The 112760-nt window shown below is 71.7% G+C and carries 118 protein-coding genes and 1 pseudogene (1 of these 119 running past the window's edge); 74 read left to right on the top strand and 45 right to left on the bottom strand.

Going from position 1 to position 112760, the window contains the following annotated elements; genetic code table 11:
• Together pafA and ABD211_RS07380 are read left to right on the top strand one after the other, a co-directional pair.
• Positions 1-217 carry the final stretch of a Pup--protein ligase gene (gene pafA / locus ABD211_RS07385; protein WP_344127613.1) on the top strand. Its footprint begins 1142 nt before the window's first position, so the window shows 217 of its 1359 coding nt (coding positions 1143-1359); the start codon falls outside the window, past its left edge; it ends in the stop codon at positions 215-217.
• A gap of 10 nt (positions 218-227) precedes the next feature.
• Complete coding sequence (locus tag ABD211_RS07380) at positions 228-416, top strand: hypothetical protein (protein ID WP_344127611.1); 189 nt, start codon at positions 228-230, stop codon at positions 414-416.
• A 97-nt stretch (positions 417-513) separates the two neighbouring features.
• On the opposite strand, the gene ABD211_RS07375 is transcribed toward ABD211_RS07380, so the two are convergent.
• Positions 514-1602 carry a DUF3866 family protein gene (locus tag ABD211_RS07375; protein ID WP_344127609.1) on the bottom strand — a complete coding sequence of 363 codons (1089 nt, stop codon included), beginning with the start codon at positions 1600-1602 and terminating at the stop codon, positions 514-516.
• 50 nt (positions 1603-1652) lie between these two features.
• On the opposite strand from ABD211_RS07375, the gene ABD211_RS07370 reads away from it, so the two are divergent.
• From ABD211_RS07370 to ABD211_RS07345, 6 genes are all read left to right on the top strand, one after another.
• Entirely contained in the window at positions 1653-2681 is a 1029-nt protein-coding gene (locus tag ABD211_RS07370) for a helix-turn-helix transcriptional regulator (RefSeq protein ID WP_344127607.1), read from the top strand.
• Positions 2678-3655 (top strand): helix-turn-helix transcriptional regulator, encoded by a 978-nt coding sequence (locus ABD211_RS07365; protein WP_344127605.1) that lies wholly within the window; start codon positions 2678-2680, stop codon positions 3653-3655. The genes ABD211_RS07370 and ABD211_RS07365 overlap by 4 nt, the downstream gene beginning before the upstream one ends.
• A gap of 9 nt (positions 3656-3664) precedes the next feature.
• A complete protein-coding gene (locus ABD211_RS07360; protein WP_344127603.1) occupies positions 3665-3913 on the top strand; it encodes a hypothetical protein in 249 nt (82 codons plus the stop codon).
• Between the two features lie 140 nt (positions 3914-4053).
• Complete coding sequence (gene tatA / locus ABD211_RS07355; RefSeq protein ID WP_344127658.1) at positions 4054-4308, top strand: Sec-independent protein translocase subunit TatA; 255 nt, start codon at positions 4054-4056, stop codon at positions 4306-4308.
• Positions 4309-4323: 15 nt separating this feature from the next.
• On the top strand, positions 4324-5211 hold the full coding sequence (gene tatC / locus ABD211_RS07350; RefSeq protein WP_425560370.1) for a twin-arginine translocase subunit TatC: 888 nt from the start codon (positions 4324-4326) through the stop codon (positions 5209-5211).
• Positions 5186-6115 (top strand): diacylglycerol kinase, encoded by a 930-nt coding sequence (locus ABD211_RS07345; protein WP_425560369.1) that lies wholly within the window; start codon positions 5186-5188, stop codon positions 6113-6115. The genes tatC and ABD211_RS07345 overlap by 26 nt, the downstream gene beginning before the upstream one ends.
• On the opposite strand, the gene ABD211_RS07340 is transcribed toward ABD211_RS07345, so the two are convergent.
• Complete coding sequence (locus ABD211_RS07340) at positions 6112-6855, bottom strand: HAD family hydrolase (RefSeq protein WP_344127599.1); 744 nt, start codon at positions 6853-6855, stop codon at positions 6112-6114. The two genes, ABD211_RS07345 and ABD211_RS07340, sit on opposite strands and share 4 nt — an antisense overlap.
• Positions 6856-6934: 79 nt before the next feature.
• On the opposite strand from ABD211_RS07340, the gene ABD211_RS07335 reads away from it, so the two are divergent.
• A complete protein-coding gene (locus tag ABD211_RS07335; RefSeq protein WP_344127597.1) occupies positions 6935-9679 on the top strand; it encodes a DEAD/DEAH box helicase in 2745 nt (914 codons plus the stop codon).
• A gap of 134 nt (positions 9680-9813) precedes the next feature.
• A complete protein-coding gene (locus tag ABD211_RS07330; protein ID WP_344127594.1) occupies positions 9814-10662 on the top strand; it encodes an MHYT domain-containing protein in 849 nt (282 codons plus the stop codon).
• On the opposite strand, the gene ABD211_RS07325 is transcribed toward ABD211_RS07330, so the two are convergent.
• Positions 10651-11262, bottom strand: a complete 612-nt coding sequence (locus ABD211_RS07325) for a class I SAM-dependent methyltransferase (protein WP_344127592.1) — start codon at positions 11260-11262, stop codon at positions 10651-10653. The genes ABD211_RS07330 and ABD211_RS07325 overlap by 12 nt on opposite strands.
• A gap of 148 nt (positions 11263-11410) precedes the next feature.
• On the opposite strand from ABD211_RS07325, the gene ABD211_RS07320 reads away from it, so the two are divergent.
• A complete protein-coding gene (locus ABD211_RS07320; RefSeq protein WP_344127590.1) occupies positions 11411-12445 on the top strand; it encodes a serine hydrolase in 1035 nt (344 codons plus the stop codon).
• 56 nt (positions 12446-12501) lie between these two features.
• Here the strand turns inward: ABD211_RS07320 and ABD211_RS07315 are convergent, their stop codons facing one another.
• The gene (locus ABD211_RS07315; protein WP_344127588.1) at positions 12502-13416 is read right to left on the bottom strand and encodes a 5'-3' exonuclease; all 915 of its coding nucleotides are present in this window, start codon (positions 13414-13416) and stop codon (positions 12502-12504) included.
• Between the two features lie 61 nt (positions 13417-13477).
• On the opposite strand from ABD211_RS07315, the gene ABD211_RS07310 reads away from it, so the two are divergent.
• The 9 genes from ABD211_RS07310 (at position 13478) to mmsB (ending at position 24236) form a co-directional block, all read left to right on the top strand.
• Entirely contained in the window at positions 13478-14635 is a 1158-nt protein-coding gene (locus ABD211_RS07310) for an acyl-CoA dehydrogenase family protein (protein WP_344127587.1), read from the top strand.
• A gap of 27 nt (positions 14636-14662) precedes the next feature.
• Positions 14663-15109 carry an Lrp/AsnC family transcriptional regulator gene (locus ABD211_RS07305; RefSeq protein WP_344127585.1) on the top strand — a complete coding sequence of 149 codons (447 nt, stop codon included), beginning with the start codon at positions 14663-14665 and terminating at the stop codon, positions 15107-15109.
• A 32-nt stretch (positions 15110-15141) separates the two neighbouring features.
• Positions 15142-16128: a LacI family DNA-binding transcriptional regulator gene (locus ABD211_RS07300; protein ID WP_344127583.1), complete on the top strand. Its 987-nt coding sequence runs from the start codon at positions 15142-15144 to the stop codon at positions 16126-16128.
• Between the two features lie 194 nt (positions 16129-16322).
• Complete coding sequence (gene araB, locus ABD211_RS07295) at positions 16323-17999, top strand: ribulokinase (protein WP_344127581.1); 1677 nt, start codon at positions 16323-16325, stop codon at positions 17997-17999.
• Positions 17996-18682, top strand: a complete 687-nt coding sequence (locus tag ABD211_RS07290; RefSeq protein WP_344127579.1) for an L-ribulose-5-phosphate 4-epimerase — start codon at positions 17996-17998, stop codon at positions 18680-18682. Before araB ends, ABD211_RS07290 begins: the two co-directional genes overlap by 4 nt.
• On the top strand, positions 18679-20196 hold the full coding sequence (gene araA / locus ABD211_RS07285) for an L-arabinose isomerase (RefSeq protein WP_344127577.1): 1518 nt from the start codon (positions 18679-18681) through the stop codon (positions 20194-20196). The genes ABD211_RS07290 and araA overlap by 4 nt, the downstream gene beginning before the upstream one ends.
• Before the next feature lie 45 nt (positions 20197-20241).
• Positions 20242-21366 (top strand): multiple monosaccharide ABC transporter substrate-binding protein, encoded by a 1125-nt coding sequence (gene chvE, locus ABD211_RS07280; protein ID WP_344127575.1) that lies wholly within the window; start codon positions 20242-20244, stop codon positions 21364-21366.
• Between the two features lie 78 nt (positions 21367-21444).
• Entirely contained in the window at positions 21445-22977 is a 1533-nt protein-coding gene (gene mmsA / locus ABD211_RS07275; protein WP_344127573.1) for a multiple monosaccharide ABC transporter ATP-binding protein, read from the top strand.
• Positions 22978-22982: 5 nt separating this feature from the next.
• Positions 22983-24236: a multiple monosaccharide ABC transporter permease gene (gene mmsB / locus ABD211_RS07270; RefSeq protein ID WP_344127571.1), complete on the top strand. Its 1254-nt coding sequence runs from the start codon at positions 22983-22985 to the stop codon at positions 24234-24236.
• Between the two features lie 89 nt (positions 24237-24325).
• On the opposite strand, the gene ABD211_RS07265 is transcribed toward mmsB, so the two are convergent.
• Together ABD211_RS07265 and ABD211_RS07260 are read right to left on the bottom strand one after the other, a co-directional pair.
• A complete protein-coding gene (locus ABD211_RS07265) occupies positions 24326-24895 on the bottom strand; it encodes a histidine phosphatase family protein (protein ID WP_344127569.1) in 570 nt (189 codons plus the stop codon).
• Positions 24864-25982: a DUF4037 domain-containing protein gene (locus ABD211_RS07260; protein WP_344127567.1), complete on the bottom strand. Its 1119-nt coding sequence runs from the start codon at positions 25980-25982 to the stop codon at positions 24864-24866. Before ABD211_RS07260 ends, ABD211_RS07265 begins: the two co-directional genes overlap by 32 nt.
• Before the next feature lie 114 nt (positions 25983-26096).
• Here ABD211_RS07260 and ABD211_RS07255 point away from each other — a divergent pair, with 114 nt between their 5' ends.
• Positions 26097-26957 carry a pentapeptide repeat-containing protein gene (locus tag ABD211_RS07255; RefSeq protein ID WP_344127565.1) on the top strand — a complete coding sequence of 287 codons (861 nt, stop codon included), beginning with the start codon at positions 26097-26099 and terminating at the stop codon, positions 26955-26957.
• Between the two features lie 67 nt (positions 26958-27024).
• Positions 27025-28047 (top strand): zinc metalloprotease, encoded by a 1023-nt coding sequence (locus ABD211_RS07250; protein ID WP_344127563.1) that lies wholly within the window; start codon positions 27025-27027, stop codon positions 28045-28047.
• A 4-nt stretch (positions 28048-28051) separates the two neighbouring features.
• Here the strand turns inward: ABD211_RS07250 and ABD211_RS07245 are convergent, their stop codons facing one another.
• The 7 genes from ABD211_RS07245 to ABD211_RS07215 all read right to left on the bottom strand — a co-directional run bounded on the left by ABD211_RS07245 (position 28052) and on the right by ABD211_RS07215 (position 34240).
• Positions 28052-28855, bottom strand: a complete 804-nt coding sequence (locus tag ABD211_RS07245) for an ABC transporter permease (protein WP_344127561.1) — start codon at positions 28853-28855, stop codon at positions 28052-28054.
• On the bottom strand, positions 28852-29601 hold the full coding sequence (locus ABD211_RS07240; protein ID WP_344127559.1) for an ABC transporter permease: 750 nt from the start codon (positions 29599-29601) through the stop codon (positions 28852-28854). The genes ABD211_RS07245 and ABD211_RS07240 overlap by 4 nt, the downstream gene beginning before the upstream one ends.
• A complete protein-coding gene (locus ABD211_RS07235) occupies positions 29598-30347 on the bottom strand; it encodes an ABC transporter ATP-binding protein (RefSeq protein WP_344127557.1) in 750 nt (249 codons plus the stop codon). Before ABD211_RS07235 ends, ABD211_RS07240 begins: the two co-directional genes overlap by 4 nt.
• Positions 30348-30379: 32 nt before the next feature.
• Positions 30380-31456 (bottom strand): ABC transporter substrate-binding protein, encoded by a 1077-nt coding sequence (locus tag ABD211_RS07230; RefSeq protein ID WP_344127555.1) that lies wholly within the window; start codon positions 31454-31456, stop codon positions 30380-30382.
• Positions 31457-31575: 119 nt separating this feature from the next.
• The gene (locus ABD211_RS07225; protein ID WP_344127553.1) at positions 31576-32250 is read right to left on the bottom strand and encodes a hypothetical protein; all 675 of its coding nucleotides are present in this window, start codon (positions 32248-32250) and stop codon (positions 31576-31578) included.
• A gap of 113 nt (positions 32251-32363) precedes the next feature.
• On the bottom strand, positions 32364-33014 hold the full coding sequence (locus ABD211_RS07220) for a LuxR C-terminal-related transcriptional regulator (protein WP_344127551.1): 651 nt from the start codon (positions 33012-33014) through the stop codon (positions 32364-32366).
• Positions 33008-34240: a sensor histidine kinase gene (locus tag ABD211_RS07215; protein ID WP_344127549.1), complete on the bottom strand. Its 1233-nt coding sequence runs from the start codon at positions 34238-34240 to the stop codon at positions 33008-33010. Before ABD211_RS07215 ends, ABD211_RS07220 begins: the two co-directional genes overlap by 7 nt.
• A 109-nt stretch (positions 34241-34349) precedes the next feature.
• Here ABD211_RS07215 and ABD211_RS07210 point away from each other — a divergent pair, with 109 nt between their 5' ends.
• The 5 genes from ABD211_RS07210 (at position 34350) to ABD211_RS07190 (ending at position 40299) form a co-directional block, all read left to right on the top strand.
• On the top strand, positions 34350-35093 hold the full coding sequence (locus tag ABD211_RS07210) for an ABC transporter ATP-binding protein (protein ID WP_425560368.1): 744 nt from the start codon (positions 34350-34352) through the stop codon (positions 35091-35093).
• Entirely contained in the window at positions 35090-37510 is a 2421-nt protein-coding gene (locus ABD211_RS07205) for an FtsX-like permease family protein (RefSeq protein WP_344127546.1), read from the top strand. Before ABD211_RS07210 ends, ABD211_RS07205 begins: the two co-directional genes overlap by 4 nt.
• 155 nt (positions 37511-37665) lie before the next feature.
• The gene (locus ABD211_RS07200) at positions 37666-38499 is read left to right on the top strand and encodes an SAM-dependent methyltransferase (protein WP_344127652.1); all 834 of its coding nucleotides are present in this window, start codon (positions 37666-37668) and stop codon (positions 38497-38499) included.
• A gap of 451 nt (positions 38500-38950) precedes the next feature.
• On the top strand, positions 38951-39286 hold the full coding sequence (locus ABD211_RS07195; protein ID WP_344127544.1) for a PadR family transcriptional regulator: 336 nt from the start codon (positions 38951-38953) through the stop codon (positions 39284-39286).
• A complete protein-coding gene (locus tag ABD211_RS07190; protein WP_344127542.1) occupies positions 39283-40299 on the top strand; it encodes a permease prefix domain 1-containing protein in 1017 nt (338 codons plus the stop codon). The genes ABD211_RS07195 and ABD211_RS07190 overlap by 4 nt, the downstream gene beginning before the upstream one ends.
• Here the strand turns inward: ABD211_RS07190 and ABD211_RS07185 are convergent.
• The 3 genes from ABD211_RS07185 to ABD211_RS07175 form a co-directional block, all read right to left on the bottom strand.
• Positions 40217-40714: a hypothetical protein gene (locus ABD211_RS07185; protein ID WP_344127540.1), complete on the bottom strand. Its 498-nt coding sequence runs from the start codon at positions 40712-40714 to the stop codon at positions 40217-40219. The genes ABD211_RS07190 and ABD211_RS07185 overlap by 83 nt on opposite strands.
• A 50-nt stretch (positions 40715-40764) precedes the next feature.
• Positions 40765-42756 (bottom strand): hypothetical protein, encoded by a 1992-nt coding sequence (locus tag ABD211_RS07180; RefSeq protein ID WP_344127538.1) that lies wholly within the window; start codon positions 42754-42756, stop codon positions 40765-40767.
• A gap of 103 nt (positions 42757-42859) precedes the next feature.
• Complete coding sequence (locus tag ABD211_RS07175) at positions 42860-44200, bottom strand: KamA family radical SAM protein (RefSeq protein ID WP_344127535.1); 1341 nt, start codon at positions 44198-44200, stop codon at positions 42860-42862.
• A 122-nt stretch (positions 44201-44322) separates the two neighbouring features.
• Between ABD211_RS07175 and kdd the strand changes: the two genes are divergently transcribed.
• The 9 genes from kdd (at position 44323) to ABD211_RS07130 (ending at position 54416) form a co-directional block, all read left to right on the top strand.
• Positions 44323-45384: an L-erythro-3,5-diaminohexanoate dehydrogenase gene (gene kdd, locus ABD211_RS07170; protein WP_344127533.1), complete on the top strand. Its 1062-nt coding sequence runs from the start codon at positions 44323-44325 to the stop codon at positions 45382-45384.
• Positions 45385-45458: 74 nt separating this feature from the next.
• Positions 45459-47024 carry an amidohydrolase gene (locus ABD211_RS07165; protein ID WP_344127531.1) on the top strand — a complete coding sequence of 522 codons (1566 nt, stop codon included), beginning with the start codon at positions 45459-45461 and terminating at the stop codon, positions 47022-47024.
• Between the two features lie 11 nt (positions 47025-47035).
• Positions 47036-48613, top strand: a complete 1578-nt coding sequence (kamD, locus tag ABD211_RS07160; protein ID WP_344127529.1) for a lysine 5,6-aminomutase subunit alpha — start codon at positions 47036-47038, stop codon at positions 48611-48613.
• 73 nt (positions 48614-48686) lie between these two features.
• The gene (gene kamE / locus ABD211_RS07155; protein WP_344127527.1) at positions 48687-49415 is read left to right on the top strand and encodes a lysine 5,6-aminomutase subunit beta; all 729 of its coding nucleotides are present in this window, start codon (positions 48687-48689) and stop codon (positions 49413-49415) included.
• Positions 49412-49786, top strand: a complete 375-nt coding sequence (gene kal, locus ABD211_RS07150; RefSeq protein ID WP_344127525.1) for a 3-aminobutyryl-CoA ammonia lyase — start codon at positions 49412-49414, stop codon at positions 49784-49786. Before kamE ends, kal begins: the two co-directional genes overlap by 4 nt.
• Entirely contained in the window at positions 49783-51060 is a 1278-nt protein-coding gene (locus ABD211_RS07145) for a glutamate mutase L (protein ID WP_344127523.1), read from the top strand. Before kal ends, ABD211_RS07145 begins: the two co-directional genes overlap by 4 nt.
• Before the next feature lie 445 nt (positions 51061-51505).
• A complete protein-coding gene (lnt, locus tag ABD211_RS07140; RefSeq protein WP_344127521.1) occupies positions 51506-53104 on the top strand; it encodes an apolipoprotein N-acyltransferase in 1599 nt (532 codons plus the stop codon).
• Positions 53101-53886 carry a polyprenol monophosphomannose synthase gene (locus tag ABD211_RS07135; protein WP_344127519.1) on the top strand — a complete coding sequence of 262 codons (786 nt, stop codon included), beginning with the start codon at positions 53101-53103 and terminating at the stop codon, positions 53884-53886. Before lnt ends, ABD211_RS07135 begins: the two co-directional genes overlap by 4 nt.
• Before the next feature lie 11 nt (positions 53887-53897).
• A complete protein-coding gene (locus tag ABD211_RS07130) occupies positions 53898-54416 on the top strand; it encodes an FxsA family protein (RefSeq protein ID WP_344127517.1) in 519 nt (172 codons plus the stop codon).
• Between the two features lie 54 nt (positions 54417-54470).
• Here the strand turns inward: ABD211_RS07130 and ABD211_RS07125 are convergent, their stop codons facing one another.
• Positions 54471-54815 carry an RNA polymerase-binding protein RbpA gene (locus ABD211_RS07125; RefSeq protein WP_344127515.1) on the bottom strand — a complete coding sequence of 115 codons (345 nt, stop codon included), beginning with the start codon at positions 54813-54815 and terminating at the stop codon, positions 54471-54473.
• Positions 54816-55050: 235 nt separating this feature from the next.
• On the opposite strand from ABD211_RS07125, the gene ABD211_RS07120 reads away from it, so the two are divergent.
• The 5 genes from ABD211_RS07120 to ABD211_RS07100 all read left to right on the top strand — a co-directional run bounded on the left by ABD211_RS07120 (position 55051) and on the right by ABD211_RS07100 (position 59806).
• On the top strand, positions 55051-55479 hold the full coding sequence (locus ABD211_RS07120) for a GNAT family N-acetyltransferase (protein WP_344127513.1): 429 nt from the start codon (positions 55051-55053) through the stop codon (positions 55477-55479).
• Positions 55480-55629: 150 nt separating this feature from the next.
• The gene (locus ABD211_RS07115; protein ID WP_344127511.1) at positions 55630-57228 is read left to right on the top strand and encodes an ABC-F family ATP-binding cassette domain-containing protein; all 1599 of its coding nucleotides are present in this window, start codon (positions 55630-55632) and stop codon (positions 57226-57228) included.
• Complete coding sequence (pip, locus tag ABD211_RS07110) at positions 57225-58184, top strand: prolyl aminopeptidase (RefSeq protein WP_344127508.1); 960 nt, start codon at positions 57225-57227, stop codon at positions 58182-58184. The genes ABD211_RS07115 and pip overlap by 4 nt, the downstream gene beginning before the upstream one ends.
• A gap of 237 nt (positions 58185-58421) precedes the next feature.
• On the top strand, positions 58422-59114 hold the full coding sequence (locus ABD211_RS07105; protein WP_344127506.1) for a carbon-nitrogen hydrolase family protein: 693 nt from the start codon (positions 58422-58424) through the stop codon (positions 59112-59114).
• Positions 59111-59806 carry an HAD family hydrolase gene (locus ABD211_RS07100; RefSeq protein WP_344127504.1) on the top strand — a complete coding sequence of 232 codons (696 nt, stop codon included), beginning with the start codon at positions 59111-59113 and terminating at the stop codon, positions 59804-59806. The genes ABD211_RS07105 and ABD211_RS07100 overlap by 4 nt, the downstream gene beginning before the upstream one ends.
• On the opposite strand, the gene ABD211_RS07095 is transcribed toward ABD211_RS07100, so the two are convergent.
• From ABD211_RS07095 to ybiA, 3 genes are all read right to left on the bottom strand, one after another.
• The gene (locus ABD211_RS07095; RefSeq protein WP_344127502.1) at positions 59783-60406 is read right to left on the bottom strand and encodes a hypothetical protein; all 624 of its coding nucleotides are present in this window, start codon (positions 60404-60406) and stop codon (positions 59783-59785) included. The genes ABD211_RS07100 and ABD211_RS07095 overlap by 24 nt on opposite strands.
• Before the next feature lie 280 nt (positions 60407-60686).
• Positions 60687-61355 (bottom strand): nucleoside/nucleotide kinase family protein, encoded by a 669-nt coding sequence (locus ABD211_RS07090; RefSeq protein ID WP_344127499.1) that lies wholly within the window; start codon positions 61353-61355, stop codon positions 60687-60689.
• Positions 61352-61918: a riboflavin biosynthesis intermediates N-glycosidase gene (gene ybiA, locus ABD211_RS07085; RefSeq protein WP_344127496.1), complete on the bottom strand. Its 567-nt coding sequence runs from the start codon at positions 61916-61918 to the stop codon at positions 61352-61354. Before ybiA ends, ABD211_RS07090 begins: the two co-directional genes overlap by 4 nt.
• 67 nt (positions 61919-61985) lie before the next feature.
• Between ybiA and ABD211_RS07080 the strand changes: the two genes are divergently transcribed.
• A complete protein-coding gene (locus tag ABD211_RS07080) occupies positions 61986-62627 on the top strand; it encodes an HAD family hydrolase (RefSeq protein WP_344127493.1) in 642 nt (213 codons plus the stop codon).
• Here the strand turns inward: ABD211_RS07080 and ABD211_RS07075 are convergent.
• A complete protein-coding gene (locus ABD211_RS07075) occupies positions 62613-63119 on the bottom strand; it encodes an HAD domain-containing protein (protein ID WP_344127491.1) in 507 nt (168 codons plus the stop codon). The two genes, ABD211_RS07080 and ABD211_RS07075, sit on opposite strands and share 15 nt — an antisense overlap.
• 23 nt (positions 63120-63142) lie before the next feature.
• Here ABD211_RS07075 and ABD211_RS07070 point away from each other — a divergent pair, with 23 nt between their 5' ends.
• Both ABD211_RS07070 and ABD211_RS07065 read left to right on the top strand, forming a co-directional pair.
• A complete protein-coding gene (locus tag ABD211_RS07070) occupies positions 63143-63433 on the top strand; it encodes an AAA family ATPase (protein ID WP_344127488.1) in 291 nt (96 codons plus the stop codon).
• Positions 63417-63515, top strand: a pseudogene (locus ABD211_RS07065) (CehA/McbA family metallohydrolase); the annotation flags it as partial. The gene ABD211_RS07070 and the pseudogene ABD211_RS07065, both read left to right, overlap by 17 nt.
• A gap of 20 nt (positions 63516-63535) precedes the next feature.
• Here the strand turns inward: ABD211_RS07065 and ABD211_RS07060 are convergent.
• Positions 63536-64414 carry a hypothetical protein gene (locus ABD211_RS07060; protein ID WP_344127485.1) on the bottom strand — a complete coding sequence of 293 codons (879 nt, stop codon included), beginning with the start codon at positions 64412-64414 and terminating at the stop codon, positions 63536-63538.
• A gap of 394 nt (positions 64415-64808) precedes the next feature.
• On the opposite strand from ABD211_RS07060, the gene ABD211_RS07055 reads away from it, so the two are divergent.
• On the top strand, positions 64809-65258 hold the full coding sequence (locus ABD211_RS07055) for a DUF6326 family protein (RefSeq protein ID WP_344127483.1): 450 nt from the start codon (positions 64809-64811) through the stop codon (positions 65256-65258).
• An 87-nt stretch (positions 65259-65345) separates the two neighbouring features.
• Here ABD211_RS07055 and ABD211_RS07050 read toward each other — a convergent pair whose 3' ends face one another.
• The 4 genes from ABD211_RS07050 to ABD211_RS07035 form a co-directional block, all read right to left on the bottom strand.
• Positions 65346-67028 carry a glucuronyl esterase domain-containing protein gene (locus tag ABD211_RS07050; RefSeq protein ID WP_344127481.1) on the bottom strand — a complete coding sequence of 561 codons (1683 nt, stop codon included), beginning with the start codon at positions 67026-67028 and terminating at the stop codon, positions 65346-65348.
• Between the two features lie 352 nt (positions 67029-67380).
• Complete coding sequence (locus tag ABD211_RS07045) at positions 67381-68166, bottom strand: class I SAM-dependent methyltransferase (RefSeq protein WP_344127479.1); 786 nt, start codon at positions 68164-68166, stop codon at positions 67381-67383.
• A gap of 97 nt (positions 68167-68263) precedes the next feature.
• A complete protein-coding gene (locus tag ABD211_RS07040) occupies positions 68264-69313 on the bottom strand; it encodes an LD-carboxypeptidase (protein ID WP_344127478.1) in 1050 nt (349 codons plus the stop codon).
• A gap of 36 nt (positions 69314-69349) precedes the next feature.
• The gene (locus ABD211_RS07035; protein WP_344127476.1) at positions 69350-70081 is read right to left on the bottom strand and encodes a class I SAM-dependent methyltransferase; all 732 of its coding nucleotides are present in this window, start codon (positions 70079-70081) and stop codon (positions 69350-69352) included.
• Between the two features lie 191 nt (positions 70082-70272).
• Here ABD211_RS07035 and ABD211_RS07030 point away from each other — a divergent pair, with 191 nt between their 5' ends.
• From ABD211_RS07030 to ABD211_RS07005, 6 genes are read left to right on the top strand one after another with little or no spacing between them, the layout of a single operon-like run.
• Entirely contained in the window at positions 70273-71439 is a 1167-nt protein-coding gene (locus ABD211_RS07030) for a glycosyltransferase (RefSeq protein WP_344127474.1), read from the top strand.
• The gene (locus tag ABD211_RS07025) at positions 71436-72710 is read left to right on the top strand and encodes an aromatic ring-hydroxylating oxygenase subunit alpha (protein WP_344127473.1); all 1275 of its coding nucleotides are present in this window, start codon (positions 71436-71438) and stop codon (positions 72708-72710) included. Before ABD211_RS07030 ends, ABD211_RS07025 begins: the two co-directional genes overlap by 4 nt.
• Complete coding sequence (locus tag ABD211_RS07020; RefSeq protein WP_344127471.1) at positions 72707-73213, top strand: aromatic-ring-hydroxylating dioxygenase subunit beta; 507 nt, start codon at positions 72707-72709, stop codon at positions 73211-73213. Before ABD211_RS07025 ends, ABD211_RS07020 begins: the two co-directional genes overlap by 4 nt.
• Positions 73210-74406, top strand: coding sequence for an MFS transporter (locus ABD211_RS07015; RefSeq protein ID WP_344127469.1), 1197 nt, complete (start codon positions 73210-73212; stop codon positions 74404-74406). Before ABD211_RS07020 ends, ABD211_RS07015 begins: the two co-directional genes overlap by 4 nt.
• Positions 74407-74409: 3 nt before the next feature.
• Positions 74410-74784, top strand: coding sequence for a carboxymuconolactone decarboxylase family protein (locus ABD211_RS07010; protein WP_344127467.1), 375 nt, complete (start codon positions 74410-74412; stop codon positions 74782-74784).
• The gene (locus ABD211_RS07005) at positions 74774-75277 is read left to right on the top strand and encodes a hypothetical protein (RefSeq protein ID WP_344127465.1); all 504 of its coding nucleotides are present in this window, start codon (positions 74774-74776) and stop codon (positions 75275-75277) included. The genes ABD211_RS07010 and ABD211_RS07005 overlap by 11 nt, the downstream gene beginning before the upstream one ends.
• Here the strand turns inward: ABD211_RS07005 and ABD211_RS07000 are convergent.
• Entirely contained in the window at positions 75181-75876 is a 696-nt protein-coding gene (locus tag ABD211_RS07000) for a flavodoxin family protein (RefSeq protein WP_344127463.1), read from the bottom strand. The two genes, ABD211_RS07005 and ABD211_RS07000, sit on opposite strands and share 97 nt — an antisense overlap.
• 119 nt (positions 75877-75995) lie before the next feature.
• On the opposite strand from ABD211_RS07000, the gene ABD211_RS06995 reads away from it, so the two are divergent.
• The 3 genes from ABD211_RS06995 to ABD211_RS06985 all read left to right on the top strand — a co-directional run bounded on the left by ABD211_RS06995 (position 75996) and on the right by ABD211_RS06985 (position 79076).
• Entirely contained in the window at positions 75996-77729 is a 1734-nt protein-coding gene (locus tag ABD211_RS06995) for a pyridoxal phosphate-dependent aminotransferase (protein WP_344127461.1), read from the top strand.
• Positions 77726-78532, top strand: coding sequence for a phosphatidate cytidylyltransferase (locus ABD211_RS06990; protein WP_344127459.1), 807 nt, complete (start codon positions 77726-77728; stop codon positions 78530-78532). The genes ABD211_RS06995 and ABD211_RS06990 overlap by 4 nt, the downstream gene beginning before the upstream one ends.
• Positions 78533-78848: 316 nt before the next feature.
• Positions 78849-79076, top strand: a complete 228-nt coding sequence (locus ABD211_RS06985) for a hypothetical protein (protein ID WP_344127457.1) — start codon at positions 78849-78851, stop codon at positions 79074-79076.
• Here the strand turns inward: ABD211_RS06985 and ABD211_RS06980 are convergent.
• The 3 genes from ABD211_RS06980 to ABD211_RS06970 form a co-directional block, all read right to left on the bottom strand.
• A complete protein-coding gene (locus tag ABD211_RS06980; protein WP_344127455.1) occupies positions 79073-79231 on the bottom strand; it encodes a hypothetical protein in 159 nt (52 codons plus the stop codon). The genes ABD211_RS06985 and ABD211_RS06980 overlap by 4 nt on opposite strands.
• A 187-nt stretch (positions 79232-79418) precedes the next feature.
• Positions 79419-80018 (bottom strand): response regulator, encoded by a 600-nt coding sequence (locus tag ABD211_RS06975; protein ID WP_425560371.1) that lies wholly within the window; start codon positions 80016-80018, stop codon positions 79419-79421.
• A 111-nt stretch (positions 80019-80129) separates the two neighbouring features.
• Complete coding sequence (locus ABD211_RS06970) at positions 80130-81356, bottom strand: sensor histidine kinase (protein ID WP_344127451.1); 1227 nt, start codon at positions 81354-81356, stop codon at positions 80130-80132.
• Positions 81357-81726: 370 nt separating this feature from the next.
• On the opposite strand from ABD211_RS06970, the gene ABD211_RS06965 reads away from it, so the two are divergent.
• The 4 genes from ABD211_RS06965 (at position 81727) to ABD211_RS06950 (ending at position 86467) form a co-directional block, all read left to right on the top strand.
• Positions 81727-82440, top strand: a complete 714-nt coding sequence (locus ABD211_RS06965) for a hypothetical protein (protein WP_344127449.1) — start codon at positions 81727-81729, stop codon at positions 82438-82440.
• A 506-nt stretch (positions 82441-82946) separates the two neighbouring features.
• Complete coding sequence (locus ABD211_RS06960) at positions 82947-83708, top strand: tyrosine-protein phosphatase (RefSeq protein ID WP_344127447.1); 762 nt, start codon at positions 82947-82949, stop codon at positions 83706-83708.
• A gap of 511 nt (positions 83709-84219) precedes the next feature.
• Positions 84220-85227, top strand: a complete 1008-nt coding sequence (locus tag ABD211_RS06955) for a phosphotransferase (RefSeq protein ID WP_344127445.1) — start codon at positions 84220-84222, stop codon at positions 85225-85227.
• A gap of 610 nt (positions 85228-85837) precedes the next feature.
• Positions 85838-86467, top strand: coding sequence for a LysE family translocator (locus tag ABD211_RS06950; RefSeq protein WP_344127442.1), 630 nt, complete (start codon positions 85838-85840; stop codon positions 86465-86467).
• A gap of 7 nt (positions 86468-86474) precedes the next feature.
• Here the strand turns inward: ABD211_RS06950 and ABD211_RS06945 are convergent, their stop codons facing one another.
• Genes ABD211_RS06945 through ABD211_RS06920 form a run of 6 tightly spaced genes read right to left on the bottom strand, consistent with a single transcriptional unit; the run spans position 86475 to position 91106 of the window.
• Positions 86475-87227, bottom strand: a complete 753-nt coding sequence (locus ABD211_RS06945; protein ID WP_344127440.1) for a class I SAM-dependent methyltransferase — start codon at positions 87225-87227, stop codon at positions 86475-86477.
• A complete protein-coding gene (locus ABD211_RS06940) occupies positions 87224-87739 on the bottom strand; it encodes a histidine phosphatase family protein (RefSeq protein ID WP_344127438.1) in 516 nt (171 codons plus the stop codon). Before ABD211_RS06940 ends, ABD211_RS06945 begins: the two co-directional genes overlap by 4 nt.
• A complete protein-coding gene (locus ABD211_RS06935; RefSeq protein WP_344127436.1) occupies positions 87736-88758 on the bottom strand; it encodes a glycoside hydrolase family protein in 1023 nt (340 codons plus the stop codon). Before ABD211_RS06935 ends, ABD211_RS06940 begins: the two co-directional genes overlap by 4 nt.
• Before the next feature lie 10 nt (positions 88759-88768).
• Positions 88769-89323, bottom strand: coding sequence for an RBBP9/YdeN family alpha/beta hydrolase (locus tag ABD211_RS06930; protein ID WP_344127434.1), 555 nt, complete (start codon positions 89321-89323; stop codon positions 88769-88771).
• A 14-nt stretch (positions 89324-89337) separates the two neighbouring features.
• Positions 89338-90588 (bottom strand): MFS transporter, encoded by a 1251-nt coding sequence (locus tag ABD211_RS06925; RefSeq protein WP_344127432.1) that lies wholly within the window; start codon positions 90586-90588, stop codon positions 89338-89340.
• Positions 90585-91106, bottom strand: coding sequence for a 2'-5' RNA ligase family protein (locus ABD211_RS06920; protein WP_344127430.1), 522 nt, complete (start codon positions 91104-91106; stop codon positions 90585-90587). The genes ABD211_RS06925 and ABD211_RS06920 overlap by 4 nt, the downstream gene beginning before the upstream one ends.
• A gap of 84 nt (positions 91107-91190) precedes the next feature.
• Between ABD211_RS06920 and ABD211_RS06915 the strand changes: the two genes are divergently transcribed.
• Entirely contained in the window at positions 91191-91550 is a 360-nt protein-coding gene (locus tag ABD211_RS06915; protein WP_344127428.1) for a DUF4180 domain-containing protein, read from the top strand.
• Positions 91551-91557: 7 nt separating this feature from the next.
• Here the strand turns inward: ABD211_RS06915 and ABD211_RS06910 are convergent, their stop codons facing one another.
• From ABD211_RS06910 to ABD211_RS06890, 5 genes are all read right to left on the bottom strand, one after another.
• Positions 91558-91830, bottom strand: coding sequence for a hypothetical protein (locus ABD211_RS06910; RefSeq protein WP_344127426.1), 273 nt, complete (start codon positions 91828-91830; stop codon positions 91558-91560).
• A 336-nt stretch (positions 91831-92166) separates the two neighbouring features.
• Positions 92167-92505 carry a hypothetical protein gene (locus ABD211_RS06905; RefSeq protein WP_344127423.1) on the bottom strand — a complete coding sequence of 113 codons (339 nt, stop codon included), beginning with the start codon at positions 92503-92505 and terminating at the stop codon, positions 92167-92169.
• 55 nt (positions 92506-92560) lie between these two features.
• Entirely contained in the window at positions 92561-92923 is a 363-nt protein-coding gene (locus tag ABD211_RS06900; RefSeq protein WP_344127421.1) for a hypothetical protein, read from the bottom strand.
• A 166-nt stretch (positions 92924-93089) separates the two neighbouring features.
• Positions 93090-94388: an MFS transporter gene (locus ABD211_RS06895; RefSeq protein ID WP_344127419.1), complete on the bottom strand. Its 1299-nt coding sequence runs from the start codon at positions 94386-94388 to the stop codon at positions 93090-93092.
• Positions 94385-95449 (bottom strand): MerR family transcriptional regulator, encoded by a 1065-nt coding sequence (locus ABD211_RS06890; RefSeq protein WP_344127416.1) that lies wholly within the window; start codon positions 95447-95449, stop codon positions 94385-94387. The genes ABD211_RS06895 and ABD211_RS06890 overlap by 4 nt, the downstream gene beginning before the upstream one ends.
• A 314-nt stretch (positions 95450-95763) precedes the next feature.
• Between ABD211_RS06890 and ABD211_RS06885 the strand changes: the two genes are divergently transcribed.
• Entirely contained in the window at positions 95764-96954 is a 1191-nt protein-coding gene (locus tag ABD211_RS06885) for an RtcB family protein (protein ID WP_344127414.1), read from the top strand.
• 36 nt (positions 96955-96990) lie between these two features.
• Here the strand turns inward: ABD211_RS06885 and ABD211_RS06880 are convergent, their stop codons facing one another.
• Together ABD211_RS06880 and ABD211_RS06875 are read right to left on the bottom strand one after the other, a co-directional pair.
• Positions 96991-98133 (bottom strand): hypothetical protein, encoded by a 1143-nt coding sequence (locus ABD211_RS06880; protein ID WP_344127412.1) that lies wholly within the window; start codon positions 98131-98133, stop codon positions 96991-96993.
• Positions 98134-98249: 116 nt separating this feature from the next.
• Positions 98250-99128: an EamA family transporter gene (locus ABD211_RS06875; protein WP_344127410.1), complete on the bottom strand. Its 879-nt coding sequence runs from the start codon at positions 99126-99128 to the stop codon at positions 98250-98252.
• A gap of 132 nt (positions 99129-99260) precedes the next feature.
• Between ABD211_RS06875 and ABD211_RS06870 the strand changes: the two genes are divergently transcribed.
• The 14 genes from ABD211_RS06870 to ABD211_RS06805 all read left to right on the top strand — a co-directional run bounded on the left by ABD211_RS06870 (position 99261) and on the right by ABD211_RS06805 (position 111737).
• Positions 99261-99791 carry a TetR/AcrR family transcriptional regulator gene (locus ABD211_RS06870; protein ID WP_344127408.1) on the top strand — a complete coding sequence of 177 codons (531 nt, stop codon included), beginning with the start codon at positions 99261-99263 and terminating at the stop codon, positions 99789-99791.
• On the top strand, positions 99788-100453 hold the full coding sequence (locus ABD211_RS06865; protein ID WP_344127406.1) for a GAP family protein: 666 nt from the start codon (positions 99788-99790) through the stop codon (positions 100451-100453). The genes ABD211_RS06870 and ABD211_RS06865 overlap by 4 nt, the downstream gene beginning before the upstream one ends.
• 113 nt (positions 100454-100566) lie before the next feature.
• Positions 100567-101520 carry an ABC transporter ATP-binding protein gene (locus ABD211_RS06860; RefSeq protein ID WP_344127404.1) on the top strand — a complete coding sequence of 318 codons (954 nt, stop codon included), beginning with the start codon at positions 100567-100569 and terminating at the stop codon, positions 101518-101520.
• Positions 101520-102329: a hypothetical protein gene (locus ABD211_RS06855; RefSeq protein ID WP_344127402.1), complete on the top strand. Its 810-nt coding sequence runs from the start codon at positions 101520-101522 to the stop codon at positions 102327-102329. The genes ABD211_RS06860 and ABD211_RS06855 overlap by 1 nt, the downstream gene beginning before the upstream one ends.
• A gap of 46 nt (positions 102330-102375) precedes the next feature.
• Positions 102376-102978 carry a TetR/AcrR family transcriptional regulator gene (locus ABD211_RS06850; RefSeq protein WP_344127400.1) on the top strand — a complete coding sequence of 201 codons (603 nt, stop codon included), beginning with the start codon at positions 102376-102378 and terminating at the stop codon, positions 102976-102978.
• A 119-nt stretch (positions 102979-103097) separates the two neighbouring features.
• Positions 103098-103964 carry a LysR family transcriptional regulator gene (locus tag ABD211_RS06845; protein ID WP_344127398.1) on the top strand — a complete coding sequence of 289 codons (867 nt, stop codon included), beginning with the start codon at positions 103098-103100 and terminating at the stop codon, positions 103962-103964.
• 67 nt (positions 103965-104031) lie between these two features.
• Entirely contained in the window at positions 104032-104484 is a 453-nt protein-coding gene (locus ABD211_RS06840) for a DUF3307 domain-containing protein (protein WP_344127396.1), read from the top strand.
• A gap of 151 nt (positions 104485-104635) precedes the next feature.
• Positions 104636-105523 (top strand): FAD binding domain-containing protein, encoded by an 888-nt coding sequence (locus tag ABD211_RS06835; RefSeq protein WP_344127394.1) that lies wholly within the window; start codon positions 104636-104638, stop codon positions 105521-105523.
• Complete coding sequence (locus tag ABD211_RS06830) at positions 105523-106005, top strand: (2Fe-2S)-binding protein (protein WP_344127392.1); 483 nt, start codon at positions 105523-105525, stop codon at positions 106003-106005. The genes ABD211_RS06835 and ABD211_RS06830 overlap by 1 nt, the downstream gene beginning before the upstream one ends.
• The gene (locus tag ABD211_RS06825) at positions 106002-108398 is read left to right on the top strand and encodes an aerobic carbon-monoxide dehydrogenase large subunit (RefSeq protein WP_344127390.1); all 2397 of its coding nucleotides are present in this window, start codon (positions 106002-106004) and stop codon (positions 108396-108398) included. Before ABD211_RS06830 ends, ABD211_RS06825 begins: the two co-directional genes overlap by 4 nt.
• A 29-nt stretch (positions 108399-108427) precedes the next feature.
• Positions 108428-109363 (top strand): XdhC family protein, encoded by a 936-nt coding sequence (locus ABD211_RS06820; RefSeq protein ID WP_344127388.1) that lies wholly within the window; start codon positions 108428-108430, stop codon positions 109361-109363.
• A 29-nt stretch (positions 109364-109392) separates the two neighbouring features.
• Positions 109393-110256, top strand: a complete 864-nt coding sequence (locus tag ABD211_RS06815) for an AAA family ATPase (protein WP_344127386.1) — start codon at positions 109393-109395, stop codon at positions 110254-110256.
• Positions 110257-110275: 19 nt separating this feature from the next.
• On the top strand, positions 110276-111502 hold the full coding sequence (locus ABD211_RS06810) for a vWA domain-containing protein (protein ID WP_344127384.1): 1227 nt from the start codon (positions 110276-110278) through the stop codon (positions 111500-111502).
• Positions 111503-111518: 16 nt separating this feature from the next.
• Positions 111519-111737 (top strand): hypothetical protein, encoded by a 219-nt coding sequence (locus ABD211_RS06805; protein WP_344127382.1) that lies wholly within the window; start codon positions 111519-111521, stop codon positions 111735-111737.
• 8 nt (positions 111738-111745) lie between these two features.
• Here the strand turns inward: ABD211_RS06805 and ABD211_RS06800 are convergent, their stop codons facing one another.
• Both ABD211_RS06800 and ABD211_RS06795 read right to left on the bottom strand, forming a co-directional pair.
• On the bottom strand, positions 111746-112321 hold the full coding sequence (locus ABD211_RS06800; RefSeq protein WP_344127380.1) for a hypothetical protein: 576 nt from the start codon (positions 112319-112321) through the stop codon (positions 111746-111748).
• An 87-nt stretch (positions 112322-112408) separates the two neighbouring features.
• A partial coding sequence (locus ABD211_RS06795; RefSeq protein ID WP_344127378.1) for a cellulose binding domain-containing protein occupies positions 112409-112760 on the bottom strand: 352 nt, incomplete at its 5' end.

The raw sequence follows: 112760 nt of genomic DNA, 5'->3' as shown, positions 1-112760 counted from the left end.
CGACCTGGACATCTTCGAGGCCAAGGAGACCCCGCCGCAGACCACCCGGGCCCGCCTGCGCGGCGAGTTCATCCGCCACGCCCAGGAGAAGCGCCGCGACTTCACGGTCGACTGGGTGCACCTCAAGCTCAACGACCAGGCCCAGCGCACGGTCCTCTGCAAGGACCCGTTCCGCGCCTACGACGAGCGTGTGGAGCGCCTCATCGCGAGCATGTGACGATGGTGGGGTGACGGAACCGGAGCGTGAGCAGCGGCCGAACCAGCTGCGGGAGGGCTACCTGCAGAAGCGGCGGAACAAGGTGCGCGAGGAGATCGAGCGCAACCGCCGCGGCGAGTACGTGGTGCCCACCTGGGTCCTGGTCGCCGCCCTGCTCCTGGTCCTGGCCGCCTTCGCGATCCTTTTGATCTTCTTCTGACGCCGGATCGTGGCAACTGTCCCGGAAAGGTCGCTGTTGCGTGCAAGAAACGGCCGCCACAGCGCGGTTTCCGCTCCGAGACGGCGATCTTGAGGTGCTAGGTGGTCAGCAGGGACGCCGCGTGGCGGCCCGCCGCGGCGCAGGTGAGGAAGTAGGCGTGGTCGGCGTCGAGGTCGCGGCCCATGGTCGACAGCTTCACCGGGAGCGCGCGCAGCGCGTCGTCCAGGCCGTCGGCGGGGACCGTGACCGCGCGGTGCGGCGGGCACAGCGGCGCGAGCGCCGCCGTTACCGCCGCGGCCAGGCCGGGCGCCAGGCCGTGGGGCACCACCAGGTCCGCGGGGGCCAGGGCCACCCGGTGGTACGCCGTGAGGCTGTGATGCGACACGCCCCGGTGCCGCTCGCGGGGGTCGGCGTCGGAGACGCGCAGGGAGCCGACCGGGCGCCCGCCGAGCGCGGCGATCGCGTTGACCGCCTCGCCCACGGCCGTGCCGGAGAACCCCCACGGCGTGCCCGTGCCGAGGTTGCCCGGCCCCTGACTGACGATCACCACGTCGGCGCGCAGGGCGTGCCGGGCAGCGAGCAGGCCGCTGTGGATGTTGGTGGCCTCCAGGTCACCGCCGAAGGCCTGCCCGACCGTGACGACGCCGCACAGCGAGGCCGCGAGCGCGTCCAGGGTCCGGGAGAACCAGGCCGGCAGGGCGCCCCCGTCGGTCATGACGTAGGCGACCCGCGTGGCGGGCGCGGTCGCGAGCACACCGGCGAGGATGGCGGGCAGGGCCGAGTGCAGGTCGGCGGTGACGACCGGCAGCCCGTCCAGCCAGTCGGCGTCCGCGAGGACCGCCCGGTGCGGGGAGTCCTCCTCGTCGGCGGCCAGCACGATGGTCTGCAGCGGCGTGTAGCGGGCCTTGACCACGTGGCCGGGCGCCCGCGGCGGGTCGGGCGGCAACCGGTCCGGCAGGGCCACCACCAGGGCGTACCCGCCGGTGCCGAGGCCCAGGGCCAGGGCGTTCGTGTTGAGCAGCACCCGGTCGCCCGTGACCGGGTCACCCACCAGGGTGGGGTACGCCACCGCCCGTACCGATGACGGGTCTGACGGGTCGCGGCGGGTGAGCGCCACCTCCAGCTCGACCGCTCCGGCCCATCGCCGTTTCACGGCGGTCACGGTTCCCTCACGCCAACGCACCACGGCGCCACGCTAGCCCACGCCCGGACGGCGGGGCTGCTAGCGTCGCTACCGTGTCCAAGACCCGGACCGAACGCTTGGTCAACCTCGTCATCTGTCTGCTGTCAACCCGGCGGTTCCTCACCGCCGCGCAGATCGCCGCGACCGTGCCCGGCTACGAGCACAACGCCGACGACAGTCGCGAACACGAGGCGTTCCAACGCAAGTTCGAACGTGACAAGGCCGAGCTGCGTGACCTGGGCGTGCCCCTGGAGACCGGCACGGCGAGCGCGTTCGACACCGAGCCGGGCTACCGCATCGCCCGCCGGGAGTACGCGCTGCCCGACATCCACCTGGAGCCGGAGGAGACCGCGGCCGTGGGCATCGCGGCGCGGCTGTGGCAGCACGCCGGCCTGGCCGCCGCGGCCACATCCGGCCTGCTGAAGCTGCGGGCCGCCGGCGTCGACGTGGACCCGCAGGCCACCCTGGGGGTGGAGCCGGTCGTCACGGTCGACCCGGCGTTCGGGCCGCTGCAGGCGGCCGCGCGGGAGCGGCGGGTGGTCCGCTTCGACTACCGCATCCCCGAGGACGACGCCGCGACGAGCCGGCGCCTGCAGCCGTGGGGCGTGGTGTGCTGGCGGGGCCGGTGGTACGTGGTGGGTCACGACCTCGACCGCGACGCGCCCCGCTGCTTCCGGCTCTCCCGCATCGTCGGCGGGGTGTCGCTGGTGGGCCTGCCGGGGGCGTACCGGCCGCCGGCCGACGTGAACCTGATCAACTACGTGGCGAACTGGGGCGGCCCGTCCGACCGCCCGGAGCGCGCCGTCGTGCTGGTGCGCCCGGGTCGCGCCGCGGGCGTGCGCCGGTTCGCCGAGCACCTGTCGTCGGACGCCGAGGGCGACCGCCTGGCACTGCGCTACGCCGACGCCGACGGGCTGGCCCGCTGGCTGGTGGGTTACGGCGCGGACGTGACCGTCCTGGAGCCCGACGAGGTGCGCAAGGCCGTCGTGGCCCGCCTGCAGGACCTGGCCGAGGAGCCGCAGGTCCTGCCGACCGTGCCGGCGGCGCGGGCGGTGCCGAGCGCGGCGGGAGCGGCCCGGTGACGGCCGCGGGCGGCGACCGGCTCGGCCGACTGCTCAACCTCGTGCCGTACCTGCTGGCCCGGCCCGGCATCGCCGTCGCCGAGGCCGCCGCCGACCTGGGCGTCACCGAGCGCCAGTTGCGCGAGGACCTGGAACTGCTGTGGGTGTGCGGTCTGCCCGGCTACGGCCCGGGTGACCTGATCGACATGGCGTTCGACGGCGACCGGGTCACCATCACGTACGACGCCGGCATCGACCGGCCGCTGCGGCTGACCCAGGACGAGGCGCTCGCGCTGGTGGTCGCCCTGCGGATGCTCGCCGAACTGCCCGGCGCGCACGACCGGGCGGCGGTGGAGAGCGCGCTTACCAAGATCGAGTCGGCGGCCGGGGACGCGGCGGCCGACCTGCCCGTCGCGGTGCGCCTGCCGCCGAACACCGCCAAACGCCTCGCCGATCTGCGCGCCGCCGTGCAGCGTGGGCACGCGGTGCGCCTGCGCTACTACAGCGCCACCCGCGACCGGGTCAGCGAGCGGGTGGTGGACCCGATGCGGGTGGTCGTCGCCGAGGGCCACGCCTACCTGGAGGCGTGGTGCCGCAGCGCCGACGGCGTGCGCCTGTTCCGGTTGGACCGTATCGACGAGCACACCGAGCTGCCCGAGCCGGCCGTCGTGCCGCCCGGGGCGGCGCCCAAGGACCTGCGGTCGGGCGTCTTCCAGCCGGGCACGGACATGCCGCTGGTCACGCTGAGCGTCGGCCGCTGGGCCCGCTGGATCACGGAGTACTACCCGTGCGAGAGCGTCGTGGAGGAGTCCCCGGAGCGCTGGCTGGTGTCGTTGCGGGCGGTGGACCTGGCCTGGGCCCGCCGGCTCGTCCTCGGCCTGGGCCCCGAGGTGTCCGTCGTGGCGCCTGACGAGCTGGCCGAGGCGGTGCGGGCGGAGGCGCGCGCGGCGCTCGCCGCGTACGACCGGGGCATAGCGGGCGTCGTTGCGGGGTAGGGTTGCCGCGTGGTCTGGTGGTTGGTGGGTGGGCTTGTCCTGATCGGCTTGGTGCTGCTCGGCGTCGTGACCGCGCCCGTGCTGCGGCGGTTGGCGCAACTGCGCAGCGCCGGCGTCCGCCTGCGTGAGCAGGCGGAGGCCGCCCAGGCGTTGCAGCCCGGCGTCGAGGCCCTGATCGAGCGCGCGGCGGGCCTCGAGGCGGCCCTCGCGCACGCCGCCGACCGCGCCGCGGCCCCCAGGCGGCCGAAAGATTCGTAATTAAGTTTCGGTTGGTTGACGCTCGCAATCTGATCGCGCAGACTTGCTCGACGTCAGCCGGCCGCCACGGCCGGTGCGGTGTCGGCGTGTCGTACGTAGGATGGACGCGTCGGCAGTTCAACAGCTGGGAGGTCGGCAAAATGGGCGCTTTGAAGCCGTGGCACATCATCGTGGTGGTGGTCGTGCTGGTGCTGCTGTTCGGTGCCAAGCGGCTGCCGGACGCCGCTCGTTCGCTCGGCCGCTCGCTGCGCATCATCAAGGCGGAGACCAAGGGCCTCGCCGACGACGACGTGCAGGGCAAGGCCGAGGCGCAGGCGGGTCGCCAGCCGTTGCCGCCGATCTCGGACGACCAGGCCTCGCCGCTGGACCCGGTCCAGCGCGTGCGCGACAACTGATCCTCGCGTCCGACTGTGGCAACCCGCAGACGCCAGACGCAGTTCCAGCGGGCCGCCGAGGGGCAGATGTCCCTGATGGACCACATCAGGGAGCTGCGTAGCCGGCTGTTCAAGGCGAGCCTCGCGGTCGTGATCGGCATGGCGATCGGCCTCGTGTTCGCCGAGCGCGTGGTCGAGTTCCTCACCAGCCCGTACTGTGACTTCGCGGTGGCGCACAGCGCCACGAAGGAGTGCACCTTCGGTCAGAGCCAGATGCTCGAGAGCTTCATGGTCAACCTGAAGGTGGCGCTCTACATCGGCCTGCTGATGGCCGCTCCCGTCTGGCTCTACCAGCTGTGGGCGTTCGTCGCGCCCGGCCTGCACAAGCGCGAGCGGCGCTATACGTACGCGTTCGTCGTGGTGGCGGCGCCGCTGTTCGCTCTGGGCGTGGTGCTCGCGTTCGTCGTGGTGGAGCGCAGCCTGCCCTTCTTCCTCGGCCTCGGTACCGAGTACACGAGCATCGTCAACATCGGCGGGTACTTCGACTTCGTCACGTCGATGATGCTGTACTTCGGCATCGGCTTCCTGTTCCCGCTGCTCGTGGCCGCCCTCAACATGGCCGGCATCGTCAGCGCGAAGCGGCTGCTGGGCTGGTGGCGCGTCGCGGTCTTCCTGATGTTCGTGTTCGCCGCGATCGTGACGCCGACGCCGGACCCGTTCAACATGTCGATCCTGGCGATCTGCATGTCGGTGCTCTACTTCGCCGCCGTCGGGTTCGCCTTCCTCAACGACCGCCGCCGCGGCCGCAACAGCATGTACGGCGACCTCGCCGACGACGAGATCTCGTCGATCGACGACCCCACACCGGTGTCGCCGGTCGACGGCCAGAACTGGGGTCGTGACCGCTACGACGAAACGCCCTGAGGTGTCTGAGCACCTCGCGGTTCTGCTCAACCCCAGCGCCGGCCGTGGCCGCCTGCGCGGCGGAGGCGTCGACGACGTCCTCGCCGCGCTGGCCACCGCCGGGCGTGAGGTGCGTGTCCTCGACGCCGCCGACGAGGCCGCCGCGCTCGCGGCGGCCCACCGGGCGGTGCGCGACGACGGCGCGTACGCGCTCGTCGCCGTCGTCGGCGACGGCACCCTCAACCTGGCCCTGCAGGCGGTGCCCGGCACCGACGTGCCGCTGGGCCTCGTCCCGGCCGGCACCGGCAACGACTTCGCCGCCCAGGTCGGCCTGCCCGCCGACCCGGTCGCGGCCGCCCGGGTGATCGCGACCGCCGTCAGCGGGGACCGGGTCCGTGACCTCGACCTCGCCCGCGTGGACGCCGCCGACGGCTACCGGCGCTGGTTCGGCGCGGTCCTCGCGGCCGGCTTCGACGCGGTCGTCAACGAGAAGGCCAACCGGATGCGCTGGCCCAAGGGCCCCCGCCGGTACGACCTGGCGATCGTGGCCGAGCTGCTGCGGATGCGTCCCCGCCGCTACACCCTGGTCCTCGACGGCGAGCCGATCGAGGTCGACGCGATGCTCGTGGCGGTCGGCAACACCGCCAGCTACGGCGGTGGCCTGCGCATCTGCCCGGCGGCCGACCCGACCGACGGGCTGCTCGACGTCGTGGTGGGCGCGCGCATGACCCGGCTGACCATGATGCGCATCAAGCCCCGCCTGTACCAGGGCACACACGTGGACCACCCGCTGGTCACCAGCTACCGCGCGGCGACCGTGGAGATCCATGCCGAGGGCATCACGTCCTACGTGGACGGCGAGCGGGCGTGCCCGCTCCCGCTGACCGTGACCAGCGTTCCGGCCGCCCTGCGGCTGCTGGCCTAGCCCAGCGCGAGGTTGAGCGCCAGGCTCAGGTCGTTGGGCTCGCCGGCCGGCGCGGCCGGCAGCACGAAGGCGCGGCACCCGGCGCCGACGGCGTCGGCGTCGGCGGGCGTGTCACCCACCATCAGGGTGCGGCCGGGGTCGGCGCCCAGCGCGGCGCACGCGAATGTGAACACCGCCGGGTCGGGCTTGCACCGCCCGAGGTCGCAGGACAGCGCCCAGGCGTCGACGTACTCCGCGAAGCCCAGCTCGGCGGCGAGCGGGCGCAGGTCGAAGCCGATGTTGCTGACCACGGCGACGGCCACGCCCGCCCCGCGCAGCGCCTGCAGCGTCGAGAGGGTGTCGGGGTAGAGCCGCCACCCCTCCGGGCGCAGGAGCCGGTCGTAGAGGGCGGTGGCGAGCCCGTCGATGCCCGTGTCCACGGTCTCCGCGAGGCCCTCGTACGCGGCGCGGTGGGCGTGCGGGCTGAGGTCGCGCTCAGCCCAGACCTCCATGAGGTGCGGCGGCACGCGGGTGGGCAGCGGCCCGCCGGCGCGCCCGGCCGTGACCAGCCGGTCGGCCAGCCCGGTCGCCTGGGCGGGGTCCATCGCGACACCACAGGTCCACGCGGCGCTCACCACCCAGTCCACCGGGTCCTCGACCTGGGCGATGGTGCCGTGGAAGTCGAACAGGACAGCGTCGGCGGGCCGGCGGTGGTCACGCAGCGGGGACGGTCGACTGCTTTCCGGCACGCCGTGCACCATACCTATGCCGTCCGACGGTGCTCCGCCCCGGGCGCCGGCCGAGCGTGGCCAACGTGCGATCTCCAGCTAGATTTGCGGTATGACGAGCCCCGCCGAGCGGTACGCCGCGGCCCGACGGCGGGCCGCCGTCGATGCCGAGTTCCCGCAGCTGGCCCAGTTCGCGCCTGAGCTCGGCTTCGGCATGGACCCGTTCCAGCGGGAGGCCTGCCAGGCCCTGGAGCGGGGCAGCGGCGTGCTCGTCTGCGCGCCCACGGGCGCCGGCAAGACCGTGGTCGGCGAGTTCGCCGTGCACCTGGCGCTGGCGCAGGACCGCAAATGCTTCTACACGACGCCGATCAAGGCGCTGTCGAACCAGAAGTTCAACGACCTCGTCGACCGGTACGGTCCGGCCAAGGTCGGTCTGCTCACCGGCGACAACGCGATCAACGGCGACGCGCCCATCGTGGTCATGACCACCGAGGTGCTGCGCAACATGCTCTACGCCGGCTCGACCGCGCTGCGTGACCTCGGCTACGTCGTCATGGACGAGGTGCACTACCTGGCCGACCGGTTCCGCGGCGCGGTCTGGGAAGAGGTGATCATCCACCTGCCGCAGTCGGTGAGCCTGGTGTCGTTGTCGGCCACCGTCTCCAACGCGGAGGAGTTCGCCGACTGGCTGGTCACCGTGCGCGGCAAGACCGAGGTCGTGGTGAGCGAGGAGCGGCCGGTGCCGCTGTGGCAGCACATGCTCGCGGGCCGGCGCATGTTCGACCTGTTCCACAACGCCGAGGCCGCCCAGATGCACGAGGTGCACCCGGAGCTGCTGCGCTACACCCGTGAGCTGGCCCGCCGGGCGGAGCTGACGGGCGCCGCGCGCGGCGGGCCGCGCGGTCGCGGCGCCCGTAACAAGGGCCCCAACCGGCCGGAGATCGTCGAGCGGCTGGACCGGGAGGGCCTGCTGCCGGCGATCGTGTTCATCTTCAGCCGCGCCGGTTGCGCCGCGGCCGTGCAGCAGTGCCTGCACGCGGGGCTGCGGCTGACCACGCCGGAGGAGCGCACCGAGATCCGCCACGTGGTGGAGTCGCGCACCGCGAACATCCCCGGCGAGGACCTGTCGGTGCTGGGCTACTACGAGTGGCTCGACGGCCTCGAGCGCGGCCTGGCGGCCCACCACGCCGGCATGCTGCCGGTGTTCAAGGAGGTCGTCGAGGAGCTGTTCGTGCGGGGCCTGGTCAAGGCCGTGTTCGCGACGGAGACCCTGGCGCTGGGCATCAACATGCCGGCGCGGTGCGTGGTGCTCGAGCGGCTGGTCAAGTTCAACGGCGAGGCGCACGTCGACCTCACCCCGGGGGAGTACACGCAGCTGACCGGCCGGGCCGGGCGGCGGGGCATCGACATCGAGGGCCACGCCGTGGTGATCTGGTCGCCCGAGATCGACCCGCGCCAGGTGGCCGGCCTCGCCTCCACCCGCACGTACCCGCTGCGGTCGAGCTTCCGGCCCTCGTACAACATGGCCGTCAACCTGGTCGGCTCGGTGGGCCGGGCGGCGGCGCGCGAGCTGCTCGAGTCGTCCTTCGCCCAGTTCCAGGCCGACCGCTCCGTCGTGGGCCTCGCGCGCCAGGTGGCCCGCAACGAGGAAACCATGCGGGTGTACGAGCTGGAGATGGGCTGCGACGACGGCGACTTCAGCGAGTACTTCGATCTTCGGGTGCGGATCGCGGAGCGCGAGAAGGCGGCCGCCCGCAACTCGGCGGCGTCGCGGCGCGCGGCCGCCCTGGACTCGCTGAGCCGCCTGAAGGTCGGCGACGTGATCCGGGTGCCGTCGGGGCGCCGCTCGGGCCTGGCCGTCGTGCTGGACCCCGGGGTCGGCGGTTTCGGCGAGCCGCGTCCCCTGGTGCTCACCGAGGACCGGTGGGCGGGCCGGCTGGGCGGTGGGGAGTTCACCTCGGCCGTGGAGGCGATCGCGCGGCTGCGCGTACCCAAGCATTTCAATCACCGCTCCCCGCAGGAGCGCCGCGACCTGGCCGCGAGCCTGCGCCAGGTGGCGCTGCCGCCCGGCCAGGCGCGTTCCGGTCGCACCCGGACCCGCGGCGGCGGTTCGGGCGACGACGCCGAGCTGCTCGACCTGCGCCGCGCGCTGCGCAAGCACCCGTGCCACGCCTGCCCGGAGCGGGAGGACCACGCGCGCTGGGCTGAGCGGCGTTCCCGGCTGGCCCGCGACACCGACGCCCTGCGGCAGAAGGTGGCCAACCGCACCGGCTCGCTGGCGCGCACGTTCGACCGGGTCTGCGAGGTGCTGCAGGAGCGCGGCTACCTGGCCGGCGGCACGGTCACCGAGCACGGCCGGACCCTGTCGCGGATCTGGACCGAGGCGGACCTGCTCGTCGCGGAGTGCCTGCGCCAGGGCGTGTGGGACGGGCTGGCCCCGGCCGAGCTGGCGGCCGCCGTGTCGGTGGTCATCTTCGAGGCGCGCCGCGAGGTCGACGAGCGGATCATGCTGCCGCGCGGTCCCGTGGCCGACGCCGTGGACGCCACCGTGTCGCTCTGGACGAGCCTGGAGGCCGACGAGAGCGGTCGCGGGCTCACCCCGACCCGCGAGCCGGACCTGGGCTTCGTGTGGCCGATCTACCGTTGGGCGCGGGGCGAGGCGCTGTCGAAGGTGCTCGCCAGCGGCCCGGACCTGGAGATGCCGGCCGGCGACTTCGTCCGCTGGGCGCGGCAGGTGCTCGACCTGCTCGGTCAGATCGCGGAGGCGGCGGGCGCCGAGTCGACGCTGCGGACGACGGCCCGCGCGGCCATGGACGCGCTCAACCGCGGCGTCCTGTCGTACACCTCGGTCCTTTAATGGCCGTCGATGCTTTGGCGACAGAAATGTCGGATATGGCAAGCGATGTGACGTGAACTTGCATCTTGCTTCCCGCTCCGGGAGGATTCCCGAGTTCAGCGATGATGTTCAACCCGGTGGCTGGGGAGCAATAGATGGTTGACCTCAACCAGTTTTCGTACGGCTGGCTCAACCCCGGCCTCGCCTACGCTTTGTCCGTCCTCGGCTCGCTGCTCGGCCTCATCTGCACGGCCCGCGCCCGCGGCTCCGCCACCACCGGCGAGCGCGCCCGCTGGCTGCTGCTCGCCGCCTGGGCGATCGGCGGCACGGGCATCTGGGTCATGCACTTCATGGCGATGCTCGGCTTCACCGTCCCCGGCATGCCGGTGCGCTACGACGTCGCGATGACCCTGGGCAGTTGGATCACCGCCGTCGTCGTCGTGGCGATGGGCCTGTTCATCGTCGGCTTCGGCAAGCCGTCGATCCCCAAGGTCATCGCCGCCGGCGTCCTGACCGGCGTGGGCGTCGCGGCGATGCACTACACGGGCATGGGCGCGATGCAGATGGCCGGCGTCATCGTCTACGACCAGACGTTGGTCATCGCGTCGGTGGTGATCGCGGTCGTGGCCGCCACGGTGGCGCTGTTCTTCACCATCACCCTGCGCAGCGGCCTGGCGATCGGCATCGCCGCCGCCATCATGGGCGTCGCGGTCTGCGGCATGCACTACACCGGAATGTTCGCCATGAGCGTCTACCGGCAGGTGCCCAAGGAGCCGATCGACGGCCTCACCCCGGTCAGCTTCATCGCGCCGATCGTGGTCTTCGTCCTGCTGGTGTCCATCTCGCTGTTCTACGCCCTGCTGAACCGCCCGCTGGACGACACGGACCTGCCGCTCATGGGCGCGCCGCCGCCGCCCGCGCCGGCGAGCCCGGGGATGCCGGAGCCGGTCTCGGCCGCGCCGAGCAACCGCCCGCGCAGCACGTACGTGCGGTCAAGCCGCTAGCCGCCACACGGTCGTCCGGGCCACGGGGGAGTCCTCGAGGACCACCGGCACGGCGATGTCCATGGTCGTGAGCTCGGTGAAGTGGGCCGTGGGCAGGTATCCGCGCCCCGGGTCGGACACGAGGACGTCGGCGCCGTCGCGCCCGACCCGCCGCAGGAACGCGAGCAGGGGCCGGGCGATCGCGGCGTTGTAGAAGGCGTCGCCGACGAGGACCACCTCGGCGTCACCCGTCGGGGTGTCGTGCGCGATCTCCTGGTGCCTGCCCACGACCGCCACGCCGTTGGCCCCCGCGTTGCGCTGTACGGCCTCCACGGCGCGCGCGTCGCTGTCCACCGCCTCGACGCGCGCCGCCCCGGCCCGGGCGGCCGCGATCGCGACCAGGCCCGATCCGGCGCCGACGTCGAGTACCCGCCGCCCGGCCACCACGTCCGGGTGGTCGAGCACGTACCGGGCCAGGGCGACCCCACCCGGCCAGGCGAAGGCCCAGAAGGGCAACGGCTCGTCACTGCGGTAGCCGCCCGCCCACAGCCCGGTCTCGGGCCCGGCAAGGTACAACCGGATCTCCGGTACGAGCGGGACAGGAGTGAGCCGGGTGTCCATGGCTCGATTCTGCTGATCCTCCATCCTAGGACGCCTTACAGGTGGTGGCTACCGCCACCACCGAAACAATCCCCGGAAAGCACCGGATCGCCGGCCATCGGCATCCGTGATTGGATCGAGGAACAAGGTCGACATCGAGGGGGAGCGAGTGACCAAACGGACGGAACGGCTGAGCCGCCGGGCGGCGCTGGGGTGGGGCGCGACGGCCACGGTCGGGTTGGCGCTGGGGCCGGCTACGGCGGCCCCAGCGGCGCCGGAGGCCGCCAGGTCAGCCGGGGGCGGTGCCGCGACCAGGATCGCCGCGAGCTACCGGCGCCACAGCCGGCGCGCGGGCGGCACCTGGTACGCGTACGGCAGCCTGGCCGGCGCGGGTCAGCCGGTGTTCAACCAGCGCGCGGACGAGGTCATCCAGGCGTACAGCGTCAACAAGGTCGCGGTAGCCACGGCGGTGCTGGACAAGGTCGACCGCGGCCTGCTCACCCTCGACCAGCGGATCGAGGTCACGTCCGCGATCGTCATCCCCGGCGGGGACGGCATCTTCAGCCTCGACGGGGCGTACCCGAGCTCGGTGACCCTGGGGCACGCCCTGGTCGCCCTGCTCACGGTCTCCGACGACACCGCGGTGCGGTTGTGCGGCCTGGTGTGCCCGGCCGCCGAGCTGAACGAGATCCTGGCCGCGAAGGGCTTCCTGTACACGCGGGTGGAGCCGGTGGCCAATCCGAACCGCTTCTACCTGGGCACCTCGACGCCCCGGGAGACGCACGACCTGCTGACCCGGCTCGTCGCCGGCGAACTGCTGTCGGCGTCGTCGACGGAGTTCCTGCTGAACGCGTTGCGGTCGCCGATCGCGTTCACTGACGGGATCCGTCGGGTGGCCTCGTCGCGGGAGCGCTCGCAGGTGGCGACGAAGGCGGGCTGGTATGACGGGGCGCGCCACGAGGCGGGCGTCATCTTCGACGTGTCGGGTGCGCCGGTGCTGACGTACGCGCTGTTCGGGTTCCTGGACACGGACGCGGACGATTTCGGGGCGACGCACCCGTTGGTGGCGGCCCGGTCGGTGATGGGCCGGGAGTTCCTGGACGCGGTGGCGACCGTGGACGTGTCGTCGTCCGTGCTCGCGCGGGGCGGGGCGGCGCCGGTGCGGTGGCCGGCTCCGGAGCACCGTCCGACGAACGGCGGCTGACAGACGCGAACGCGGGCCGGACATCCCCTCTACGGATGTCCGGCCCGCATTGCTGTTCAGCCGGCGGCGGCGTCGACGACGCGGCGGACCGGGCTGGCGAGGTTCCAGCGTTGCGCGAGGTCGATGAGGTGATCGGCGTCCGCGGGGGCGCTGGGCAGGGTGAGGTCGAGGACGGGCAGGTCGACGGTGGTGGCGACGCGGACGACGGGTCCGGCGGCGGCGAGGTAGTCGGTGGCGGCGCTGAGCTTGGCGCGTACGCCGGCGGCGAAGGGCGCGTCGGGTTTGTCGAGGGCGGCGACGATGTCGTCGAGGCCACCGAAGCGGGTGACGAGGCCGGCGGCGGTCTTCTCGCCGATGCCGGCGACGCCGGGCAGGCCGTCGCTGGGGTCGCCGCGCAGCGCGGCGAAGTCGGCGTAGTGGCGGGCGGGGACCTGGTAGCGGGTGGCGACGGCGGCCTCGTCGCAGACCTCGAGTTTGGCGACGCCCTTGCCGCAGTAGAGGACGCGGACGGGTGTGGCGTCGTTGACGAGCTGGAACAGGTCGCGGTCGCCGGTGGCGATCTCGGTGGGGCCGGGTTCGCGGGTGGCGAGGGTGCCGATGACGTCGTCGGCTTCGTAGTCGGGGGCGCCGATGGTGACGATGCCGAGCGCGGCGAGGACCTCGAGGAGGAGGGGGACCTGGGGGACGAGGCCGGCGGGGACTTCTTCGCCGCCGTCGGGAGCGAGACGGTGGCGTTTGTAGGAGTCGATGAGGGCGACGCGCCAGGCGGGGCGCCAGGAGAGGTCGAGGGCGCAGGCGACGCGGCCGGGTCGGCGGGTGCGGATGAGGGTGGCCAGCATGTCGAGGAAGCCTTTGACGGCGTTGACGGGGCTGCCGTCGGGGGCGCGGGCGGCGGACTCGGGCACGCCGTAGTAGGCCCGGAAGTACAGGCTGGCTGCGTCGACGAGCAGGAGTGGTCGGCTCTCGGTCACGGTGCTCAGCCTGGCATACGGGCACTGGTCACCGAAACCTAACGACCGTTAAGCTGTTGGGGTGACCGTTCCCCGCATCCTCCCGTCCGAGGAGGCCGAAGCCCTGCTCGACCTGGCGACCCAGCTGGCCGACAGGGAGCTGGCCCCACGCGCCGCGGCGGCGGAGGAGCGCGGTGAGTTCCCCGAGGACGTGGTGAAGCAGCTGGCCCGGTGTGGCCTGCTCGGCCTGCCCTATCCGGAGGAGTTCGGCGGGGGCGGTCAGCCGTACGAGGTGTATCTGCAGGTTCTTGAGGTCCTGGCGAGCCGGTGGTTGGCGGTGGCCGAGATCGTCTCGGTGCACACGCTGGCGTGTTACCCCCTGGCCGCGTTCGGTCGCCCCGAGCTGCGGGCCGCGCTGCTGCCGGAGCTGCTGGCCGGGGACAGACTCGGGGCGTACTGCCTGTCGGAGCCGGCGGGCGGGTCGGACGCGGCGGCGCTGACGACGCGTGCGGTGCGCGACGGGGACGGCTACGCCGTGACGGGCACGAAGGCGTGGATCACGCACGCGGGCCGGGCGGACGTGTACAACGTCTTCTGCCGTACGGGCGGGCCGGGCGCGGCGGGGATCTCGTGCCTGTTGGCGGACGCGCACACGCCGGGGATCGTGCCGCAGGCGCCGGAGCGGACGATGGGGCTGCGGTCGTCGCCGGTGGCGCAGATCGCCTTCGACGGGGCGCGCGTGCCGGGCGACCGGCTGATCGGCGAGGAGGGCCAGGGGTTCGCGATCGCCTTGTCGGCGCTGGACGGTGGCCGGTTGGGGATCGCTGCCTGCGCGGTGGGTCTGGCGCAGGGGGCGTTGGACTACGCGGTGGAGTATGCGCGGGGGCGCGAGCAGTTCGGTCAGCCGATCATCGATTTTCAGGGGATCGGGTTCCTGTTGGCGGACCTGGCGACGCAGATCAGCGCGGCGCGGGCGTTGACGTTGGCGGCGGCGCGCTTGCGGGACGCGGGCCGGCCGTACTCGTTGGAGGCGGCGAAGGCGAAGCTGTTCGCCACCGATGTGGCGATGCGGGTGACCACGGAGGCGGTGCAGGTGCTGGGTGGGTACGGGTATGTGGCGGACCATCCGGTGGAGCGGTATTTCCGTGAGGCGAAGGTGTTGCAGATCGTGGAGGGGACCAACCAGATCCAGCGTCTGGTGATCGCCCGAGGTCTGGCGCGCCGATCGGGTGGCGCGTAACGGGATAGGGCCGTGTAGGTTCGTCGCGTGGAGGAGATCGACCGGGCTATCGTGGCCGCGCTGACCACCGATGGGCGGATGTCCTATACGGACCTCGCCGAGAAGGTGGGTTTGTCGGTGTCGGCGGCCCATCAGCGGGTGCGTCGGCTGGAGCAGCGCGGCATTCTGCAGGGGTACGCGGCGCGGGTGGACTACCCGGCGATCGGGTTGCCGATGACCGCGTTTGTGGCGATTCGCCCGTTGGATCCGTCGCAGCCGGATGATGCGCCGGACCGGTTGTCCGTGTTGCCGGAGATCGAGTCGTGCTACTCGGTGGCCGGGGAGGACTTCTACATTCTGCTGGTGCGGGTGGGCACGCCGGCGGATCTGGAGCGGTTGCTGCAGAAGATCCGGCAGGCGGCGAACGTGACGACGCGCACGACGGTGGTGTTGTCGACCCCGTATGAGGGTCGCCCGCCGCGGGTCGGTGCCTGAGCGCGGTGAGAAGAGAGTCGCGCGAGCCGGCGATGACGGATGTCGCCCGGCTGGCGGGGGTGTCGCACCAGACGGTGTCGCGGGTGCTCAACGACCATCCGAGCGTGCGGGACGAGACCCGGGTGCGGGTGCGGGCGGCGATCACGCAGCTGGGCTACCGGCCGAACCGGGCGGCGCGCACGCTGGTGACGGGGCGTTCGCAGGTGCTGGGCGTGGTGGCGCAGTCCTCGACGTTGTACGGTCCGGCGTCGCTGTTGGCGGCGTTCGAGCAGGCGGCCGGGGCGGCGGGGTTCGCGGTGAGCGTCGGCAGCGTCCGTCGCCTGGACCGGCGTTCGGTCGCGGACGCGGTCGGTCATCACCTGGATCAGCGGGTGGCCGGCCTGGTGGTGATCGCCCCGGTGGAGTCGGCGAACGAGGCTCTGGACGACCTGCCGGAGGACACCCCGCTGGTGACGATCGACGGTGATCCGGAGCGGGCGGCGCCGTTGGTGACGGTGGATCAGGAGGCGGGGGCGTACCTGGCGACCCGGCATCTGTTGGACGCGGGCCATGCGACGGTGTGGCACGTGTCGGGTCCGGCGGACTGGTTCGACGCGCGCGGTCGGGTGGCGGGCTGGCGGCGCGCGCTGGAGGACGCGGGCGTGGAGGTGCCGCCGCTGGTGCCGGCGGACTGGACGGCCGCGGCGGGGCACCGGGCGGGGCAGATGCTGGCCCGGATGCCGGAGGTGACGGCGGTGTTCGCCGCGAACGACCATCTGGCGTTGGGGATTCTGCGGGCGTTGCACGAGCAGGGTCGGCGGGTGCCGCACGACGTGAGTGTGATCGGTTTCGACGACATGCCGGAGTCGGCGTTCTACATTCCGCCGTTGACGACGGTCCGCCCGGATTTCGCGGCGGTGGCGAAGGCGAGCCTGGCGTCGTTGTTGCGGCAGCTCGAGTCGGGGGAGCGCGGCGCGTTCCGGACGACGTTGGCGCCGACGCTGGTGACCCGGGAGAGTGTCGGTCGGCCGCGGCCGTGAGAGCGCTCAACTGACCGTTTTGTCCCCCGTGTGGGCGGGCGGGAGCAGCCTGATGCCTTGTGGCAGACCATTTCTCGGCTGTTGCCGGTACGTTATCGGACGCCGTTGACAGCGGCGATGTTAACGATAACACTCCCTCCAAGACGCGCCGCCACACGCGCGTCCTGACTCGGCCGAGCTTTTGGAGGTGGCACATGAGCGTCCCCGACCCCGTTGTGGTCGGCGTCGACTACGGCACGCTGTCCGGTCGCGCTGTCGTGGTGCGTGTCGGCGATGGCGCTGAGCTCGGCTCCGCCGTGCACGAGTACGCGCACGCGGTGCTCACCGAGGCCCTGCCCGACGGCACGCCGCTGGGTGTGGACTGGGCGCTGCAGGTGCCCAGCGACTACATCGACGTGCTGCGCCACGCCGTGCCGGCCGCGATCGAGGCCGCCGGGGTCGACCCGGCCCGGGTGATCGGGATCGCCGCCGACTTCACCGCGTGCACGATGGTGCCGACCCTGGCCGACGGCACGCCGCTGAGCGAGCTGCCGCAGTACGCCGGGCGCCCGCACGCGTACATCAAGCTGTGGAAGCACCACGCGGCGCAGGGGCAGGCGGACCGGATCAACGAGCTGGCCGCCCGGCGCGGCGAGGCGTGGTTGCCGCGCTACGGCGGGCTGATCTCCTCGGAGTGGGAGTTCGCGAAGGGCCTGCAGCTGCTCGAGGAGGACCCGGAGATCTACGGCGCGATGCGCCACTGGGTCGAGGCGGCCGACTGGATCGTCTGGCAGCTCACCGGTGAGTACGTGCGCAACGCGTGCACCGCCGGCTACAAGGGCATCCTGCAGGACGGGCAGTACCCGTCGGCGGAGTTCCTCGCCGAGCTCAACCCCGACTTCGCGACCTTCGTCGCCGACAAGCTCGACCACCCGATCGGCCAGCTGGGCGCGCGCGCCGGGTCGCTGACCGCGCAGGCCGCCGCGTGGACCGGCCTGCCGGAGGGCATCGCGGTGGCGGTCGGCAACGTCGACGCGCACGTGACCGCCGCGGCCGGTGACGCGCTGCGCCCCGGTCAGATGGTGGCGATCATGGGCACGTCGACCTGTCATGTGATGAACGGGTCGGAGCTGCGCGAGGTGCCCGGCATGTGCGGGGTCGTCGACGGCGGCATCGTGGCGGGCCTGTGGGGCTACGAGGCCGGGCAGAGCGGCGTGGGCGACATCTTCGGGCACTTCGTGTCCCGGCACGTGCCGGCCGACTATGTGGCGGCGGCACAGGCGGCCGGCATCTCGGTGCACGAGCACCTGACCCGCCTGGCGGCGGCGCAGCCGATCGGCGCGCACGGGCTCATTGCGCTGGACTGGCACTCGGGCAACCGGTCGGTGCTGGTCGACCACGAGCTGTCGGGCGTCCTCGTGGGGGAGACCCTGGCGACCAAGCCGGAGGACATCTACCGGGCGCTGATCGAGGCGACGGCATTCGGCACGCGGACCATCATCGAGACGTTCGCGAAAGCCGGCGTGCCGGCCGAGGAGCTGATCATCTCGGGTGGGCTGGCCAAGAACACCATGCTCATGCAGATCTACTCCGACGTGACGCGCCTGCCGCTGTCGGTGATTACCTCGGAGCAGGGTCCGGCGCTCGGTTCGGCGATCCACGCGGCCGTGGCCGCGGGCGCCTACCCGGACGTGCCGGCGGCGGCCGCGGTGATGGGCCGGGTGGCGCGCAACGTGTACACGCCGGACGAGGCGGCCGCGGCGGCGTACGACGAGCTGTTCGCGGAGTACACGACGCTGCACGACTACTTCGGGCGGGGCGCGAACAAGGTGATGCGCCGGCTGCGGGCGATCCAGCGCGCGGCGACGGCGAAGGTGGAGGCGACGGCATGACGCTCGCCTCCGCTGTGCGCGGCACGATCGCGGGCGTGCGCGCCACGGTCGCGGCGCTGCACGCCGAGCTGCCGCGCAACGAGCTGGTGGTGTGGACCGCCGGCAACGTCTCGGCCCGGGTGCCCGACGCGGACCTGCTGGTCATCAAGCCGTCCGGGGTGCGCTACGAGGAGATCACGCCGGACAACATGGTGGTGACCGACCTGGACGGGCGACTCGTGGAGGGCGAGCACGCGCCGTCGTCGGACACGGCCGCGCACGCGTACGTGTACAAGCACATGCCGCACGTGGGCGGCGTGGTGCACACCCACTCGACGTACGCGACGGCGTGGGCGGCGCGCGGTGAGGCGATCCCGTGCGTGCTCACGATGATCGCCGACGAGTTCGGTGGCGACATTCCCGTGGGGCCGTTCGCGCTGATCGGTGACGACTCGATCGGGCGCGGCATCGTCGAGACGTTGTCGGGCAGCCGGTCGCCGGCGGTCCTCATGCGCAACCACGGCGTGTTCACCATCGGGCGCGACGCCAAGGCGGCCGTGAAGGCCGCCGTCATGTGTGAGGACGTGGCGCGCACCGTGCACATAGCCCGCCAGCTCGGCACCCCGCTGCCGATCGCGGCGCCCGACATCGACGCGCTCTACGCCCGCTACCAGAACGTCTACGGCCAGGAGACCCCGAAATGACCACGGCGACCACGCCCCAGCTCTGGTTCCTCACCGGAAGCCAGCACCTGTACGGTCCGGAGACGCTCGGCCAGGTGGCCGACCAGTCCGCCCAGATCCAGCGGATGCTGGGTGACTCGGGCGGTCTGAGCGCCCAGATCGTCGGCAAGCCGGTGCTGACCGACTCGGCGGCGATCCGTCAGGTCATGCAGGAGGCGAACGCCGACCCGTCGTGCGTCGGTGTGATCGCGTGGATGCACACGTTCTCCCCGGCCAAGATGTGGATCACCGGCCTGGACGTGCTGCGCAAGCCGCTGCTGCACCTGCACACGCAGCTCAACGAGGCGCTGCCGTGGCAGACGATCGACATGGACTTCATGAACCTCAACCAGGCCGCGCACGGCGACCGGGAGTTCGGGTTCGTGCAGACCCGCATGGGCGTGCCGCGCAAGACGGTGGCGGGGCACGCGTCGGACCCGACGTTGGTGCGCCGCATCGACGAGTGGGCGCGGGCGGCGGTCGGCCGTGGTCACCTGTACGGGCTGCGGCTGGCCCGCTTCGGCGACAACATGCGTGACGTCGCGGTCACCGAGGGTGACAAGGTCGAGGCGGAGCTGCGCTTCGGCGTCTCGGTCAACACGTACGGGGTCAACGACCTGGTCGCCGTGGTCGACGAGGTCGCCGACTCCGACATCGACGCCCTCGTCAAGGAGTACGCCGAGGCGTACCGGCTGGCGCCGGAGCTGGCCAAGGGCGGGGACCGGCACGATTCGCTGCGCTACGCGGCGCGCATCGAGGCCGGCCTGCGCCAGTTCCTCACCGATGGCGGGTTCGGGGCGTTCACCACGAACTTCGAGGATCTGGGCGGGCTGCGTCAGCTGCCTGGCCTGGCCGTGCAGCGACTGATGGCGGACGGGTACGGTTTCGGCGGCGAGGGCGACTGGAAGACGTCCACGCTGCTGGCGGCTGTGAAGGCGATGGGGGTCGGCAGCGGCCGCGGCACATCGTTCATGGAGGACTACACGTACCATTTCGGTCCCGGCACCCCCAGGATCCTCGGGGCGCACATGCTGGAGGTCTGCCCGACCATCGCGTCCGCCCAGCCGTCCTGCGAGATCCACCCGTTGGGCATCGGCGGCCGCGAGGACCCGGTCCGGCTGGTCTTCGACGCGGCCGAGGGCCCCGGCGTGGTTATCGGTCTGGCCGACCTCGGCGACCGGTTCCGCCTGGTCGCCAACGAGATCACGGTGGTCGCTCCGAACGAGCCCCTGCCGAAGCTGCCCGTGGCGCGGGCGGTATGGGAGCCGGCCCCCTCGCTGGCGACCTCGGCCGAGTCGTGGCTGACGGCCGGTGGCCCCCACCACACGGTCCTCACCCAGGGCGTGAGCGCGGAGACCCTGCGCGACTTCGCCCAGATGTTGCACACGGAACTACTGGTGATCGACGAGAACACGACGGCGCGTCAGTTCGCTGATCACCTGCGGTGGAACCAGGCCTACTACCGACTGGCCCAGGGCCTGCCGGGCCGCGGCTGACGTTCCACGTCCCCTGAAGTAACACACCCCCCCGAGGAGAGAACAATGAGGTTCAAGCGGATCGCTATGGCGGCTACCGCCATCGCGCTCAGCGCGGCCATGGCCGCGTGTGGCTCCAGCGAGAAGGACGCCGACAAGCAGACCACCGGCGGCACCGAGGGCGCCCTCGTCGGCGTCACGATGCCGACCAAGTCGTCGGCCCGCTGGATCAGCGACGGTGACAACGTCAAGAAGCAGCTCGAGGCGCTGGGCTACAAGGTCGACCTGCAGTACGCGGAGAACGACATCCCGACGCAGGTCAACCAGCTGGAGAACCAGATCACCAAGGGTGCCAAGGTTCTGATCATCGCGTCGATCGACGGCACGGCGATCACCACGCAGCTGCAGTCGGCCGCCGACAAGAAGATCCCGGTCATCGCCTACGACCGGCTCATCCGCAACAGCCCGAACGTGGACTACTACGCCACCTTCGACAACTTCAAGGTCGGCGTGCAGCAGGCCACCTCGCTGCTGACGGGCCTGGGCCTGAAGAAGGCCGACGGCAGCGCCGGCGACGCCAAGGGTCCGTTCAACGTCGAGCTGTTCGCCGGCTCGCCGGACGACAACAACGCCACGTTCTTCTTCAACGGCGCCATGTCGGTCCTGCAGCCGCTCATCGACGCCAAGACCCTCGTGGTCCGCAGCGGCCAGGTCGACTTCAAGACCGTCTCGACGCTGCGGTGGCTGCCGGAGACGGCGCAGAAGCGCATGGAGGACATCCTCACCAAGACGTACAAGGGTGGTCTGAAGGTCGACGGCGTGCTGTCGCCCTACGACGGCCTGTCGATCGGCATCCTGTCGGCTCTCAAGAGCAGCGGCTACGGCACCGCCGGCCAGAAGTACCCGGTCGTCACCGGCCAGGACGCCGAGATCCCGTCGATGAAGTCGATCATCGCCGGTGAGCAGTACTCCACCATCTACAAGGACACCCGCGAGCTCGCCAAGGTCACCGTGCAGATGGCCGACGCGCTGCTCAAGAACCAGACCCCGCAGGTGAACAACACCAAGGACTACGACAACGGCAACAAGGTCGTCCCGTCCTTCCTGCTGGAGCCGATCATCGTCGACAAGACCAACTACGAGAAGGTCCTCATCGACGGCGGCTACTACACCAAGGACCAGCTGGCCTGATCCGGCTCGTCAGGGGTGCGGGCCGCGCGGCGGGCCGCACCCCTGACCTGTCCTTGAAGACGGGAAGTGACAAAGGGCATGACCGACGACATTCTGCAGATGTCGGGGATCACCAAGGTCTTCCCCGGCGTACGGGCACTGGAGGATGTGACCCTGTCGGTGCGGCGTGGCGAGATCCACGCCATCTGCGGCGAGAACGGTGCCGGCAAGTCGACCCTCATGAAGGTCCTCTCCGGCGTGTACCCGCACGGCTCGTACGACGGGCAGATCTTCTACGACGGCGAGGAGTGCCGCTTCGGTGGCATCCGCGACAGCGAGCACAAGGGCATCGTCATCATCCATCAGGAGCTGGCGCTGTGCCCGCAGCTGTCGATCGCCGAGAACATCTTCCTCGGCAACGAGCGGGCCCGCCGCGGGCTTATCGACTGGAACCGCACCAATTTCGAGGCGACCAAGCTGTTGGAGCGGGTGGGTCTGCGCGAGAGCGCGGTCACCACCGTCTCCGACATCGGCGTGGGCAAGCAGCAGCTCGTGGAGATCGCCAAGGCGCTCTCGAAGGAGGTGCGGCTGCTGATCCTCGACGAGCCGACCGCCGCGCTCAACGACGAAGACTCCGCACACCTGCTGGACCTGCTGCGCGGCCTGCGTAACCACGGCATCACCTGCGTGATCATCTCGCACAAGCTCAACGAGATCGTGGGCATCGCCGACCGGATCAGCATCCTCCGCGACGGCCGCATGATCGAGACGCTGGACCTGGCGACCGATGAGGTCACCGAGGACCGGATCATCTCGGGCATGGTGGGCCGGGACCTGGAGCACCGGTTCCCGCCGCACGAGCCGAACAGTCCCGGCGAGGAGGCCCTGCGCATCGAGGACTGGACCGTGCACAGCCCGGTCCAGCACGAACGCAAGGTCGTCTCGGGGGCCAACCTGGTCCTGCGCCGGGGCGAGATCGTGGGCCTGGCCGGACTCATGGGCGCCGGGCGCACCGAGCTCGCGATGAGCGTGTTCGGGCGCTCGTACGGGTACAACATCTCGGGCCGGATCTTCAAGGACGGCAAGGAGATCACGTTGCGCAGCGTCCGCGACGCCATCGACAACGGCATCGCGTACGCGACGGAGGACCGCAAGCGCTACGGCCTGAACCTCATCCAGGACATCCAGCGCAACGTGTCCGCGGCCGGGCTGGACAAGCTCTCCAGCGGTGGCTGGGTCAACGACAACGAGGAACACAAGGTCGCCGACAACTTCCGGCGCAGCTTGAACATCAAGGCGCCCAACGTCAGCGCGGTGACGGGCAAGCTGTCGGGCGGCAACCAGCAGAAGGTCGTACTCTCCAAATGGATCTTCACGGATCCGGACGTGCTGATCCTCGACGAGCCCACCCGCGGCATCGACGTCGGCGCGAAGTACGAGATCTACACGATCATCAACCGGCTGGCCGACGAGGGTAAGGCGGTGCTCGTCATCTCCTCGGAGCTGCCGGAACTGCTGGGCATCTGCGACCGGATCTACACGCTGTCGGCCGGTCGCATCACCGGTGAGGTCTCCCGGGCGGACGCGACCCAGGAACGCCTCATGCAGTTCATGACCAAGGGAACGGAGTAGCTTCGATGAGCACCACCAACGCTGATGTGGCCCTGAGCGAGCAGGGCCTCAACGAGGCTGCTCCGCCCGGCAAACCGTCGCGCACCCGGTTCCAGTTCAACCTGCGCCAGAGCGGCATCTACTTCGCGTTCGCCGCGATCGTGGCGGTGTTCGCGGTGCTCACCGACGGTGACCTGCTGCAGCCGCAGAACATCTCGAACATCATCGTGCAGAACTCGTACATCCTGATCCTCGCGATTGGGATGATCATGATCATCATTGCCGGTCACATCGACCTCTCCGTCGGATCCGTGGTCGCGGTCACCGGCGCGCTGTCGGCCGTACTGATGGTCAACCACGATGTGCCGTGGCCATTGGCCGTGCTCATCACGGTCGTGGCGGGCGGCCTCATCGGCGCCTGGCAGGCGTTCTGGATCGCCTACTTCGGGATCCCGGCGTTCATCGTCACCCTCGCCGGCATGCTGCTGTTCCGGGCGATCACCATGATCACGCTCGGCAACCAGGGCATCGGCCCGTTCCCGGACGAGGTGCGCACCCTGTCCAACGGGTTCACCGAGGGCTACCTGGGCAACGTGGGGTTGGGCCCGCTCGGCGGCGCCGACCTGTTCAGCCTCATCGTCGGTGTCATCGCCATTGCCGGCATGGCCGCAGCCCAGTGGCGGGCGCGGCGCGCCCGCCAGGGCTACGACCAGACCGTCGAGCCCATCGGCATCTTCATCGCGAAGATCGTCGGCGGCGGCGTTGCGGTCATGTTCCTGGTCGTGCAGCTGGCCCGGTTCAAGAACCTGCCGTGGGTGCTCGTGCTCCTCGCGGTCCTGGTGCTCGGGTACTCGCTGCTCACCCAGCGGTCGGTGTTCGGTCGCCAGATCTACGCGGTGGGCGGCAACCTGCTGGCCGCGCAGCTGTCCGGCGTGAAGACCAAGTCGGTCGTGTTCTGGCTGTTCGTCAACATGGGCGTGCTGTCCGCCGTCGCCGGCGTCATCTTCGCCGGCCGGCTCAACCTCGCCCAGCCGACCGCCGGTAACTCGTTCGAACTGGACGCGATCGCGGCGGCGTTCATCGGCGGCGCGGCCGTGCAGGGCGGCGTGGGCAAGGTCGTCGGTGCCATCACCGGCGGTCTGATCATGGGCGTCATCAACAACGGCATGTCGCTCATGAGCGCGGGCCCGGACCGGATCATGCTCGTCAAGGGCATCGTCCTGCTCGCGGCCGTCGCGTTCGACGTGTGGACCAAGCGGCGCGCCGGCACCGCCCGCTGACATCCCGCATCTGAGGGCCCCGACCACTGGTGGTCGGGGCCCTCAGATGCGGCTTGCGTCCGACTTTTTCGTACTGACGAACCAAGCGTTCAGGTCGTGCGGTTCCAACTGCGTATGACCGGTTCGCCGTGCTCGTGACCCAGGACGCTGATGCTGGCCGTGTCCAGGTAGAACAGGCTCGCCTGGGCGATGGGCAGGCCCACCCAGCGGGCGCCGACCACCCGCAGGCAGTGCCCGTGAGCCACGAGCGCCACGTGGCCCACGGCGGCCAGCGGACGTACCCGGACCAGTAGCCGGTCGATGCGCGCGCTCACCTCGTCGGGCGTCTCGCCGCCCGGACACCCGTCCGTCCACAGCGACCAGCCCCGGTCCCGGTTGTGGATCTGGGCGCTGGTCAGGCCCTCGTACCTGCCGTAGTGCCATTCGGCGAGATCCTCGTCGACGGTGACGGCGGGTAGGCCCGCGAGGTCCGCGGTGCGCCGGGCCCGCAGCCGCGGGCTGGTCAACACCTCGGTGAAACCAACCCCGGCGAGTACGGGCGCCAGCGCGGCGGCCTGCTCGACCCCGCGCGGGGTCAGGTCAAGGTCGGTGTACGAGGTGTGCTGGCCCGAGCGGCTCCACTCGGTCTCACCGTGCCGGATCAGGTAGACGGTCCCCACCCGTCTGATTCTGAAGCACGAGCAGCGCCGCCGTGCGGGCCCGGTCGGAATGGCTGAGCACCTCGGTGCTGTCGACGAACTGGTCCACGGCGCCGACCAGCGGCAGCTCCCGTACCCGGGGGTCGGTGATCCGGGCGACCAGCGCGGCGCCGAAGCGGCCCGCGTCGAGCACGCCGTACGGGCGGTCGTGGAAGTAGCGCGTCGTCGGGTCCAGCGGCTCGGTCAGGCCCAGCTCGTTGTGGAGCTCGGCGATCATCTCGTAGGCCCGGCACAGACGCGCCTCGCGCGCCGCGTCGTGCCCGGCGGTCAGCACGCCCCACAGCGCCTCGGTCAGCTCCGATGCCCCCGCCAGCCGCCCGTACGCGGTGCCCAGCCACTTGCCGTACGGGGGCCAGCGGCGGTTCATCAGCAGGTACAGGCGCATCACGTCGCGGACCAGGCGGGCGGCGAGGACGCCGGCGCCGATCGGGTCGCCGGCCTCGGCGGCGCGGCCGACGAACGGCTCCTCCTCCGCGATGCGCTGCCACTGGCAGGCCAGCACGTAGCGCCACACGTCGTCGGGGTACCAGGCCAGGCGGGCGCGGACCGGTTCGAGTGCGCCAAGGCCGTCGTGGAAGACCTCGCCGCCGGTCACCTCGGCCAGCTTCTGCCAGGGCATGGCCAGCCAGTCCACCACCGTCGGCGGTTGGCTGACGTCGAAACCGACCATGTTGGCCCACCAGGCCGGCGGGCTGCTCAGCATGACCCGGTGCTGCACCGGCCCGTCGGTCGGGCGCATCGACGCCGACCCGCCGCCGGCGGACTCGAAGTTGGTGGGGTACCCCAGGAAGGTGCGCGGCAGCTGGTGGGCCAGCGCGGTGCTCAGGTCCCGGCCGTGGGCGCGCAGGTCGTCGCGGCGCAGGAACAGCAGCACCCGCGGGCCCCAGTCGTGGTCGGTGGAACGCGGCGAGTCGTAGCCCAGCACCTCCGAGCCCGGACCGATCAGCGCCGCGCTGTGCGGTAGCCCCGGGCACTGCGCCTCGAACAGCGGCCGGACCGCCTCGGTGTAGAACGCGCGGGAGAGGTCCAGTCCTGACACGAAGCCCATAGCACTACTGTGCCGGTTGCCCGCCAGCACGGTCATCCGGGGTGGTCTTGGCGGATGGTGACGGTTGTCGTTCAGGGGATGGTCATCCACGTCACGCTCCGGCACAATCGCGCCATGCGATGGTCAGGCGATCAGCGGGTAACGGACACCTTCTCCACAGCCGTCGCCCAGCTCGCCGATCCCCGCCCCCCGGTGCGCCTCGGCGGTCTGTACACACTGGAGTTCATCGGCCAGGACAACCCCGCCCAACGGCCCGCCGTTGCGGACGTCATCTGCGCCTACCTGCGCATGCCGTGGGCCGCCACCAACGACGACGTGCCGGTACGCCGGGCCGCGCAGCAGATCCTCGCCCGCCACCTGCGGCCGGTGCACCGGTTGGCGTTCTGGCCCGGCATCGGGCTGGACCTCACCGGCGCGCACCTGATCGGGCTGGACCTGACCGGCTGCCGGGTCGACGGCGTCGCGAGCTTCGACCGGGCCGTGCTGCACGAGTCGACGATGGCGCGCGGCACCGTGTTCTGCTCCGACGCCCGGTTCCGGGGCGCGGTGTTCACGTCCGACGCGTGGTTCGACACGGCGGTCTTCCACGCCGCCGCGCACTTCGAGACAGCCACGTTCCACGGTGACGCCTGGTTCGGTGGCGTCGACATCGCCAGCTCCGCCGGGTTCTCCGGCGTCGTGTTCAACGGTCACGCCTGGTTCGCGGCGGCCGTGCTGCGCGGCCGCGCCACGTTCAACGACGCGATCTTCCAGCGGTCGGCCGGGTTCCGGGGCGCGCGCTGCGACGACGGTGTCGTCCTCGCGGGCGCCACGTTCCGGGGTCCGGCGCGGGTGAGCCGCCGCGGCGACGGGTGGAACATCTGCCCGCCCGGCTGGCGGGTGGCGACCGATCCGGACAACGAGGCCGTCGGGCACCTGCACTGGGCGGGAGCGCTCGACTCACCGGACACCCGCAGCACCGTCGCGCCCGCGTAGCCCGCCCGTTCGCGGCATGCCCCGCGTGCGCGCGGGGTAGGCTCCGACCAGGACGCGGATACCTCTCATGAACGTCATCGTCTGTCAGCTCGTCGTAGCCGCCGCCCTGACACTGGGCGCGGGGACGGCCGCCGCCGCGCCCGTCCCGGACCAGACGGCCACCACCGTGACCGTCAACTTCGCCGCGAAGACGGTGAAGAGCGGGACGTCGGTCACCTTCGCCGGCAAGGTCGACCCGGCCTCCGCCGCGCGCACGGTATGGCTGCAGCGCAACGACGCGGGCGCGTGGCGCACGATCGGGACAGCGCGGACCGCCAGGGCGGCGTACAAGGTGACCATCAAGCCGGCGAAGGTGCGCACCGACAGGTACCGGGTGGTCGCGCCGGGAACCGCGAAGGCGAACACAGGCATCAGCCGGACCACGACCGTCACGGTCCGGGCGGCGACGGTGGTCCGCGGCAACCCGAAGGCGTTCGCCTTCATGTATCCGGGCCGCGCCCGGTGGAACCCGTGCACGCCGATCGGCTACCGGGTCAACCTCACGCAGGCGACCAGCGGCGCGCTGACCGACGTGAAGGGCGCCCTGGCCCGCATCACGGCCGTCAACGGGCTGCGCTTCGCGTACCGGGGCACGACAAACGTCATGCCGGGTGGCCGCAACGACACCTACCCCGGTGACACCCAGCTCGTGGTGGCGTGGGGTCGGCCCGGCAAGGACACGTCGGTGATCCCGGTCGGGGCGGCCGGTCAGGGGGGCGGGTCCACCTCGTCGGTCTACACCCGGTCGGGCACGACCGCGTGGCAGGTCGTCGAGGGGTACGCGGTCCTCAACTCCACCATGCGGTTCGCCCCCGGCTTCGGCGCCGGGCCGAAGACGGGCCTGCAGGGCACCCGGGGCCAGTTGCTGATGCACGAGATCGGGCACGCCGTCGGCCTCGGCCACCCGAAGATCAAGGACAAGTGGGAGATCATGTACCCGACGATGACCCGCAAGCCGGCCGTCTACGGCAAGGGCGACCAGGTCGGCCTGCGGGCGTTGGGCACGGGCGCCGGCTGCCTCTACGCCAGGGACCCGTCCCGCCCGTCGTAGGCGGTCACCGCCGGCGCGGGGCGAACGCGTACTTCGCCAGCGTGATCTGCTCCACCGCGCTGATCAGCGCGTACAGGACGATCGACGCGACCGTCACGATCGCCACCGCGGACCACATGCGGTCCAGCTCGAACGTGGTCAGCGACTGCAGCATCAGGTAGCCCAGCCCCTGCCCGGTGGTGAGCCACTCGGCCAGCAGCGCCCCGACCAGCGCCAACGGCGCGGCGATGCGGGCGGCCGCGAACAGCGCCGGCACGGCCGCCGGCAGCTGCACCCGCCACATGAGCGCGAGCTTCGTCCCGCCGTACGCCCGGATGAGGTCCACCGACGACGTCGGCACACTACGCAGCGCCAGTGACACGTTGACCAGCACCGGGAAGAACGTGACGATGCCGGCCACGACAGTGATCGCGACCAGGCCCCGACCGAAGATCAGGGCGATGAGCGGGGTCATCGCGACCAACGGCACGGCGCGCAGCGCCATCGCGATCGGCAGCAGCGTCTGCCGCACGCCGCGCCACAGCGCGAACACCACGGCCGTCGCCAGCCCGGCCACCGTGCCGGACAGCAGGCCGATCGCGGCGTCGCGGGCGGTGATCCGGCTCGCCTCCAACAGCACCGCGCGCTCCGCGTCGTGCGCGGGGTCGGTGAGGTAGGCGAGCACGTCGAACGGGCCGCGGGTGAGGAACGGGTCCAGCGCGAACCCCTTGACCAGCAGATGCCACACGGCGACCACGGCGCCCACGGACAGGACAGCACCGCCGAGCCCGGTCAGCAGCCGCACGCCGGCACGGCGCGGGGCGCTCATGCGACCACCCGCGGCGCCCAGGGGGTCAGCAAGCGTCCGACCAGGGCGGTGAGCCCGTAGGCGGCGCCGGAGAGGGCGGTCGCGACCAGGGCGATGCCCCAGGTGCGCTCCACGGCGAAACTCTGCTGCGAATTGATCATCGCGACGCCGAGGCCGGACTCCGCGCCGAGGTACTCGCCGATGATCGCGCCGAGCATGGCGGCCGGCGCGGCGATGCACAGCCCCGCGAACATGCTGGGCAGGCAGGCGCGCAGCCGCACCTTCCACAGCTGGGTCCAGCTGCCCCCGCCGTACGCGCGGATGAGCTCCAGGCTGGTCTGGTCCGCGTCACGCAGCCCGACCAGGGTGCCGATCAGGGTGGTGAAGATGACCGACAGGGCGGCCAGGATGACCTTCGGGGTGTCCTCGGTGAACAGGATCGCCAGCACCGGCCCGATCGCGATGACGGGCAGGCAGTAGCTCGCCAGCGCCACCTGCAGCAGCGCCCGCTCCAGCAGCGGCACCTGGATGAACGCGACCGCCAGCACGATCGCGATGACGTTGCCGATGAGCCACCCGAGCGACGCCTCGCGCAGGGTCGTGACCACGTTGGGCAGGTAGAAGTCCAGCCCGTCCGCGACCAGCTGACGCGCGATCGCCGTCGGCGGCGGCACCGCCTTGTTGTCGGCGAACACCGTGCGCCCGACGACCTCCCACGCCCCGACGACCGCCACCACACCGATCGCCCCGGGCAACCACCGCCTCACGTCGCACCTCCGAACAGCAGGGCGCTGAGCTGGTCCTCCAGCTCATGGAAGCGGGCCGTGCGGATCATTTCCGGGGTACGGGGCCGGGGCAGGTCGATCGGGACCGTGGCCACGATCCGGCCCGGGCGCGGGCTCATGACGGCCACCACGTCGGCCAGGAACACCGCCTCGGCGATCGAATGGGTCACCAGCAGGGTCGTGGCCGCGCGCTCGCTCCAGACGCGTTGCAGCTCCAGGTTGAGCCGCTGGCGGGTCATCTCGTCGAGCGCCCCGAACGGCTCGTCGAGCAGCAGGATGCGCGGCTCGACGACGAGTGCGCGGGCGATCGCGACCCGCTGGCGCATCCCGCCGGACAGCTGGGCGGGTCGGGCCTGCTCGAAGCCCTCCAACCCGACCAGCTTGATCAGGTCGGTGATCGCCGCGTCGTCGACGCGTACGCCGCTGACCTCCAGCGGCAGCCGGATGTTCGCGCGCACGGAGCGCCACGGCAGCAGCGCCGCGTCCTGGAAGGCGATGCCGAGCTCGTGCTTGCGTCGGGTGGCCGCGGGCGACTCGCCGTGCACGAGCGCCTCGCCGGAGGTGGGCTGGTCCAGGTCGGCGAGGATGCGCAGGATCGTGGACTTGCCGCAGCCCGAGGGTCCGAGGAGCGCGACGAACGCGCCGGACGGGGTGGCCAGGTCCACCCCGTCGAGCGCGGTCACCGTGGACCGACGGATCGTGAAGCGCTTGGTCAACGCGCGCAGCACGATGCCGTCGGCCGCGTCCCCGGTGGTGCCGGTCAGAGCAGCCCCTTGAGGGTGGGGTTCTCCGTGTAGACCTCGGTGAGCACGGACATGTCGAACAGCTGCTCCCTGGTGACCGTGACCCCGGCCAGGGCCAGCGTCGCGATCGTCTCGGCGATCTTCGCGTCCGTGATGGTGAACAGCCCGTTGGCCTTCGTCTCGTCGGTGGCCACGACGGTGTTCTGGGCCTGCGACTCGAGCACCTGCTCGGCCTCGTCGAGGCCCAGGTCCTTGCCGTACTTGGTGGCGGCGAGGTTGGCGCCCAGCTTCGGGTCCTTGACCGAGTCGGCCCAGCCCTTGATGTCGCCGATGAGCATGGCCTTGATGTGGTCGCGCTTGCTGGTCAGCGAGTCCTTGCGGACCACGTACACCTCGGACACCATCGGGTACCCGTGGTCGTTGAGCAGCATCACGGCCGTGTCGTGGCCCTGGGTCTTGAGCAGGTTGGGCTCGTTGGTGAAGAACGAGAACCAGCCGTCGACCTCCTTGTTCACCAGCGGGGCCGGGTCGAACTGGGCCGGCACCTTCGTGATGGACGCGGGGTCGAGCTTGTTGGCCTTGAGGAACGCCGTCCACACCGGCTCATTGGTGGCCTGCACACCGATCTTCTTGCCGACCATGTCGGCCGGGCTGTTGATCGGCTTGGACGCGAGGCTCATGATGCAGAACGGGTTCTTCTGGTACTGCGCGCCGATGATGATCAGCGGGGCGCCCTTGAGGATCGCGGCCGCGGTGATGTCGGGCGAGGAGATGCCGACCAACGCCTTGCCGGCCGCCACGACCGAGTCCTGGCTGACATTCGGGCCGCCCGCCATGAGGTTGACCGAGGTGAACCCGGCCGCCGCGTAGTACCCCTTGGTGTCGGCGATGTACTGGCCGGCGAACTCGACGTTCTTGATCCAGGAGAGCTGGTAGTCAAGGGTGCCGAGGTTCTTGGGGCCGCTGGGGGTCGCGGGGGTGTCGTCGTCGCCGCACGCCGCGAGCAGCGTGGGCACCGTGCCGACGACGGCCAGGCCGGCCGCCGCGCGGATGCTGTTCATGAGAAGGCTGCGCCGGTCCATCGTGTACGCCATGGCAACGCTCCAGGGTCTTCTAGATCACCAAGGACCCGACGGTAACCAGAGCGCGTTTCGCGTTAAGGACGTCGCGTTTCCAGCCTGTTGCCGCTGCCGAATTGTGATCCGGACGGCGGTCACTGACGCGTGTACCGCGCGTACTGGTCGTCGCCGTCGATCGTCAAGGTCGTTGCCGAGCAGGTGTAGGTCACCGACCAGTCCACCCAGATGGGACCGTTGATCTGGTTGGTGACGACATGGTTGCGGTAGAAGACATTGGTGCCCGACGACGTCACACCGGTCTGGGACAACGCGTCACCCGAGACGGTGTAGTCACCGCGACCTGATCCGGCGATGCGGCGGGCGAGCAGGTCACCGGTGGAGGCCCGGCCTTCGAGCGTCAGGTCGGCGGTCCCGTGGAACGTCCCGTCCGCGCGGAACGTCACCAACTGCCCGCCCTGCACCAGCGACATCCGTACGGTCCCGACGCCCGTGACGGTTTCGTCGAGGCGGTAGTAGTTGAGCAACCACGAGCCCACTATGCAGGGCGGCGCGGCCGCGGTCGTCTCGATGGCCGTGGTCGTGACGGCGGCACGGGTGACGACGGGCGGTTCGTGGACGATCGGAGTGTCCGTCGTGATCGCAACGCTTGGCGGCGGGACGTAGGTGACGGTAACCTCCCGCGTCGGTTCCTCGTCGGAGACCAGCGCCGACCGGATGCCCAGCACATCGGCGACGAAGCCGGTGAACAGCAGAACAACGGTGGCCGCCGCGCTGACGACCCCGACCGCCTTCGTGCGCTGGCGCTCCATGTCCATCACCGTAGGTGCGGCGCGTTGACCCAAGCATCGACCGCCCGACGCGTCTGCGCGACCCGAGCGCTCAGCGGCCGGATACGAGCGCATGCCGGGCGTGGCACGTTCGGTCAGCCCCGCAGGTAGGCGAGGACCGCGAGGACCCGGCGGTGGGTGTCCTCGGCGGGCGGCAGGTCCAGTTTGGTGAGGATGCTGCCGATGTGCTTGGCTACGGCCGCGTCGCTGACCACCAGGTCGCGTGCGATCGCGGCGTTCGACCGGCCCTCGGCCATCAGCGCGAGGACCTCCCGCTCGCGCGGGGTGAGCCGGGTGAGCGGGTCGCGGCGACGGCCCAGGAGCTGGCGGACCACCTCGGGGTCGATGACCGTGCCACCGTCGGCGACCGCCGCGACCGCGCGCACGAAGTCCTCCACGTCGCCGACCCGGTCCTTGAGCAGGTAGCCCACCCCGGCCCCGGGCGCCGACGCGGCGTCGAGGAGTTCCACGGCGTACGTCTGCTCGACGTACTGGCTGAGGACCAGGATGGACAGTGACGGGTCCGCGGCCCGCAGCGCCACGGCCTCCCGCAGTCCTTCGTCGGAGAACCCGGGCGGCATGCGCACGTCGGTGACCACGATGTCGGGCCGGTGCGCGGCGACCGCGGCGCGCAGTGCCGGAACGTCGCCGACGGCGGCGCACACCTGATGGCCGAAGCGTTCCAGCACGCCCACGAGCCCTGCGCGGAGAAGGACGGCGTCCTCGGCCAGGACGATCCTCAGCATGGCAGCTCCGCGCGCACCAGCGTCGGACCGCCGGGCGGGCTGGAGATGAGCAGCCGCCCGCCGGCCGCGTCGACCCGGTCGCCGAGCCCGGTCAGGCCCGTGCCGGCGTCGGCGTCCGCGCCGCCGACGCCGTTGTCGAACACATCCTGGAGGTAGATGTCGCCGTGCAGGCGGCCACGCACCCGGGCCCGGTCGGCCCCGCTGTGCTTGGCCACGTTGGCCAGGGCCTCGGCGGCCACGAAGTACGCGGTGAGCTCCACGGCGGCGGGCAGCCGGTGCGGCAGCTCGATGTCCACGTCGACCGGCACGACGGAACGGCCGGCCAGATCGCGCACGGCGGCGGCGAGGCCCCGGTCGGTGAGCACCTGCGGGTGCACGCCCCGGATCAGCTCCCGCAGCTCGGCGAGGGCGAGTTTGGCCTGCTCGTGAGCCAGGGCGACCTGTTCGGCGGCGGGGGAGTCCGGCGGCAGATCCAGTCGGGCCAGGCCCAGCGCCATGGTGAGCGACACGAGGCGCTGCTGGGCGCCGTCGTGCAGGTCGCGTTCGATGCGCTGGCGCTCCGCGCCGAACGCGTCGGCGAGCCGGGCGCGCGAGCGGGTCACCTCGGTCAGCTGGGCGCCCAGCTCCGTGTCGCGCGGCGACAGGACCGCCCGGGTCAGCGCGGCACGGGCGCCGGCCCACGCGGTGATCGGGTACGCGGCGAAGGGCAGCAGCGCCAACCCGACCACGACGAAGACGGCGCCGGCGAGGGGGTCCATGTCCGGCCCGTACAGCGGGGTGGCGGCCAGCGCGACCGGGATGCCGAGCACCGCCGCGACCATGCCCGCGTCGATCCAGCAGAGCGCGACCAGCGACACGACCGTGTAGCCGAACTCGCGCCAGGTCGCCTGCTCCCGCAGCCTGGTCAGCAGCCAGGGCCGCAACCCGCGACGCGGCGGGCGCCGGTGCGGGTCCTCGGCCGGGTCCATGTCGACCAGCCGCAGCCGCCAGCGCTCGAACCGGGCGAACACGATGCCCGACAGCGCGATCGCCACGAACGCGACCAGCCCGATCAGGACGAAAAGCAGCAGAACCCCGCCGACGAACAGGGCGAACAGGGTCGCCGCGGTGGCGGCGCCCAGGGCGATGCCGCACAGCAGGTACAGCAGCGACCGCCACGGCCACGACGAGGCGAGGAACCGCAGCGGTCGCAGCGTGATCGCCTGCCAGGCACTGCGTGGTCGCACCCGTCGACCGTATCCGGCGGGGCGGCGCCGCGCGGTAGCGCCAGGTCTACCGTCGGTTCTCACCCCCGCGCCAGTGCGCTCGTACCCGGCCGGCCGGTTGGCTGGGCGGGTGCTGACGAATGCGTACGCCGTCCGGTTGCGGGCGGTGCGGAAGGTGTACGGGACGGGTGAGCGGGCGGTCGTGGCCCTGGACGGGCTCACCGCCGACTTCGCCAACGGGACGTTCACGGCCGTGATGGGCCCGTCCGGGTCGGGCAAGTCGACGCTGCTGCACTGCGCGGCCGGCCTGGAACGGCCCGACGGCGGGCAGGTGCTCATCGACGGGACGGACCTGGGCCCGCTGAGCGAGCGGCGGCTCACGGTGCTGCGGCGCGAGCGGGTGGGCTTCGTGTTCCAGGCCGCGAACCTCATCGCGTCGCTCACGGCCGAACAGAACGTCGCGCTGCCCCTGCGGCTGTCGCGGCGCCGCCCGGCCCCGGCCGACATCACCGCGGCCCTGTCCGAGGTGGGCCTGGCGGGCCGGGCGGGGCACCTGCCCGCCGAGCTGTCGGGCGGCGAGCGGCAGCGGGTGGCGCTGGCCCGCGCGCTGGTCACCCGGCCCGCGGTCGTGTTCGCCGACGAGCCGACCGGCGCGCTGGACTCGGCCGCGTCGCGGCAGGTCCTGGCGCTGCTGCGCGGGCTCGTCGACCGGCACGGGCACACGGTCGTCATGGTCACCCACGATCCGCTCGCGGCCGGGCACGCCGACCGGGTGCTGTTCCTCGCCGACGGCGCCCTGGTCGACGAGCTGGCCGGCCCGCTGTCGGCCGAGGGCGTGGCGGGCCGCATGGCGCGGCTGGAGGTGGCCCGGTGACCGGCCTCGCCACCGCCACGCTGCGCCGGCGTTGGGCGGCGTTCGCGGGCATGTTCGTGGCGCTCGCCCTCGGCGTCGGGCTGGTCACCGGCACCCTGCTGCTGATCACGTCGGCGAACGCCCAGGTGCCGCCGCGCCTTTCGGGCAGTCCGGTGCTGGTGCAGAGCCCCGCCGCTGCGGACAACGACCTCGGCTTCACCGAGTACGTGCCCTGGTCGGCCGCGCGGACCACGGAGCTGGTCGGGGCGTTGGCGCGGGTGCCGGGCGTGGTCGCCGCGATCCCGGACCGCACGTTCTACGCCCAGGCGGTCGTGGGCGGGCGGCCGGTCGGCGACCCGCACCCGCTCGACCCGCAGGGTCACGGCTGGGCGAGCGCCGCTCTGCGCCCGTACCCCCTCATTGAGGGCAGGGCGCCCGCCGCGGACGGTGAGGTGGTCCTCGGCCGCGACGCCGGCGCGCCGGTCGGGGCCACCGTGCAGGTGCTCACCGGAGCCGGCCCGGCGCCCTACACGGTCACCGGCCTGATCGACGGCCCCGGCGTGTATCTTCCCGACGCGACCGCCGCCCGGCTCGCCCCCGGGGTGCGACTGATCGGGCTGCTCGTCGACGGGCCGGCCGACGAGGTCGCAATGGCGGCCGCCGCCGTCGCCGGCGACGGGCGGGTCCTCACCGGCGAGGCACGCCGGGACGCCGAGGCCGAGGCGTACGCCCGGCTGCGGTGGATCGGCGCGCAGATCCTCATCGCCGTCGGCACCCTGGCCGTGTTCGTGTCGGTGTTCATCGTGGCGTCGACGTTCGCGTTCACGGCCACGCAGCGCCGGCGCGAGCTCGCCCTGCTGCGGGCCGTGGGCGCGACGCCCGGCCAGGTGCGCCGGCTGCTGGGCGCCGAGGCGCTCGGGGTGGGCCTGGTCGCGAGCGCGGTGGGCGTGGCGCTCGGCGCGCTGGCCGCGCCGTGGGCTGGCGACGCGCTGGTGCGCGCCGGCCTGGAACCGGTGGGCTTCACGGTCGTCGCCGACGTCGCGGCCCTGGTGGCGGCGTACCTCGGCGGGGTGGTCGTCGCGCTGGTGGCCGTGTGGGCGGTGGCCCGCCGGGCGGCGCGGGTGCGGCCCGTGGCCGCGCTGCGCGAGGCGACCGTCGAGCGCCGGCCGATGACATGGTCGCGGTGGCTGGTCGGCGGGGCGCTCACCGTCGGCGGCCTCGCGCTCGTGGTCGGCTCCGCGTTCGCGGAGCCGGAAAACCTGATGAACACCTCGTTGTACGCCGCGATGGCGCTGATCCTGGGGCTGGCCGCGCTGGCGCCGGTGGTCGTCGGGCCGCTGGTGCGGGTGCTCACCTGGCCGTTCACGCTGGGCCGGGGCGCGACCGGGACGCTGGTGCGCGGCAGCGCCGCGCTGGCCGTGCGGCGCACCGCGGGCACGGCCGCGCCGGTGCTGCTCACGGTCGGCTTCGCCACCCTGATCCTGGGCTTCGCCGCCACCATGACCGCCGCGTACGGCGTGGGGGAGAAGGAACGCACCGGCGCCGGGGTGATGGTGCGGCCCGACACCGTGCCGGGACTGTCGGACGCGGCGGCCCGGGCGGCCGGTGGGCCGGCGCCGCTGCCCAGCGTCGTCTACGACGCCTCCCGGGGCGCGGTGGACGTGACCGGCATCGACGCCGTCTGGCGCGGGGACCTGCTGACGGCCACGTCCGGCAGCCTGGCCCGGCTGGGCACCGACCCGCGCGGCGTGGCCGTCGTCGGCTGGCTGGACTGGGCGGTCGGGTCGACGCACGAGCTGACGCTCGCCGACGGCGCCCGGGAGACGGTCACGGTGCTCGCGGTCGTCGAAGCGGCGCCCACGCCGGTCATCATGTCGCGGGCGACCGTGCGCGCCCACGACCCGTCGGCGCTGGCGCCGGTGGCGTACGTGCTCGACGGGACCGCCGCGACCACGCAGGCCCGCCTCGGCGGTGGCCTCGGGGCGCGGGCGGTCGACCTGACGGCCGACTCCGGTGGCTCGGACGCCGAGGAGGACCGGCTCGTGCAGATCTTCGTGTGGATCCTCGTCGCGGTCGCCACCGGGTACACCGGGCTGTCCATCGCGACGACGCTGCTCATGGCCGTCGTCGGGCGGGCCCGTGACCTGGCCCTGCTGCGCCTCGCCGGTGCGAGCGCCACCCGCGTGCGCGGGCTGGTCGCGGCCGAGTCGGCGCTTGTCGTGGCGGTCGGCACCGTCCTGGGCCTGGCGGTCGCGCTGTCCTCGCTGGCGGGCCTGCGGGCGGGCTTGAGCGCGTCGATCGGCGCGCCGGTCGACCTGATCGTGCCGTGGGCGTCGGTGGCGGCGGTGGTCGGGTGCTGCCTCGCGCTGGCCATCGGGGCGGGGACGCTGTCGGCACACCTTGCTCTGCGCACTCCGGCGGTCCGGTCATCCGAATAGGACGCTGAATCGTTCCCCGGTCGACGGCCGCGTCGCCGGGGAACGGGTCTAGCATGGGCGCGGGTCCACAGGGGACCGCCCGCCGCGAACGGGCATCAACGGGTGAGAGGGGTCGTCCGGTGACTGCTGAGGAGACGGACGCGACACCGTCGTGGATGCGGATCCCGGCCGATGCGGACCCGGACAGCTCCGGGGCGCGCATCGACGTCAGCGTCGCCCACCCAGCCCGCCGCTACGACTACTGGCTCGGCGGCAAGGACAACTTCCCCGCTGACCGGGCGTCGGGCGACCAGATCGCGGCCGCGTTCCCGACCATCCGCCTCGCCGTGATCGAGAACCGGGCGTTCCTGCGCCGCGCGGTGACCTACCTGGCCCGCGAGGCCGGCATCCGGCAGTTCCTCGACATCGGCACCGGCATCCCGACCGCGAACAACACGCACCAGGTCGCGCAGTCCATCGCGCCGACCTCGCGCATCGTCTACGTCGACAACGACCCGATCGTGCTGGTGCACGCCCGCGCGCTGCTCACCAGCTCGGATGAGGGCGCCACCGCGTACATCGACGCGGACCTGCGCGACCCCGACAAGATCCTCCAGGCGCCGGAGCTGACCGCCACGCTCGACCTGAGCCAGCCCGTCGGGCTGATGCTGGTGGCGGTCATGCACTTCATCCTCGACGAGGACAACCCGTACGACCTGGTGGGTCAGCTGGTGAGCGCCATGCCGTCGGGCAGCTACCTGACCGTCACCCAGGCCACCAACGACTACCTGCCGCCGGAGAAGATCAAGGAGATCAACGCGGTCGGTCAGCGCACCCGGGTGCCGGCGCGGATGCGCTCCAAGGAGGAGTTCGCGCGGTTCTTCGACGGCCTGGAGTTCGTCGAGCCCGGCATCGTGTCGGTCGCCGACTGGCGCGCCGAGAACGAGCCCCAGCCGCGCCCCACCGCCGCCGAGGTCTCCGGCTACGGCGCCGTCGCCCGCATCCCCTAGCTCCCGGCGCGCCACGGGTGGCGCGTTGATCAGGCGGTCAGCGTCAGCGTAGAGATCGCGATCTCCGGTGCGAATGTGCAGTCCGATCACCGGTGGTTGGCGTGCGTCGGGCCATGATCGGCGAACGCGGTGCGAACGCGTAGTCCCGACGGCCCAATAATCGACAAATCGCCCAACCCATGTCGTGGAGATCGCCGTCTTCCGTGCGAGACCGCAGCCCAGCCCCACTCCTGCACAGAAGACTCAGATCTTGGGCACGCTGGGCCAGGCCATGCGCAGCGACCGCACCTCTGAACGTCGGCATGCTTCGGCACCGGGACCGTGTCCGCATCACGGGTGCGCTGTGCGGACGGCGACCTCCCCCTTCTCGATTACCCGGCGTGATCACCAAGGTCGCGCGCCATTGATGTGCCCGTTGCTATAGTGTGTGCAACACACTATAGTGAGTGGCATGTACGACGATGAACTGCGCGGGATGCATCTGCAGGAGCTGCGACGGGGGACCGTCGTGCTGGCCTGCCTGATCATCCTCAAGGAGCCCAACTACGGGTACGCGCTGCTCGACCACCTTGAGCGCTCCGGTTTCGCCGTCGACGCGAACACGCTCTACCCCCTTCTGCGCCGACTGGAGAAGCAGGGCCTGCTGATCAGCGACTGGAACACCGACGAGGCCCGACCCCGCAAGTTCTACCGGACCAGTGACGCCGGCACCGCCCTCGCGGACGCGCTCACCCACGACTGGGACGACCTCCACTCCGCATTCCGCACCCTGAGAGGCGAGTCATGACCACCCCCACCCTCACCGACCGGTACGTGGACGCCACCCTGCGCCGCCTGCCCGAGCGCCAGCGCGCCGACATCGAGCGCGAGTTGCGCGCCTCCATCGAGGACGCCGTCGAGGCCCGGGTCGACGGCGGCGAGGACCCGGCCGACGCCGAGCGCGCGGTGCTCACCGGCCTGGGCGACCCGGCCCGCCTCGCCGCCGGGTACTCCGACCGTCCGCTGCACCTCATCGGCCCCGCGCTCTACCTGCCGTACACCCGGCTGCTGATCGCGCTGATCGCCATCGTCGTGCCGATCGTCGCGACGGTCGTCGGCGTCGTGCAGGCCTTCGACGGCGCCGGCATCGGCGAGATCATCGGCGACGTCATCGGCGCCGCGATCACCACGGCCGTGAACGTGGCCTTCTGGACCACACTGCTGTTCGCGGTCCTCGAACGGCTGCCGGACGTGCGCGTGCCGGTGCTCCGCGAGTGGACGCTGGACCAGCTGCCGGAGCCGCCGAGCCGCCGGCGCCGCTACGCCGACCTGATCGCCGAGACGGTGGCGCTCGCGCTGTTCGCGGCGTTCGTGCTCGTCTCGCCCGTACTCCGGATCAAAACCGACGCGGCGGGTGACCCGATCGGGATCCTGTCGCCCTGGCTGTGGGACACGGGCGTCGTGTACGGGTTCGTCTTCCTCGCCCTGGCCGGGCTCAGCTTCAACTACGTGAAGATGTACACGCGGTGGAGCGCGCCCGTCGCCGTCGCCGGCGCGGCGGTCAACCTCGCGGCCGCAGTCGTGATGGTCTGGGTGGCCGCCAGCAACCACCTGCTCAACCCGGCGTTCGTCACCGCGGCGGACTGGCGGGCGGACGTGTGGGAATGGGTGCGACTCGGCGTGATCATCGTCGCCGCCATGAGCATCGTGCAGATCGTCGTGGAGCTGGTCCGCGGGTTCACCACCCGCTCCTGGGTGCAGGCCGATCTGGGCACCACCATCCGCGAGGCGGTGGACCGCATCCCCGGGGTCCGCAGGTAGAACCGAGCGCGGCCCACCCGGCGACGACCGGGTGGGCCGGTCGGTGTTCCCGGAACCCGCCGAGGAACCGGCGGAAGAAGCCACCCTCCTGGGGCAGCGGGGCGGCCGGCGGCGGCGCGGTGCTGCGCAGCCGGCCGATCGGCCGGTCGTAATCGGCGCGGGCGATCGCGTCGATCACCTGCTCCTCGGTGAAGTGGTCCGATCCCTCGATCATCGGCACGAACCCGACGAGGACGCCGTTGCGCATGACCTGCGCCTCAAGGCCCGCCGTCCCGTCGGTGTCCCAGATGGCCTGCCGCCCGTCGGGCAGCATGACGCGCACCCCGAACCGCGCCACCGACGCGCGCTCCACGTGCGCGGGCACGCCGCGGTGCCGCAGCGCGTCCACCACCCGCCGGGCCTCGTTCTCGTGCACGCCCCAACGGTAGCCGGTCCCGCTGCGAAAACGCCGGGAACGGCGCCCGGTCAGCGGGTGACGACGGCGCTGGCCACGGCCGACAGGGTGGTCGATCCACCGAACACGACCCGGTAGCTGGTCTTCGACCGGGCGGAGTGCTTCACCACGGCGCTGCCGGTCGCCGACGTCGAGAGCGTCTTCACCGTGCGCCACGTGTTCGAGCCGTACGCGCGGTACTGGACCGTCACCGACGTGGCCGCGACCGCCGCGCCCGACCCGGCGGTCAACCGGGCCGTCACGGTGACCGTCGACCCGGACCGGGTCGCGGACACGGCCGCCTTCGGCACCGCCTTGACGAGCGCGGTGGTCGCCGATGATCCGGCCAGTACGGCGCTGCCCGCGTACGTGGCCTGGTAGTAACCGGCCCGGTCGGTGCTGTACCGGACGGTGGCCACGCCCTGCGCGTCGGTCGTGTACGTGCCGATCGTCGTCCACTGGGTCGCGCCGTACCGTTTCACGGTCACCGTCACGCGCGCGCCGGCGACCGGCCCGCCGGTCTTCGCGTCCACCACGCGTGCCCGCAGGACCGCCGGGTTGCCCGGCGTCGCCGTGAGCGTGGTGCGCGTCGCCACGGGCACCACGACGGTCACCGGGGCGCTCGCCACCGGCCCGGCTGCGGTCGCCACGAGCACCCGGTACCTCGTGCTGACGGTCGGCGTGACCGTCAGGGTGAGCGCGCCGGCTGCCGAGGTGGTCGCGGCGGCGCCCACCGGCGTCCAGGTCGTGCCGTTGGTGCTCGACTGGAGCGTCACCGTGGCCCGGAAACCGGCGCCGGCCAGGTTCGCGCCGACGGTCAGGCCGGTCGGCGTGCCCGCCTTCACCGGGGTCGCCGGGCCGGTCAGCGTCACCGTGGGCGCCACGGTCGGCGCGGCCACCTCGACGGTGGTGGTCTCGACGGTGTGCTGGCCGTCCTCGCTGGCGGCGGTCAGCGTGACGGTCACCGGTCCGGTCACGTCGCCGAGACACTGGACCGCGACCGTGCGCGCGTCGCGGGCGCCGGGCAGGCAGTTCCGGTTGGCGCTCCACGCCCACGAGACGGCCGGTGTGCTCGACGCGTCCACGGCGGTGAGCGTCACGCCGCCCTTGCCGGCCGTCGCGGGGCCACCGCCCGCGATGGTGACCCGCAGCGGCGCGGACACGGCCACCGTGTGGGTGACGGTCTTCGAGTCGTAGGTGTCCTGGTCGTAGAGGTACGCGTGCACCGTTACGTCACCGCTGAACGAGTCGGGGCACGACAGGTCGGCGCCGCGGTCGGTCGTCGGGGTCAGCGTGCACTCATAGGACTCCGCGTACCAGGACACGGTCACGTTCTCGCGGGCCGTGACGACGGTCAGTGCCTCCGTCGAGCCCGATACGGTGCTCGTCGCACCGGTGATCGTCGCGGGGAACGGCGCGTAGGCGAGGAAGGACATGGTGTGTGACGCGGACTGGCCGTCGGCGTTGGTGACCGTCAGGGTCAGGTCGCTGGTCTGACCCACGTCCGCGGTGGGCGGATTGAGCGTCACGCTCGCGTCGGTCCGGTCACCGGTTACCCAACCGCGCGTGTCCGTCCACGCGTAGGTCGGCTGGTCCGCGTTGCCGACCATCGACTGGACCACGCTCGGCTCGCCGGCGTGGACGATCGTCGACCCGTAGAAGTACGCCGACGGGGCGGCCTGGCGGATGCGCACCGTGACCGTCGCCGTGGCGCTCTGCCCGTCGACCTGACTGACCGTGACCGTGAACGACGCCGCCGGCGACGGCTCGGAACAGGAGACGCTGACCTCGGCCCCGTCGGCGGGCCAGAGCCAGCACGCCGGGTCGCCGGTCCACGCGTACGTGAGCCCGTCGGAGCCCTGGGCGTCGGCGGTCAGCGTGAACGACGCGTACGCCGACGCGACCTCCGGACCGGTCACCGACACGGTGGGCGCCGCGTCGGCGGCGGTGGCCGGACCGGCCGGCAGCGCCGGCGACACCAGGGCAGCGGCGACCGCCGTAACGAGCAGCTTGCGGGTACGCATCGGACGGGGACCTCCAACGTGGCGACGTGCCCGTTCCCATCGGAGGTCGGTGGCGCGACCTGACGTTACCGGCCGGTCTTGCGGAGATCTTGACCCGGGCGGGTCAGTCGGACTGCCTGCTCCAGAACTTCCGGCCGACCTCGGGAAGGGTGTCGATCGGGTCGTAGTACGAGTACTGCCGGCCCTCGGCGATGCCGTTGGTCTCCTCGAAGCGGGTGCGGTAGCCCTTGTTCCACCAGGAGATGCCCAGGTCACGGTCGTACTCGGCGGCCATGTGGACCCAGCGCTTGCCGACGAACGGCACGTCGCACACGATCCGCGGCGTGGCGTAGCCGGGCAGGAAGCCCATGATGTCGTGCTGCAGCTGCTGGGCCTGCCACAGCGCCACCCGCCAGTGCTCGGCGTTGGGGATCATGTCGCACATGTAGAAGTAGTACGGCAGGATCCCGGCCTCGCCGTGCAACGCGAAGCACAGGTCCAGCAGCGACTCGACGGAGTCGTTGACGCCCCGCATGAGCACGCCCTGGTTGCGCACGTCGCGCACCCCGGCGTCCAGCGCGACCCGCGCCGCGCGCGCGACCAGCGGCGTCACGGACTGCGCGTGGTTGACGTGCGTGTGGATCGCCAGGTTGACGCCCCGCGCGCGGGCCCGTGCGGCGACCCGGCCGAGGCCGTCGACGACGTCCGGGGCGAGCCAGTGCTGCGGCAGCGCGGCAAGTGCCTTGGTGGCGAGCCGGATGTCGCGCACCGAGTCGAGGTCGAGCAGCCGGTTGAGGAAGGCCTCCAGGTTGCGCCACGGCACGTTGGCCACGTCGCCGCCCGAGACGACGACGTCGCGCACCTCGGGGTGCGCGGCCAGGTAGGCGAGCATCCCGGAGTAGCGGTCGGCCGGCTTCAACGACAGCTTGAGCTTGTCCACCACGGGCGTGGAGTTGCCGACGAGGTCCATACGGGTGCAGTGCCCGCAGTACTGCGGGCACGTCGACAGCAGCTCGGCGAGCACCTTGGTGGGGTAGCGGTGGGTGAGGCCCTCGGCCACCCACATGTCGTGCTCGTGCAGCGAGTCGCGCGAGGCGTGCGGGTGCGACGGCCAGTCCACGCGCCGGTCCGACGCGACGGGGATCATGTAGCGGCGCACCGGGTCGGCGTAGAGCGCCGCCGTCCAGTCGGCCGCGCCCTCCGGCACCATCGTATTGATCATCTGCGGGGGCACGAGCATCGACATCGTGGCGAACCGCTCCTGGTCCGCCGCCAGGTCCGCGTAGAAGACCTCCGAGACAAGATCCCCGAGTACGGCCCTGAGCTGCGCGATGTTCTTCACGCAGTGCGACCGCTGCCACTGGGCGGACGCCCACTCGGCCACGGTCACGTCGCGCCAGCCGGGAAACCGGGTCCAGTCGGGCTCGACGAGCTCCCGCCGCCGGTACTCGTAAGGCTCGCTCACCGTCTGCCTCCTTGCGCGATGACCATGACTCGGGCGAGAGTAGTAGAGATTCTTCGGCCAAGTCACTACTCTGCCGAATAATTTCCTGTAGATGGGGTCTAACGCAAGGGAGCGTGCAGATCATGGGTACGGCGTCGTCTCCGGTGGGCCTGCACCGCGTCCTCGCGCCGCACGGGGTGCTTCCGCAGGCGGCGCTGAGCCTGGACAACGCGCCGGAGATCGCCGACGACGAGGCGCGTGTGCGCGTCGAGCGGCTCAACCTCGACGCGGCCAGCTACCGCCAGCTGCACACCGCCCACGGCGGCGACGGCGAGGCGATCCGCGCCGCGGTTCTCGACATCGTCAAGAACCGCGGAAAGATGCACAATCCGGTCACCGGGTCGGGCGGCATGCTCATCGGCACCGTCGACGAGGTCGGCCCGCGCTCGCCGCTGGGCCTCAAGGTCGGCGACCGGGTCGCCACCCTCGTCTCGCTCACCCTCACGCCCCTGGCGGTCACCGACGAGCTCGCGCGCTGGGACGGCCGCTCCGAGCAGGTGCCGGCGGAAGGGCACGCGATCCTGTTCGCCCGGTCGATCGCGGCCGTCCTGCCCGAGGACATGTCGTCCGAGCTGACCCTGGCCGTCCTCGACGTGTGCGGCGCGCCCGCGCTCACCACCCGGGTCGTCGCGCAGCACCGCGACCGGGGCGACGACGTTACCGTCGCGGTCATCGGGGGCGCCGGCAAGTCCGGGTCGCTCGCGCTCGCCGCGGCGCGCCGCGCGGGCGCCGCCCGTACCCTCGGGGTGGTTCCGACGACCGCGGAGCGCGACCGCCTGACGGCGGCCAAGGTGGCCGACGAGGTCGCGTTGGCCGACGCCCGCGACCCGGTGGCCCTGGCCCACGCCGTCACGCGGCACCTCGGACGGCCCGCCGACGTGACCGTGGTGTGCGTGGACGTGCCCGGGTGCGAGCACGGCGCGATCCTGGCCACCAGCAACGGCGGGACGGTCATCTTCTTCAGCATGGCGACGAGCTTCCCGGCGGCCGCGCTGGGCGCCGAGGGCCTCGCGGCCGACGTGACGATGCTCATCGGCAACGGGTACGTGCCGGGGCACGCCGACCTGGCGCTGACCCTGCTGCGTGACGAACCCGGCATTCGCGCGCTCTTCACTGCCCGGCTCGCGGCGGAGGCGGCAGGATGACGCCATGACCGAGCGAAGCGAGGACATCATCAGCTCAGTAGTAATGCCGACGCCGACCGTAGGGAGGTGACGGCATGACCCCTCAGGCACGCACCCTCTACCGGAACGGTCGCGTCTACAGCCCCGCCTACCCCAGGGCCACCGCCCTGCTCGTCGCCGACGGTGAGATCACCTGGCTGGGTACGGACGCCGACGCGCCCGCCGCCGACACCGTCGTCGACCTGGACGGCGGCCTCGTCACGCCCGCTTTCGTCGACGCGCACGTCCACGCCACCGACACCGGCATCGCGCTGTCCGGCCTGGACCTGTCCGCCGCCCGCTCGGCGCGCGACGTGCTCGACGCGGTCGCGGCGCACTGCGCCGCGCTGCCCGCCGACGCGGTTGTCGCGGGTCACGGCTGGGACGAGTCCGCGTGGGCGGACAAGGCCCCGCCCACCGCCGACGAGCTGGACCGGGCCGCCGCCGGCCGGATGGTGTACCTGTCGCAGGCGTCGATCCACTCGGCGGTCGCGTCGACGGCGCTGCTCGCGGCCGCCCCACAGGTCACCGTCGCGCCGGGGTACGACGCCTCGGGCTGGCTGCGCCGCGACGCCCACCACGTGGTGCGCGGCATCGCGATGGGTTCGATCACGACCGCGCAGCGGCGCGACGCCCAGGTCGTGGCGCTGCGCACGGCGGCGGCGTACGGGATCGCGGCCGTGCACGAGTGCGGCGGCCCGGGCACGTCCAGCGAGGACGACTTCACCCACGTGCTGTCGCTCGGCGGCGCCGCCAACGGCCTGCCCGAGGTGTACGGGTACTGGGGCGAGCTGATGGGTGCCGCGAAGGCCCGCGAGCTGGGCGCGCTCGGCGCGGGCGGCGACCTCTACGCCGACGGGGCGCTCGGCGCGCGCACCGCGCACGTCACCAGGGCCTACCTCGACGGGTCGGAGGGCGCCTGCGGGCACGCCTACGTGACCGCCGAGCAGGTGCGCGACCACCTCGTCGACTGCGCCCGCCAGAACGCGCAGGGCGGCTTCCACGCGATCGGCGACGCCGCCATCGCCACGGTCGTCGCGGGCTTCACGGCGGCCGCGAAGATCGTGGGCCGCGACCGGCTGCGCGCCGGCCGGCACCGCGTCGAGCACGCCGAGATCATGAACCGGGACCTGATCCGGGGATTCGTCGAGTACGGGATCGTGGCCAGCATGCAGCCGGCGTTCGACCGGCTGTGGGGCGGCGACGACCAGATGTACGCCCTGCGGCTCGGCGTCGACCGGTCCCTGGCGTCCAACCCGATCGGCGCCATGGCCGGCGTCGGCGTGGCCCTGGCGTTCGGCTCGGACTCACCGGTCACGCCGCTGGACCCGTGGGGCACCGTGCGGGCCGCGATGACCCACCACAACCCCGCGCAGCGGATCAGCGCCCGGGCCGCGTTCGCCGCGCACACCCGCGGCGGCTGGCGCGCCGCCCACCTCGACGACGAGGGCATCCTGCAGCCCGGCGCCCCGGCGACGTTCGCCGTCTGGGACGCCACCCCGGGCACCAACGGGCTGCCCGTCCTGATCGCCGCGACGCCCGACGAGCCCACGCCGACCCTGCCGTCGTGCCGGCGCACCGTGCTGCGCGGCGTCACGATCTTCGACGAGAACGACCTTTAAGGAGTACGTGTATGTCCGCCCCGCGCAAGCTCGACCTCGACCCGCGGCTCGTCACCCGGGCGCGCGCCTTGGCCGAGCGTGCGGGGCGACCGGTCGTGGACCTCGCGCGCAGCCACACGACCGTGGCCGTGGAGCGGGCCGTGCTGCGCCTGGCCGGCGTCACGGGCGCCGACCCGGACGGGATCCCCTGGGTGAACCGCCTGGTCGACGCGGTGCGCGCCGACGTGGGGCTCGGACACGGGGTGGCCCTGCCGGTGTGGCACGCGCTCGCGACCGAGGGCCTCGACGACGTGACGCTGCTGGCGCAGAAGGCGGCCGCCGGGTCCGTGCGGTTCGTCGTACCCGAGGGTGTCGGGGAGAGGCGGGCGCCGCGGGCCGCGCGGCGGGCGACCAGCGCGGGCATCCGGCGCATCGACCGCCGCCGCGCGGAGCGCGAGCGGCTGGTCAGGCGCCTCGGCGACCCGCCCCGGCGGCCGTGGATCTACCTGATCGTGGCGACCGGCGACATCTACGAGGACATCCCGCAGGCGCAGGCGGCCGCCCGGGCGGGCGCGGACGTCATCGCGGTGATCCGGTCGACGGGGCAGTCGCTGCTGGACTACGTGCCCGAGGGCGCGACCCGGGAGGGGTTCGCGGGCACCTACGCCACGCAGGAGAACTTCCGGCTCATGCGCGCGGCGCTGGACGAGTCGTCGAAGGAACTCAAGCGCTACGTCCGGCTGACCAACTACGCGTCCGGGCTGTGCATGCCGGAGATCGCGACGCTGGCCGGCCTGGAGCGGCTGGACATGATGCTCAACGACTCCATGTACGGCATCCTGTTCCGCGACATCAACCCCATCCGTACGTTCGTCGACCAGCGGTTCTCCCGGCAGATCCACGCCCGGGCCGGGATCATCATCAACACGGGCGAGGACAACTACCTCACCACCGCCGACGCGGTCGAGGCCGCGCACACGGTGACGGTGTCGCAGCTGCTCAACGAGTACTTCGCGCACGAGGCGGGGCTTGCGGACGCCCAGCTCGGCCTGGGGCACGCGTTCGAGATCAACCCGGACCTGCCGGAGTCGTTCCGCCTCGAACTGGCGCACGCGCTGCTGGCCCGGGAGCTGTTCCCGGACGCGCCGCTGAAGTGGATGCCGCCGACCAAGCACATGACCGGCGACGTGTTCCGAGGCAATCTGCTCGACGGGTTCTTCAACCTGGTCGGCGCCATGACAGGGCAGGGGATCCTGCTGGTCGGCATGATGACCGAGGCCGTGGTCACGCCGTGGCTATCGGATCGCGATATCGCCTTGCAGAACGTCCGGTACGTGCTCAACGCGGCCGGCAACCTGCACGAGGACTTCGTGCCCGCGCCGGGCGGGTTCATCCAGCGGCGCGCCAACCAGGTCCTGGGCGAGGCCGTCGACCTGCTGGACCGCATCGTCAACGACGGCGGGGCCGCGCCGCTGCTGACCGCCATCGCCGACGGCACCTTCGGGATCATGAAGCGACCGGCCGACCGCGGGAAGGGCCTCGACGGCGTCGCGGCCCACGAGAACGACTACTACAACCCGGCGACCGAGATCCTGGAGGCGGCGCAGTGAGCGAGCGTCAGCGAGCGAACCATCGGCTCAGCGGAAAGTCACGCTGGCGCCGGAGCGCAGCGGAGGTGACCGCGTGACGATCATCAGGCCGTACGGCGACACCACCGGGGACGGGATGGTGCAGCTGAGCTTCACCCTGCCGGTGCCGGCGGACAAGCGGGCCGAGGGCGCGGCGCTGCAACTGGCCGCGAAGATGGGCATGGACCCGGCGATGGTCGTGCACGCGAAGCAGATGGGGGAGGGCTACACGTTCTTCGTCGTCTACGGCAAGGTCAACCACCTCGTGGACCTGAGCAGGGTCGTGGTGGCCGAGCGGGACTTCCCGCTGCGCTCCGCCAAGGAGATCAACACACTGATCAAGCAGAAGCTGCGCCGCAAGCTGACCGTGGTGGGCGCCTGCATCGGCGACGACGCGCACACCGTGGGCATCGACGCGATCCTCAACCTCAAGGGGATCGCGGGGGAGAAGGGCCTGGAGTCCTACCGGGAGTTCGCGGTCAGCAACCTCGGCGCCCAGGTGACCGTGCCCGAGCTGGTCAACCGGGCCCGCGCCGAGAAGGCCGACGCGGTGCTGGTCAGCCAGGTGGTCACGCAACGCGACGCGCACCTGCAGAACACGATGGAGATGTCGGCGGCGTTCCGGGAGGCGTTCCCGGCCGGCAGGCGGCCGCTGCTCGTGGTCGGCGGCCCCCGCTTCGACGAGCTGGCCACCGAGGAACTGGGCGTGGACCGCATCTTCGGCCGCGGCACCACCCCGCGCGAGGTCGCGTCCTACCTGGTCGACAAGCTGGTGACGGCATGATCACGGTTACCCATCGCCGGTATGTCCCCTACGCGCACGCGCACTACGCGGGTCAGCTCGTTGACGGCGCCTATTCGCTGGGGCTGTTCGGGGACGTGGCGACGGAGATCTGCATTCAGCTCGACGGCGACGAGGGGCTCTTCGCGTCCTATGCGGACGTGCAGTTCCTCGCCCCCGTCAGGGCGGGCGACGTGCTCGAGATCGCCGGGACGGTGACCCGGATGGGCACTCGCAGCCGCACCATCGACTTCGAGTGCCGGGTCGTCTGCCGGGGCCGGCCCGACCTCGGCGAGTCCGCCGCCGAGGTCCTCGCCGAGCCCGTCGTGGCCGTGCGGGCCACCGGCACGGTCGTGGTGCCGCCGAAGCCGTGACGGTCGCGGTCTGCGCCGACGTCGGCTCCACGTACACCAAGGTCGCCGTCGTCGACCTCGACGCGGGCGCCCTGGTGGCGACCGCCGCGCATCCCACCACGATCGGCACCGACGTGCTGCGCGGCCTCGACGCCGCGATCGCGGCGGCCGGCGCCGCCGACGCGGACGAGGTCCATGTCTGCTCGTCGGCCGGCGGAGGGCTGCGCCTGGCCGTCATCGGCTACGAGCAACGGGTCACCGCCGAGGCCGGGCGACGGGTCGGCCTGACCGCCGGCGCCCGGGTCGTGCACGTGGCGGCGGGCCGCCTCGACCGCGCGGGCCTCACCGCGCTCAGACAGGCGAATCCCGACGTGATCCTGCTGGCCGGGGGTACCGACGGCGGCGACGAGGACGTGCTGCGCCACAACGCCGCGCGGTTGGCGGGCGCCCGGACGCGCGTTCCCGTCGTACTCGCCGGGAACGCCGAGGCGCGCGACGCCGTGGCGGCCCACCTCGGTGAGCACGGCGTGCCCGTGGTCGTGACCGACAACGTCCTGCCGCGCATCGGCGAACTCAACCCACAGCCGGCGCGCGCCGCGATCCGGGAGGTGTTCCTGCGGCACGTCATCGGCGGCAAGGGCCTGTCGCGGGGGCCGCGGTTCGCGTCGCTGGTGCGCGGCGCGACGCCCGACGTGGTGCTCACGGCCGTGGAACTGCTCGCCGACGAGCTGGGTGGCGACCTGCTGGTCGTGGACGTGGGCGGGGCGACCACCGACGTGTACTCGGTGTTGCGGCCCGACGGGGCGACCAGCGCCGACGTGGCCGGCACCCTGTGGCGCGGGCGCACCGTCGAGGGCGACCTGGGCGTGCGGTGGAGCGCCACGGGCGTCCTGGACGCGGCGGTCGCCGAACGCCTGCCGCACGACGCGGCGCTGGCGTCATCGGCCGCGCAGCGGGCGGCCGACCCGTCGCTGCTTTCCGCGGATCACTCCGTTGACCTGCGACTCGCGACCATCGCCGCGACGGTCGCCGCGCGCCGGCACGGGCGCGACCGGGACCTGCGCCGGGTTCGGCTCGTGGTCGGGTCCGGTGGTGTTCTGCGTCACGCCGAGCCGGCGGCTGCCGCCGCCGTGCTCGACGCGATCCTCGCGGACCACGCGGGTGGGTGGCGCGTGCCGACCGCCGCGCGGGTCCTCGTCGATCACGAGTACGTGCTGGCAGCGGCCGGTCTGCTCGCCGGCCCGCACCCGGCGGCGGCCCGGCGCCTGGTGCGCGCGGGGCTGTTGGGGCACTGAAACACGCCAGGGTCGACACGCCGCCAACCTCAAGATCCTTCGACGGAAGTGTTGACAGGTCCCGCACCACAGGTCGTACCGTTCTTGAGTCCTTTTCCGTGGACGACCCTCAGTACGCCTTACGTTCATGCGCCCGCTGGCGTTGCCAAGTCCAGCGGTCGGGGGCGGGCGTGGCGCTACCAGGGCGGTCGTCACGGTGGTGGGCCCTGCGACAGGGTGGAGCAGGGGCCACGCGGCGAGTGGCACCGCCCGGTCAGTAGACAACGACGCGCGACAGGCAGCCAGCCGATCGCGGGTCGGTCCGAAGACCGCGTGCGTGCCCGACCTGCCGAACCGGCCAGGAGGGACCTGGGAGTCGGGGCGCGGCGCGAGCCGCGCCCCTTCCTGCCTGTGAATCACCTATCCTCCCTGGTCGCCCACGATCCGCGTCGGGCACCATGGTCGGATGCTGCTTGAGGCGTCGGTCAGCGACGCGCCCGCCCCCGTGACCGCGCCGCCACCGGCCCGGCCACTGCCCCTGTGGGCGTCGTGCCTGGCCGCCGTGGCGGCCGGCGGAGCGCTGCTGGCGTCGTTCCCCCGGGCGAACCTGTGGTGGCTCGCGCCCGTCGGCGTGGCGCTGCTGGCCGCGGCGACGCACCGGCGCCGGGCCCGGGCCGGCCTGGGCCTCGGCCTGATCACCGGTGCCGCGTTCTTCGTCCCGCTGCTCGCCTGGACCGGCATCAATGTCGGGTCGCTGCCGTGGCTGCTGCTGTCCGGGCTGGAGGCGGCCTACGTCGGCCTGCTGGGCCTCGCGACGGCCCTGGTGAGCCCGGTGGTGGACCGGTGGCGGTGGAGCTGGCCGCTGGTCAGCGGGGCGCTGTGGGTGGCGCAGGAGGCGCTGCGGGACCGGACGCCGTTCGGCGGGTTCCCGTGGGGCCGACTGGCGTTCAGCCAGGCCGACTCGCCGCTGCTGGGCCTGGCCGCACTCGGCGGCGCCCCGCTGGTGACGTTCGGGGTGGGGGTGCTCGGCGGGCTGCTCGTGCTGGCCGCGTGGCGCCCGTTCGCGGTCCGGGGGACCCTCGTGCCGGTCGCCGTGGCGGCGGTGTTCACCGTCGCGCCGCTGGCGATCCCGACCGCCGCGACGTCCGGAGTGCCCACCGCCCGGGTCGCGATCGTGCAGGGCAACGTGCCGCGCCTGGGTCTGGACTTCAACGCCCAGCGCCGGGCCGTCCTCGACAACCACGTCAACGCCACGATCGCGCTGGCCAACCGGGTGGCCATCGGCGCCGAGCCGCAGCCCGACCTGGTCATCTGGCCGGAGAACGCGTCCGACATCGACCCGCTCGCCAACGCCGACGCCCGTCGGCTCATCGACGCGGCGGCGGCGGCGGTCAAGGCCCCCATCCTCGTCGGCGGGCTGCTCAACGGCCCCGGCGAGCACGTACGCAACGTGGGCATCGTGTGGCTGCCCGACGGCGGGCCGCAGACGCCGTACGTCAAGCGGCACCCGGTGCCGTTCGCGGAGTACGTGCCGCTGCGTGACATCGCCCGGAAAGTCACCGACAAGGTCGACCTGGTCCGGTCGGACTTCATCGGCGGTGACCGGGCCGGCGTGATGGCGATGGGCGACGTCACGATCGGCGACGTCATCTGCTTCGAGGTGGCGTACGACTCGATCGTGCGGGACGTGGTCACCGGCGGCGCCCAGCTGATCGTGGTCCAGACCAACAACGCGACCTTCAACGCGGCCGAGGCCGCGCAGCAGCTGGCAATGGTGCGGCTGCGGGCCGTCGAGCACGGACGGTCGGCGCTCATGGCCTCCACAGTGGGAATCTCCGGCTTCGCCGCGCCGGACGGGACGGTGAGCGAAGCGACCGAGTTCAATACTCCCAAAGTGATCACCGCTACGGTTCCGCTGCCGGACGGACGTACCATTGCCACCAGATTCGGGGGACTGCCCGAATTCACTCTCGTCGGCGCGGCGCTTACCATCATCGCCTGCGGGGTAATCATCCGGCGGCGTGCCCGGCGCGCCGAAACGGTGTCTGAAGGGCAGGAAGAGTGACGAAAGCAGCATCGGGTGCCGAGACGTACCCAAACGTCGGCCGGGTGCTCGTCGTCATTCCCACGTACAACGAGGCGGAGAACATCCGCGTCATCACCGACCGGCTCCGCAAGGCCGTCCCGGCCGCCTACGTGCTGGTCGCCGACGACAACAGCCCCGACGGCACCGGCGCCATCGCCGACGAGCTGGCGGCCGCTGACGACCACATCAAGGTGCTGCACCGCGAGGGCAAGCAGGGCCTCGGCGCCGCCTACCTGGCCGGCTTCGCGTGGGCCCGCGAGCACGACTACGACGTCGTCGTGGAGATGGACGCGGACGGCTCGCACGCGCCGGAGGAGCTGCCCAAGCTGCTCGACGCCCTGGCCAACGCCGACCTCGTGCTCGGCTCCCGGTGGGTGCCCGGCGGCAAGGTGGTCAACTGGCCGGCGCACCGGTTCGCCATCTCCCGCATCGGAAATTTCTACGTCCGTACCGCCATCGGCGTCCCGGTCAAGGACATCACGGGTGGTTACCGGGCCTTCCGGATGGCCGTTCTGGACAAGATCGAGCTCGACTCGGTGGCCTCGCAGGGCTACTGCTTCCAGATCGACCTGGCCTGGCGGGCGCTGAAGCAGGGCTTCCGGGTCGTGGAGCTGCCCATCACGTTCGCCGAGCGGGAACGCGGGGCGAGCAAGATGAGCTCCAACATCGTGCGTGAGGCGCTGTGGCGGACGACCATCTGGGGCGTACAGGCCCGCGCCGCCGCCGTGCGCCGCAAGCTCACCGGCCGTCCCGCCGACTGACCGGGGCTGACATGAGCCGCCGTCTGCTGCTCGTCCTTCTTCTGGTGGTCCTGCCGATCGCCGAGATCGCCGTGATCATCGGCGTGGGTAAGGCGATCGGCGTGCCGTGGACCATCGCCCTGCTGCTGGCGAGCTCCGTGGCGGGCGCCTGGCTGCTGCGCCGCGAGGGCGTCCGGGCCTGGCGCGCCTTCCGCGACGAGGCGGCCGCCGGCCGCCCGCCGGGCAACGCGGCCACCGACGGCCTGCTCGTCCTCGTGGGCGGCCTGCTCATGGTCCTGCCGGGCTTCATCACCGACGTGATCGGGCTGCTGATGGTGGCGCCGCCGACGCGCCGGCTGAGCCGTGGCTTCGTGCTGCGCGTGGTGGACCGTCGGATGGGTTCCCAGGCCCGGGCGAACCTGTTCGGCCCGCGCAAGGTGCGGGTGCGCTACGGCCCCGCCCAGCGCAACCCGGCGCCGTCACCGCCGCCCCCACCACCGACGACGCCGCCCCCGGCCATCGAGGGCGAGATCGTCGACCGGCCCGATTAGACACGAAAACGTGGCGGCACCCGGCATCGGGGCCGCCACGGCTCGTGGTGGACGTCAGGCGGTGCGGCCGCGCCGCACGCGGACCTCTTCGAGACGCTCGTTCAGGATGTCCTCAAGCTCGGACATGCTCCGACGCTCCAGCAGCATGTCCCAGTGGGTGCGCGGCGGCTTGGCCTTCTTGGCCTCCGGCTCGCTGCCGTCGACGAGGCGCGCCACGGTGCCGTCGAACTTGCACTCCCAGGTCGTCGGCACCTCGGCGTCGACCGCGAAGGGCACCTCGAACTGGTGGCCGCGGGCACACAGGAACTCACGGGTCTGGCGCGGGGCCAACTCCGTGTTGCGGTCGGATTCGTAGCTGACGGCGCCGAGACGACTACCGCGCAGCATGCGCTCGCCCATGATCGGTTCGTTCCCTCCGGACTCGGAATGCTCCAACGGCATCCGTTGGATCCAACGACGCGGCCAGTCTGACGATTCCCGTACCAGCCAACATCAGAATCTCCAACGTACCCATCGAGCGTATCCGGCAACCGGGTGATCACCCACCTCAAGATTCGTGAGGGAGGCCTGGTTCGTCCCGTTTTAGCGTGATCAACATTGAGCGTCAGATCAGAGACAGTGCGACACTTCGCCTGTGATCGAAGAGGTTCCGCTGGACGACATCCTGGATCTGCGCTGGCGGGTGCTCCGGCCGGGCCAGCCGCGCGACTCGGCCATGTTCGCCGAGGACCGCCGGCCCGGCTCGTTCCACCTGGCCTACCGCGACGAGGCCGGCGACGTCGTGTCCTGCGTCACGTTCATCCCGCAGGACCTGGACGGGCAGCCCGCGTGGCGCTTCCGGGGGATGGCCACCGACGAGGCACAGCGCGGCCGAGGGCTCGGCAGCGAGGTGCTGGCCGCCGGCCTCGCCGGCGTCGCGGCCCGCGGCGGCGGCCTGGTCTGGTGCAACGCGCGGGTGAGCGCCCTGGAGTTCTACCGCCGGCACGGCTTCGCCCAGCGCGGTGAGATCTTCGACATCCCGAACATCGGGCCGCACGTGGTGCTGACCCGGCACGTGGATTAATCGCTGGGCGCCGCGACCGGGCGGGGCTAGCATGGTCAGCGCCCTGCCGTCGTTGAGGGGAGCGGGCCGTTGCTGATCTGAGGCCGCACACACCGCGCCGACCTGTGTCGCGCGTGCCGCCGTCCGATCCGCACCCCCTGCGAGGCCCTCATGCAGCACGCCATTGTCGTCAACGACCTCCATTTCACCTGGCCCGACGGGCAGCGCCTGTTCGACGAGCTGACCTTCGCGGTCGGCCCGGGCCGCACCGGCCTCGTCGGCACCAACGGATCCGGCAAGTCCACCCTGCTGCGCCTCGTCGCCGGCGCGCTGCGCCCGGCCCGCGGCCACGTGCAGGTCGCCGGCACGATCGGGTACCTGCGCCAGGACCTCACCCTCGACCCCGGCCTGCCGGTGGCCGAGGTGCTCGGCATCGCCGCCACGCGGCGCGCGCTGCACGCCATCGAGGCCGGCCACGGCACCGACGACGACTTCGCCGCGGTCGGCGACGACTGGGACGTGGACGAGCGCGCCCGGGCGGCCCTGGACCGCCTCGGGCTCGCCCACATCGGACTCGACCGGCGCGTCGGGGAGGTCTCCGGCGGCGAGGCGATGCTGCTGGGCCTCGCCGCGTACGTGCTGAACCCGCCCGGCGTGCTGCTGCTCGACGAGCCCACCAACAACCTGGACCTCGACGCGCGCACGCGCCTGTCCGACGTGGTGGCCGCCTGGCCCGGCGTCCTCGTGGTCGTCAGCCACGACCGGGAGCTGCTGGAGCGGGTCGACCAGATCGCCGAGTTGCGCGACGGCGGCCTGCGCTTCTACGGCGGCGCGTTCAGCGACTACGAGGCGGCCGTGGCCGCCGAGCAGGAGACCGCCCTGCGGCTGGTCCGCGCCGCCGAGGGCGACGTGCGCCGCCAGCAGCGCGACCTCATCGAGGCCCGGATGAAGGCCGACCGACGCGCCAGCCAGGGACGGCGCCAGCAGCTCGCGGGCGGCATCCCGAAGATCGTCGCGGGCGCGCTCCAACGGCAGGCGCAGCAGAGCGCCGGCCGGCAGCGCACCCTGCACGGCGAGAAGCTCGACGAGGCGCGCGTACGGCTGACCGAGGCCGAGGACGCGGTGCGCGACGACGACACGATCCGCGTCGACCTGCCGCACACGGCCGTGCCGGCCGGCCGGACCGTCCTCACGGTGCGCGACGCGGTGCTGCGCAACGGCGCCCGGGTCGACCTCGACGTGCGCGGGCCGGAGCGGATCGCCCTGCTCGGCCCCAACGGTGCCGGCAAGACGACCCTGCTGGAGACCATTGTGGGCACGCTGACCCCGACCGCGGGCACCGTGACCCCGGCGGTGCCGCTGCGCTACCTGCCGCAACGCCTCGACCTGCTCGACCCGACGGCCACCATCGCGACGAACGCCGAGCGGCTGGCGCCGTCGGCGACCACCAACGAGATCCGCGCGGCGCTGGCCCGGTTCCTGTTCCGGGGCGGACGCGCGGACCAGACCGTCGGTACGCTCTCCGGCGGGGAACGGTTCCGGGCGACGCTCGCGTCGCTGCTGCTGGCCCAGCCGGCCCCGCAGTTGCTCCTGCTCGACGAGCCGACCAACAACCTCGACCTGGCCAGCGTCGAACAGCTCGCCCAGGCGCTCGCCGCCTACCGGGGCGCGCTCATCGTGTCCAGTCACGACCTGCCGTTCCTGCGCACCGCCGGGATCACGCGCTGGCTGCGGCTCGACGGCGACATCACGGAGGTGGACCCCCGGTGACGAGTTTGTACCCGGACATCGACGCTTATGCGGACGGCATGCTCGATGTCGGCGACGGCAACCTCGTGTACTGGGAGACCGTCGGCAACCCCGACGGAAAGCCGGCCGTGGTGCTGCACGGCGGTCCGGGGTCGGGCTGCAACCCGTGGTGGCGGCGGTTCTTCGACCCGGCCGCCTACCGCGTCGTCCTGTTCGACCAGCGCGGGTGCGGGCGCAGCACCCCGCACGCCAGCGACCCGACCACCGACCTGTCCACCAACACCACCGCGCACCTGGTCGCCGACATGGAACGGCTGCGCACCCACCTGGGCATCGAGAAGTGGCTGGTGTTCGGCGGCTCGTGGGGCTCCGCGCTCGGCCAGGCGTACGCCATGGCGCACCCCGAGCGCGTGAGCGAGATGGTGCTGTTCAGCGTCGTGGAGGGCACCCACCGCGAGGTCGAGTGGATCACCCGTGCGATGGGCCGGATCTTCCCCGAGGAGTGGGCGCGGTTCCGCGACGGCGTGCCCACGGCCGACCGGGACGGCAACCTCGCCGACGCGTACGCCAGGCTGCTCGAGAGCCCGGACCCGGCGGTGCGGGAGCAGGCCGCGATCGACTGGTGCGAGTGGGAGGACACGCACGTCGCCACCGCGGGGCCGCGCAAGCACGACAAGCGCTATCGCGACCCGGTGTTCCGGATGGCCTTCGCCCGCCTGGTCACCCACTACTGGCGGCACGCCTGCTGGATGGACGGGCAGCTGCCGGCCGGGGCGCACCGGTTCGCCGGCATCCCGGGCGTGCTCGTGCACGGTCGACGCGACATCAGCTCACCCATCGAGGCACCCTGGCGCCTGGCCCTGGAATGGCCGGACGCCGAGCTGTTCATCATCGAGGGCGCCGGCCACGGGGCGGGGTTCACGGACATGACCACGGCGCTGGTCGCCGCGACCGACCGGTTCGCCGCCCGCCGGTGACACGCCTTTGTACGCTGCGCGGACGGCCAACCGCGTGCTCTACCTCGTCCGCCACGGCGACTACGCGGACGACGCCCTGACCAGGGTCGGCGAGAAGTGCCGCCGCGCGAGGATCTCACCGACGAGAACGCCGCGTTCTTCGCGGGGTTCCCGCCCGAGGTCATCGCCGAGAGCCGCGCGCAGGCCGCGGCGCCTACGATGTGAGCACGTCCATTGTCGGACCGGCAAGGAGGTCAGGTGCGCGCACCCCTGATGATCGCCGTCGCGCAGCCGGTGACAGTCGCCCACGACGTGGCCGGCAACGCCGGCCGGCACGCCGACGCGGTGCGGGCCGCGAACGCGCGGGTCGTGGTGTTCCCCGAACTGTCGCTCACGGGCTACGAACTGGCGGCGGACAGCATCGCGCCGGACGATCCGAGCCTTGCCCCCATTGTGGACTCCTGCGCGGCGACGGGCTCGTTGGCGCTGGTCGGCGCCCCGATCGACGGGCCGCACATCGCGTTCCTGGCCGTCGACGGGGCGGGCGTCACGGTCGCCTACCGCAAGCTGTGGCTCGGCGACGAGGAGGCCCGCCGGTTCGTGCCGGGCCCGGCGCCCGTCGCGATCGAGGTCGACAGCTGGCGGCTGGGCCTGGGCATCTGCAAGGACACCGGGGTCGCGCAGCACGCGAAGGACACGGCCGCCCTCGGCATCGACGCGTACGTGGCCGGCGTCGTCAAGCACGACCACGAGGCCGACGTGCTGGAGGAACGTGCCGCCCGGATCGCGGCCGAGCACGGCGTGTGGGTGGCGATCGCGAGCTGCGCGGGCCCGACCGGCGGCGGCTTCGACCGCACGGCGGGCGGGTCCAGCATCCGTACGCCGGCCGGGGTCGTCGTGGCCCGCGCCGGCATCGAGCCCGGCGACCTCGTCACGGGGGCGTTGTCGTGACGGACCGCCTGGTGCTGTGGGACATCGACCGGACCCTCATCAAGACCGGCGGCGTGACCGTCGACATCTTCCGGGCCGCGTTCCGCGAGGTCACCGGCGAGGACCTGACACACCTGCCGGACCTCGGCGGCCGAACCGACCACGACCTGATCACGGAGGCGCTCACCGCGCAGGGCATCGCGCCCGACGAGGCGCTGATCCGTCAGTTCTTCGTGGCGCTGACCGAGGGCCTCAGAAGCCGCCGGGACGACATCGTCGCCTCCGGCTGCGTGCTGCCCGGCGCGGGCGCGGCGCTGGCGGCGTTCGCCGAGGTGCCGAAGCTGGTCCAGTCGGTGGTGACGGGCAACGTGCGCGAGACGGCGTACGAGAAGCTGTCGATGTTCGGGCTGACCGACCGGATCGACTTCGCGGTCGGCGGCTACGGCTGCGACGACGGCCGCCGCGCGACGCTCGTGCGGTTGGCGGTCGAGCGGGCGTCGCAGGCTTACGGGCGCGGGTACGCCGGCGACCGGGTGATCGTCATCGGGGACACGCCGCACGACATCGTCGGCGCGCACGCGAACGGCGTTCGCGCGATCGGCGTCGCCACGGGCCGCTCGACGACCGACGACCTCGTGGCGGCCGGCGCCGACATGGTGCTCGCGTCGCTCGTGGACACGGACGCGGTGCTACGCGCCGCCCTCGGCACCTGACCGCGACCGGTGTGCCTGCCGCGCGCAGAGCCACCCGAGCACGAGGACCATCCCGTACATCGTGAGCAGCAGGCCGACCGGCAGCGCGCCGCCGCCCGGCACGTCCCCGGCCAGCTGCGGGTGCACGAGGCCCTCCGGGTCCGCCACGACCGTCACCCGATCGCCGACCGTCAGGCTGTCGCCGGCCTCCAGCCGACCCGCCAACGTGCGCCCCGCGGGATCGGCCAGTGTGAACAGCAGCCGTCCGTCGTCGACGGCGGGCGTCTCGTCGGCAGCCACGATGGTGGCGCTGACCTCGACGCCGCGCACGCCGAGCAGCGCGTCGGGCACGAGGAACAGGGCGGACAGTGTGGCCAGGAACGACACGACGAGCAGCGACACCCGCAGGACCGACATGACGTGCCAGTCGAGCGCCAGGGACACGGCGACGAACGCGACCGCCCAGGAGGCGGCGACGGCACCGGCGACCCAGCCGAACGGCGCGGCCGTCAGCGCCATCGAGCCGGCCACGGCCATGGCCACCGCGTACACGACACCGAGCAGGAGCACGTCACGCCAGATCCGAGCGTGACGGCGCGGGGCTATCTCGACGACTGCCACATCTCAGGTATACCGACCATCGGGCGGCTGCGCATCGGCCGGCCGGGCGCTCGTCCGTCGACGACGGCCGATGACGGCGAGGCGCGCCACGCCGACCGTCCACGCGACGGCGACGAGGGCGAACCCGCTCGATGGTGGTGACCACCCCGGGAGTACCGACCAGGTGCGCCCTGGTGAGCCGCACCGACGACCCTAACGGTGGGACGGCCGGTGCGACGAACCACGATGAACAGCCCGGGCAGAACCGCTTTGACCGGCGTGGGCAGCATGGCGAGGACCTTCAGCCTGCCGGCCACCGCAGGATGTCGGGCCGCTCGGGGTCGGTGTTGTCGATGACCACGTCGGCGTGCCCGCGCGGGTCGGCCTCCGCCCGGTACAACTCCTGCCCCGGCAGGTAGCGCGCCTGGTAGCGCTCGCGCGTCGCCGCCGGCCCGCCGAACAGCCCGGCGTCGCGCAGCAACGCCCGACGCACCGACTCCTCGGGCGCAATGTCCAGGTAGACGGCGAGATCCCAGTGCCCGCGCAGCTCCGGTCGCAGCAGGAACACGCCCTCGAACAGCAGCACCCCGCCCGCCGGCGCCACCCGGGCAGGCGCGTCGACGGGCGCGTCGCGGCGGTGGTCGAACACCTGCGGCCGGTACCACCGCTCACCGTCCGCGCCCAACGGCGTCAACACCTCATCGAGTACGGACTGGTAGTCGAACGAGTCGCGGTAGTAACCCTCGGGGGACAGGTCGCCCCGGCGCCGCCGCTCGGCGCGCGGCCGATGGAAACCGTCGATGCTGACCCGGACCGGCTCGCGCACCCCGGCCAGCACCCGGGCCAGGTCGGCGGCGAGGGTGGTCTTGCCCGCGGCGTCCGGCCCGTCCACGGCGACCCGCAGCACCGCGCCGGGCCGCCGCGTCGCGATCAGGTCGACCAGCCGGGCGAGCAGGTCGTCGCGGGTCACCCGTCGACGAACTCGGCCCGCACCCGCATAAGGGCGAAGCCGAGCAGGTTGAGGCCGGGCCACCGGGCCGGGTCGAACGCGCGCCCGTCGCTGGCGGCGAGTCCGATGCCCCAGATCCGGTCCTGCGGGCTGGCCTCGACGAGCACCCGGCCACGCGTGCCCACCAGGTACGCCAGCAGTTCGGGGTGCTGGCCGAACTTGGCCCGGTTGCCCGCGACGACGATGTCGGACCGGTGCTCGCGCCAGGTCGCGTCGTCGAACCTCGCAACCTGACGGCCGAGGGCCTTGGCGGCGCCGGGGGAGGCGGCCGCGACGATCCGCGCGGCAGTCTCCTTGTCGCCGAACAGGCGCGCCTTCTCGGCCATCATGTAGTGCTCGGCGGTGGCGTAGCGGACCCCGTCGACGTCGAACGGCGCCGCGTCCCACCACTGGCTCAGGCAGCCCTTCCCGATCCGACCGTCGGCCTCGGGCCGGTGGCCCCAGAAGTGCAGGTAGGTCACCGCGGCGCCGGCCGCGACCAGGTCGCGCAGCTCGTCAACGGTGTAGGGCAGGGAAGTGGGCATCCCAGCAGCGTGCCAGACCCCACCGACATTGTTAACGTGCCCCCGGCTACCGGAAAGGACCAGGAGAGTGAAAAAGTACATCCTCTTCGATCATGACGGCGTTCTGGTGGATACCGAGGTCTGGTACTACAAAGCGGGGGAACGCGCCCTGGCGGACATCGGTGTGACCCTGGACCAGGACCGGTATCTCCGGGACATGAGCCAGGGCTCGGGCACCTGGGCCCAGGCCAGGGCGGCAGGCGTTGACGAACAGACCATCAGCAGGCAGCGCGAGGTTCGCAACGATTACTATCAGGAGTACCTGAGAACAGAAGCCATTGAGATTGACGGCGTTGTCGAGACCCTTGCCGAACTGTCACAGCACGTCCGTATGGCTATCGTGACGACCGCGAAGCGTGCGGATTTCGAAATTATCCACGAGAAGCGCCACGTCAGACAGTACATGGACTTCGTCCTTGTCCGCGAGGACTACCGGCTCGCGAAACCGCACCCGGAACCGTATCTGACCGGCTTGAGGCGCCTCGGCGCCAGCAGAGAAGAGACGCTCGTCGTCGAGGATTCATCCAGAGGGCTCAACTCAGCCGTAGCTGCCGGCATCGACTGCGCCATTGTCCACAACGACTTCACAAGAACACAGGACTTCTCGCGGGCCAGCTATCGCATCGAAACCCTGGCCGAATTGAAGGACATCATCCTAAACCGACTCTGACGCGAACACCTCGATCGCGTCCAGGTGTCCGGGCTGCAGGCCGCGCGCGGCCCTCGGCCGGATGAGCAGCCGGCGACCAGGCAGCATGAGGTCGCACCACGGCCCCTCGTCCGGAACGGCCGTGTCGTCGGTCCAGATCAGCGCCCGGCCCTCGTCGGAGATCACCGCCTGGGCGGCGGCGAGCTTCGCCGCGTCGCCCGCCATGCCCGCGCGGGGCCGCCCGGTGAGCGCCCGGGCCAACGGCGGCAGGCCGAACAGCCGCTCCACCTGGTCGGCGTCCGGGCACCAGGTGGAACACCAGCGCACCTCGGCCACACCCGTGCGGTGGATCTCCCGGATGCGCCGGATCAGTGCGGGAGCCCAGCGCATCGGCCACGCCTCGCCCATGGACACGGCCATGCCGCGCCGCGGCGCGGCGCCCCAGCCCGGGCGTTGGACGTTGAGTACTCCGTCGACGTCGAGCAGCCACACCGGCGGTTCCACAGCGCTCACCTCCCTCGGGCTACAGTCCGGACGTGTACTGGATCGGCGGCGGCAGCGGGGCCGGTAAGTCGACCGTCGCACGCCGCCTGGCGGCCCGGCACGGGCTGCGCGTCTACGATACTGACGCCGCGATGGCCGGCCACGCCGCCCGCAGCACGCCGCAGACGTGCCCGTACCTGCATGAATTCGCGGGCATGACGATGGACGAGCGGTGGGCGGACCGGTCGCCGCAGGTGATGCTGGAGACCTTCCACTGGTACCGCGGCGAGGGGTTCGACCTCATCGTCGAGGACCTGAGCGCGCTGCCCGTACCAGGGCTTTGATGTCTTAGGTGTGAACGGGCAGTGGGCCTCGGACCTGCCGTGGAACGCGGACGACGAAGCGGCACTCGCGGAATGGGGCCGCGTTCACCAACCCCATCCTGCTTACCTGACGCGGACCCGGTTGTCGTCGTCGGCCAGGTCGGCGAGCAGGACGCGGTCGTCGGTCGTGACATACAGCCGACTGCCACGGGCGGCGAAGGGACGGAACAGCGGGACCTGCTCGCCGCCCGGCTCGACGAACACCGCCTGATCGACATACTCCACCGAGGTACCGGCCAGACGGCAACTCGCGAGGCGCATGTGGTCGTCGTACTCGCCTACGAACACGACGTCGCGACCATGAACCATCACCGACCTCGCGCCACGCACAGGCGTGGGCGCGTACGCCGTCGCCCGACCGCCCTCGATCTTCACCAGCGGAAACTCGGTGTAGTAACAGATCCACGTGGTGCGGGCGTCGACGTTGAGCGCGTAACAGTCGGCGATGTAATCCGCTCCGGACGGCGGTTCGTACTGCCACAGCTGTTGCCCGTCCGCGCTGAACCGGACCAGCCCGGACCTGCCGATGCCACTGTTTCCATCGCCGAAGACGCCTTCGTCGAAGTACGCGACCCAGATGGCGCCGGCCGCGTCGACGGCGACATGTTCGATCCCATCGCCGAGGCAGAACGACCGGCGCTGCCGGCCGGTCGGGTCGTAGACGTAGGCGTTGTCGTCCCACTCGCCGTTCCCACGCCGGTCGCTCCGGCTATAGATGACAAGCGTCTCGTTGCCGGGCAGCAGTGCGAGATGCGGGTACGCCACACCGTAGGGACGCATCGCGGTTCGCTGCCAGTCGTTGCCGTCGAAGAGGAACAGGGCAGCCGACGAGACGTCACCGCGCCGCACGGCGACCGCGGCCAGCTGCCCATCGAAGGACGCCGTCACCGCGACGATCTCCTCGTCGGCCACGAGCGGTGGCAGGACACATAGTTCCCTCATTTGGATCATCCGCACCGCACGGTCTTACCAGGAACGGACCCGGCCGGTCATCCGGGTTTGCGGGCCTCGATGAGGAAGCGTTGGGAGTGGGCCACGAACGGCCAGTCCCGCTCGATCCGCTCGTGCAGCGCCCGCAACGGGTCGCGATACCGCGCCACGGTGAACTCCCGGACCGATCCCGCGGGTCCGCCGGGGCCATCATGATCAGAGCGTACGGCCGGGTCAGGCCCCACGACATCCGGCCAAAGTCGAACCCGAGGTGTAGACCTTCGGCCCGCCGCCACCGACCTCGGCTCGTAGCGGCGTTACAGCCGCTCCAGCAATCTGTTCCACAACGAATGGCGCGGAAAGGAAGTGAGAAACGATGAGCGACATCCGAACGAACACCCCGAGCGTGCTCGACAACCCGGCGATCCCCGTGCAGGCCAAGCTCGCGGCAGCCTGGACCAGCTTCATGTTCCTCTACATCTACGTCGACTACTTCCACCTCTACAAGCCCGGCGCCGTCGACGAAATCCGGGGTGGCGTCATCTTTGAGTTCGACATCAGCCCGACGTTATTGACCATTTTCCTCGCGGCCGTGGCGATCCCGGCGCTGATGGTGATGCTCTCCATGACGCTGCCCGCCCGGGTGAACCGCGCCGCGAACCTCGTCGTTGCGTTGGTCTACATCCCCTTCTCGGTGTTCAACGCGGTAGGGGAGTCCTGGGCCTGGGCCTCCTTCTACGGCCTCTCCATCGGAATCGAGGTGCTGATCCTGGCCCTCATCCTGCGGTACGCGTGGGGATTCCGTCCGGACATCGCACGCGCCGTATCCTCCCGCGAATCGGTGTCGGCGCGCTGAACCGATCCGCTCGTCCGACATCGGCGCATGGTTGCGCCGGTGGGGTGGGCGGGCCGCGTGTGTCCCCGGCCCGCCCACCCCGGTCCGTTACGGGCTGGTGCAGGTCAGCGTCGGGGTCGACGCCGTGCCGTTGCCGATGAAGCCGAACGTGGTCGTGGCGCTAGCACCGAGCGAGCCGTTCCACGTCGCGTTCTTCACCGTCACCGCGGAGCCGCTCGTGGTGAGGGTGCCGCTCCACAGCTGGGCGATCGTCTGGCCGCTGGCCAGCGTCCAGCGCACCGTCCAGCCGTTGATGGCCGCCGAGCCCGCCTTGACGGTGACCTCACCCTGGAAGCCGCCCTGCCACGAGTTGACCGTCCGGTACGTGGCGCTGCACGCGCCCGTCGAGCCGGTCGGCCCGGAGCTGGTCGGCACGGAACTCGTCGGCAGCGAGCTGGTCGGCACCGAACTCGTCGGGACGGAGCTCGTGGGCGCCGAGCTGGTCGGCGGGTTCGACGTCGCCGGTCCGGAGGTCGAGCCGCTCAGCGTCGGCGTCGTCCAGTCGACCCACTGCGACAGTGAGCCCTGCGCGTTGCTGGCGATCCGGAACACGCCGGCGTCGTTGCCCGTCTTGAGCAGGAACCGCTTGAGGAACTTCTGCAGCGGGTCCCTCCACTCGCTGCGGACCGCGCAGTGGTTGCCGTCGGAGACGGCCGACCAGTACGTGATGGCGTCGCCCACGCCGAGGGCCTTGTAGACCTCGGCGCCGGCCAGGGCCGACACGCTGCCGGACTTCGCGCCGAGCCACGCGATGCTCGGATTCTCCATGATGAGCAGCCCGCGCGGCGCCACCATGGCGACCAGCGAGTGCTGGTCGATCGGGAGCGCGTTCGGGTTGCCGGTGAACGAGCTGAACGCGTCCCCGAGCCACGGCTGCTCCGAGTACGCGCTGCTCAGCGGCTGGGCACCGCTCTCGGTGGCGATGGAGCGCATGGCCGGCACGCCACCGCTGCCCGACTCGATCGGCATGGTCAGCGCGATGCGCTGGTCGAACGCGCCGATCGCGAACGCGCCCTTGCCGTAGCGGGAGCAGCCCGTGACGCCGAGCCCGTCCGCCTTGATGATGCTGCCGCCGGACTGCTCGATGACGTCGATGATCCGGCTCACGCCCCAGGCCCAGGCGGCGAGGATCCCGGTGCCGCTCGTGGCGCCGTAGATGCTGTAGAACGCGCCCTGCTTGTTGGTGCGCCCGGTGCCCTCCTTGCCGACAGCGAGCGGGTCGTAGTTGATGACCGCGACGCCCGCGGCCCTGATGGTGGCCGTGTCCGCGCCGAGCCCGCCGACGACGAAGACGGCCGGGAACGGTCCGGTGCCGCCGGGCAGCGAGACGCTGGCCGAGAAGCTGGCGCTGCGACCCTGGTCCGACACGTTGACGGTGATGTTGGTGCTGGAGACGGTGCCGGTGACGCTGGCCGGCTTCGCGGGCTTCGTGCCGTACACGAACCGCTCCGCCAGTTTCTTGATCTCCTCACGGCGGCAGCGCCAGTCGGACCTGGTGGAGATGCGCGTGCCGTCGATCCGCTTGAACGGATCGGGCAGCTTCGCATTGGATGTGGTCGAGCTGGGCACGTTGACCGCGCAGTCGGCACCCTCGTCCTCAACGCCGGCGACGGCGGCGCCGGCGGTCGTGCTGGTAGAGATGACCGCGGCCGCTCCCACGACCGCGAGCGCCGACACCGTCACCGCGATGACGGTCGACCGGATCCTTGAGCGGCCCGAGCTTATGGTCACAAGGACTCCTTCCCACCGAGTGTTGGCGCGACAAGCCGAAATCGATGATCACGGATGTCTAGTACTACCAGCGTCAATTTCGATCTTGGATAAAATCAACCAGTACGCCGAAACGTTTCGCGACCTTTCGCTAACCATTCCTGGAGGCCTCGCACGGTGGCCGGCGCCACCCCCGTAGGGACCCTGCCCACACCGGGAAACCCCGAGGACGAAACTGTCGGCCAACATCAGGAATCGAAATTTTCCGATACTCAAGTCAGCACATCAGATGGGAAGTTGCGGTGATGTCGCGCCCGGGGCGGGCCGGGGAGTGGCTGGCCGGAGTAGGCCAACGGTCGGACAATTACCGGCGTTATCGCAGGGCCGAGTTCCCTGCGTACCTGTCCGAACGTTGGCGGCGACCTGGTTCGGCGCGGACAGCCTCCGCGATGAAGACGAACTCCCTGCCGGGGCGGTCCGGCGCCTCCCGTACGTCGAGGACGCGGTAGCCGGTGTCGGCGAGGCTCGACTCGACCTCGTCACGGTCGCGGAACCGCAGTGTCGAGTCCGACGTGACGATCGCACCGTCGGCCAGGAACCGGTACGTGTGCCGGAAGGAGACGAGCGGCAGGCTGACGTCGGTGACCTCCCGGCGCTGCTCCACCGGCCCGACGCCCGGAACGTCGAGGACGACGGGGCCCACGTCGACCGCCCACTCCTCCCACGCGCGGCGCTCGGGTCGTCGGGTCTCGAAGACGAGACGACCGTCGGGACGAAGGGCGGCGTGGATGCCCCGCAGGGCCCGCACCCAGTCCGCGTCGGTCAGGAAGACCTGGGCCACGTTCCCGGTCATCGTCGCCAGGTCGGCCGCGAGCCCCGGCACCGCCGTGGCGTCGCCGGTAATCCACCGAACCCGGCCGGCCCCGTCCTTGCTCCCCGCGACCTTGAGCGACTCCTCGGCCGGGTCGACGCCCACGACCGCGTAGCCGTGTCCGGCGAGTAGGATCGCCAGGGAACCCGTGCCGCAGCCGATGTCAAGGACCGAATTCGCGCCCAGCTCCCGGGCGATCGCGAGGTAGGCGGCCAGGTCGTCACGGCTGCCGTCGAAGGCGTCGTAGACCCGCGCGAGCAGCGGGTGAGCGAAGATCGCGTCCGGCATGCACTGACCATAGTAAGAACCACCCGCTCCGACACGAGACGGAGGGTTGATCATGCGTGGTGCGGTCCTGTACCGGCCGGCACACCGAGGCGCAGGTCTACCGGTAGTCGGCGAAGATCCGGCGCTCGGCGCCGTCGACCGTGATCGCGCCGCCGTGCGGCAGGATCCACTGCGGCCGGGTGTGGCCGAACGGGACGCCGACGCAGATGACCGCGTCCGGGTTGTAGCGGGTGACCACCTCGACGACGGTGTCGCGCTGCTCCGCGCGTAGCCGTGCCCGTTCCGCGGCATCCGGTCGGCGGGTGAAGTCGGAGACCGGCGGCCGCGCGACCAGCACCGCGTCGACCGCGCCGAGAATCCCGCGCTCGCCGAGCGAGCGGACGATCCATCCCACGTTTCGCGCGGGGAGCAGCTCCTCAGACGTCTCGATAATCAACACCCCACCATCGAGTACGTCCGGAGGGAACGGAAAGCGTCCCGCCGTCAGGACCCACTCGATGACCTCGAGGCAGCCGCCCCAGGCGGCGCCGGTGACCGTGCGACCCGGCCCGTACCAGTCCCAGGGCGTGGTCGGCTCGCGGTCCCCGAAGGACTCCAGCGCCCGCGGGTCGGCCCAGTCGATCCCGATGTCCTCGGACTCGCCCGGGTCGGTGATCTCGAGTCGCTCGCCGGTGAGCAACGCCGCCCGCAGCGACCGCGCGTGAACGTCGTCCACGGTGGGTCCGGGGCCCAGGTGAACCTGGGAGGAGCCGCCGTAGAAACTCGCGATGCCCAGGCCCCACAGCCAGTGGTGCAGGTTGGTGTTGTCGCTGGTGCCGAGGAACGGCTTCGGGTCGGCCCGGGCGAGGTCGGCGTCCAGGTGCGGGATGACCGTGATCTGGTCCTCGCCGCCGACCACGGCGAGAATGCCGCGGATGCGGGGGTCGGCGAAGGCGGCGTTGATGTCCGCCGCCCGCGCGGCAGGGGCCGCGCCCACCTGTCGGGTCGTCGGGTACTCGACGGGGACGAGGCCGGTCAGGTCGGCGAGCCGCCGCATGGCCTGCTCATGAAGCTCGGGGAACAGGCCGGGCGCGGCGAAGGACGGGGAGATGACCGCGATGTGATCTCCCGGTCGGGCCTTCGGCGGACGTACACGTTCCTGGCTCATGCCGTTATTGAACGACGTCCGATCTTCGCGGGCACCTCATTTCAGCACCAGCAGATCGAGGGCGTCGACGACCGGACCGGTATCCGTCAGCGCGGCTTCACGCAGCCGCGACAGGCCCGCGGCGTACGCGTCGTCGCTGATCAGTTGCAGGAGGGTGTGCGCCTCGCGCCGCAGGTTGACAGCGGCGTCGTGCAGCGACGGTGCGGTCACCTCGGGGACCGTCTCGAACCCCGCGGCGGTGAAGCCCGCGGTCGCGAACGCCGCCTCGACCCGGGCGACGCTCGGATAACGGTCGAGCACCGCGACGGCCTCCGGGAAGTAGCGGAACAGCCCTATCGTCTCGTGCCGCCCGGCGAACACGGACCGGATCAGCACGGGCGCGCCGGGTTTCAGCACCCGCCGCAGTTCGCGGGCAGCCCCGTCGAGGTCGTCGACATGGTGGATGACGGTGGAGAGCCAGGCCGCGTCGAGGCTCGCGTCGTCGGCCGGGATGTCGGCGGCGTCGCCGGGGATCACGGCCTCGAACACCGCGCGGTCCCGCATCGCCGCGGACGGTTCGACCGCGAGGACAGCCATGTCGGGCCACCAGGTCCGGAACGCCCGCGCCCAACTGCCGGTGCCGCAACCAAGGTCGAGAAGGCGCATGCCCGGCCGCGGATCCAGGTACCGCGTGATCGCCGTGCGCCAACCGGCGAGCGCGTCGTCGCCCAGGTGCCGCGTCGCCGCGAACGCCGCCGCGTCCGCGCTGTCGTACTTGATGAGGGCCATACGGTGACCCAACCCCGCACAGTCCCGCAGCACAAGAACCGTTGACGTCGCGGTCAGCAGCCTGTTGGTAGCGGACAGTGGTTGACATCGATGGAAGATCCCGGCAGGCTCTTCCCTCAGCGATGGTGGGGAATGCGTAGAGCCCCGTGGCTTCGTGCGTTGCCGTCTTCTTTCGATGGATCGGAGAGCCGATGCGCGTCGCCCTGCTCACCACGACCCAGCACGGTCACCTGAACCCCTACGTGCCGGTGGTGAACGCGCTCCAGACGGCCGGCGCCGAGGTCGACCTGCTGCTGTTGTCCGCGGACGGTGGCGCGCTCGACGAGCAGCGTCGCGAGGCCCTGGGCAAGGCGCGGGTCCACGCGGTCGGCCAGGTCGAGATGGCGCCGTGGAGCGGCGATCCGGCGAAGATCGGCCCGATGCTCCGGTCGTCGCCCGTGGCGGACGAGACGGCTGACGTGCTCCGTGCGACGGCGCCGGACTTCGTGCTCGTCGACTCCCTGCCGGTCACGGCGGCGGCCATGGTCGGTGCACACGCCTCCGGCGTGCCGTACGGGATGATCTGGGCCAATCTCGGCGGCGTCTGCCCGCGCGAGCACCGACGGGGCCGCTGGCTGTACGACGAACAGGTCGGCGACTACCTCACCCGGCACGGGGTGTTGTGGTCGACCCGGACCCACTCGGCGCGGTCGCCGATCCTCAATCTGATGCCGACGATCCCCGCGCTCGTCGGGGGCGACGCGGTCACCGACGACGGTGTGCAGCTGGTCGGGTTGCCGGGTGCGGCGGGCACGCGCGGCGACGAGGTCACCTTCCCGGGCCTGGACCGGCTCGACCCCGACCGCCCGGTGGTGTACGTGTCCTTCGGCACGATCTTCTACCGGCGGCCGGACCTGCTGCGCACGGTGATCACCGGGGCGGCGGCGACCGGCGCGCAGGTGATCGCCGCGGTGGGGGACCTCGCCGAGGAGCTGGCGCTGCCCGACGACGTGCTCACCGCCCCGTACCTGCCGCAACGCGAGGTGCTCGAGCGCGCCGACATGTTCATCACCCACGGCGGGTACAACTCGGTGGCCGAGTCGGTCCGGGCGGCGACGCCGATGCTCGTGATCCCGCTGGCGGTGGACCAGCCCGTCCAGGCGCATTTCGTGGGCAGCGCGGGCTTCGGGACGGCGTTGGCGCCGGCCGACGTCACCGGACAGGCGGTCGCTGACGCTGTCACGGACCTGCTCGATCCCGCCCGCGACTACCGGGCCCGGCTACGCGCCGCGCAGCCGGAGTGCGGCGATGCCGCCGCGCGCACGGCCGAACTGGTCATCGACACGGTCGGGACGCTACAGGGACAGGGGGAGCGGTGACGATCGAACTGCAGCGACCGGTGGGCGACCGGATCGTGTTCGACGACCTTGAGCGCCTCTCGTTCCGGGTGGACCGCCGCGCCTACACCGACGACGACGTGGCCACCCAGGAGATGACCAGGATCTTCGACAAATGCTGGTTGTACGTCGGGCACGAGTCGGAGGTGCCCGGGCCGGGCTCCTATGTGGCACGTGACGTCGGCGGGCGCCCGGTGGTCATGGCGCGCGGGTCGGACGGGGTGATCCGGGTGTTCGCGAACAGCTGCCCCCACCGCGGGGCGCTGGTCTGCTCGCAGCCAGCCGGGCAGGCCAGGTCGTTCCGGTGCCCGTACCACGATTGGACCTTCTCCAACCAGGGTGAGCTGGTCGGGGTCCCGATCCCCGACGGGTACGGGCCGGGCTTCCGGAAGGCGGACTTCGGCCTGGCGCGGCACCGTAGCGACACCTACCGCGGTTTCGTGTTCGCCACGTTCGATCCGGCGCAGCGGCGCACGCTGACCGAGTACCTGGCGGGCGCGACGGAGTACCTCGATCTGATCGACGACCAGTCCGAGGTCGGGATGGAGGTGATCCAGGGCGCGCAGCTGCACGGGGCCCGGGCCAACTGGAAGCTCATGATGGAGAACAGCGTCGACATCTACCACTTCCGGGCCCTGCACAAGCGCTACGTCGGCTACATGGAGTCGCTGGGTTCGGTGCCGCCGCGGCGCCGGGGCGGCTTCGGCCGCGCCCTCGGCCTGGGGCATGGAGCCAACGAGCTGCCGCCGGCGGCGGCCCGGCCGCTGGCCTACTGGACGCCGATGTTCGGCGAGGAGTATCGGCCGCGGATCGAGGCGACGGCGGCACGGTTCGTCGACCGGTTCGGCGCCGAACGCGCCGAACGGATCACCCGCACCAACCGGGCGCTGCTGATCTTCCCCAACCTGATGATCATCGACGCGATCGCGATCACGATCCGCAAGATCGACCCGGTCAGCGCCGGCCAGATGGCCATCACGTCGGTCGCCCTGGCGCCCAGGGACGAGGACCCCGACATCCGGGAACTCCGCAAGAGCCACTACCTGACGTTCATGGGCCCCGCCGGCTTCGCCACCCCCGACGACATCGAGATCGTCGAGTCGTGCCAGCGGGGCTATCTCAACCGCGCGGTCCGCTACTCGGACCTGTCGCGCGGCATGAACAAGGAGGTCCCGGAGACGACCGACGAGCTTCCCGCCCGCGAGTTCTGGCGCCAGTGGGACCGGCTGATGCACGGGGAGCAACCACGATGACCATCGAGCTGACGGTCGACGAAGCGGCCCAGGTGCGGCTGTGGCACCGGGTGAGCCGGTTCCTGTTCCGCGAGGCGCGCCTGCTCGACGAGTGGCGGCTGCGCGAGTGGTACGACGAGATGCTGACCGACGACATCCGCTACTCGGTGCCCGCCACCGACGTGCGCGGTGAGCCGGCGCTCGGGCTCATCGACGACGACGCCGCCCGGCTGCGCCAGCGGATCGAACAGCTCCTCAACGGCGAGGTGTGGTGCGAGAACCCCCGGTCGCGGACGAACCGGCTGATCAGCAACGTCGAGATCCTGGCCGACCGGGGCACCCACCTCGACGTGGCGGCGAATGTCGTCGTGTACCGGTTCGGGCACGGGCGCTCCGACGCCTACGTCGGGAAGTACCGGCTCGAGCTCGTCGTCGACGGCGGGTCGTTCCGGGTCCGCAGACGCGTCGTGGTGCTCGACCACGAGACGCTGTACGAGCACGGCAAGCTCAGCATCATATTGTGATCGGCAGCGCGCCACCCGTTGCCGCCGCCCAGCAGCGTCTCCCCCGCGAGGTCTACGTCCTCAGTGTCGTGGGCGGCTGCGTCATGCTGGGCCTGGGACTGGTGCTCCCGGTCCTGCCGGTGTACGCCGCGACGTTCGGCGCCGGACCCACCCGGATCGGCGTGCTCGTCGCCCTGTTCGCGGTGATGCGGCTGGCCACCAGTCCGTTCTGCGGCCGGCTCGGGGTCCGGTTCGGGGAGCGGCGGGTCCTGGTCGCCGGCCTGCTGCTCTGTGCGGTCTCCTCGGCCCTGACGGCGTTCGCCGGGTCGTACGCGCAGCTGCTCGTGTTCCGCAGCCTCGGCGGCATCGGCTCCGTGCTCTTCTCGGTGTCCGCACTGGCCACACTTCTGGCGATCGCGCCGGCCGACCAGCGGGGCCGGGCCAGCGCCGTGTTCGAAGCGGGCTTCCTGCTCGGCGGGATCTGCGGACCGGCGCTGGGCGGGCTGCTGGCGCTCATCGCGCTGTCCGCGCCGTTCCTGGCGTACGCCGTGCTGTTACTGGCCGCCGCGGCGCTGACAGTGGCGGTGCTCCGCGCCGGCCGGACCGCCGGCGCGCAGCCCGGCCGTGCCGTGGTCGGCCTGCCGGCGCTGCTGGGGGACCGTCGCTACCTGGTGGCCTGCCTCGCGGCGTTGGCGCAGGGATGGGTCCTGTTCGGACTGCGCAGCGCACTGGTCCCCACGGTGGTGGTGGCGTGGCGACATGACGTGGCGTGGGTCGGGTGGGCGTTCACGATCTCCGCCCTCGTTCAGGCGTTGCTGATCATGCCGGCCGGTCGGGTTGTCGATCGGGCCGGCCGTCGGCCCGCCATGATGGCCGGCACCGGCGTGGCCGCGGCGGCGATCACCGCCCTGGCGTTCGTGGACTCCTACGCCTGGCTCGTCGTCCTGCTCTGCGTGTACGCGGCGGGATCAGCGCTGCTCAACGCCGCGCCGGCGGCGCTGGTCGGTGACGTCGTCGCCGGCCGGGCCGGCAGTGGCGTCGCCGTCTTCTCGATGTGCACCGATGTCGGCGCCGTGGTCGGACCGGTCGCCGTCGGGCTCATCGCCGAGCGGGTGGGTGTTCCGGCCGCCTTCGGCAGCGGCGCCGCGCTGCTGGTCGTCGCCTTCGCGGCGTCGTGGACGTTGACAACTGTTCGGCCCATACGAAGGAGTTGATCGATGAATCAGCCGGCTGACCGACGCGAGCGCGGTGAGGCGATGTTCCAGCAGGTCTTCGGCCGCGAACCGCGCCCGGGTTCCTACCCGGAGTTCCTGCAGCTCACCATCGACCACCTGTTCGGCGAGATCTGGACCCGCCCGCACCTGAGCGTCGAGGAACGCGAACTGGTCGCGCTGACTGCGGTCGCGTTGGCGCGCACCGACTGGGAGCTGCGCGGCCACATCGGTGCCGCCCTGCACCTCGGGATGTCGCGGGAGAAGATCATCGAGGTGATCATCCAGCTCGCCTACTACGGCGGCTGGCCGGTCGCCAACAACGGGCTGCGCGTCGCCCAGGAGGTCTTCGCCGAACTGGACGCGGACCATGAGCAGTGAACCGTTCCCGCTCGGCCCGGCCGAGAAGGTCGACCTGTGGCGCCAGCGGTTCTTCGAGGCCCAGGCGGCCGCGGAGGAGTTCATCCTCAAGGAACACGGCGAGGAGGGCCTGGCCGCGTGGATCGAAGCCAACTCCCGCATTACCGCTGACCTCCTGCGGGCCCAGCGGCCCGCCGGGGTGTCCGCCACCGACCACTTCATGACCCGGCTGCAGCGTCAGCTGGCGCTGTACGACTCGACGGTGACCAGCGAGCCCCAGCCCTCGGGCACGGTCCTGCGCAACGCCGACTGCGGCATCCTCCGCTACCGCAAACGGGCCGAACGCGCCGGCGTCGTCCTGACGTTCTCGTCGCCGTGCGCGTACTGCCAGGAGCTCAACACCGCCATCGCCGCCCGCTACGTGGAACCGGACGTCACGGTGTCGTGCGAACTGGCGGGCGACGGGTGCACCTGGCGCGCCGAGTCGCCGCACCGCGGACGAGACGGCGACTGAACCAACGGCAGTGCCGTGCGCTCGACGGCCGGCGACCGGCTGCCGTCGAGCGTCATGCCGAGCTGCCGGCCCACCGCCACGCACAGGTCGTACGCCGCGGTGCGGGTCAGGTCCTCATGATCGTTCTGGGTGAAACACGCCGATGCCACGTTCCTGTTCCGTAGCCGCAGGTACCACGGGAACAGCGCGCCCAGCGCGGGCTCGGTCAGCATCGTGCGCGAGTGCACGATCGTGCCCACCAGCAGGTTGCCGAACGGACGCTGCCTGGCGTTCATGAAGCTCTTCAAACGCTCCTGAAAGATCTTCAACACCGCGGGTACGTTCCCCGCGTACACCGGCATGGCGAGCAGCATCGCCCGCGCGCCCTCGGCCAGCTCGACGACGTGCTCGAAGTCGTCGTCGAGCGTGCACCGGCCCACCTCGGGATCAAGGCAGGTGTCCTCGCCCTCGCACATCGCGATGCGGTGATCGATCAACCGGATCCGCTGGATCTCCGCGTCCCTGACCTCCCGGACGACGCCGCTGACCGCCGCTTCCAGCAGCGCGTCAGTCAGCGACGGGAGACGCTTCTGCGTACAGGACAACGCAACGATCTTCATCCGATGGGCCTCCCGGGTCCGTTCAGCTTAGAACAATTGAGTAGACGAACTCAGGCGGTCGCTCCCTTCCCGGGGCCAGACTGGGCCGATCCCAGTCGTACCGAGGAAGGTTGTGACCCGTGGACAGTTCACCGATGCAGCTGCGGCCCGCCATCGACGATGACCGCGACTGGATCTACGAACTGCGCCACCGGGTGTACGCCGAGGAGCTGGGTCAGCATGCGCAGAACCCCGACCGGCAGCTGCGCGACAACCTCGACGGGAACAACAGCTACCTGGTCGCGGCATGCGGCGACACGAGGGTCGGCTTCGTGAGCATCACCGCTCCGTGGGTGGGCCGGTACGCGATCGAGAAGTACCTGACGCGCGACGCGCACCCGCTGCTGCGCGACGACGCCCTGTTCGAGATCCGCATCCTGACCGTCGAACCACGCTGGCGCGGTGGCGCGGCCGCCGCGCTCCTGATGTACGCCGCGCTGCGCTGGATCTCCGCTCGCGGCGGCCGGACGGTGGTGGCCCTCGGCCGGGCCGAGCTGCGCCAGATGTACCTGGACGCGGGACTGCGCCGACTGGGCCCGACCGTCCAGTCCGGCCAGGTCGCCTTCGACCTGATGGGCGGCCGGGTCGAGGACCTCACCAGGCACACGCTGCACCGCCACGGCCGGGCGTTGCGCCGGCTCGCCACCGCGGTGGACTGGCGGTTGGACGCCGCGTGGTGGCCCGGCCCGGACGGCTGCGAGCACGGCGGCCGCTCGTTCGACGCGATCGGTCGGGACCTTCGCACCCTGGACCGCCGCCAGGGGGTGGTCGCCGCCGACGTACTCGACGCCTGGTTCCCGCCCGCGCCCGGCGTCGTCGAGGCGCTGGCCGACGACGCGGGCTGGATCGCCAGGACCTCGCCGCCGACCGGGGCCGAGGGCCTGCTGGACGACATCGCCGCCGCTCGCGGGCTCCCCGTGGATTCGCTGGTGGTCGGCGCCGGCTCGTCCGACCTGATCTTCCGAGCGTTCCGGGAGTGGCTCACCCCGGACAGCAGGGTCCTGTTGATCGACCCGAGCTACGGCGAGTACGCCCACGTGACCGAGCGCGTGATCGGCTGCCGGGTGGACCGGTTCGGGCTACGACGCGACGAAGGCTGGCGGATCGACCCCGACCGGCTCGCGACCGCCCTGCGCGCCGGGTACGACCTGGTTGTGCTGGTCAACCCGAACAATCCCACCGGCCGGCACCTGCCCGCGGCCCAGCTGCGCGAGGTCCTGGCGCAGGCGCCACCGCGGACAAGGTTCTGGATCGACGAGGCATACCTCGGCTACGTCGGGTTCGACCAGTCGCTGGCGGACTGGGCGGCCGCCCGGCCCAACCTCGTGGTCTGCAGTTCCCTGTCGAAGATGTACGCGCTGTCCGGCCTGCGGGCGGCGTACCTGGTGGCTGACGCGCCGACCGCTGCGGCCCTGCGCCGGTGGACCCCGCCCTGGGCCGTCAGCCTGCCGGCCCAGATCGCGGCCGTCCGGGCGCTGGCCGACCCAGACCACTACCTCGACTGCTGGGCACGAACCCACCAGCTACGCGCGGAGCTGGCGGCGGACCTCCGCGCCGTGGACGGGGCAGTCACCGTCGACGAATCCGTGGCCAACTTCGTGGTCATGACGCTCCCGCACAGTGGTCCCACCGCCGGCCAGTTGGTGCGGCAGTGCCGAAGCCTCAACGTCTACCTCCGCGACGTGTCTCCCATGTCGCGGGTGTTCGAGGGTCGTACGATCCGCATCGCGGTCAAGGACCCGACCGGCAACGCCCGTATCGTCGAGGCCTACGCTGCCGCGCTCAACGACCTGAGGACCGACCCGACGCGATGATCACCATTGGTTCCCTGGTGCCGTACCTGGCTGGCGCGCTGGTGCTCGGCGGCATCGCGGTCCTGCTGTCCCGTCAGCGTGAGCTGATCAAACGCTGGTGCGCCTGGGTGGTCGGCGTCCCCATCATCACCGCGGCGTTCTGGCTCGGCCGACCGGGCGCCGCGGCTGTCGCGGCCGTCGCGGCGCTCATCGCCGCAGTCGAGTACGCCCGACTGGCCCGGCTCACCAGGGCGGACCGGGTGGTGCTGGCGGCCGCCCTGGTCGGGCTCATCCTGACCGCCTGGCTCGCCCCGGCACGCCTACCGCAGGTCGCGGCCGGCGCCGCCCTCGCGATCGCCGCGGTGCCGCTGCTGGCCGGGGACGCCGCCGATGGCGGTCGCCGGCTCGCGTCCGGCGTACTGGGGCTGGCCTGGCTCGCCCCGCTCGCGCTTCTCGTGCCGCTCGGCGCGACCGCGCTCGCCATGTTCATGGCGGTCTCCGTCGCCGACATCACCGCCGCCCAGGTCGGCCCGCGCCTGCGCGGCCCGCACCTGTCGCCGCTCTCGCCGGGCAAACGGTGGAGCGGGACGCTCGTGGGATCGGTGGCCGGAGTGGGCGTCCTCGCCCTGCTCGGCATCGCCACCGTGCCCATGGTGCTCGCGGTTGCCGTCGGTGGCCCGGCCGGCGACCTGCTCGAATCGATGATCAAGCGCGGGGCGGACGTCAAGGACACCGGGCGCTGGCTGCCCGGGTCCGGCGGCATCCTGGACCGTGTGGACTCCCTCCTGATCGCCCTCGCCGTGGTCTTCGCGTGCTCGTGGTGACTGATCCGTACTGTGTCACTCATGTCCCGACCCCGGTTGCAGCAGATGTTGGCGCAGGGCGACGGTGTGCTGCTCTTCAGCCTCACCCCGCCCAGGAGCAGCGCGACCGAGGAGCGCATCAAGGAGATCGCCGCCGTCACCCTGGAGCGCCTGTCCGCCCTCGATGTCGACGGCCTGATCCTGTACGACATCGACGACGAGTCCGACCGCAACCCCGACGAGCGTCCCTTCCCGTACCTGCCGACGCTGGACCCGGCCCGGTACTACGCCGCTCTGCGGTTCGCTGAAGACGCTGGAGTTCGTCCGTTGGCTCGGCGTGGACGTCCCGCGCTGGCTGGAGAACTCGATCCGGTACGCCGACGACCCGATCGCCGAGTCGTACCGGCAGGCCGTGTCGATCGCCGAGGACCTGATCGACTTCTGCGAACACCTTGGCATGCCGTACGGCTTCAACGTCGAGAGCGTCTCGATCCGCAAGGCGGAGATCGAGGCCTCCATCGAGCTCGCCGCCACCGTCGCCATGCTCCTGTGTGGCCGCCGCTAGTCATACCGGTACTTCAACGAGTCCGCCTCCACCTGCTCGATGTCAGCGATCGTCAGGTCGGGCATCCGGAGTTGGGCCAGGGTCACCTCGGCGGACGTCGGCTGGGCGTCCACCGACAGCCACAGTTCCGGCTGCCAGACCCCGCCGCGCAGCAACGCCTTCGCGCGCTGGCCGGCGGCTTGTCTACGGCGGTCAGCCGCGACAACAGCTCGGGGCGGGTGGAGACGCAGGTCCGGCCGTTCACCCGCAGCGTCGTGGTGCGCCCAGGAATGACGAACAGCAGCCCGCCCGCCCGGTCACGATGACGTTCCGCAGGGTGTCCAGGCGCTTGTTGCCGCGGTGTCAGCTGGTGAGGCCGGCGTCGTGGGCGAGTAGGGCGATCTGGGTACGGTTGTTGAGATTGAGTTTGGTGAGTATGTGGGAGATGTGGGCTTTCACGGTGGCCACGCTCATGAACAGTTCGTTGGCGACCTCGGCGTTGGATTTGCCGTGCCCGACGGCGATGGCGACCGCGCGTTCGCGTCCGCTGAGCTGATCCAGCGCGGTGGTGGCGTGCCGTTGCCGGGCGGCGGCGCCGGTGTCGCTGAGGTGGGCGATGAGCTGTCGGGTCACGGTCGGCGACAGGATGGGTTCGCCGGCTGCGACCCGCGTGATCGCGCGCAGGATCTCGGCGGGTGGGGTGTGTTTGAGCAGGAAGCCGCTGGCCCCGGCGCGCAGCGCGCGCAGAACGTGCTCGTCGGCGTCGAAGGTGGTCAGGACGATGACCTCGGGTGGGTCGGGTCGGGCGCGCAGCTGTTCGGTAGCGGCGAGACCGTCGAGGGTGGGCATGCGGATGTCCATCAGCACCACGTCCGGGGCGTAGGCGTCGACGGCGGCGGCTACTTCGCTTCCGTCGCCGGCCTCGCCCACCAGGGTCAGGTCGGGTGAGCCGCCGATGACCATCGCCAGGCCGGCTCGCACGAGCGGGTCGTCGTCGACGACGAGGACCCGGACCGCGGTGTTCACGTTGGGCTCCTTGACTGCTCGCCTCCACAGACCGGCTCCCGGCTGCGCTCACACGATAGGCGACGGTAGCCACGCCCAGAGTCGGAAGTCACCGGCGGGGGTGGGGCCGTGTTCGAGGCGTCCCCCGGCAAGGGTTGCCCGCTCGGTGAGCCCGATGAGGCCCATACCGGCGCCGGGGATGCCGACAGTGCCGGTACTGCCCGGGCACGGGTTGCGGATCTCGACGGTGACCCCGTCGCCCGGGGTCGCCTGCACGGTGACCGCCACCTCGGCGTCGGGGGCGTGTTTGCGGGCGTTGGTGAGGCCTTCCTGCACGATCCGGTACGCGCTGCGCCCCACCACCGCCGGTACGGCGGCAAGCGCATCGGTCTGGCAGTCGAGCCGCACCGTCATCCCGGCGCGCCGGGACTGGTCGACGAGGTCGGGGAGGTCGGCCAGGGTGGGCTGCGGCCCTTCCGGTGTCTCGTCGGGCCGGTTGACACCGGCGCGGAGGACGCCGATCACCTCCCGAAGGTCCTCCAGCGCCTGGTAGGCGCTGTCGCGGACCACCCCGGCGGCGCGGGCGACCTCCTCGGGCGCGGCGTCGGGGCGTAGCTCCAGCGCCCCGGCGTGCAGGCTCAACAGGGACAGGCGGTGGGCGAGTACGTCGTGCATCTCCCGGGCGATCCGGTTGCGTTCGCCCTGGCGGGCCTCGGCGACCCGCAGTTCCTGTTCGGCCTTGACCCGCCGGGCCCGTTCGCGCAGCGACTGGCGCCGGGCCCGCACGAACATGCCCCAGGCGAGCACCGCGAGCGCGAAGGCGACGCCCAGCACGATCTGCGACCAGGGTCCGACCGGGACATCCGGGCGGACCAGCAGCGTGAGGAACGGCACGAGCGCGTACCCGGCCGCGATCCGGGCGACCACCGCGAAGCGCCGGTGCACCGCGACGGTGAACAGCGCGACGAGCGCCGCGCCCGAGGCGGACGTCGCGTAGACGCCGACCACACCGGCGACCACGGCGAGGCCGACAGGCCAACGCCGGCGCAGCCACACCCCCAGACAGCACAGGCTGCCGAGGACCAGGTCGACGGCGAGCGGGACCGGCGCGATGTGCTGCGCGAGGCCGTCGACCAAGGCGAGCATCGTGACGCCGACGGCCAGCAGGAAACACGCGGCGTCGATCACCCGGTCGCGGACCGTGCGCCCAGCCGGGCGCACCGGATCGTGGTCAGCATCGCTGATCACGCCCGCCGGTAGCGGGCTCCGATCCCGCGGGTCCGCCGGGGCCATCATGATCAGAGCGTACGGCCGGGTCAGGCCCCACGACATCCGACCAAAGTCGAACCCGAGGTGTAGACCTTCGGCCCGCCGCCACCGACCTCGGCTCGTAGCAGCGCTTACAGCCGCTCCAGCAATCTGTTCCACATCACCGGAACGGACGGCCCGAGAACCTCCGAAACCAACTCCGACCATTCCCGGGCTTCCCGCGGCGACGAATGAGGCGGAAGGCGAGAACGACCCGACCCGTGCGTATGCACGCCCAGACCTGCCGCCACTCCGGCGGCGGACCGCTCCTCTCGCAAGAAGGGCCGATGACCATCCGAACGAAAACCCCGAACCTGCTCGACAACCCGCCATCCGCATGAAACGAAGGAGTAACGACGTGAGAACCCAGAAAGCAAAACTCACCGCGCCAGAGGACCGGCAGGTCCCGGACCGGGTGTCCGCGACGCGAATCGTCGGCGGCGTCGCGGTCGCCTACGCCGCGTCAGTGATCGTTCAGAACGCGATGTTTGTGGGCACTGGGGCGCCCACCTACGGCGATCCTCTTGGTGAGGTCCTCGCCTACCACGCCGCGAACCGGGGCGCCGTGGCCGTCGCCGTGGGTCTGGAGGCCCTGAACCTGCCCCTGCTCCTGCTGTTCGTCACGGGACTACGGGGGCTCGTGCAGCGCCGCGGCGCCTCAGGGGCGGACTGGTCGCGGCTCGCGGTGGCCGCCGGAGCGACGCTCTCAGCGTTATTCGCCCTCGTCATAGCCACGCACATCGCGGTCGTGCTCGCCGCGGATGGCCTGGCCGCGCCAACCCCCGCCTTCGAGCTGGTCTGGCAGCTCCACGCCGCGGCCTTCGCGCTCGCGCTGCCCGCGCTCGGGGCGACCTTTATCGGCGCGGCGCTGGCCACCCACGCCAGCGGGTTGACACGGCCGTGGCAGCGGCTGCTCGGCGTGGCGGGCGGCAGCTTGCTCGTATTGGCCGGCGCCGGAAACCTCGCCATCGCGGATGGCTCGCCACTGGTGTTCGTCGGGGTTTCGGGCTTAACCGCGTGGCTCGTCTGGCTCGTTGTCACCGGCCTACGGCTCATCCGTGGACAGGGCTGACGTCGCTCTATGGTGGCGGCGGACCGCTCCTCTCAAAGAAGAACCGATCCTCCAGGTCGCGAAGGGCCGTGCGCCGCTCGTCGTCGGCCAGGGCCCGGGCCTCACCCGCGGCGCGAAGCGCCCTGGATCTTGTAGAGCCTCCACCAAGCCCAGCGCGCTTCAGTCGAGGCAAGTCGTCGTGCGCCGCGTCGGGTTGACGCTGGGCACCGGCTCGACTGGCGCCGCACGAGCCCGGATGCCTCAGATCAACTCGCAGTGCCTGACCTTCCCAGGCGGCCTGTCCTGTCCACGTGAAGGCTTCGGATGATCGAGGCTGTGACGTGCGGTCCGAAGGGTAGGTCCGGACGGTCGGGGCGTGAGTTGTTCGGGTCGGTCAGCCGCTTCTCGGCGCCGAGCATGGGGCGCCCACCGGCCCGGACGGCTGCCAGAATGTCGAAATGGCTCATGGTGAAAATCGTCCACGGCAGTGATGTGGTCCGTGATCGGAATGGCCGACCTTTAGGAAGGTGCCGGTGGTGGTGGGATTGTCCTGGCCAGGAGCACGGAACCTGCGTGATCTCGGCGGTAGGGTGCTGCGCCACGGGGGGACGACAGCCCAAGGTCGGGTGTTCCGCTCGGCCGCACCCGAGTACCTCAGCGACGACGGCTGGGCCGCGGCAAAGGCGGCCGGAGTACGCACGGTGGTGGACCTGCGCAACGCCCCAGCAGAGACGCGGCGCACGCCAGAGCACCCGATCATCCGGTCCGCATCGCTGGACGGGCTGGTCTTCGTGGCGGCGCCGACCGAGGACCCTGACGACGTCGAGTTCCTGCGGGTGTGTGGCCCCTGGCTGGACCACCCCCGCTGCTGGGTCGACAATGCTCGGCTCGCCCGGACCCGCATCGCGCGAGTCATGCGGGCGGTGGCCGAGGCCGAGACGGCCGTGCTCGTCCATTGCGCCGGCGGCCGAGACCGCACCGGCATGATCTGCGCGATGCTGCTGGACCTCGCCGGCGCGACCGGGGACGCCATCATCGACGACTACGCGGACGGATGGCGCGGCGCCGGAGCCTATTCGGGCCATGGCTGGATCTACGACCCCGACCAGCAGACCTGGCGTCAACGCCACCTGCCCGCCACCGAGCCGCAGCAACTGGAAAGTCAGCTGGCCGACCGTGTGCCGGCATTGCGGGACTGGATCACCACCTTCGACACCGCGACCTATCTGGCGACGCTTGGACTCACCCGGCACGAGATCGATAGCTTGAAAGCCCTGCTGCGACCGTGACATAGGGGTAATCACCCGACGGCCACGCCGCCACGCCGCGCGAGAACCGCCGGCACACCCGCATGGATGCTTGGGTATCCGCCAACTTCACGGGGGACCGGACAGGACACCGCAGCCTTCTGCCCGAAGATCTGGTCCGGACTCCGAAGTGTTCGAGCGGACAGGACACGGCCGACAACCACTTCTCAGAAACCGTGGGACCTTCTCCGTTTCTGCGGGAACGGACACTTCACATGGCAGGCTCATGATCTTGCTACACATCCAATAACACCATAACTGTCATTATGGTGTGCTCCTCGCTAACGTTCGTTTGCCTCAATAAACACATTGTCAGAATCGATAATTCGTTAATTAGATCGCCGGAGATAGCTTACGGACGTTGACCATGTGGTGATGACCTCCTCGCCCCGCCCGGTAGGCCGTTGATCTCGGCCTGGGGCCGACGTCCCGCCGGGCACCCGTAGGCACTCGGGCGAGCGGCATCCGCCGGTCCTGTGATGGGATACGACGCGTGATCGCATCGCGGGCTCCGGTGTTGGAGATGTTGTGGGAGCCGCACGACCCTCGCCACGCGCTCGACGGACGGTTCGGCTTCAGCGACGAGGAGTCGGCCGGCCGGTGGGTTGCCGCGATGCTGGACAAGCACTGGGGCGTTCGCATCGACTTCTGCGAGCGGATCGTCATGAGCGGGGGCAACGCGCTGGCCTGGGTCGGGACGCCGGCTGGCCGGCTGCTCGCGAAGTGGTCGGTCGTGCCCGAACGTTTTCCGCGTCTGGCGCAGACGGCGCGTCTCGCGAGCTGGCTCCACGGCAGGGGGGTGCCGGTTTCCGCGCCGGTTCCCGCCCGCGACGGCCGTCTTCAGGTCGAGGCCGACGGTGTCTCCATGGGCCTGCAGCGCGAGATCGTGGGCGAACTCCTCGACACCGCCGATCTCAACCAGGTACGGACAGCCGGCGCCGTACTCGCCCGGCTGCAGGACGCGCTGGCCGCATACCCGGACGCCGATCAGCTTCCCGCGCTCGCCGGTTCGCCCGAGCCGTTGACGGCCCGGGTTACCGCCTGGGTCGACTCCGACGCCGACCATCTGCCGGTGGCCGCTCGTGACACGTTGCGCGGGCTGCTCGCCGGTGCGCCGCCCGACGGACTTCCGCGCCAGCTCGTCCACTTCGACTTCCGCTCCGCCAACATCCTGTGTGCCCGCGGCGAGGTCGCCGCGATCCTCGATTTCGAGGAGACCCGGCATGATCATCGACTCGTCGAGCTGGCTCGCGCGGCCGTCCTGCTCGGCACCCGCTACCACAACTGGGGGCCGGTGTCGGCCGACGTTCGCGCGGAGTTCCTTGCCGGCTACCGGTCCGAGCGCCCGCTGACCCCGGCCGAGTCGGGCTGGTTGGACATCCTCCTGCTGTGGCAGGCCATGGCGATGGTGCCGCCCGGCGACGACCCGACCGGCTGGGGGCCCTCGGCCTTGAGCCAGCTGGAACTCGCCCATCGCGCCGCTCCGATACTTGGATCATGACTGAGCCTTCCTGACGGTGAGCAGGCGCCACCGCGGGCGCGGCGGCTGGCCGCGGCCGCCTCGCGCATGCGGCCGTAGGCGGCGTAGCCCTCCATGGGGATGACGACGAGGGCGTGCGTGCAGGGCAGTTCGCCTCGCAGTCCCCGGTCGCCGACCACGTACGTGACGAACATCGTCGCGCTCGTCGAGCGGAAGTACGACGATTTGATCTCGCGGAGGTGGACATCCGCTTCGGCGGGGATGCCACGGCTGCGCCGCTCACCGGCCCAGTGACGAGTGTGGCGGGGGCTGAGAAATCCGCGCGGCCAGGCCCACGACGTCCGTCGGCTGGTCGGTGCGGACGACGATGACCTGCCCGACGCAACGCGGGCGCCAGACATGCGGCCAGGGTCGTCTTGCCGGATCCGGGCAGCCCGTTCACGAGGATGAGCGAATCGGCCACCCGGTCACGATCGCAGGTATGCGACGGCGGCGAGGGCCGCGACGGGCCCGTACCACTGTGGTCAGCATGCGGGTGACGCTACGGACCGCGCGCCGGTGCGGGTACCCGGCTGTCCTCCGGATCTATCTGGGGGACAACTCCCGCTCGGTCCCCGTAGGCTGCCCATCCGTGATCGAGCCGATGCTGGCGTTCGCTCTCGTGGCGGCCGTCGTGACCGTGACGCCAGGCCTGGACACCGTGCTGGTGCTGCGCACCGCCGCCGTGAGCGGCCGGCGGGCGGCGCTGGCCGCGGGCGCGGGCATCAATATGGGCTGCTTTGTCTGGGCGGTCGCGAGCGGCCTGAGCATCACGGCGGTGTTGACCGCGTCGCGGCTCGCCTACGACGGGCTGCGGTGGGCCGGGGCGGCGTACCTGTGCTGGCTCGGTTTCCGTGCCCTGTGGACCAGTCGCCGGGCGGGGACCGTGGCGGAGGTCGGACCGGTTCCCGCGCAACGGGCGGTGGTGGCGTTCCGGACGGGGCTTGCGACGAACCTGCTCAACCCGAAGGTCGGCGTGTTCTACCTGTCGATTCTGCCGCAGTTCCTGCCGGAGAACGCGAGCCCGGTGCTGGCGTCCGTGACCATGGCGCTGATCCATAACCTGGAGGGGCTCGCGTGGTTCGCGTTGCTCGTCCTCGTGGTGCGCGGTGCGGGCGGCCTGATCAACCGGCCGACGGTGCGCCGTCGCCTCGACCAGATCGTGGGGGTGTGCTTCATCGGCTTCGGGCTGCGCCTGGCCGCGGAAGGCGCCCGCCGGTAGCGGTCGGTCAGGCGGACTCGCAGATGCAGAGTTGGAGCGGCGAATCTCCGGCGAACGGTCGACCGGACCAGTCGCCGAAGCGTTCGACGAGCCGAAGGCCGCCGAGCGAGACGAGCAGCGGCAGCTCCTGCGGGAAGATGCTCCTGATCTCGAGCGGCGCGACGACGAAGTCGGGCTCGGCGTCGGTCGAGAGGTGCCACGTCCCGCGGGTGACCTGCGCGGACGCGTCGTAGATCTCGGAAACATCGACGCTGACCCTGCCACGGTCAGGATCCGTGAACGCCAACGACTCCCGTGTGCGCCGCACCCCGTCGGCTTCGGCGAGCAGCCGCACGCTCGGGTTGAACACGTCGAAGACGAACCGTCCTCCCGGCGCCAGGTGCCGTCGCACCGACCGGAAGCAGCTCACCAGAGCCTCGGCCTCGTGCAGGTGCAGGAGGGAGTTGGCGGTGATGAACACGAAGTCGAAGGTGCGGCCCAGCTCGAAGGCCCGCATGTCGCCCCGAAGCCATTCCACCGCGACGCCGCGCTCGTTCGCCTTGCGCTGGGCCTCGGTCAGCATGTTTGACGAGAAGTCCACGCCGACGCACGGATGCCCGTCGGACGCGATGGGGATCAGCTTGTGCCCGGTGCCGCACGCGAGTTCCAGTACGCGCCCGCCCTGCCGATCGGCGGCGGCCCGGTAGAAGTCGACTCCGGGTCCGCCGCCCGGGAACATGAGGTCGTACAGGCTCGCGTGCGAGTAGAACGCGTCACTCATGCAGCGCCTCCTTCTTTCCGGCGATCGGCGACCTCGATCATGTCGGGCAGGCGCAGCGCGGACCAGAACGCGGCCGCGTCGGCGATGAGCCCGCGCGCGGACAGCCAGGTGGTGAACGCCATCCCGTGCCCGGCCAGCACCAACGGCCGGCCCTCGACGCGGTGCGCCACGATGGCGGCGTCGATCCGGGCGACCACGGCCGACGGCGGCTCCCAGCCGGGCGGCGGCGACCCGGACACGTAGGCGCGGCGCGCGTGCGCGAAGTCGTCCCGGTACGGCTCGCGTGGGCGGGTGACCTCCCGCAGGCGCGCGTCCGCCGTCACGTCCAGTCCGGTGGCCAGCGCCAGGGTCGCGTGCGCCTTCGGCTCGTCGCTGGCCACGAGGACCGCGTCGGCCGGCAGCGACGGGCCCAGCGCGCGGGCGGCCGCCTCGCCCTCGGGCGACAGCGGCCACGTGGCCGGGTCCGCGTCCGGGTCGATGAGCGGCATCGCGTGCCGCACCAGCACGATCACCGGGCGGCCTGGAACGCGCGGCCCACGGGCGTGACGGCTGTACCCGTGCGGAACAGGCCCGTCTGGTCCTTGTCGGTGGCGGGCAGCGCGAACCACGCGTAGCGCTGGACAAAACTCAGCCGTCCGAGCATCGCGGTGGCCGACGTGAGGAACGCGGCCTGCTGCGCCTGGGTGGGGAACCGGGCCGACCCGGACGCGAAGTCGATGAGCGCGAACTCGGTGAGCCAGATCGGCTTGTGGTAGCGGTCGTACACGGCCTGCAGGTAGGAGCGCAGCTGCGCGGTCGCCTCGGCGGTGCGGAAGTCGCCGCCGTACCAGTGCAGGGCGATGAAGTCGACCCGGTGGCCGCGTTGTCTGGCACCCGCCATGAACCGGTCGAGCCACCCGCCGGCGTCCGCGCCGCCCCACGCGACGGCCGGGCTGCCGAGGACCTTCCCGGCGGCCATGAGCCGGGGCCACAGGTCCAGCGCCGCGGCGACGCTCATGTCGGCCTGGCTGTCCATATCCGGTTCGTTGAACCCCAGCAGGTACGGTCCGGCGGCCTTGGCCTGCGCCAACGCGGCGTCGGTGACGCTGCCCGGGCCCCAGATCATCGGCACGAACTGTGCCCCGGCCGGGGTGGCGACGCCCTGATGCTGGGTGCTCCACGTGTAGTACCAGCTGGCGCCGGACGCGGCGAGTGCCTGGTTCACGCCGCCGAACGTCCACACGCACACGCCCTTGCGGCGCGACGTCGCGGCCTTCACCGGCGCGGCGGTGGTCGGGCTGACCGACGGCCGGGTCGCCGTCGTGGTCGGGGCCGTGGCCGGGCTGCGGGTCGCGGTCGGTTCCGCCACACCGGTGGGTACGGGGGTACTCGCCGCGATCGGGTTGTCGGCGGCGCCCGGCGCGTCACCCAGCCGCAGCACCGCGAGCGTCGCGCCCGCCGCCAACAGCAGCGTCAGCAGGGCGGCGAGCAGGATCCGGCGGCCGGTCGGGGTGCGGCGCCGCGCGTGCGCGCCGCCGGGTTGGTTCGCCACCGCCGCGACGTTACCGGTTGTCGGCGCGGGCGAGCAGGTCGGCCAGCAGCCGCTCGCCGGCGGGCCACGGGCCGTAGCCCGCCGTTGTGTTGAGATGGCCGACCTCGCCGGCGTCGACGAGGGTCGCGCCCCACGCGTCGGCGTACCCGGCGACGCGGTCGAACGGGCCGATCTCGTCGGTGCGGCTGGCCACGACGGTCGTCGGGAAGGGCAGCGGCTCCAGGTGCGGCACCTTCGGCATGATCAGGTTCTCGTAGCCGGGGCCGTACTCCCAGGTGGGGTCGAGGTAGGGCGGGGTAACCAGCAGCACGGCGGCGACCGGGCCGGTGTGCGCCGCGGCCCACTGCGCCACGGTGACGCAGCCGCCGCTGTGCGCGACCAGCACCGCCGGCTCGTCCGCCGCGGTGATCGCCGCGTGCAGGGCGGGCACCCGCAGGTTGATGTCGAAGTCCGGGTCGTCGTCGCGGGGGACGAGCAGGTATTCGGGGTGTTCGCGCGCCCACCGGTTCATCCAGTGTCCCGCCAGCATCCGGCCCCGGCCGGGGACGAGCAGCACGCGCGTCATGGCGGCGAGTCTAGCTACGCCACGGCCGGCCGCAGGTCGGTGCTGCGGCGCAGGGCGCGCGCCGGGGACGCGAGGATCCACCCGGCCGCCAGGGCCGCGCCGGCCGACGCCGCGACGAGGGCGGCGGGCAGTCCGAGCCGCTCGCCGAGGAGGCCGCCGAGCAGGGCGCCGACCGTGGACGAGCCCCACACGGTGGTGCGGATCGTGGCGTTGACGCGCCCGTGCAGGTGGTCGGGGCAGACCGCGTAGCGCACGGGCACCTGGTGCACCATGTGGATCTGCTGCCCGCACCAGGCGAGCGCCTGCGACGACGCGACGACGACCACCGCCCACCGGTGCGGCAGGAGGATCGCGAGCGGGGCGAGGGCGGCCCCCGACCCGCCGGCCGCCAGGGCGACCGCCATGGTGACGCCGCTGCCCAGGCGCCGTCCGAGCGGACCTGCGAGCGCCGCGCCGGCGATGCCGCCGACCGCGCCGCACGCCAGCACGACGCCGAGCGTCCGCGCCCCCAGGTGCACGTCGCGGACCAGGAACAGTACGAAGATCGCCAGGTACGCGGTGGTCCAGAAGACGAACGTGGCGGTGGCGAGGGTGACCGCGCGCAGCACGCGCTCGCGCACGACGAGTCCGACGCCCTCGCGGATCTGGTGAAGCATCCCGGCGTCGTCGTCGGGGCGGCGGGTCGACGTGCGGCCGGCCCGCATCCGCGCCGCGGCCAACGCGGCGACCAGGTACGTCGCGGCGTCGAACGCGAGCGCGATCGGGGCGGTGAGCGCCTGCACGAGCACCCCGCCCAGCGGCGGGCCGACGAGCTGGCCGGCCGACATCGTCAGTTCGATGTCGCGTTGCGCGGCCGGGCGGTGCTCGCGCGGCACGACCATCGGCACGGCGGCGAGGTACGCCACCTCCAAAAAGATCACCTGTACGCCGCTGAGCAGGGCGGTCGCGTACAGCAACGGGAGGCTGAGCCAGCCGAGCGCGGCGGCGGCCGGGATGACGCCGAGCGTCGCGGCGAGCCCGAGGCCGGCGGCGACCAGGACGGTCCGTCGGGGGATCCGGTCGATCCACACGCCCACGACGAGGCCCAGGGCGAGGTAGGGCGCCCGGTTCAGTGCGGTCAGCACGCCCATCTGCACCGGTCCGGCGCCGAGCACGACGGCGGCGGTCAGCGGCAGGGCCAGCACGCTGACCTGGCCGCCCAGGTTGGACACGGCGGTGCCGATCCACAGCCGGCGGAAGTCGGGACGCCAGGTGCCCGTGCTCATCCGAGGGGGAACTCGGCCAACCGCCGCCAGGGCGCCGCTCCGCGGCTGCCGGCGATGAGTCGGACCGCGCGGACGGACGCGTGGACGGGCAGGTGGGCGGCGACCTGATCCGCGGCCGCCGCGAGCAGTGGTCGGGGGTGGTCGTGACCGATCGTGAGGTGTGGGACGACGTCGTCGAACGCGCCGCCGTAGGGCGGGGCCTGCGGAAAGCGGTCCCACACGGCGGCGGTGAGCGCCCGGAACCGGTCGTCGGGCTCGGGCGCCAGGTAGACGACCTGGTCGCCGAACCAGCCGACGCTCGCCAGGGTCGCCTCGAACGGGCGGTGGGCCGCGAACGTCTCGCTGAGGCCGGCGAGGACCTCGTGGTCGATCCGGTCGGGCGCCAGGAACGGGTAGAGGACGGTGACGTGGGCGGGCACGCCCCAACCGGCGGCCGCGTCGTACGCGTCGCGGTGCACGCCCACGGCGGGCTCGGCCTCGGGCACGGCGACGATCAGCGCGGTCTCGGTCGGCGTCATGGGGTCAGTCTCCCGACCGGGCCGGGCGGCCGCGAGCGCATAATCGCCTGTCCGGCGCCGGTGCTCCGCGTAGCATCACGCGACGTGACGATTTCCGAGGTGCACGGCGTGACGGTGCTCAGCTATCCGGTGGACGGCCCGCTGTTGGCGGCGGGTCAGGATGTGCTCGACCTGATCGGGGACGCGTTCGGTAGCAACGCGGAGATCGTGGCGATCCCGGCCGACCGCCTCGGCGAGGACTTCTTCACCCTGCGGACCAGGATGGCGGGGGAGATCGTGCAGAAGTTCGTGAACTACCGGCTGCGGCTGGTCGTCGTCGGCGACATCTCCGACTACGTCGCGCGCAGCGACGCGTTGCGGGACTTCGTCTTCGAGGCCAACCGCGGCCGGCAGTTGTGGTTCGTGGCCGACGCCGGGGAACTGGACCGGCGCCTCGCCGCCTGACGGTCGGTCAGTCGCAGTAGTAGCGGTAGCCCGCGTCGAAGCCGCGCTCGAACCCGCGGTCGTAGCCGCGTGCGTAGTCACGGTCCCAGCGCCAGCCGCGACGGTAGTCGCCGTCCTCGTCGCAGTCCTCGCGGGCCTGACGCCAACCGTCCCGGTAACCGTCCTGGTAACCGTCGCGGTAGGCGCGCCAGTCGCGGTCGCCGCGGTCGCGCCAGTCCCGGTCACGCCAGTCCCGGTCACCCAGGTCGGCCAACGGCTGGCCGGCCGGCACCGAACTCACCACAGCAGTCGGGACCCGGGACGGTCCGGCCGCGGCGGCGGGGGTCTGGAATGCGGCAATCGTTCCTGCGACCAGCAGACCGCCAGCCGCCGCTCTCATCGTGCGCGCGTTCATCGCTGTCTCCTTTAGCCGAATCCTTCAGTATATGTCGGACATTTAGGATGACGGCGAGCAGCAAGGAAATAGCACCTCAATTACCCCCGTATGCCACCGAACACTGGTCGGGGGAGGTCGTGAACTGCCGGCCGTGGTCGGCCCGATGCCGACTGCGGCCGGCAGTCGTGGTGCGGGCGGACACCGCGGAACTGGACCGGTGCCTCGCCGCTCGACGTTCAGCTAGCGGCGGCACAGCTCGCGGTAGCCGTCGTCGAACCCGTTGTTGAAGCCGCGGTCGTAGCCGCGTGCGTAGTCCCGGTTGCCCCAGGGACCGTAACGGAACCGCCAGTCGTCCATCAGACAGACGCCGCCGGCCTCCCGCCAACCGGCCCGGTAGCCGTCCCGGTAGCCGCGGAGGTAGTCCGGCACGTCGACCGACGGCCCGACGACGGACACCGGGTTCACCGCGGTGACCGGTGCCCGCATGGACGGTGCCGCGGCGGCGGGACTCTGCGAAACGGCAATCGTGCCGGCGACCAGCAGCCCGCCGACTGCCGCCGCCATTGTGCGTACGCTCATCGCTGTCTCCTCTGGTCCACAGAGAGACGGGCTCGTGGCCCGGATGCTCCCTACGTCAGCGGCGATCGCAGAATTCGCGGGTGCCGCGGTCGTAGCCGCGGTCGTAGCCCCGGTCGTAGCCCCGCGCGTAGTCGCGTTCGCGCCGGTCGAAGCCACCACCGCCCCGGCCGCCGCCGAAGCGGCCACCCGGGTTCTCGCACTCGTCGCGGGCCGCGTCCCAGCCGTCCCGGAAGCCGTCCCGGTAGCCGCGCCTGAAGTCGCGCCAGGTGGTCAGCGGTTGGCCGACCTCCACAGTGGCCACGACCGGTGCCGAGGTCGTCGGTAAGGGCACCGCGGCCGACGCCGGGTTCTGGGCCACCAGCAGGGTGCCCGTGACTATCAGGCCGCTGGCCGCGACCGTGATCGATCGTATGGTCATGACGTACTCCTTATGATCAGCATCCTCATCAGCGACAAAACTCGTTGTGTCCGCGCATGCGGTCAGCGCTGTTCAGCGTGGGATTCATTGATCATTTTATGTCAGACAAATCGGCGCGAACGGACTACAACGCACCCGCACCACAACCGCTCCCGGCCCCCGTGAGTTACACGCGCGTAGCTTCTCCGTCCGAAGTGGCCACTGTTGGCGCGGGGACAGCTGTCGGGACGTACCCCCACAGCGCGGACACCAGCCGCACGATCAGAGCGACCGTGGCCACGGTCAGCAGGCCGCCCACGACGATCGTCCAGCGCGGCCCGACCGCCGCCGAGGACAGCCCGTGCAGCAGCACGGAAGCCTGCGGGCCGCCGACGAGCACGACGGTGAGCGAACCCGCGACCCGCCCGCGCAGCGCGTCGTCGCTGTGCGCCTGCGTGATCGCGTTGCGGTACGTGCTGAGCAGGAAGTTCGCCGCGCCGCCCAGCACGAGCGCGGCCAACGCGACGGCGAGGTTGGGCGCTACGCCGAGAACGACCACCGTGACGCCCCACGTCATGGTCGCGCCGGCCAGCATGACGCCGTGCCGGCGGGCGCGGGTGAAGGTCCCCGAGAAGAGGCCGGCGAGCAACACCCCGGCCGGGTACGCCGCGTAGAGCAGGCCGAGGACCGTGCCGCCGCCGGGCGGGCCGCCGAAGGTGCGTTCGGCCAGTTCCGGGAACAGGGCCACGGGCAGGCCGAAAACCATCGCGGCCAGGTCGATGCCGAGCACGGCGACGAGGATCCGGCGCGTCCACAGGTAGCGGAACCCGTCGAAGATCTCCACGACGGTCGCGCGGGCGCCCGCCCCGGCCTCGTCGCGGGGCGGCGGTTCGATCGCGGGCAGCCGGGACACCGCCCAGATGACGGCCGTCAGGGCGACCGAGTCGAACAGGTACAGGCTGCTCAGGCCCACCAACGGGAGCAGCGCGCCGGCCAGGACCGGCCCGAGGACCGCGCCGAGGTAGCGCACGAGGGAGCTGAGGCTGTTCGCCGCGGCGAGCAGGTCGGTGGGCACGATGCGGGGCACGGCCGCGCCCATGGTCGCCATGGTCGCGCCGTAGGACACGCCCTCGAACGCGATGAGCACGAACAGCAACGGCACCGACCTCACGTGCAGCGCGGCCTGCGCCCACAGCAGCAGGTACGTGCCGGCCAGGCCGCACTGGCCGAACAGCAGCAGCCGGCGGCGGTCCATCCGGTCGGCCAGCGCACCGCACCACAGCGACGACACCGTGAGCGCCACGAACGTGACGATCGCCGAGGCGCCGACCGTGGCGGACGAGCCGGTGATCGTGAACAGCTGGGTGGGGATCGCGATGAGGCTGAACGACCCGCCCACCGCCGTGACCACGGACGCCAGCCACAGCCGGCGGAACGCCGGAATGGCCAGTGGACGACGGTCGACGGTGTAGGAGCCGGCCCTCACAGATGCACCACGTCGGCGACGACGCAGGCGATGTTGTCCGGGGCGCCGGCCCCGTACGCGAGGCGGACCAGCTCGTCGACGACCGCCTCCGGCCCGTCGCCGGCCGCGAGCGCGCCGCGCAGCGCGTCCCTCGGCACGACGGCCGAGACGCCGTCGGAGCACAGCAGGTACCGGTCGCCGGCCACAGCCTCGTGCAGCGACAGATCGGGCGCGCCGATCGCGCCGGTGCCCGTGAGGGCCTGCACGAGCAGGGCCCGCTGCGGGTGCGAGGCGGCCTCGTCGGCGCTGAGCTGCCCGGATTCGACGAGCGACTGCACGTACGTGTGGTCGGTGGTGATCTGGAACAGCTCGCCGTCGCGCAGCACGTACGCCCGGGAGTCGCCGATATGCACGAGGCCCAGCTGCGACCCGGACCAGACCAGGGCGGTCAGGGTGGTGCCGACGTCGCCGTCGCCGGCGTCGCGCACGGCGCCCTCGGCCGCGCCGGCCGCCTCGGCGAGTATGTTGAGCAGCTCGCCGGCGGGGACGGTGACGTCCTCCAGCTTCTTGAGCGCCTCGACGGCCGCGGCGCTGGCCCGGTCGCCGCCGGCGGCGCCCATGCCGTCGGCGACGGCCAGCAGGCGACCGCCCGCGTACGCGGTGTCCTGGTTGACGGGCCGGGCCCTGCCGGCGTCGGTGCGGGCGGCGTAGCGGATGCCCAGCGTCGCTGCGGTGTCGGACATGGAACTGCCCCTCCCGGACAGGTAGTCGACGAGGAACGAGGCGAGCCGCCCGCGTGCGGTCGTCTCCGCGACGACCTGGGCCCAGTAGGCCCCGATCCGCTCGGCGGTGGCCGCCGGCGGCAGGTCGCAGACCTCCCGGATGTCGGCCAGCGGCATGCCCAGGCGGCGCAGCCAGGCGACCAGGCGGGCGCGTTCCAGCTGGGTCGGGTCGTAGAACCGGTACCCCGTGGTGGGGTCCACGGCGGTGGGCCGCAGCAGGCCGAGCTCGTCGTAGAGGCGCAGCGCCTTCGGCGACAGGCGCGCCGCCTTGGCGAACGCCCCGATCGTCAGCAGCGCCATCCCGCCCTCCTCGCGCCGGCGCGGGTGCGTCCGGCTGACCCGATGCTGGGCCCTGCCCCAGGGACAAGGTCAACCGTAGTCGCGGAAACGCGGTTGCCCGGCCGCAACCGTGGCCCCTATCGTGGGCTGACCGCGACACGATCATGCGAAGGGAGGCGGACGACGTGCCCCGTCGATTCGGCAGACTGTCCCGCCTCCGGTGTCGCCGGCTCCGCTGACGCGCGTCCATATCGCGCTCGCCACGCCGCCCACCCGGACCGGGACAGGGCGGCTTTTTCATGCTCAAGCTAGGCTTTTCTGACGGAGGACGAATCATGGGCGGCTACGAGCTGCTGGCCGGGACGAAGGCGCCCGTAAGGGTCTGGACGGATCCGTGGGCGATCGAGGCCGACGCTGCCAGGCAGCTGCGCAACATCGGGGCGCTGCCATGGGTCGAGGGCGTCGCCGTGATGCCGGACGTGCACTACGGCATGGGCGCGACGGTCGGTTCGGTCATCGCGATGCGCCAGGCGCTGGCGCCCTCGGCGGTGGGCGTGGACATCGGCTGCGGCATGAGCGCCGTGCGCACGTCGCTGCGGGCCGAGGACCTGCCCGACGACCTGGGCAAGCTGCGTCGGGCGGTCGAGGACGCGATCCCGGTCGGGTTCGGCATGCACGACGAGGCGGTCAACCCGAAGCGGGTGCCGGGCCTGGACCAGCGCGGCTGGAAGACGTTCTGGGACGGGTTCGACAACCTGACCGCGAATGTCGGCCAGCTGTCCAACCGGGCGTCGCGGCAGCTCGGCACACTCGGTGGCGGTAACCACTTCATCGAGGTATGCCTCGACACACACTCGCAGGTGTGGCTGATGCTGCACTCCGGGTCACGCAACATCGGCAAGGAGCTCGCGGAGCGGCACATCGGCGTGGCGCGGCGGCTGCCGCACAACACCGACCTGCCCGACCGGGACCTGGCGGTGTTCCTCTCCGGCACCCCGGAGATGGACGCGTACCGTCGCGACCTGTGGTGGGCGCAGGAGTACGCGCGGCGTAACCGGTCGCTGATGATGGCGCTGCTGTGTGGGGTGGTCCGGCAGTTCGCGCCGCAGGTGGTCTTCGAGGAGCCGATCTCGTGCCACCACAACTACGTGGCGGAGGAGACGTACGGGGGCGTGGACCTGCTCGTGACCCGAAAGGGCGCGATCCGGGCGGGCCTGGGCGACCTGGGCATCATCCCGGGCTCCATGGGTACGGGCTCGTACATCGTGCGTGGCCTCGGCAACGAGGACGCGTACAACTCGGCGAGCCACGGCGCGGGCCGGAAGATGTCGCGGACGAAGGCGAAGAAGACCTTCTCCGTGGCGGACCTCAGGGAGCAGACGGCGGGCGTCGAGTGCCGTAAGGACGGCGGCGTCGTCGACGAGATCCCGGGCGCGTACAAGGACATCGAGGACGTGATCAAGCGCCAGGACGACCTGGTGGAGATCGTCGCCCACCTCAAGCAGGTGGTCTGCGTCAAGGGTTGACCCCTCGGGTTATGGAGATCATCCATAACCCGAGGGCTAGATCAGGACGCCCGCGTAGAACAGGCCGGTGAGGACGACCGTGATGCCGGTGCTGACCGCGATCAGGATCAGGCGCAGCCGCTCCGGGACCGCGACCAGCAGCAGGACGACCGCGCCCAGCAGGGCGTAGGAGCGGTGCGGCGCGACGGCCGGGCCGAGCACGAGCGGCACCAGCACGAACCCGGCCGCCATGGCGAGCAGCGCCCACAGCGGCGCGTCGAACCCGTCCCGGCGACCCTGGCGCACGCCCGCGACCACGGCCGGCACCACGACGGCCAGGATCACCAGGGTGCTGAGCAGGTACGCCGTGTCGAGCAGGCGGCCGGACGTGGCCACCTGCCACAGCGTGGCCCACGGCCAGTGCACACCCTCGCCGTAGTTGCGTTCGATAAGGAGGTACGCATCCCAGCGACCGGTCGTGAGCTGGAACGTGGCCAGCACCGCGACGACCGCGGCCGCCCCGATCGCGCCCGCGCCGGCCGCGCGCCAGATCCGCCCGGCCCAGCTCAGGTGCCGGAAGCCGAGCAGGATCGCCACGGGCGCGATGGCGACGAGGATGCCCGTACTCGGATATGTGGCCGCACCCAGCGCGGCGGCCGCGCCGGCCCATGCCCACGCGCGGGCCCGCAGCGCGGTGACCAGGCCGACCACCGCGAGCAACGCGAGCGACACGGGAAAGATCAGCGGGAAGTACGTGCTGCCGGGCAGCGCGGCGGCGAGCGCGAGGCACTGCGCGGCCACGGCGGTGAGCCGCCCGCCCAGCAGGCGCCACAGCAGGGCGAACGCCGCGAACAGGGCCAGTGCGCTGAGCAGCCAGCCCGCCGCCCCGTAGGGCAGGCCGACCTCGTGCAGGCCCCGGATGAGCAGCGGGTACAGCGGGAACCAGTGGGCGTTGCCGCACCAGGCGTCGGGCGGGCGCAGGGGGTACGGGATGGGGCCGGGCGGGCACGGGTACAGCTCATAGCCGCGCTCGGCGATGTCCAGATAGCGAAGTGCGTCCCACTTGAGCCCGTCGGTGACCGGGTTCGCGCTCACCGCGACCGCGACCAGCAGGCCCAGCGCCTGCGTCGCCGCCACGGCCACCAGCGGCACCAGCCACCATGATCGGGTACGGCGGGCGGCCGTCATGGTGGCTTCCATGGCAGCGCAGTCTGTCAGACCCGGCGGCGGCGCCACAGGACGGTCGCGGCCCGCGGGGGACCATGATGGCATGTGGGTGTGCCCGCGCTGCGGAGCCCGGCTGGTGGGGCCGTCCGCTATGACCGGGCGGTCAGCGTGACACCGGCGCTGGCCGCGATGACCAGGCCTATGGCGAGCCATTGGGTCACGCTGAGGTGCTGGCCGAGCACGACCAGGCCCGCCAGGGCCGCGACCGCCGGGTGCACGCTGCACAGCACCCCGAACACGCGCGCCGACAGCCGGCGCAGGGCCAGCAGGTCGAAGCTGTAGGGCACGGCGGAGCTGAGCACCCCGACGAGCACGCCCAGCACGAGCACGTGCGGGTTGAGCAGCTGCGCGCCGCCCTGCACAAGGCCCAGCGGCGCGACGAGCACCCCGGCGAACGCCACGGCGAGCGCGAGGTCGGCGACGCCGCCGCTGGCCGCGCCGCCCAACCGCCGGTTGAGCACGATGTACCCGGCCCAGCACGCCGCCGCAACCAGCGCGAACGCGACCCCGACCAGGTCGAGGTCGTGCATCCCCTCGGCAAGCAGCAGCACCCCGGCACCCGCGAACGCCGCCCACAGCACGTCCAGCCAGCGCCGCGACAGCGCCAACGCGAGCGTCAGCGGCCCAAGGAACTCGAACGTGATGGCCGCGCCCAGCGGCAGCCGCTCGATCGCCACATACAGCGACGCGTTCATGCACGCGGTGATAACCCCGAAGATCAGGAGAGTACGCCACGCGGCGGCGCTGCGACCCTTGATGCGGGGCCGGCCCGCGATGAGCAGGGCCACCCCGGCGGCGAGCAGTCGCAGCGTGACCACGCCGAGCGGGCCGACCTGCGGGAAGAGGGTGGCCGCCAGGCCGGCACCGAACTGCAGCGACGAGACGCCGGCGACGATGAGCCCGACGCCCTGCAGCCCGCGCCGCACGTCGGGGCCGGTGGTCGGTTCGCTCAGCGTCACGCTCGTCATGGCACGACGGTAGGTAGCGCCCCGGCCGGACGGAAATGCCGTCCGTCGCGCAGTCATGCCCGCCCAGCATGAATCAGAGTCCGGTCCGCTCGTCAGCCCGTCACTGTACCGTCCGGACGGTACAGTGACGGTATGGGTACAGCACGGGAGCGCATTCTGGACGCGGCCGAGGAACTGATCACCGCGGGTCAGGTGCCGCCTGCCTTGGAGGCGGTAGCGGCGGCGGCGGGCGTGAGCAAGGGCGGCCTGCTCTATCACTTCGACAAGCAGTCGCTGCTGCGGGCGCTGGTCACCCGGGCGGTGCATCGTTTCGACGAGCGACTGGCCGCGGCCGCAGCGCAAGGAATGATGGCCGCGGCCTGGCTGCGGCTGTCGGTGCCCACGCCGGATGAAAGCACGGTTTACCGGGCGATCATGTCGATGATGCGGTTGACCACCGCCGGCGAGTTCGATCTGCCGGAGGAGGTGGGCGACGCTGAGCAGCGCTGGCAGCAGATGCTGACCACCGAGCTGGGCGACCCCGTCCGGGCCCGGCTGGTGCGGCTGGTCGGTGACGGGCTGTTCATGGCCGCGCTGACCGGTCCGCCGCCGACACCCGACGATGTGGAACAACTGCTGCACCAGCTCGGCGTGCGCACGGTAGCCGTTCAGGCGTCGTCGTGACCGCCGCGCTGCTGGCCGGGGTCGCCGGCCTGGCCTTGCTCGACGCGTTGAATCCCGCGACGCTCGCTGGGGTGGCACTGCTGCTGCTCGCCCCGATGGCACGTCCGGTCCTGGCGGCGGCTGGGTTCGTCGCCGGCGCCTATCTGACGGTCCTCGCGCTCGGGGCCGTGGTGTACATCGGCGCCGATGTCGCTGCCGACGCCGCTGGCAACGGACTGATCTGGGTGCGCCGGATCGCATTCACGGTTGCGGCGGTGGCGCTGGCCGTGGCCGGACTACGCCGGCTGCGCGCACGGATCCGCCCAGCGGTCACCGTGCCGGGCTGGGTCAACCCGCTGAGCGCCGCCCTGCTCGGACTGGTCATGACCGGGGCGGATCTGCCCAACGCGTTCCCGTACTTCATCGCCATCGAACGGATGGTCAACGCTGACGTCGGCACCACCCGCTCCCTGATGATCATCGCCGGGTACGCGCTGGTCTACTGCCTGCCGTGCCTGCTGCTACTCATCGCCGGCGCCACCCGCGGTGACCGAGTCCGCCGCCGCCTCGGCGGACTCTACGAGCGGCTCGGCGCGGAAAAGAAGCAGCCCCGCAGCGTGCCCATCGCGGCCGGCTACCTCGCCGCGGCCGCCGGCGTACTCACCATCGCTGTCCTGGCATGAACCCGGGGGCGGCTTCGCCCGACGGCACCCCCCACGCGTGGAGCCCGCCCATCGGGGCGGGTCGGGACGCCATCCTGCTAATGTGAGTGAGCGCTCACCCGAATGGAGATGGCATGGCGATAGTGACTACGGCGGGCTTGACCCGCCGGTTCGGCAAGCTGACCGCGGTCAAGCCGCTCACCGTGGATCTGCCGGACGGGAAGGTGATCGGCTTGGTCGGGCCGAACGGGTCGGGCAAGTCGACGCTGATCCGGATGCTGCTGGGCCTGATCAGGCCGAGCGAGGGAGACGCGGCCGTGCTGGGCGAACCGATCGGTTCTCCTCAGCGGTATCTCGGCCAGGTCGGGGCGTTGGTCGAGAACCCCGCTTTCGTTCCGGCCCTGTCGGCACGGGCGAATCTGATGTCACTGGCCCGCTTGCGGGGGTTACCGAATGCGCGCGTCGACGCGGTGCTGCAGACGGTGGGCCTGACCGGCCGTGATCGTGAGCCGGTCAAGCGGTACTCGCTGGGCATGAAGCAGCGTTTGGGTATCGCCGCGGCGCTACTGCCCGATCCGGCACTGTTGATCCTCGACGAGCCGACCAACGGACTGGACCCGTCCGGCATCGTCGAGATTCGCTCCCTGTTGGCTCAGCTCGGCACGGCCGGCCGGACGGTGGTGGTCTCCTCGCATCTGCTCAGCGAAATCGAAGCGATCTGCGAGCACCTTGTGGTGATCAGGTTCGGGGAACTGCTGTACAGCGGCCCGATCACCGGCCTGCTGAGCGCCGACAGTCAACACGTCGACCTGCGCGCGGAACACGACGCCGACACCGACAGTCTGGTCCAGACCCTGCAGGCGCAGGGCTGGCAGGTGGCCAGCAGCACGGCCGGCGTCATCCGCGTGTCGGCCGGCGCCCAGGACGCCGCCCCGATCAACCGGGCCGCCCACGCCGCCGGCATCACCCTTCGCAGTCTGAGCGTCGTCCAGGACTCCTTGGAGGACGTGTTCCTCGCCATGACCGGCGACACCGACCAGCAGCTGATGGCCGCCCGTGCCACCGAAGCCCGACAGGGAGCCGTGTGATGGTGACCGACATCGTCAACGCTGTACGCAGCGAACTGGTCCGTTCCCGCCGCAAAGGCCTCATCCTCGGCTGGCTCGGTCTGACCGTCCTCGCCGCCGTCCTGATCAACATCGTGATGTTCCAGGTGGTCAAGTCGGGTGCTGCCGTACCCCCTGGGGGCCCCGGCGTGAACTTCCCCACCGCCGCGGAGCTGGCCCGCCCAGAGGGCCTCGTCGCCGGGCTCGGGGCCGCTGCCAGCATGTTCGGCGTGGTCACCCTCTCGTTCTGGGCGCTGATCACCGCCACTGACTACCAGACCGGGCTGATCCGGCTGCTCGTCTCCGCGCAGCCACGACGGTGGCTGCTGCTGACCAGCAAAATCCTCGCGCTGGTGTTGTGGACGGCTGCGGTGAGCAGCGTGGCCGTCATCACCGATCTGGTCGTCGCCCCGGCGGTGGCCGGCGGTTCGGGCATCGACGTCTCCGCCTGGCGCGAGAATGTGCCGGCGACCCTGGCCGAAGGCTGGCTCAATCTGTTCTGCGCCCTGGTGGTGTGGGGCATCTTCGGACTTGTCGTGGCGGTCGTGGCCCGCTCGAGCGCCATCGCCATCTCCGTCGGGGTGGGCTACGTCCTGGTCGTGGAATCCGTCATCCGCGCCGCGGCGGACAACGTTGGCGACCGGCTGCCGGGAAGCACCCTGTCCGCCCTGGCCCAGGGCGGCGACGCGACCCTCGGCTACGCAAGCGCCCTGGCGTTGGGTGCTGCCTACGCTCTGGTGAGCATCGGCATCGCCCAGGTCGTTTTCCACCGGCGCGACATCACCGATTGACAGCCGGCGTCCGAGAACGCTCCGAGGAGAAGGAGAGGGGTCCGAGGTGGCCGCCCGTGGCGATGCGACCCGCGACAAGCTGCTCGACGCAACCATCCGACTCGTCCGGGAAGTCGGTTACACCCAGACGACCACGCGGGCCATCGCGCAAGCCGCCGGGGTCGCCGAAGGCACGCTCTACCGGCACTACCCCGACAAGGCCGGCCTGTTCGTCGCCGCGATCGGCCGGCAGAGCGGCCCTGCCGTCGCATGGGCTCGCGACCTGCCCACACGGGCCGGGACCGGCACCGTCACCGGCAACCTCACCGACTGCCTGACCCGGCTGGCCACGCTGCGAGCCGACATCGTGCCGTTCGAGCTGGCCATGCTCACCGACCCGGAACTCGCCCGCGCGGCCACCGCGGCACACGCGGCCGAGCCCGGCCCACCCGAGTTCCTCGCGCAGTACCTGCATGCCGAGCAGCAGTTGGGTCGGGTCCGAGCCGACGTCGACCCCGGCAAGGTTGCCGTGGTACTGCTGGCCACGCTCTTCGGCCTCGCCGTGCCACCGCCCCAAGCCATCGGTGCGCTCGGCGACAGCTGGCCGGACATTGCCGACGCCGTCGTCATCGTTATCGAAGGCATTGGCACGACCCCATCCGCGAACTGACAACGAGGCCAACCCTGTCACCGGCCAGTTTCGATCTTCTCCTATCCCGGCGTACGCGAGCGAGCGGCGCAGCGGTTCGGCGACAGCCGGCACAGCCGGCGTGGTTATGCTCTGCAGGCATGGATGTGGAGTTGCGGCACCTCAGGGCCCTGGTCGCGATCGCGGCCGAGGGCACCATCACGGGTGCCGCCGCCCGCCTGCGGATGACCCAACCGGCCCTGTCGCGGACGCTGCGCCAGCTCGAGCAGCGCGTCGGCGCGCACCTCGTCGAACGGTCGACGCGGCACCTGCGGCTCACCCCGGCCGGGGAGGTGTTCCACGGGCGGGCCGTGAACATCCTCGCCGCCGTCGACGACGCGCTCGCCGAGGCGGCCGCGAGCCCGCGCCCGCTGCGCCTGGGCTACGTGTGGGCGGCGCTGGGGGAGCACACCACCCCGCTGCTGCGGGCCTGGCGGGAGGCGTACCCGCAGGTGCCACTGCACGTGCACCGCGTCGACGACCAGACCGCGGGGCTCACCCGGGGCGAGGTGGACGTGGCCGTGCTGCGCACCGTGCCGGGCGACGAGCGGCTGCACGTCGAGGTGATCTACCACGAGCCGCGGCGGGTCGTGCTGCCCGCGGGTCACCCGCTGGCCCGCCAACGCGAACTGGACCTCGCCGACCTGCGGGACGAGACCATCGCGATGGTCGACACGGGCACCGCGACGACGAGTCCGCAGCTGTGGCCGGAACAGACGCGGCCCCGCGCGTTCGTGCAGACCCACAACATCGACGAGTGGTTCACGCTGATCGCGGCCGGTGGCGCGGTGGGCGTCACGCCCGCCGGGACGGCGCACACCCACAACCACCCGGGGGTACGGTTCGTGCCGCTGACCGGCGTGGCGCCCGTACCGGTGTATCTGGTGTGGCCGAAGCGGCTCTCGCACCGGCGTACCCCGGATCTGGTGGAGCTGGCGCGACGCGTGGTCGCCGGCGGACCGCGGTGAGCACCGACACGCCGCCTATGTCGCCTACGACGCAGAACAGCGGCCGTGGCGGGGGAACGATACAGTCATGCCCCCCGATGTCGATCCAGATGTGCTGTACCGTTCCGTGACTTTCGCGGTCGCGCTCGTCGCGCTGCTCGTCGGCCACCAGTTGGGCGACCATGTGTTCCAGACCGACAGTCAGGCTAACGAGAAGGCGTCCGCCGGCCGCGCGGGAGCGGTCGCGCTGGCCCGCCACCTGTTCGGCTACCACCTCACCGCGACCGTCGTGCTCGTCGGCACGGCGGCGGTGCTCGGCCTGCCGCTGAGCGTCGCCGGGGTCGCCGCGGGAATGGCGTTCTCCGCCGCGACGCACGGCTTCCTCGACCGGCGCTGGCCGGTGCGCGCGCTGCTGCGCGCCACCGGCTCGGCCGGCTTCGCGGAGCTGACCACGCCGGTGTGCGGGATGTACGCCGCCGACCAGGCGCTGCACCAGGGCGCGCTGCTGGTGTCGGCGCTGCTCGTCGCGGGACTGGCCTGAATTTGTCACCTGTGGACAAACGCCGGCCTCACAGAGTGCCCAGAAATGATCGCGGACCATTGATTGTTTCGGCGGCCTTCGCAAGACTCTGCATCTGAGTTAGGCCTTCCCGCCGGCAACGGCCGGCATCACTTCCCCACCTGGAGGGCGCATGCAGGTGCCTGCACCTTTTGACTACGCGAAGGCGACGAGTGTCGATCACGCCTTAGCGCTGCTCGCTGAGCACGGACCCGAGGCACGGGTCGTCGCCGGCGGGCACAGCCTCATCCCGATGATGAAACTGCGCCTGGCCCGGCCGGACGCGCTCATCGACATCAACGGGCTCACCGACCTGGCGTATCTGCGCACCGACGGCGACTCACTCGCCGTGGGCGCCCTGACCCGCCACGTCGACGTGCTCACCTCGCCGCTGGTCGCCGAGCATTTCGCGGTGCTCGTCGAGGCGGAGCGCGTCATCGCCGACCCGATCGTGCGCAACTGGGGCACCGTCGGCGGCTCGCTGTGCCAGGCCGACCCGGCCGAGGACCTGCCCGCGGCACTGGTGGCGCTGGGCGCGACCGTCGTGATCCGCAACCGCGAGGGCTCGCGTACCGTGCCGGTCCGCGAGCTGCACGTCGGTCCCTACGAGACGGTCGTGGAGGCGGGCGAGCTGCTCACCGAGGTGCGCATCCCGATCCGCCCGGGCGGGTCGTCGGCGTACGAGAAGGTCGAGCGGCGCGCCGGCGACTGGGGTGCCGCGGCGGCCGCGGCCGCGTTGTGGCTCACCAGCGGCGTCGCCGGGTACTCGATCGACGACGTGGGTCTGGGCCTGACGGCCGTGGGCGCGGAGCACTACATCGTGCCGGAGGCCGAGGAGTTCCTGCGCGGCAAGCTCGCCACCGAGGAGAACTTCGCCGCGGCCGGCGAGATCGCGGCCCGCACCTGCAACCCGGCCGCCGACCAGCGCGGACCGGTCGACTACAAGCGACACCTGGCCAAGGAGCTGACCGTGCGCGCGCTGCGCCGCGCGGCCGGTCGCGCCCGGGTCGAGGAGGCCTGATGCAGATCACCGTACGTGTCAACGGCGAGTCGTACACGCGTGACGTCGAGCCGCGGTTGCTGCTGGTGCACTTCCTCCGCGACGAGCTGGGCCTGACCGGCACGCACTGGGGTTGCGACACCTCCAACTGTGGCGTGTGTACGGTCCAGGTGGACGGCACGCCCGTGAAGTCGTGCACGACCCTGGCGGTCATGGCCGACGGCCACGACGTCACCACCGTCGAGGGCCTGGAGCAGGGCGGCGAGCTGACCCCGCTGCAGCAGGGTTTCATCAACTGCCACGGCCTGCAGTGCGGCTTCTGCACCCCGGGCATGCTGATGACCTGCAGCGCGCTGCTGCGCGACAACCGCGACCCGAGCGAGGCCGAGATCCGCGAGGCCATCTCGGGCAACCTGTGCCGCTGCACGGGCTACGAGAACATCGTGAAGTCCGTGCGCTGGGCCGCCGAGCAGACCGCCGAGCAGCAGGAGGTGACCGCGTGACGGCTCCAGCAGAGGAAGATGTCAAGATCGGCTTTGGGCGGATGCGGCGCGTCGAGGACGCGCGGTTCATCCGGGGCCAGGGCAACTACGTCGACGACGTGCAGCTGCCCGGCATGCTGCACCTGGCGATCCTGCGCAGCCCGTACGCGCACGCGAAGATCGTCTCGATCGACACCAGCGCCGCCGAGGCGCACCCGAAGGTGAAGGCCGTCGTCACCGGCGCTGTGCTGGAGACGCTGGGCCTCGCGTGGATGCCCACGATCTCGTACGACACGCAGGCCGTGCTCGCCACCGACAAGGTGCGCTTCCAGGGCCAGGAGGTCGCTTTCGTCGTCGCCGAGGACCGGTACTCGGCCCGCGACGCCCTCGAACTGATCGAGGTGGAGTACGAGCCGCTGCCCGTCATCGCGGACGCGAAGACCGCGCTGGACGCCGGCGCCCCGGTCATCCGCGATGACAAGGAGGGCAAGGCCGACAACCACATCTACGACTGGCAGGCCGGTGACGCGGCGAAGACCGACGCCGCCTTCGCCGCCGCGGACGTGGTCGTCAAGGAGGAGATCCTCTACCCGCGCGTGCACCCGGCGCCGCTGGAGACCTGCGGTTCCGTCGCCCACCTGGACAAGGTCACCGGCAAGCTCACCGTGTGGACCACCACCCAGGCGCCCCACGCCCACCGCACGCTGTACGCGATCGTCGCCGGGCTGCCCGAGCAGAAGATCCGCATCATCTCGCCGGACATCGGCGGCGGCTTCGGCGGCAAGGTCGGCATCTACCCCGGGTACGTCCTCGCGGTCGTCGGCACGATCGTCACCGGCAAGCCGGTGAAGTGGATGGAGGACCGTTCGGAGAACCTGGTGAGTACGGCGTTCGCCCGCGACTACCACATGTCCGGTGAGATCGCCGCGACCGCCGAGGGCAAGATCCTGGGCCTGAAGGTGAACGTCCTGGCCGACCACGGCGCGTTCAACGGCGTGGCCCAGCCGACCAAGTTCCCGGCCGGCTTCTTCCACATCTTCACCGGGTCCTACGACTACGGCGCGGCGTGGTGCAACGTCACGGCCGTGTACACGAACAAGGCGCCGGGCGGCGTCGCGTACGCCTGCTCGTTCCGGATCACCGAGGCCGTGTACCTGGTCGAGCGCATGGTGGACGCGCTGGCCACGAAGCTGGGCATGGACCCGGCCGAGCTGCGCCTGCGCAACCTCATCCAGCCCGAGCAGTTCCCGTACACGACGCCCACCGGCTGGGAGTACGACTCGGGCGACTACCCGACGACGCTGCGCAAGGCGATGGAGATCGCCGGGTACGACAAGCTGCGCGACGAGCAGCGCTCGCAGCGCCTCGCGTGGGAGTCCGGCGAGCGCGGCGGCACGCTGACCGGCATCGGCATCAGCTTCTTCACCGAGGGCGTCGGCGCGGGCCCCCGCAAGCACATGGACATCCTCGGCCTGGGCATGGCCGACGGTGCCGAACTGCGGGTGCACCCGACCGGCAAGGCGGTGCTGCGCCTGTCCTGCCAGTCGCAGGGTCAGGGGCACGAGACGACGTTCGCGCAGATCGTGTCGCAGGAGCTCGGCATTCCGACCCTGGACATCGAGGTCGTGCACGGCGACACCGACCAGACCCCGTTCGGGCTGGGCACCTACGGTTCGCGGTCCACGCCGGTGTCCGGCGGGGCGACGGCCGTGGTGGCCCGCAAGGTCCGCGACCGGGCCAAGCTGGTGGCCGCCGCGATGCTCGAGGTCAGCCACGAGGACCTGGAGTGGGAGCAGGGCCGCTGGTTCGTCAAGGGCGACCCGGAGCAGGGCAAGACGATCACCGAGATCGCCATGGCCGCGCACGGGGCGCTGGAGCTGCCCGAGGGCGTGGAGGGTCACCTCGACGCCACCTGCGTCTACAACCCGCCCAACCTGACGTACCCGTTCGGGGCGTACATCGCGGTCGTGGACGTGGACCCGGGCACGGGTGTGGTGAAGGTGCGCCGGTTCATCGCGGTCGACGACTGCGGGGTGCGGATCAACCCGATGATCGTCGAGGGGCAGATCCACGGCGGCCTGGCGGACGGCATCGGCATGGCGCTCATGCAGGTCATGGCGTTCGACAACGACGGCAACCACCTGGGGTCGTCCTTCATGGACTACCTGCTGCCGACGTCGTTGGAGTGCCCGTCGTGGGAGCTGGGCGAGACGGTCACGCCGTCGCCGCACCACCCGATCGGCGCCAAGGGCGTGGGTGAGTCGGCCACGGTCGGTTCGCCGGCGGCCATCGTCAACGCGGTGCTCGACGCCCTCAAGCCGTGGGGTGTCACGCACGCCGACATGCCGCTGACCCCGGCGAACGTCTGGTCGCTCACCCAGGGCCGGCCGCTGCGGACTGACATGGCCCTTTAGGGCCCTAGAAGGAATTGCACTGTAATCCTATGAATCAGACTGACGTGTTGGCGAGGGCGGACGGGCTGCGCAACCAGCGCACGCCGTTCGTCCTCGCCACCGTCGTCCGCGCGCGGCGCCCCACCAGCGCCAAGGCGGGCGACCGGGCCATCGTGCTGGCCGACGGCACCATCGAGGGGTTCGTCGGCGGCGTCTGCGCGGAGACCACCGTGCGGGCGCAGGGGTTGGCGCTGCTCGGTTCGGGCGAGTCGACGCTGCTGCGCATCACCCCGACCGACGACGCGGTGGAGACCGCGGTCAGCGACTCCGACGGCCTGGTCGTCGTCGCCAATCCGTGCCTGTCCGGCGGGACGCTGGACATCTTCCTGGAGCCCGTGTTGCCCGCCGCCCTGCTGCACGTCCACGGCGACGCGCCGATCGCGGCCGCGCTCGTCGACCTGGCCCGCGCGGCCGGCTACGCGGTGACCACCGACGGCGAGGTCGCCGACGACGCGACCGGCGTGGTCGTCGCGGCGCACGGACGCGACGAGGAGCGGGTGCTCGTCGAGGCGCTCCTCGCGGGAGTGCCGTACGTCGCGCTGGTGGCGAGCCCGAAGCGCGGCAGCGCGGTGGTCGCCGACCTGCCGGTGCCGGCCGCGCAGCGCGCGCGGGTGAAGACCCCGGCCGGCCTCGACCTCGGGGCGCGCACGCCCATGGAGGTCGCCGTGACGATCCTCGCCGAACTCGTCGCGGCCCGGGCCGGCAAGCTGCCCCACCTGACCACGGTCCCGGCGTCCGGCGGCGGGCTGCTGACCATGGCCGCGCCGGTCGCCCCGCCGGCTGTGGCGATCGACCCGATCTGCCACATGGAGGTCGCGGCGGTGCCGTCGAGCCTGCACTCCGAGTACGACGGGACGACCTATTACTTCTGCGCGCCCGGCTGCAGGAAGCGCTTCGAGGCCGACCCGCAGCGGTACGTCGCGTGACCACGCATGCGACCCTGGCGGAGTGATTCGTGAGCATCGCTGAACTTCGCACCGGACTGTCCGACGCCGGGTACCTGGCCGACGACACCCTCGCAACCGCGCTGTTCCTCGCCGTGCGCATGGGCCAGCCACTGCTCCTGGAGGGCGAGCCCGGCGTCGGCAAGACCGCCGCCGCCAAGGCCCTCGCGGCCGCCCTGGACACGCCACTGATCCGGCTGCAGTGCTACGAGGGCCTGACCTCGGCCGAGGCCCTGTACGAGTGGAACTATCCCCGGCAGTTGCTGGCGATCCGGCTGGCCGAGGCGCGCGGGGAGAAGCTCGCCGAGGCCGACCTGTTCGGCCCGGACTTCCTGCTGCCCCGGCCGCTGCTCGCGGCGCTGCAGTACCCCGGGCCCGTGCCGGCGGTGCTGCTCATCGACGAGGTCGACCGGGCCGACGACGAGTTCGAGGCGTACCTGTTCGAGCTGCTCGCCGAGGGCTCGGTGACGATTCCCGAGCTGGGTACGCAGTACGCGGTCGTGCCGCCGGTGGCGATCCTGACCTCCAACCGCACCCGCGACCTGCACGACGCTCTCAAGCGCCGCTGCCTGTACCACTGGATCGGGTATCCCGACGCCGACCGGGTCGCCGAGATCGTGCGCCGGCGGGTGCCGGACACGACCGAGTTCCTGGCCCGTCGGGTCGCGGTCGGGGTGTCGCGGCTGCGCGCCCTGGACCTGACCAAGCCGCCCGGCGTGGCCGAGGCGATCAGCTGGGCCGGCGCCCTGCAGGTCCTCGGCATCCGCGACCTCACGCAGGAGTCGGTCGCGCCGACGCTGGGCACGGTCCTCAAGTACGACGAGGACCGCGCGGTCGCGGTGGGCGCCGGCCTCGACGCGATCCTGGCCGAATGAGCGCGAACGCGGCCCGCCGGTGACCGCGGACCTGGCCGCCATCGTCGCCCGGCTGGGCGCGCTGGCCCGCGAGTCGGGCCTGGCCGTCGGCCCCGACCGCACGGCCCGGTTCGCGGCCGCGGTGACCCTCACGTCGCCGACCACGACGCGCGAGCTGCGCGACCTGGCCCTGGCGACGCTGATCGCCGACCCGGCCGACATCGCGCGCCTGGACCGGATCCTCGCCCTGGTGTTCGGGGGCGTGGCCGACCCGGCCACGTTCCGCGGCGACCAGGCCAACGCGCCGCTGGAGCCGTCGTCTGGCCCGCCGTCGGGCGCGCCGGGTGGCCCCGGGTCACCGCCGTCTCCCGGCGGCATGGCGGGCGGGTCGTGGTCGACGCGGCCCCGCGCCGGTGAGACGGACGAGCCGGAGCACGAGCGGCCGGTCGCCGCGCTGGCCGCGGACGCGGAGCGGCTCGGTGGGCGGGACTTCGGCGCGCTGGCGCCGGGGGAGCTGGCCCGCCTGTCGGTGCTCATGCGGCAGCTCGCGGTCGCCACGCCGCCCCGGCGCGGCCGCCGGTTCTCGCCCGGTGCCGGGGGCACCCGGGTCGACCTGCGCGCCACGCTGCGCGGAGCGTTGCGCAACGGCGGTTACCCGGCGCGGCTGGTCACCCGGCGCCGCCGCGACCGGCCCCGCCGGCTCGTGGTCCTGTGCGACATCTCCGGGTCGATGGAGCCCTACGCCCGCGCGCTGCTGCAGCTCGTGTACTGCGCGGCGGGCGCGAGGGGCGCGGAGGTGTTCACGTTCGCGACCCGCCTCACGCGGCTGACCCGGGCCCTGTCGCGGGTGCGGCCGGAGGTGGCGCTGGAGCGGGCCGGGCGGGCCGCGCCGGACTGGTCGGGCGGCACCCGGCTCGGCTCCGCGCTGGCCCGGTTCAATCGCGATTTCGCGGCCCGGGGAGTGGCGCGGGGCGCGGTGGTGCTGATCGTGTCGGATGGGTGGGACACCGGGGATCCGGGGCTCGTCGCGGCGGAAATGGCGCGCCTGTCGCGGCTGGCGTACCGGATCGTGTGGGCGAACCCGCGCACGAAGAGCCCGCGCTATGAGCCGCTGGTGCGCGGCATGGCGGCGGCGTGGCCGTACTGCGACGAGGTGGTTAGCGCCCACTCCTTGGACGCCCTCGACGGCCTGCTCGCCGCGCTCGCGGGGACCCGGGTCACCCGACGGCGGGATTCGGGCGGCTCGGGGCGGGTACAGTCGGGCTGACCGGGGGGTGACCGATATGTCGCAACAAACCGTCCAGCCGCCGAACGACTTCGCGATGATGGTCGAGCTGATGGCGGCCGGTGCCGCCGACTTCGAGCCGGACTTCGCCGCCGAACACAGCCGGGTCAGCTTCGCCGACCAGTTGGAGGGCGGGCCCGAGCGGGCCCGCGACCCCGATTCACCGAAGGGCCTCGCTGGCGCGGACGACCGTTTCGGATCGCTTCTGGACGGCTGACCGAGCGGTCACAGCTGGTTGCCGGCGCCGGCCTTCTCCAGGCGGCTCGCGTGCCGCAGGCCGAGGACGCCGAGGACCAGCAGGATCACGGCCGCCACGAACGCGCCGATCGCCGCGTAGCCGGCGATCGTACCCATGGTCGCGAACGCGGCCCCGAACAGCAGCAGGCCCCGCAGCGTGTTGCCCATGAACATGGTCTGGCGCAGCTGCGCCGCCGCCTGGCCCTCCGGGCTGGCCTTCTGCTCCGGTGTCATCTTGAGGTACGCACCGCTGACCTCTTCGTACGTCTTGCCGCCGGATGCCTTGTTGAGGTGCGCCAGGATGTAGTGGTCCGCATATGCCCGGGCCTCCGGCCCGGTGTCCATCGGACTTCCGGCGTAGGGCTCCAGCGCCTTGCGGTCCTCTTCCGGAAGTGACTCCAGGGCCGGGCCCTGAGGCATCGTGATGTCCTGGATAGCGAGCTGTTTCTCCACCTCACCGTTGATGTAGCTGGCGGTGTAGAGCAGCACCCCGCCCGTGACGAGGAGAAGGCCCGCCAGCAGAATTCCGGTCCACGAGATCAACTTATCGAACGATGCGCGCATGTCCGAGACCCCCATTGGTACACGTATGGGTGAAATATCCCCTCGACGACGCTACACCTCGACAGGTACCGGCTGGGTCGATTCGGCCTAGGCGCAGGGGCGGTCGTTGACCGCGCAAGAAATCGGGCGGCCCGTGAGCACGCCGCTCACGTCGAACGTGAACACGTACGAGCCGCCGGGCCCGATGATTCCCTCGCCGGGCGGGATGAACCAGTACTGTCCGTCCTTGCGCAGGTAGAGCGCGCCGTCGGCGGTGGTCACCTGGTTCCCGCCGGGCAGCTCGACGACCACCGTCCACGACCCGGTCGGCTTCGACGTCGGATTGCGGATCGTGATCTCGCCCTGGTAGCCGAGAAGGCCGAGCAGCGACGGCTTGCTCGTGCGGTAGCTGGCGGTCAGGCCGCCGGCCACCGCGCCGCCACCGCTCGCGGTCGGCGCG

The sequence above is a fragment of the Luedemannella flava genome (assembly GCF_039528515.1).
GTDB classification, from domain to species: Bacteria; Actinomycetota; Actinomycetes; order Mycobacteriales; family Micromonosporaceae; genus Luedemannella; species Luedemannella flava.
This window is presented reverse-complemented; position numbering and strand designations above follow the sequence as displayed.

What these genes read in the sequence shown, in the direction of transcription:
- mmsB (WP_344127571.1), top strand. Translation starts at nt 22,983, where the DNA reads ATGAGCACCACCAACGCTGATGTGGCCCTGAGCGAGCAGGGCCTCAAC.
- ABD211_RS07260 (WP_344127567.1), bottom strand. Translation starts at nt 25,982, where the DNA reads ATGGGCTTCGTGTCAGGACTGGACCTCTCCCGCGCGTTCTACACCGAG.
- ABD211_RS07290 (WP_344127579.1), top strand. Translation starts at nt 17,996, where the DNA reads ATGACGCTCGCCTCCGCTGTGCGCGGCACGATCGCGGGCGTGCGCGCC.
- ABD211_RS06975 (WP_425560371.1), bottom strand. Translation starts at nt 80,018, where the DNA reads ATGGTCATCGGCGGCTCACCCGACCTGACCCTGGTGGGCGAGGCCGGC.
- chvE (WP_344127575.1), top strand. Translation starts at nt 20,242, where the DNA reads ATGAGGTTCAAGCGGATCGCTATGGCGGCTACCGCCATCGCGCTCAGC.
- ABD211_RS06820 (WP_344127388.1), top strand. Translation starts at nt 108,428, where the DNA reads ATGAATCAGACTGACGTGTTGGCGAGGGCGGACGGGCTGCGCAACCAG.
- ABD211_RS06970 (WP_344127451.1), bottom strand. Translation starts at nt 81,356, where the DNA reads ATGATGGCCCCGGCGGACCCGCGGGATCGGAGCCCGCTACCGGCGGGC.
- ABD211_RS07255 (WP_344127565.1), top strand. Translation starts at nt 26,097, where the DNA reads ATGCGATGGTCAGGCGATCAGCGGGTAACGGACACCTTCTCCACAGCC.
- ABD211_RS06990 (WP_344127459.1), top strand. Translation starts at nt 77,726, where the DNA reads ATGATCACCATTGGTTCCCTGGTGCCGTACCTGGCTGGCGCGCTGGTG.
- araB (WP_344127581.1), top strand. Translation starts at nt 16,323, where the DNA reads ATGAGCGTCCCCGACCCCGTTGTGGTCGGCGTCGACTACGGCACGCTG.
- ABD211_RS07330 (WP_344127594.1), top strand. Translation starts at nt 9,814, where the DNA reads ATGGTTGACCTCAACCAGTTTTCGTACGGCTGGCTCAACCCCGGCCTC.
- ABD211_RS06860 (WP_344127404.1), top strand. Translation starts at nt 100,567, where the DNA reads ATGGCGATAGTGACTACGGCGGGCTTGACCCGCCGGTTCGGCAAGCTG.
- ABD211_RS06845 (WP_344127398.1), top strand. Translation starts at nt 103,098, where the DNA reads ATGGATGTGGAGTTGCGGCACCTCAGGGCCCTGGTCGCGATCGCGGCC.
- ABD211_RS07040 (WP_344127478.1), bottom strand. Translation starts at nt 69,313, where the DNA reads ATGAGCCAGGAACGTGTACGTCCGCCGAAGGCCCGACCGGGAGATCAC.
- ABD211_RS07020 (WP_344127471.1), top strand. Translation starts at nt 72,707, where the DNA reads ATGACCATCGAGCTGACGGTCGACGAAGCGGCCCAGGTGCGGCTGTGG.
- ABD211_RS07165 (WP_344127531.1), top strand. Translation starts at nt 45,459, where the DNA reads ATGACCCCTCAGGCACGCACCCTCTACCGGAACGGTCGCGTCTACAGC.
- ABD211_RS07130 (WP_344127517.1), top strand. Translation starts at nt 53,898, where the DNA reads ATGAGCCGCCGTCTGCTGCTCGTCCTTCTTCTGGTGGTCCTGCCGATC.
- ABD211_RS06805 (WP_344127382.1), top strand. Translation starts at nt 111,519, where the DNA reads ATGTCGCAACAAACCGTCCAGCCGCCGAACGACTTCGCGATGATGGTC.
- kamD (WP_344127529.1), top strand. Translation starts at nt 47,036, where the DNA reads ATGTCCGCCCCGCGCAAGCTCGACCTCGACCCGCGGCTCGTCACCCGG.
- ABD211_RS06840 (WP_344127396.1), top strand. Translation starts at nt 104,032, where the DNA reads ATGCCCCCCGATGTCGATCCAGATGTGCTGTACCGTTCCGTGACTTTC.
- ABD211_RS07225 (WP_344127553.1), bottom strand. Translation starts at nt 32,250, where the DNA reads ATGGAGCGCCAGCGCACGAAGGCGGTCGGGGTCGTCAGCGCGGCGGCC.
- ABD211_RS06945 (WP_344127440.1), bottom strand. Translation starts at nt 87,227, where the DNA reads ATGAGTGACGCGTTCTACTCGCACGCGAGCCTGTACGACCTCATGTTC.
- ABD211_RS06930 (WP_344127434.1), bottom strand. Translation starts at nt 89,323, where the DNA reads ATGACGCGCGTGCTGCTCGTCCCCGGCCGGGGCCGGATGCTGGCGGGA.
- ABD211_RS06925 (WP_344127432.1), bottom strand. Translation starts at nt 90,588, where the DNA reads ATGAGCACGGGCACCTGGCGTCCCGACTTCCGCCGGCTGTGGATCGGC.
- ABD211_RS07180 (WP_344127538.1), bottom strand. Translation starts at nt 42,756, where the DNA reads ATGCGTACCCGCAAGCTGCTCGTTACGGCGGTCGCCGCTGCCCTGGTG.
- ABD211_RS07005 (WP_344127465.1), top strand. Translation starts at nt 74,774, where the DNA reads ATGAGCAGTGAACCGTTCCCGCTCGGCCCGGCCGAGAAGGTCGACCTG.
- lnt (WP_344127521.1), top strand. Translation starts at nt 51,506, where the DNA reads ATGCTGCTTGAGGCGTCGGTCAGCGACGCGCCCGCCCCCGTGACCGCG.
- ybiA (WP_344127496.1), bottom strand. Translation starts at nt 61,918, where the DNA reads ATGCCCACTTCCCTGCCCTACACCGTTGACGAGCTGCGCGACCTGGTC.
- ABD211_RS07060 (WP_344127485.1), bottom strand. Translation starts at nt 64,414, where the DNA reads ATGAGGGAACTATGTGTCCTGCCACCGCTCGTGGCCGACGAGGAGATC.
- ABD211_RS07195 (WP_344127544.1), top strand. Translation starts at nt 38,951, where the DNA reads ATGTACGACGATGAACTGCGCGGGATGCATCTGCAGGAGCTGCGACGG.
- ABD211_RS07300 (WP_344127583.1), top strand. Translation starts at nt 15,142, where the DNA reads ATGACGGATGTCGCCCGGCTGGCGGGGGTGTCGCACCAGACGGTGTCG.
- ABD211_RS07045 (WP_344127479.1), bottom strand. Translation starts at nt 68,166, where the DNA reads ATGCCGGACGCGATCTTCGCTCACCCGCTGCTCGCGCGGGTCTACGAC.
- ABD211_RS07190 (WP_344127542.1), top strand. Translation starts at nt 39,283, where the DNA reads ATGACCACCCCCACCCTCACCGACCGGTACGTGGACGCCACCCTGCGC.
- ABD211_RS06900 (WP_344127421.1), bottom strand. Translation starts at nt 92,923, where the DNA reads ATGACCATACGATCGATCACGGTCGCGGCCAGCGGCCTGATAGTCACG.
- ABD211_RS07335 (WP_344127597.1), top strand. Translation starts at nt 6,935, where the DNA reads ATGACGAGCCCCGCCGAGCGGTACGCCGCGGCCCGACGGCGGGCCGCC.
- ABD211_RS07220 (WP_344127551.1), bottom strand. Translation starts at nt 33,014, where the DNA reads ATGCTGAGGATCGTCCTGGCCGAGGACGCCGTCCTTCTCCGCGCAGGG.
- tatA (WP_344127658.1), top strand. Translation starts at nt 4,054, where the DNA reads ATGGGCGCTTTGAAGCCGTGGCACATCATCGTGGTGGTGGTCGTGCTG.
- ABD211_RS06830 (WP_344127392.1), top strand. Translation starts at nt 105,523, where the DNA reads ATGCAGATCACCGTACGTGTCAACGGCGAGTCGTACACGCGTGACGTC.
- kal (WP_344127525.1), top strand. Translation starts at nt 49,412, where the DNA reads ATGATCACGGTTACCCATCGCCGGTATGTCCCCTACGCGCACGCGCAC.
- ABD211_RS06890 (WP_344127416.1), bottom strand. Translation starts at nt 95,449, where the DNA reads ATGGCGCTGCTGACGATCGGGGCGTTCGCCAAGGCGGCGCGCCTGTCG.
- kdd (WP_344127533.1), top strand. Translation starts at nt 44,323, where the DNA reads ATGGGTACGGCGTCGTCTCCGGTGGGCCTGCACCGCGTCCTCGCGCCG.
- ABD211_RS07115 (WP_344127511.1), top strand. Translation starts at nt 55,630, where the DNA reads ATGCAGCACGCCATTGTCGTCAACGACCTCCATTTCACCTGGCCCGAC.
- ABD211_RS07030 (WP_344127474.1), top strand. Translation starts at nt 70,273, where the DNA reads ATGCGCGTCGCCCTGCTCACCACGACCCAGCACGGTCACCTGAACCCC.
- ABD211_RS07245 (WP_344127561.1), bottom strand. Translation starts at nt 28,855, where the DNA reads ATGAGCGCCCCGCGCCGTGCCGGCGTGCGGCTGCTGACCGGGCTCGGC.
- ABD211_RS07230 (WP_344127555.1), bottom strand. Translation starts at nt 31,456, where the DNA reads ATGGCGTACACGATGGACCGGCGCAGCCTTCTCATGAACAGCATCCGC.
- ABD211_RS07340 (WP_344127599.1), bottom strand. Translation starts at nt 6,855, where the DNA reads ATGGTGCACGGCGTGCCGGAAAGCAGTCGACCGTCCCCGCTGCGTGAC.
- ABD211_RS06880 (WP_344127412.1), bottom strand. Translation starts at nt 98,133, where the DNA reads ATGGAAGCCACCATGACGGCCGCCCGCCGTACCCGATCATGGTGGCTG.
- ABD211_RS07200 (WP_344127652.1), top strand. Translation starts at nt 37,666, where the DNA reads ATGCGGATCCCGGCCGATGCGGACCCGGACAGCTCCGGGGCGCGCATC.
- ABD211_RS07125 (WP_344127515.1), bottom strand. Translation starts at nt 54,815, where the DNA reads ATGGGCGAGCGCATGCTGCGCGGTAGTCGTCTCGGCGCCGTCAGCTAC.
- ABD211_RS07010 (WP_344127467.1), top strand. Translation starts at nt 74,410, where the DNA reads ATGAATCAGCCGGCTGACCGACGCGAGCGCGGTGAGGCGATGTTCCAG.
- ABD211_RS06875 (WP_344127410.1), bottom strand. Translation starts at nt 99,128, where the DNA reads ATGACGAGCGTGACGCTGAGCGAACCGACCACCGGCCCCGACGTGCGG.
- ABD211_RS06855 (WP_344127402.1), top strand. Translation starts at nt 101,520, where the DNA reads ATGGTGACCGACATCGTCAACGCTGTACGCAGCGAACTGGTCCGTTCC.
- ABD211_RS07035 (WP_344127476.1), bottom strand. Translation starts at nt 70,081, where the DNA reads ATGGCCCTCATCAAGTACGACAGCGCGGACGCGGCGGCGTTCGCGGCG.
- ABD211_RS06800 (WP_344127380.1), bottom strand. Translation starts at nt 112,321, where the DNA reads ATGCGCGCATCGTTCGATAAGTTGATCTCGTGGACCGGAATTCTGCTG.
- ABD211_RS07325 (WP_344127592.1), bottom strand. Translation starts at nt 11,262, where the DNA reads ATGGACACCCGGCTCACTCCTGTCCCGCTCGTACCGGAGATCCGGTTG.
- ABD211_RS06905 (WP_344127423.1), bottom strand. Translation starts at nt 92,505, where the DNA reads ATGAGCGTACGCACAATGGCGGCGGCAGTCGGCGGGCTGCTGGTCGCC.
- ABD211_RS07000 (WP_344127463.1), bottom strand. Translation starts at nt 75,876, where the DNA reads ATGAAGATCGTTGCGTTGTCCTGTACGCAGAAGCGTCTCCCGTCGCTG.
- ABD211_RS06835 (WP_344127394.1), top strand. Translation starts at nt 104,636, where the DNA reads ATGCAGGTGCCTGCACCTTTTGACTACGCGAAGGCGACGAGTGTCGAT.
- ABD211_RS06920 (WP_344127430.1), bottom strand. Translation starts at nt 91,106, where the DNA reads ATGACGCCGACCGAGACCGCGCTGATCGTCGCCGTGCCCGAGGCCGAG.
- araA (WP_344127577.1), top strand. Translation starts at nt 18,679, where the DNA reads ATGACCACGGCGACCACGCCCCAGCTCTGGTTCCTCACCGGAAGCCAG.
- mmsA (WP_344127573.1), top strand. Translation starts at nt 21,445, where the DNA reads ATGACCGACGACATTCTGCAGATGTCGGGGATCACCAAGGTCTTCCCC.
- ABD211_RS06885 (WP_344127414.1), top strand. Translation starts at nt 95,764, where the DNA reads ATGGGCGGCTACGAGCTGCTGGCCGGGACGAAGGCGCCCGTAAGGGTC.
- ABD211_RS06870 (WP_344127408.1), top strand. Translation starts at nt 99,261, where the DNA reads ATGGGTACAGCACGGGAGCGCATTCTGGACGCGGCCGAGGAACTGATC.
- ABD211_RS07250 (WP_344127563.1), top strand. Translation starts at nt 27,025, where the DNA reads ATGAACGTCATCGTCTGTCAGCTCGTCGTAGCCGCCGCCCTGACACTG.